The sequence below is a fragment of the Vibrio sp. D173a genome, assembly GCF_030248475.1.
In genome coordinates this window covers 1-97,373 of the sequence record NZ_JAHGAH010000016.1, presented here as the reverse complement: position 1 = coordinate 97,373, position 97,373 = coordinate 1, and the positions used below count along the sequence as shown (strand labels likewise).

Below are 97,373 nucleotides of genomic sequence, written 5' to 3'. Positions count from 1 at the left end.
ATCAACACGCCCTAGTAAAAAATCGGGGCTATCCCGATTTTTTTGTTTTAGAGAAATGCCTTCAGTGATGAACGTTTCCCACGGCTTACTTAACTAAGCAATGTCATCGAAACTGTGACAAATAGACACTCGGTTACGCCCTGCACTTTTTGATTCGTACAGGGCAATATCTGCGCACTTATAGCTACGAGTGCGATCGGAAGTTAAATCACTATAACCAACACTTACTGTCACTGAGCCGTCACCACTCAACTCGACAGCAACTCTCAAGCGATTTAATACCACTTCCGCTTCTTGTATCGTCGTGTGCGGCATGAGCACTGCAAACTCTTCACCACCAACACGAGCAACGAAGTCAGTATTCCTTACTCCGCTGAGTAATGTTTCCGCCACGCTGCAGATGACTCGGTCTCCTTCATCATGGCCCATCTCATCGTTGATACGTTTAAAATAGTCAATATCAAACAGCGCTAAACAAGTGGTTGGCGTATTCGGATAACGCTCTAGCATATTGGCATGCTGAGACAGTTGCTCTTCAAACTTACGCCGATTCCAAAGGTTGGTTAATCCGTCACGTTCACTTAAGTTACGCAACTTTTCTTCCAGCTCTTTACGCTCTGAGATGTCCACTAAAGAGGTTATGTAATAACTGACTTTACCCGACTTCGCCATAATGGCCTGAATACGCATAATGGCCGTAAACACATGATTAAGCTTAGTACGGCAACGCACTTCCCCTTCCCATACTTGCTCAACGCCCAGTTTGTTCCAAATCGCGAGAATGTTTTCTAGGTCTTCAGGAATAAAAATCAGATTATGGGCGTTCCAACCTCGTAATCGAGAAGATGAATAACCCATCATGTTTTCAAACTCCTGGTTCACCATCATAATGCGGTGTGAAGTATCTGAAATAACGACGGCAGTCATCCCATCTAGCGCAGCTCTCGCTAATATAGACTCGATACTATGACGACGGTAATGCAGTGCAAGAGAGGTAATCGGAAGTGCAAACACCAGCATTAAACTGAGCACAAAAAACGCTTCTTGGACTAAGTCATCAATATCACGATCCGCTCTCTCGAGCAGTTGTTCTTGCGAAAGATCGATAATTAAGTGGAGAGGCTCGCCTGGTACGAAGGCAATCGCATTGAATACAGTCAGGTTTTTACCGTTGTACTCATAGCCCATCTTCTCTGAGCCCATGTTTTGCCAAACATCGGGTTGCAATAAGCCAAAATTAAATCGAGAGCGATCTGGAATAATATCGCCATACAGTTTTCCAGAGTATGGGCTTGCAACGTAGTAACCCGCTTGATTGAGCAGCTCAATATTGAAGTCTCTGACCGGTGAGTAGTTCAAGCGAGACGAAAGGTATTGCACATCAATGTTCAACACTAGGTAACCTTCACGCACACCATCCATTGCGACCGGCATCATAATGCGAACCGATGGTCTGTAAGGATACACAAGCGTACCATTTTCTCGCTCTAGCTCGATCCCCCAAGAGCCAATCTGATCATTTTCCAGATTCTGCACATATTGGAAGTATTCTCGGTCTGATTTGTCTTGTAGCGTGCGGGCTGCAGCGGCCGTTCCAGTTTTGAAATCGTAATGAATCCGTACATTCTCTCGACCTTCGAGGTTAAGAAAACGGATTTGTCGGTACCATTTTTGGTTAACGGCAACCGAACTCCACACCTCTTCTAAGAGGGCGAGATTCTTTGGATTTGGATGACGCAAGTAGTCGTAAAGGCTTTGGCTGTGACCGAGAAGATCGCTGATGGAGGAGATCTGATCTTGAACGTTGTTATATTCGCGCTCAGAGTAAGCTAACTGGTGGAGGGCCTCTTTCGCGGTATTCTTGACGTTACTCGCTGGCAGAGTTTGATATTTCTGGTAGTAGTAGATTGAGATGAGCGCGCTAAAAAATAGCGTCGTCGCCATCAGGGCGCTGACTAACTTCCTGACTTTCACGCGTTCTACTACTCACATTGTTTACGAAAACGTCAATTATATCATTATTTGTTATTTTCTAAACAAAAAGCCATCGATGAACGATAGCTTTTCTGAAATGCACTTGGTTTCATTAAGGTTTAAGGCAACGCTCTCCACGAGCAATACCAACCACACCACTACGAGCTACTTCCACGACTTCAGTCACTTCAGAAATCGCTTGGATGAAAGCATCCAGCTTCTCACTCGTACCCGCTAACTGAACAGTATACTGAGAAGCGGTCACATCCACGATTTGGCCACGAAAAATATCAGCCGTGCGCTTAACTTCAGCGCGAGCAAAACCGCTTGCTTTGACCTTCACCATCATCAGCTCGCGCTCAATATGCTCGAACTCTGTCACTTCTTGAACTTTCAGCACATCAATCAATTTGTGCAACTGCTTTTGGATTTGCTCAAGCTGCATTTCATCGGATGTGGTCGTGATGTTCAAACGCGATAACGTTTCATCATCGGTTGGTGATACGTTCAAAGACTCGATGTTGTAACCACGCTGAGAAAACAGACCAACAACACGAGACAAAGCACCAGGTTGGTTTTCCATTAGCAAAGAAATAATGTGTCTCATATTAAGTACGCTCCGTTTTGCTTAGCCACATCTTGTCCATACCCTCGCCTTTGATCTGCATTGGGTAAACGTGTTCGGTTTCATCTACGTTGATGTCGACAAACACCAAACGATCTTTCATGTCTAACGCTTTTTGTAGACCTGCTTCAAGCTGATCTGGCGTTTCGATACGAATACCGACGTGACCATAAGCTTCTGCAATCGCTGCAAAATCAGGAACAGAACTCATGTATGAATTGGAGTGACGACCTTGGTAAATAATGTCTTGCCACTGTTTTACCATACCCAAAAATCGGTTGTTCAGGTTGATGATCTTCACTGGAATGTCGTATTGCATTGCTGTCGACAGTTCTTGGATGTTCATCTGAATACTGCCGTCACCAGTCACCACCACCACTTCTTCTTCTGGCATCGCGAACTTCACGCCCATAGCAGCAGGCAGACCGAAGCCCATGGTGCCAAGGCCACCTGAGTTAATCCAACGGCGTGGCTTATTAAATGGATAGTAAAGCGCTGCAAACATTTGGTGCTGACCAACATCAGACGCCACGTAAGCATCACCATTGGTTAGCTTGTGTAGGGTTTCAATCACCTGTTGAGGCTTGATACGCTCAGGAGAGGTTTCGTAGGCCAAACACTGACGATCACGCCATACTTGGATCTCTTCCCACCACTGGGTGATCGCATCTTGATCGTTGCTGCTGCCTTGCTCTTTCAATAGGCCCATCATAGTTGCCAAGACTTTATCCGCGGAGCCTACGATTGGCAGATCCACTTTCACATTTTTAGAAATGGAAGAAGGATCGATGTCAATGTGCATCACTTTGGCATTCGGACAGTACTTCTCTAGGTTGTTGGTGGTACGGTCGTCAAAACGGACCCCAATACCGAAGATAAGATCCGCTTCGTGCATCGCCATGTTGGCTTCATAGGTACCATGCATGCCTAACATGCCCAGCGAGTTTTTATGCGTACCAGGGAAAGCACCTAACCCCATAAGTGTACTTACTACAGGCAAGTTCAATTCATCTGATAGCGCCTGGATATGCTCATGGGCACCAGAAATAACGGCACCACCACCGATGTACAATACCGGCTTCTTCGCCTCAACAAGCGACTTCAATGCTTTTTTGATCTGACCTTTGTGACCTGATGTCGTCGGTTTGTATGAACGCATCGAAATGCTTTCTGGATACTCGTAAGGAAGCTTGATTTGCGGGTTTAAAATGTCTTTTGGCAAATCAATCACAACCGGACCAGGACGGCCAGTTGTCGAGATGTAAAACGCCTTTTTGATCGTCTCTGGAATGTCTTCTGCTTTTTTTACTAAGAAGCTGTGTTTCACTACTGGGCGTGATACACCCACGATGTCACACTCTTGAAAGGCATCATTACCAATCAGGTTGTTTGGCACGTTACCTGAAATGACAATCATTGGAATGGAGTCCATGTACGCCGTCGCAATACCTGTGATGGTATTGGTCGCGCCTGGACCCGAACATACCAGTACTACACCCGGCTTCCCAGTTGCTCGGGCATAACCATCCGCCATGTGAGTGGCAGCTTGTTCATGTCTTACTAGTACGTGTTTGATTTGATCGGTTTTGGCGTGCAGGGCATCGTAGATATCTAAAACGGAACCACCTGGGTAACCAAAGATTTGTTCTACGCTCTCTTCGATCAGAGATTGCACTACCATCTCTGCGCCTGACAACATTGCTGTCATAATTATTGCTCTCCTTACCAGTTTCCCTCACCGTAAGGCTAACGGTTTGGTCTGGTTTTACATAGTCTAGGTCTTATTCGTAGCCTAATAGAAATACTTCCACTTTTTCAGCTATGTCTTACGCCTGTCATAACAAAACGCAAGGTAACACAACAAATGTAACGTTTTATTATCAATGGGTCTAATGAGAGATAAATCAAATTTTAAACAAGATGCTATAAATTAGAACAAAGTCAGGGTTAGACGCTACCAACAGAGAGCATTTTAGAATCAACAAAATGTATACACTGAAAATAAAGTGAATAATTTCACTAAAAATAGCAACCCAGAGTATTTTTTTCTCTTTATAGAGAGGAAAGAAGTGTGAAAAGCAGTCATAAAAAATCCCCAGCAGCACAATATTAGGCAACTGGGGACATTTTCATCAATCTGAAATCTAAGTCAGCTTAAGTTACTTTTTATCTGACTTTTCGTTGTACATTTCTTCGATTACATCTTGGTATTTGTCGTTGATGACTTTACGACGAAGTTTTTGTGTTGGGGTCAACTCACCATCATCCATCGAGAACGCTTTCGGCAACAGTTTGAATTTCTTAACCTGTTCAAACTTAGCCAGTTCTTTCTGAAGGTCATTAACACGCTTCTCAAGCATCTCGACGATTTGGTGGTGTTTGATCAACTCAACACGATCGTGGTACTTGATGTTCAGCTCTTTCGCGTACTCTTCTAGCGAGTCATAACAAGGAACGATAAGCGCGGATACAAACTTACGTGTATCAGCAATAACCGCGATCTGCTCGATGAAGTGGTCTTTACCAATTGCACCTTCTACGACCTGAGGTGCAATGTACTTACCGTTTGAGGTCTTCATCAGTTCTTTAATACGGTCAGTAATAAACAGGTTGCCATTCTCATCAATGTAGCCTCCATCACCCGTCTTCAAGAAACCATGCTCGTCGAATGTCTTCTCGGTCTCTTCCGGCATTTTGTAGTAGCCACGCATCACCATTGGGCCACGAACTAAGATCTCGTTATTTTCGCCGATCTTAACTTGCGCACCCGGCATTGCCATACCGATAGAGCTTGGATCAAAACATTGGTCATCCCAACATGAAACCGTTGCTGTGGTTTCTGTCATGCCGTAGCCAAGCTTCACGTTGATGCCAATTGCGTGGAAGAAGCGACCAATTGTTTCATCCAACTTCGCACCACCACATGGCATGAAGTTAATGCGGCCACCAAGTAATGCACGTAGCTTGCTCAGAACCAGTTTATCCGCCAGAGCATACGACTTGCGCAGCATCAACGATGGCTTGCGACCTTCTTGATGACATGCCGCCATCTTCGCGCCCATGTTTACAGCCCAAGTGAACATGATCTTACGGTGAACAGGTGCTCGTGACACTTTCTCATGAATAGCAGAGAAGATTTTCTCATAGAAGCGAGGTACTGCACTCATTACTGTCGGACGTACTGCGCTCAGCGCATCACGCACTTGCATCGTGTCTTGCAGATAACAGTTAGTTCCGCCCTTGTAGAGCACGTAGAATGTCCACGCACGTTCAAATACGTGTGATAGTGGTAGAAAACATAGCGATACGTCGTCTTCCGTCAAGCTTAGGCATTGATCGTGACCTTCAAGCTGCGCAGAGATGTTAGCGTAATCCAACATCACGCCTTTTGGCTGACCTGTTGTGCCCGAAGTGTAAATCAGAGTCAGTAAATCATCTTCTTGTGCTTGCTCTAAGCGAACCTCAAGCTCTGCGCGCTGGCTATTGTCCCCCTTGGCAATAAAGTCTTGCCAAGACATCGCAAAGGCATGATCACCCAGATCAATGTCGTCTGACATTGCAACGATAAGCTCAAGCTGCTGACATTCGTCGTAGATGGTAACTGCTGCATCAAACTGTGGCTGCTCACCGACGAACAGTACTTTTACGTCTGCGTTATCGATGATGTAAGCAGACTGTGCTGCCGTGTTAGTTGGGTAAATCGGTACAGTCACGCCACGCAATTGCAACGCTGCAAAGTCAGCAATCGTCCACTGCGGCATATTGTTTGAGAAGATACCGATCTTATCTTGAACGCCCAATCCCTGAGCCAAAAACGCAAGTGACAAAGCATCTACTTGCTGACCAAATTGCTCCCAAGTAATACCTTGCCATGTGTCGCCGACTTTATGTTTAAGCGCAACACGAGTACTACCCTTCGCAATTTGTTCACGAATACGTTTTACGATATGAAAATCTAACTTGGCCATTCTTTACATTACCTTTTGGCTTACAGGCGTAAGCTATTTGAGCGCACAAGTGTAACCTCGACGCTTAAAAACGCAACTGACCATTATCAAACTTATTATTATTAAGAGACGACTATCACTAATGAGAGCATAGCTCATGTTTGAGTGATGAAGGTTTAATCAACTTAAGTCGCTGTTTCAGTTGTCATTTGGTGGATATAAAAAGACCCCGAAAGACGGCAATCTCTCGGGGCCAAGGAATTGTAAAAATTGATGATTACAAATCCAGTCTGACCAGTTAGTCAGGCTAAAGAATCGGCTTATTTAAGTGCTACCACTTCACCACAAGTGACCATTAGCTGATCACGTAGCCAGATGTGACCTTTGTCTTTCTCACTTGATTCGTGCCAGCTTAGGTAACCGCTGATTTCTTTGTTTTCAAATGGGAAATCTAGGATTTGCAGTTGGTCGCTGTTTACTGCGTTTTCAGCCATCCAACGTGGTGCGATAGTTACAAGCTCAGACTGGCTTACTACGTAAAGCAGGTTGCTTAGGCTTGAACCTTCGTACGCTGCTTGGCAATCAAGCTCGCGGTACGCTTGCTCAGAGAAGCTGCGTTGACCATGTACGCGTGAAAGTTTCGCGTGTTTTTCGTTGATCAGTTGCTCAGCTGATACACCACCTTGAATGCGAGGGTGCGTCTTAGAAGCAATCACAACTAACTCATCTTTGAAGATTTCAGTGCTTGAGAAACCTTGGTCATCGAAACGAGCGTAGTCGATCACGAAGTCAATTTCTTGGTAGCGCATACGCTCTGAAAGAAGACGATCAAATTCCGCATCTAGGTGAAGTTGTACGCTTGGCGCCTGCTCATTGATGTTCGCCATGATGCGAGGTGCAAAACGCATGTCACATGGGCTACAAATCGCGAGCTTAAATAGACGAGTTGAAGACTCAGGTTGGAATACTGAGCTCGGTAATTCGTTGCGGATAAGTTGCAGTGCTTGGCGGATTGGGCCAAACAGCTGACGAGCGCGTTGAGTTGGTTGAATACCACGACCCTGACGCATAAATAGCTCATCATTAAACATCACTTTTAGGCGAGCAACCGCGTTGCTTACCGCTGGTTGTGACATACCTAGATTGTGTGCTGCACGAGTAATGTTTTGCTCTTGCATCACAGCATCAAATACAGTCAATAGATTTAAATCTACACCACGCAATGTGCTTTCCATACGGTAGCTAGCAATTGCGCTCATCGCGTCTTTTTTATCTAACATGGAGTGCGCCTCTTATGTAATCGTCAACTTGGTTCAATGAATTCTTAACGAATAGAATCCCTTCGCGCACAGACGACCGTGGCTGGATTCGAATCATTTGTAAAGAATAGAAAACCGAATTTGTATTATATTTATCGTCCAGATATTTCCGGCTTGAACCGTACTATCAACTAATCGATTAAGGTTTATCAACTAGATTGATATTTAATCATTAAATTTTAGCCAATTAGGTATTTACCTGTTAATTATCATAACCTTAAGAAAACATAAAAAAGTATAAAACCACGAATTCAGAGATTTCTGAAAACTTATTTAGCACGTAAATGACAATCTACAGGTAGCACTTTATTCATTTACTGAGATTATCGTTCACATTTCAGTTCAAAAAGCGTCATCAATAGTTCGGTTCACAAAATGCACAAATCAGTTAAAGAGGCAGCGAAATCACCGTGAATAGAAATGATCATAGGGGCATAAAAATGCAGCCAATCAGGTCATGAATGACTGCGAGTGTTCAATACCAAAAGCGGCTAAAGACTGGATACATAGCTAGGAAAATCGACCTGCTCCCAGAGCTGCTCAGAGAGCTTTTCAGGTGTATCCCAAGCCCCTTGCAGTACCCAACTGGCAATCGCTTTTGCCACATCGGGATACTTCACACTTTCTGCTTGTTGTTCCTTTAGCCACTGACGCACTATCGAGATATCGAGATTGTCCATCGAAGTCGCCAGCCCAAGGTCTTCCAAAGTGGCGACATTACTCTGCTGTTCGAATTGCCCAGCTAACGGTTTGAGCAAAAGTTTCTTACCTAACGAAAGTGCCTCTGATGGCAGTTCAAAACCACCATTGGCAATCACACCACTGCAACGCTGCAGATGATGCTGGAAATTGGTATGACATAAAGGTCTCAACTCGATGTTTTCAATTCGCTCACACTCAATCACATTCGGGTGATAGCAAACAAAACTCTGCTGATTGAAATGAAACAGCAAGTCACTGATGTCTTCTATCGATTCAAACGGCAGATAAACCAACACAAAATCTTCATTGCCTGAGGAATGGTCAAGAGTATGTACAATCGGAGGAAGAATAGGTTGGTCAAAGTGATACCAATGTAGCCCTAGATGATGCTGAGAAGGGGCAAAATGTTCGATCACGGATTTATCAAACCAACTCGCCCCTTTCTGCGGTACAGGATAGCGAAAGGCGTTCTGGTGACTGATGCCGATACATGGCTTGTTTTGCTTGCGTGCAGCCCAAGCAGAGACTGGCTCAAAGTCGTTAATAACCAGATCATAAGAAGAGAGATCAAGATGCTGTACTTCTTTGAAAAACTGAATCAGATTGTTGTTTAGTGCCGTTTTGGTGTAGTTCACTGAGCCCTTTTCTGTGACAAAAGTGAAACCACGCCTTGTCTGATAATCACCAAATGCTTCCATCGAGAAGTATTTATCTGGTTCACGGCCTGAGAAGAGAAAGTCCACCTGCACCTCATGTGCTTTAAATGCCTCACTCATTGCTCGTGCCCGAGCAATATGGCCGTTTCCCGTACCTTGGACACCGTAAAGGATTTTCATCAATTAGCCTCCCACTATGGCTAGCGCAATAGAACCACAAAGGCCGCCTAACAGCGCGCCGATGATGATATCTGTGAAAAAATGCACTCCAAGCAGAATGCGCGAAATACCAATTAGCCCTGCCCAAACAAAAGCAAACGTGCCCAGTTCGGGATAAAAATGATTGATGAGCGTCGCCATCACGAAGCCCGCAGCCGTGTGGCCTGAGGGGAGACTGTAGCGATCTGAGGGGGTTATAAACGCAGGAAGCAATGCGCTAAGTTCTTCAGGACGACGGCGTTTAAAACTGTTTTTTAACGCCCAGTAGATTGGCAGCTCGATGGCAAACGCAATGAGTCCAGCGAGCAAGAACCATTGTCCTTGCTGCTTATCAAGAAACCACGCTAGCAGGCCCAGCACCAAGTAGAGATGCCCATCTCCACTGTGTGATACGCCTTTACTGATATTAGCGACTTGTTGATTGAAGCGGTGCTGCAAACACACACTGGAGAATGCCAAATCGAATTTAGCAATACTTGCTATTGGTTGGGTTATTGTCTCTAAAGCTCGCATGTAACTGTCCTTTACTTTGACAACGACTTTGTATGAAAAGTAGGCGTTGAAAGTGACAACTACATGACGGGAACTTGGACAATTAATGACAACGACCAAGCATAGGGAGAAGAGAAGAAAAAGGGGACAAAAATAGCTTTATTGAAAAGCTCGGCGATAACTGAATTATCGACCGAACTTTTCACCCTAGGGTGTTATCTATGATTTGTCGTTAGGACGGGTTGGCATTCGCCACTGGCACATCGATATACCAGACTTTGCGTTGCTTTCGACAAGCTCTCAGCGCGCCCTTCGTGATGTGACCATCTTTGGTCAACTCGTAGATCAGGTCACGGCAAGTGTAGCTACCGAACAACTCATTATCTTTGGATTTCTCTGCCGATGGAGCCTCACTACTTAGCAAAGGGTTCGGCTTGATGGAAAGAATATCGCGATTTACGACGTTGCTGCGCGCATAGTCTTTGTGTACATAACCGCGGATCATGCCTTTTTGTTCAACCAAGAGCCAAGGTTCACCTTCCACTTTCGCTAAGGCATTAAACACTTCCCCTTTGCTTAACTCCCCCAACTTCTCTCCTTGTAAGTTCGGTTCTGCGCGCAAGTTGAGTGTGGTTTTAGAACGATAGGACACATCCATAAATTCAAGTGTACTGGAGGTATCCACCCCCTCGACAACCGGGCGACTCACTTCAGCCTCTTTCCATTGATTTGGCTGAACGCGAATCTTCCACCAGGTGTAAGTGTCGGGATCTTTGCCTTTAAACTTATCACGGTTATCTGATTCCAATGCCACCAGCATCTGGTTCAAAAATGACTCTCGACCATCTTCACTCAAATACTGATCCATTTGATGATTGATCGCCATAACACTTTTTGCATGATCATCTTTCATCACAGAAGAAGTCGTTTGTGTCGGTGCTCCAAACTGTAACAACTGGCAACCAGACAAAGAGATCACCGCTAAAGCCAGAGCAGAACGTCCAAATTGTTTTGCCAAATTCATTAATCCCTAACCTGTTTGTGCTAAAACTCTACAAATGCAACCGCTCTACTATAAAACGCTCTGATAGAAACATACCAACCAATTGATCCCTTTGTGTGATAGCTCGCAAAGCATGCAGTATAAAACCGCCCTCTCCTGCGCTCTTCTCATCATTAAGACACCAGCCCCCACGGCTTTGGTATGTATTTAACAAGCAAATGAGCTAAAAAAAAGCGGCTACCAAAGTAACCGCTTTCCGACTCGTTAGTGATTGGTTGAAGTTCGGTTCCAAACCTCGGTTGACCAAGTATTGTTGCTTCGCTCTCTCTGCACAATACCCTTACTATCGTAGCTATCGACCTGTCGTTGCCACTCCGTCATATCATCTAGTTTTGTGCCTGATTCATCGAAGTATTCCGATGTACTGTAGCTAAACTGCTGGCATACCTCAGCTTGATACTGCTGTCCGTCCACATCGTAATTGATCGTTTTCTTACCTGCGTAGGTTTGGCTGTACATCACCTTACCAGAGCGCCAATCCACCAACTGATCGCCATCGACGTCACTGCCGTACTGGGTAGAGGGATCGTGGATAGAAAACTGACTGTAAGTCACATTAGGAATTCGATAGTAGGCTTTCTCACTCCAGCCTAGGGTTTCAGTTGTTCTAGAACCCCACTTGATATCAATATCGCTGTTTGGTTCATAGCCCTCAATACCCAGCCAATCCCCATTCTGCGCAATATGATAATGCTCAGTGAACCATGGTGAGCCATCTAGTAGCGTCGCAAACAATTGCTCTAAACGAACGCTCATGTCGTGCCACTGGTAATTTTCATTCGCTAACAGGTGCCACTCGTAGTTCGCTTCCTGTTCCACATACTCACTAAACTCATTGAAACGCGAACGAGTCATTCGGTAGGAGTTAACATCACCGGTTTGAGCAACATACTCTCCTCCTTCTAGCGATGCTAAACACTGCTCGAATGTCACAAACTCACCTTCAGGAACTCTGGAGTGCATTGGGTCTTTACCATAAGCTTGATTATCGATTGTGAAACCTTCTAGCTGCTTGACGTAGTTGCTCCAGCCCCAAACAGGTGCCACTTTTTCCTCGTCTGCATACTCCATATATGAACGTTCACTTTTCACTACCAGATTTTGGCTAGCGGTGTAGTTTGTCGTTGTCTCTGAAATATATACTGGTGCAGGCTCGTTGCTACTATCATTGTCTACAAAGGTATAGTTGCCCTCATGCCCTGAAACACACACTTCAACGAGAGTACCATCCACATTTAAAATGTCTTTTCCTTGGTAGAACAAAGTGGTGGCGTTTTGATTAAAGGTTGGAGACTCGGCATCGGTGTTCCATTTATGGATACGAGTGTAATCAACAACAAGTGGAGTATTGAGTGTCACTTCGTAGTCTTGCTGAATCGTAGGGACAAACCCCCACCAGCGATAGTAGGTATCATGAAAGCCGTAATACATACCACTTACCGCATCGGTATACTCTAACTCTGCAATCGGATCCCATTCACTGACAGCACCACCAAAATCAGGCGTCACTTGGGTAACATGGAAGGTTCGATCCGATAGCAATCCATTAGGTAACCCTGATTGCTGGCCAAGTAAGATTTCTGTTTGAGAAAACTGTTGAGTGTCGCCATTGTTCATTTCACGCGTAATGGAATAAAGCTTACTGTCTCTCGTTTCATCGACCGGAACTGTGGCAAACTGACCTTCCGGTAAAGAGGCAATACACTGCGCTAGAGTGTTGGGGACATTTAGAGCCTCGAGAGGCTGATTGTCTTCGTTATCTAAGTAACCGTCTCCATCATCATCATTGTCTGCATTGTTACCAATACCATCCCCATCGGTATCAAGCGTTTCCGTCGGGTCGTTTGGCAAGGCATCAGCATTATCGCCTACACCATCTTTATCACTGTCTTTAGATTCTGACGCATCATTTGGGAACGCATCGCTGTTGTCGCCGACGCCATCTTTATCGCTATCTTTAGATTCTGATGCATCAGTTGGGAAAGCATCACTATTGTTGCCGACACCGTCTTTATCGCTGTCTTTAGACTCTGTAGCATCACTTGGGAAGACATCACTGTTGTCGCCAACACCATCTTTGTCGCTGTCTTTGGATTCAGATGCATCATTTGGGAAAACATCGCTATTGTCGCCAACACCATCTTTATCACTGTCTTTTGACTCTGATGCATCACTTGGGAAAACATCGCTATTGTCACCAACACCGTCTTTATCGCTGTCTTTTGTTTCTGAGGGATCGTTAGGGAAAGCATCAGCATTATCACCAACGGTGTCTTTATCTGTGTCCTTGCTCTCACTTGGGTCGAGAGGGAAAAGATCTTGGTTATCCCCTACCTGATCACCATCACTGTCATACCATTCAGCATCATCATTAGGAAAGGCATCAAGCGCATCAATAATAAGATCGCCATCACTGTCATGAGTGGAAACCAACGTCAACTCATTCGTTTCAGGGATCTTTAATGACGATATGATCATCAGCAGCATTCTCAACCAAAAGGTTCACTTGCTCAGAATCTGCGATAATGTTTTGGGCTTGTTCAAGCTCTTGAACAGAATCAGGCATCGCGCCAGAAGCGACTAGAGAGACCGCACTTTTTTGTACTTTCTTTGCATCTTCAGTTTGAGTTTCAATATAGTCAGCAACTACCACACTTTCACTCACCCCAAGTGCTTTCGCTACTTCACCCACCGCTTGTTGGTAAGCATCCGTTTCGCCAGCCTTAGTGCGCACTTTGGCTTCAATCAACGTCGTTAAAGGCGTCACAACCTTACCTTGATAGGCGGTCATAAGTAGATCGTGAGCAAGGGGTTTTCCATGATCTAAATCGATCGCCACACCCGCTTCAGCATAGGTAATGAGCTGATAGTTATTAATGTCATCAATTTGAGTGAGATCCAGAGACACCGCGCCAGTTTCATCGGTGGTACCACTCACTTCCCCATCTTCCAAAATGTAGTTAACGCTATCTTTTCTCTCTAACCACACTTTCGCATTTTGAATATAACCATCAATCACCTTAACGGTTAACACATTGTCGGTAACTGGTGGCGGATTAGAATCGTCACCACCACAGGCAGATAGAACCAAAGTACTGCTGATCGCCAATGCAACTCGGGATTTATAGAACATAACTCACCATCCTTGATTAATTTGCCCTCCATTTTAAATCTCTCTTTACCAGCCGAAAGCCATTCACCCAACTAATAATAAGATCTCAATCGAAAACAATAGAGAAACATCGGGCAACTATAACTTGGCAAAACATATAGTTACATTTGGTATTAAAGAGCAATAACCGTCTATATTAAAAGCAATTGTAAGACTCACGCACCTCACCTTCTGAACGAAATAAAAACGATTCATGCTACGAATACTCACCAACATCTGAACTGCCCAAGAAAGTCATTAACAGAAATCCACTCATCCGATATGAATAAAAAATCGACTTTAGGGTTGACGTGTTCCATTGAGTGCGGTACTAATTCGTTAACTTAATTTTGTGGAATGCTTAACAACTATGTCAGCTCGTTTTTCTATCCTGCTTAGCCTCCTCCTTATCGTGACCAATTCGCGCGGGTAGGCTGTGGAAGAAAAATAACCACACCAATTTCTAAGAAACCCGCATGCAAATGCGGGTTTTTTTATATCTAAATACCGGAAGTAAACGATTAAATTGCACGAAAAGTGCAGAAATCATGAAGGAAGCAAACATGAACGATCAGGTCATTATATTCGACACCACATTGCGTGATGGCGAACAAGCGTTGTCAGCAAGCTTGACGGTTAAAGAAAAACTGCAGATTGCCTATGCGCTGGAAAGGCTAGGCGTTGATGTTATCGAGGCGGGTTTTCCTGTTTCTTCTCCGGGTGATTTCGAGTCCGTACAAACCATCGCAAAACACATTAAAAACAGCCGAGTTTGTGCCCTTTCGCGTGCCGTTGCGAAAGACATCGATGCTGCCGCTGAAGCGCTAAAAGTCGCGGACGCATTTCGAATCCACACTTTCATCTCGACCTCGACTGTTCATGTTCAAGACAAACTGCGCCGTAGCTACGACGATGTTGTAGAAATGGGCGTGAAAGCCGTAAAACACGCACGTAACTACACCGATGACGTTGAGTTTTCTTGTGAAGATGCTGGTCGCACCCCTATCGACAACCTATGTCGTATGGTTGAAGCGGCTATCGATGCTGGCGCAAGCACCATCAATATCCCAGATACCGTTGGCTACACAGTACCAAGTGAATTTGGCGGCATCATTGAGACCCTATTCAACCGCGTACCAAACATCGACAAGGCAATCATCTCTGTTCACTGTCACGATGACTTGGGTATGTCTGTTGCCAACTCTATCGCAGCCGTGCAAGCAGGTGCTCGTCAGGTAGAAGGGACTATCAACGGCATCGGTGAGCGTGCAGGTAACTGTTCTCTTGAAGAAATCGCGATGATCCTAAAAACTCGCCAAGAGTTCATGGGCGTGCGTACGGGTCTAAAACACGACGAAATCCACCGTACCAGCAAGTTGGTCAGCCAGCTATGTAACATGCCAATCCAGAGCAACAAAGCGATCGTTGGCGCTAACGCGTTCAGCCACTCTTCAGGTATTCACCAAGATGGCATGCTAAAGAACAAGAACACTTACGAGATCATGACGCCTGAGTCGATTGGCCTTAAGAACCAAGCATTGAACCTAACCAGTCGCAGTGGCCGTGCTGCGGTTAAGAGCCACATGGACGCGATGGGCTACAAGGAAGAAGAGTACAACCTAGATGCGCTGTACGAAGACTTCTTGAAGCTTGCTGACCGTAAAGGTCAGGTGTTCGACTACGATCTAGAAGCACTAATGCACTTCTCGAATTTGCGTGAAGAAGACGACTTCTACAAGTTGAACTATCTAAGCGTGCAATCTGGCAGCGTAATGGCAACCACCAGCGTCAAAATGCAATGTGGCGATGAAGAAATGTGTGAAGCTGCCGTCGGTAATGGCCCAGTTGATGCGCTATACCAATGTATCTACCGCGTGACCGGTTACGAGATCGTCCTAGACAAGTTCGACCTAACGGCAAAAGGCGAAGGTGAAGATGGCCTGGGCCAAGCAGATATCATCGCCAACTACAAAGGTCGTAAGTACCACGGTACCGGCGTTTCCACCGACATTGTAGAAGCTTCTGGTCAAGCGCTATTGCACGTCATCAACAGCATTCATCGCGCCGATAAGATTGAAGAGATGAAGCAAAAGAGAATTGCGACGGTTTAATCATTAATTCAAGGAGCTTGAGTCCCACAGCGCAGGCTCCAACCAAATTCGTTTTAGACAAACTCAAAAAATTTAGAAAATTTAAAGGATTAACATGACAGACAAATCATACAAAGTTGCCGTTTTACCAGGCGACGGCATCGGCCCAGAAGTAATGGCGCAAGCACATAAAGTGTTGGATGCAATCGAAAAGAAGCACGGCATTACGTTTGAGCGTGACGAGCACGATGTAGGTGGTATCGCGATCGATAATCACGGCTGTCCACTTCCAGAAAGCACCGTGAAAGCGTGTGAAGAGTCTGATGCAGTCCTATTTGGTTCAGTTGGCGGTCCTAAGTGGGAACACTTGCCACCAAATGACCAACCTGAACGCGGCGCCCTACTGCCACTACGCAAACACTTCCAACTGTTCTGTAATTTACGCCCAGCACAAATTCACTCAGGTCTTGAAGCCTTCTCGCCACTACGTGCAGACATCTCAGGTCGCGGCTTTGACATCGTTGTTGTTCGTGAACTGACGGGCGGCATCTACTTCGGCCAACCAAAAGGTCGTGAAGGCGAAGGTCCAACAGAGAAAGCGTTCGATACTGAGGTGTACCACCGCTACGAGGTTGAACGCATTGCAAAAATTGCCTTTGAGTCTGCTCGTCTACGTCGCAAAAAAGTGTGCTCTATCGACAAAGCGAACGTTCTACAAAGTTCTATCTTATGGCGTGAAGTGGTCGAAGAAATCGCAAAAGACTACCCAGATGTTGAGCTGTCACACATGTACATTGATAACGCAACCATGCAGCTTATCAAAGACCCAGCACAGTTCGACGTAATGCTATGCTCAAACATCTTCGGCGACATCATTTCTGATGAGTGCGCGATGATCACTGGCTCTATGGGTATGTTGCCATCAGCGAGCCTAAACGAAAGCAAATTCGGTCTGTACGAGCCAGCAGGCGGCAGTGCACCAGATATCGCAGGTAAGAACATCGCTAACCCAGTGGCGCAAATCCTATCAGCGGCACTGATGCTGCGTTACAGCCTAGGTGAAGAAACGGCGGCACAAGACATCGAAACGGCCGTTTCAAAAGCACTATCTGCAGGTGAGCTAACGGGTGACCTTGCCGGTGACAACCCAGCACTTACAACATCTGAGATGGGCGATAAGATCGCTGAGTACATCTTAAACTCTTAATACCGCACGATTTGATAATAATTATTTGCTCCTGATGAGCCGTTGTCGGGAGCTATACACGAGATAGCAAACAATGGGCAAAACACTATACGAAAAAGTCTACGACGCACACGTTGCCGTCGCAGCAGAAGGGGAAAACCCAATCTTATACATCGACCGTCACTTGGTACACGAAGTGACGTCTCCGCAAGCATTTGACGGCTTGCGTGAAAAAGGTCGTAAAGTGCGTCAGGTCAGCAAAACTTTTGCTACGATGGACCACAACGTTTCGACAACCACCAAAGACATCAACGCATCCGGTGAGATGGCACGTATCCAGATGGAAACGCTATCGAAAAACTGTGAAGAGTTTGGTGTTACGCTTTACGACATCAACCATAAGTACCAAGGTATTGTCCACGTTATGGGCCCAGAGCTTGGTATTACCCTACCGGGCATGACCATTGTTTGTGGTGACTCGCACACAGCTACACACGGTGCATTCGGCTCGCTGGCATTTGGTATTGGTACATCTGAAGTTGAGCACGTATTAGCAACTCAAACGCTAAAACAAGCGCGTGCTAAAACGATGAAGATCGAAGTGAAAGGCAAAGTGGCGCCGGGCATCACCGCTAAAGATATCGTGCTAGCGATCATCGGTGAAACCACAGCTGCTGGCGGTACAGGCTACGTGGTTGAATTCTGTGGTGAAGCGATCACCGACCTTTCAATGGAAGGCCGTATGACCGTATGTAACATGGCGATTGAGCTAGGTGCGAAAGCAGGGTTGATTGCGCCAGATGAAACCACATTCGAATACATTAAAGGCCGTAAATTCTCACCTCAAGGTTCGGACTTTGATGCAGCAGTAGAATACTGGAAGACGTTAAAAACTGACGATGAGGCTCAGTTTGATGCGGTTGTGACGCTAAACGCAGCAGATATTAAGCCACAAGTCACTTGGGGTACTAACCCAGGTCAGGTTATCGCGGTAGACCAACCGATCCCAGCACCAGAGAGCTTTGCCGATCCAGTAGAAAAAGCATCAGCAGAAAAAGCATTGGCTTATATGGGTCTAGAGGCGGGCAAATCATTATCTGATTACAACGTCGATAAAGTCTTCGTTGGTTCTTGTACTAACTCACGTATCGAAGACATGCGCGCAGCTGCTGAAATAGCGAAAGGTCGCAAAGTCGCATCTCACGTTCAAGCGCTAATCGTTCCTGGCTCTGAGCAAGTAAAAGCGCAAGCTGAAGCAGAAGGCTTGGACGTTATCTTTAAAGAAGCGGGCTTTGAGTGGCGCCTACCTGGTTGTTCAATGTGTCTAGCAATGAACAACGACCGTTTGGGTCCACATGAACGTTGTGCGTCTACTTCAAACCGTAACTTTGAAGGCCGCCAAGGTCGTGATGGCCGTACCCACCTAGTGAGCCCTGCGATGGCAGCGGCGGCAGCAATTGCTGGTCACTTTGTAGATATTCGTGAACTGGACTAAGGAGCAAACAAATGTCAGGCTTTAAACAACACACAGGCTTAGTTGTTCCTCTAGATGCAGCGAACGTAGATACTGATGCCATCATTCCAAAGCAGTTCCTGCAAAAGGTCTCTCGCCTAGGGTTTGGTAAGCACCTATTTCATGACTGGCGTTTCCTAGACGATGTTGGCGAACAACCGAACCCAGAGTTCGTGATGAACGCACCTCGCTACCAAGGTGCTTCTATCTTGCTAGCGCGTGAAAACTTCGGTTGTGGTTCTTCTCGTGAGCACGCACCGTGGGCACTGGCGGATTACGGCATCAAAGCGATGATCGCACCAAGCTTTGCCGATATTTTTTACGGTAACTCGATCAACAACCAAATGGTGCCAGTTCGTTTGACTGAGCAAGAAGTGGATGAAATCTTCCAGTTTGTTGAGGCTAACGAAGGCGCAGAAGTAGAAGTGGACCTAGAAGCGAATGTGGTTCGCGCCAACGGCAAAGAATATGGTTTTGAAATCGATTCGTTCCGTCGTCACTGCCTGCTAAACGGTTTGGACAATATCGGTCTTACCCTTCAACACGAAGACAAGATTGCCGAGTACGAGGCGAATATCCCGAGTTTCTTGAGCTAATTCAAATCGTAATTGAAACAAATACAAGGTTGGCATTGGCCAACCTTTTTTCTTTATATTCATTGTGCCAGGAAAGAAATCCCATCGTAGACAGGTCTACACTATCAACAAGGTTTAACCCAAAGGTCTCTCTATGAAGCGTCTGTTATTGCTATTGTGTGCTCTGGTTTCTTTCTCAACATTTGCCGCACCTAAATCCGACTTATGGCCGTATTGGAAACAATCAAATCAGGCTAATCAAAGTCAAATCTCTCATCAAGATTGGCAGCAATTGCTCGATGCTTATTTGGTTGAACAAGGCGAGAATACCTTGTTTCGTTATAGCCAAGTCACCTCTGCCGATAAAACTAAGCTGAAACAATACATCCAGCGTTTAGCAAAACTCGACCCTCTACAATACAACCAAGCAGAGCAATACGCCTATTGGGTGAACCTTTACAACGCCATCACGGTTGATCTGATTTTGGATAACTATCCTGTCGAATCGATAACCAAACTGGGCGGCTTATTTAGCTTTGGCCCTTGGGGAGATGATGTGGTCGAGATAAATGGGAAGAACTTGACTTTAAACGATATTGAGCATCGAATTTTGCGTCCAATCTGGAATGACCCAAGAACCCATTACGCGGTGAATTGTGCCAGCTTAGGTTGCCCAAATTTACAGACTCAAGCATTCACTGCCGACAACACTCAAGCCTTACTCGAAAGCGCTGCAAAAACATTTATCAACAGCAGTAAAGGCGTATCCATTCAAGGTAACACGGCACAGCTGTCTTCTATTTATGATTGGTTTGCAGAAGATTTTGGCGGTGAAAAGCAAGTATTCAACCATATTGCTCAATATACCCCTCAATACAAAAATTTCTCTGGCAACGTGAAATACGAATACGATTGGGACTTGAATCAAGCCAACTAAACTGGAGAGATTTGAGGTCAATTAGCGTTAGGATCATGATAGGCCAAAAGCTAAAGATACCGGCAACTCAAAGACTAAGACATGAAAAAAGGGCACTCTGTGCCCTTTTTTAAATCCAATACTTGATAGAAAACTTCCGGCTACTTAAAGCCTTTGACTTTCTTAATCAGATCGTAAGCGTTTTGAATCTCTTGCGACTTTTCTTTCGCAACGTTCATCATCTCTGGTGGCAAACCTTTAGCCATCAATTTATCTGGGTGATGTTCATTCATTAACTTACGGTAAGCACGTTTGACCGTTTTACCGTCCGCATCTGAAGAGACATCAAGGATTTTGTAGGCATCAGCCAGTTGATCCGCTTGTGAAGCTTGCTGCCAACCTGCACCTGAAGATTGATATTGCCCTTGTTGCTGGCCATGGAAGCCACCTTGGCTTTGGAAACGGAACGCCGCTTCTTGCATGTGCAGGCGACGCTCTAATTGCTCTGGAGAGAAACCCAAGCCACGGGCAATTTTATGCAGGACATTACGTTCACTCGGATGAATCGAGCCATCAGCAAAGGCTGCCGAGATTTGCAGTTCTAGGAAGAATTGCAGCAGGTCAAAGCGCCCTGCCGAAGAGATCTTCACACGAACCAACACATCCTCTAGTGGGAAATCGCTCTCTTTACCTTCACGAAAAGCATCTTGTGCAGCACGTCGTTGCTCTCCATGGAGGTTCATACGATCCATCATGGTCGAAGCCAATTGGATCTCTTCTTTGGTGACTTGACCTTTGGCTTTTGCCACGTGTCCCATTACTGCGAATGCAGCTTTAAAAAATTCTTCTTGGCGCTGAGCTTGGCTAGGCCCTTTACCGAAACCACCTGTAGAAAATCCAGCTTGGCTTAAACGGCGCGCTTTATCGAATTGGTGACCGATAAATAGGCCAAACAATAAACCGAATGGGCCACCGAGTAACAAGCCAAAAAAGGCACCCAAAATTTTGCCAAAAATATGCATTATGTGTTCTCTATCAATGAATTTTTATCGACGACGGCGGTCTTATAGTGCCGGACGCAACGATTTCCTTTATGATAATGGAATTAGTTTTTTTCAGATCAGGCTATTTAGCCTGGCTATCTTTGCAGCTATTTTATATCGGCATTATGCCACAGCGAATCCATGCTCTGGGATAATTGCAAACTATAGTTGATTCATTTGGCTATAACGCGAGGGTACAACAAGCCCTATAGCCATCGAGTAGCAGTGACACAGGAAAGTTCAATTCAATGCAACATTTCTCCCGCACATGTTTAGCGGCCTCTATCAGCACCGCCTTGTTTGTACCCACCACTCAAGCTGAAGCGAATATCAATGATAGTGTGCAGGAAATGCCCACCACAGATCAATGTTTGGTCGAAACAAGTGGTGAGGAGGACGCGCTTAACTCTGAAGTCGTCGTACAAGCAGACCGCTTACAAGCCATCAATGGCGACAAAGCTCAGTACTCTGGCAACGTTGAAGTAACGCAAGGCCCGAAGAAAATCACCGCGGATAGCGTAACACTTCACCAGCAAGACAACGTGGTTGTGGCCGAAGGTAACGTTACCTTCAACGATGGTAAAGTGAAAGCACGCTCTGACCGTGTGACCAACGACATCAACCAAGATACCTTCTCACTCGAAAACACCGATTATCAGTTCCTTTGCCAACAAGGTCGAGGTACAGCGGCATACATCGCACGTACTGGTCAGTCAGTGTATGAGCTAGAAGATGGTTCGATCACCTCTTGTCCTCAGGGTGATAACGCTTGGCGATTAGTTGCATCGGGCATCGATGTCGACCAAGACGAAGAGACAGCAACCCTGCACCACCCACGTTTCGAAATATTGGATGTGCCAGTTTTCTACGTACCGTATATGACCATGCCAATTGGCGACACACGTAAAACGGGTTTCCTATTCCCGTCTATGTCGTATGGCTCGAGTGATGGTATGGAGGTCGAGCTTCCATTTTACTGGAATATCGCGCCACAGTACGACATGACGATTACACCTATGTACATGCAAAAGCGTGGTAATAAGCTGGATACTGATTTCCGCTACCTAACCGATGGTTGGGGTGACGGTGAGATCAAAGGCGAATACATGGGCAGCGACAAAAAGTACGATGACGAGTCGCGCTGGGGTTACCAATTTAAGCACGACGGTATTATCAACAAGCAATGGGTGGTCAGCCTTGATTACTCCAAAGTGAGTGATATCGACTACTTCCGAGATCTAGATTCTGACATTGGTAACCGTGAAGATGGCCAACTGCTCCAAGAAGGTGAAGTGAAATATCGCTCAAACTTCTGGGATGCATCATTACGTGTCCGTGACTTCCAAATCCTACTAGAGGAAGACAACCAACCATACCGTCTTCTGCCTGAACTTGAGTTGAACTACTACACGCCACTGTGGGGTAACTACGTAAACTTCGATGTGAAGAGCCAACTTAGCCGCTTCGATACCGATGATACTGCGAAGCCAGATGCAACCCGTGTTCACGTCGAGCCAGGCATTACTATTCCTCTATCGAACTCTTGGGCAACTTGGACTACAGAAGCTCGCGTCTTGTCGACATACTACTCGCAAGACATAGAAGGACTGACTGATCCAGACCTACGTAATACACTGGATGAAAACGTGTCACGTGTCATTCCAGAATTCCGTACCCATGCGCGTATGTACCTCGAGCGTGATACAAGTTGGATTGAAGGCTATACCCAAACACTTGAGCCACAGTTGCAATACTTGTATGTGCCGGATGAAGACCAGAGCAACATCTACAACTACGACACCACCTTGCTGCAAACCGACTACTACGGTCTATTCCGCAGCCGTAAATACAGTGGTATCGACAAGATCGCTTCTGCAAACCAGTTAAGCTACGGTGCAAGTACTCGTTTCTTCGATGATGATTACAAAGAGCGATTGAACGTTTCGTTTGGTCAGATCTACTACTTCGACAAGAAGACCAAGCTCAGCAATAACCCAAGCATGCCTGATGAAACGTCAAACTACTCGTCATGGGCAATTGAAACCGATTTCAACTACAACGATTACCTGTTCTACCACGGTGGTCTCCAGTACGACATCGACTTGAGCTCAATGCAACTAGCAAACAGCACCTTGGAATACCAATTTAACGGCGGTTTTATTCAAGGTAACTACCGCTACGTAACGCGTGAGTACATCGAAGATACGATCATTGTCGAAAACCTAGATACGATCACTCGTAAAGGCATTTCACAAGCGGGTATCGTAGCGGCATACGAGTTCAACCCGAGCTGGTCTGCAAGCGGTCAGTACTACTACGACCTAAATGAAAATATTGATATGGAATGGCTAGCCAGCTTGCGCTACCAATCAGATTGTTGGTACTTCGGTCTAACCTACTCAAACCAACTATTGGGCTGGGATGAAAAAGCGATCGGTAGCGATGGTTCATCACCGAAATACGAAAATAACATCAGTGTTAACTTCGGTATTCAGGGTTTTGCAACCAACCAACGTGCAGATACCGCCGCGAAAGAACTTGATGGCTCAGACAATGCGATCAAATACGGCCGACCATTCTATTTGAACAATTAATCAAATTAAGCGTCTTACCTATAACAAGACGCTTAATCACTATTACTGACGGAATTTTTAATGAAAATTTGGAAATCACTCTTATTCACCGCCCTACTTTCTTGTGGTGTAACAGCAGCGCCAGTAGAGCTTGATAAGGTTGCAGTCATCGTAAACGATGGTGTGATTCTGCAAAGCGACATCGATACCGCGATGAAAACGCTTCAAGCAAACGCTCGCCAAAGTGGCAAGAGTCTACCTTCAGCAAGCGTGCTGAAAGACCAAGTGGTAGAAAAGCTTATTATCGACACGCTTCAAGGCCAAGAAGCTGAGCGTATCGGTGTACGTATCGATGACAACCGCCTCAATCAAGCGATTGCAGAGATTGCTCGCAACAACAACCAAAGCGTGGAACAGTTGGCAGCCTCTGTACAAGCAGAAGGTCTAAGCTACTCTGAATTCCGCGAACAGATTCGTAAAGAAATTGCCGCTTCTGAAGCGCGTAATGCACTGGTTCGTCGTCGTATCAACATTCTTCCTGCTGAGGTAGATAGCCTTGCAGACCAATTGGCGAAAGAAACTAACGCAACCGTTCAGTACAAGATTGGCCATATCCAACTTCGTTTCTCTGACGACAAAGACAAGTCAGAAGTCGAAGCAGAAGCCAATGCATTGGTTAAGAAACTCAAAGACGGTGCAGATTTCTCTGAAATGGCGTACACCTACTCAAAAGGCCCGAAAGCACTACAAGGTGGTGATTGGGGTTGGATGCGTAAAGAAGAAATGCCGACCATCTTTGCTGACCAAATCAAGATGCAAAACAAAGGCAGTATCATTGGCCCATTCCGCAGTGGCATCGGTTTCCACATCCTAAAAATTGAAGATGTGAAAGGTCTTGAAACCGTAGCGGTCACAGAGGTAAATGCTCGCCATATCCTTATCAAACCAACCGTTATCTTAAGTGACGATGGCGCGAAGAAAGAACTAAACGAGTTCATCCGCCGTATCAAAGCAGGTGAAGCGACCTTCGGCCAATTGGCAACGCAATACAGCCAAGACCCAGGTTCAGCCGCTCAAAATGGTGAACTGGGTTACCAAACACCTGACTTATACGTACCAGAATTTAAACACCAAGTAGAAACACTACCAGTAGGCTCAATCAGTGCACCGTTCAAAACCGTACACGGTTGGCACATTGTTGAAGTACTAGACCGCCGTCAAGTTGACCGCACAGACTCAGCAATGAAGAACAAAGCTTACCGCATTCTATTTAACCGTAAGTTTAATGAAGAAGCTGGCGCATGGATGCAAGAGCTACGCGCAAGCGCATTCGTTGAAATCGTGGATGACAATGATGGCAACTAATTCGATTCGTAGAATCGTCGTGACCTCAGGGGAACCTGCGGGCATCGGCCCTGATTTGGTGCTGGCCTTATCTAAGGAAGACTGGGCGCACCAAATCGTCGTATGTGCAGACAAAAATGTATTGGCAGAAAGAGCCAATCAACTTGGCATAAACGTTCAACTGTTTGATTACAATCCAGAAGAAGCACCCAAAGCGCAACAAGCTGGCACCCTAATCGTAGACCACATCGAAATCGCAGAGACTGCGGTGGCAGGTCAACTTAATGAAGCCAACGGCCACTACGTATTAAAAACGCTAGAAAGAGCCGCTTTGGGCTGTATGAATGATGAATTTGATGCTATTGTCACCGGCCCTGTACATAAGGGGGTGATAAATCGCTCAGGTGTAGCGTTCAGTGGACATACTGAATTCTTCGCCGAGAAGTCCAACACACCGTTGGTCGTGATGATGCTAGCCACTGAAGGCCTGCGAGTTGCTCTAGTAACAACGCATATCCCTTTGGCTTACGTATCTAAAGCCGTCACGGAAGAGCGATTAGAAAAAATCATCGATATTCTTCATAAAGATCTTGTAGAAAAATTTGCCATCTCGCAGCCAAACATCTATGTTTGCGGGCTAAATCCACATGCGGGAGAAGATGGCTGTTTGGGTCGCGAAGAGATCGAGACCATCACTCCGACATTGGAAAAGATTCGACAAGAAAAAGGAATCAATCTGTTCGGCCCATTGCCGGCAGACACCATTTTCAATGAAAAGTATTTAAACGATGCTGATGCTGTTTTAGGTATGTACCACGATCAAGTGTTGCCAGTATTAAAATACAAAGGCTTTGGTCGTTCAGTAAACATTACGCTTGGTCTACCATTTATAAGAACCTCGGTGGATCACGGTACTGCATTAGAGCTGGCAGGGACAGGTCAAGCGGATACAGGGAGCTTCCGAACAGCGCTCACGCATGCGATAGAATTGGTAGAGAAGAAACAATGAGAAATGATGTCCATTTAGGACACAAAGCGCGTAAACGTTTTGGTCAAAACTTCCTGAACGATCCATACATTATTGACGGTATCGTATCAGCAATTAACCCAAGACCAGGTCAGAACCTTGTTGAGATCGGCCCGGGCCTTGGTGCAATTACCGAACCTGTTGGCCGCGAAGTCGATAAGTTCACGGTTATCGAGTTAGACCGAGATCTAGCAGAGCGTCTACGCAACCACCCAGAATTGGCTGACAAGCTTACAATTCATGAAGGCGATGCAATGCGCTTTGACTTCACTCAGTTGGTGAAGCCAAACAACAAGCTACGTATCTTCGGTAACTTGCCATACAACATCTCTACACCATTGATGTTCCACTTATTTGAATTCCATAAAGACATTCAAGACATGCACTTTATGCTTCAAAAAGAAGTGGTAAATCGTTTGGCAGCAGGTCCTGGTAGCAAAGCTTACGGCCGTCTAACGGTTATGGCTCAATACTACTGTAAAGTTGTGCCTGTACTAGAAGTACCACCAACGGCGTTTGTTCCGCCACCAAAAGTAGACTCTGCTGTTGTTCGTCTTGTGCCTTACGAAGAGCTGCCACATCCTGCAAAAGATTTGCGTTTGCTGGAGCGAGTATGTCGTGAAGGCTTTAACCAACGCCGTAAAACAGTACGTAACTGTTACAAAGCACTGATCAGTGCAGAAGTGTTGGAAGAGCTTGGTGTAAACCCAAGCATGCGTCCAGAGAACCTGACGCTACAACAATTCGTCGCCATGGCGAACTGGCTCGCGGATAACCCGCAGCACTAAGAACTCAAACGATAAGCCAAACCCCTGCCGGTTTGGCTTATTATTATTGGGATATTACGTTTCTCGAGGAGTGCACATGGACGTCATTCAACCCTGCATCAAAATTCAAGTTCATACCAAATACATTGAAGAACAGTCCAACCCTGAACTGCAACGCTACGTTTTTGCTTACGTCATTACGATAAAAAACCTCAGCCAACAAACCGTGCAATTAATCAGCCGACGCTGGTTGATTACCGATTCCAATGGCAAGCAAATGACCGTAGAAGGCGAAGGTGTCGTCGGTCAGCAACCTTTTATTTCCGGTAGCGACGAATACACCTACAGTAGTGGCACCGCACTTGAGACGCCGGTTGGAGTAATGCAAGGACACTACATTCTGCTGGATGAAAAGGGCAATGAATTTATCACCGAGATCGACCCGTTCCGTTTGGCGATACCAAACGTGTTAAATTAATCAGGAGACTCAGTGGCTACCTATATTGTTGGTGATATCCAAGGCTGTTTTGATGAACTACAACAACTGCTAGAGCAAGTCAATTTTTCTGCGTCACATGACCAACTTTGGTTGGCTGGCGACCTTGTCGCTCGAGGGCCTAAGTCTTTAGAGACATTGCGCTTTGTTAAGTCTCTTGGTGACAGCGCAAAAGTCGTTTTGGGTAACCATGACTTGCACCTAATGGCCGTTTCTCAAGGGCTAAAAAAGGTCAAAGACAAGGATAAGACCGCGCCAATCTTCTCTGCTCCAGACAAAAAAGAACTGCTGACTTGGCTATCACAACAACCACTGTTGGCAGAACACGATGACTTTGTCATGTGTCATGCAGGCATCTCTCCACTATGGGATCTTGATACTGCTAGAAACTGTGCACGTGAAGTGGAAGCGATCATTCGAAGTAAACAATTGCCTTGGCTGCTAGAAAACATGTACAGCAACCAGCCTGATCTCTGGGATGAATCCCTTTCAGGACTCGACCGCTATCGCTACACCATCAATACATTTACTCGGATGCGTTTTTGCTTCCCTGATGGTCGCTTGGATATGGATTGCAAACTACCACCGCAAGAGGTCTCGGAAGATGAGCTCGTGCCGTGGTTCAAACTGCCGCAACGTGTTCCTTTAGAAAAAGCGGTGTTGTTTGGCCACTGGGCTGCACTGCAAGGTCATATAGATGAAAACATCATTGGTCTTGATACTGGCTGCGTTTGGGGAGGCTCGCTCACTATGATTCGTTGGGAAGACAAGCAAGTTTTCACTCAACAAGCACTCAGTTAACAGCCCCGATTGCCTGACTAGAAAACAAAAAGCACCGCATTTGCGGTGCTTTTCTCATTCTATTCGATTACTTTTCTAGAACGGTAAAACGCATGTTGTAAGCGTTTTTCTCATCCGCTTGATACGCTTCAGAGTATGTTTCCTTAAACTCATTCCCCCAATCAGGGAACTGAGTATCGCCCTCAATTTCGGCTTCAATATGCGTGACATACAGTTTGTTAGCCATCGGTAAACACGCAGCATAAATCGCTCCACCACCAATGATCATCACTTCTTCCAATTCACCAGCAATCTCAAGCGCTTGCTCGATCGACGTAACGGTCGTGACACCTTCAATGGAAAGTGAAGCATCACGGCTGATGACAATATTCAAACGGCCAGGTAAAGGACGTCCGATTGATTCATAAGTTTTACGTCCCATCACAACAGGCTTACCCATTGTACAGCGCTTAAACCATGCAAAATCTGCCGGAAGATGCCAAGGCATCTGGTTGTCTTTACCGATGATTCGGTTGTCTGCCATCGCGGCAATCATGCTGATGATCATACTGTGTCCTTAAACTATTGGTCGACGGCGATAGAATAGCAGCCCCGGAACCGCCAAGCCAACGGCTAAGCCTGCAATAATAAACATCGCTTTAAGAAAGTTTTCCATACACGTCGCAATAAGTTCAGGTGAGTAACCCAAATGGTTTATCTCCACCATGGCAATCATGGCCTTGTATGCGAATACTCCCGGTACCATAGGGATTAAAGCAGCCACAGTGAAGACTTTTGGGTGGGCAAGAAAACGATGAGACCAGTGAACACCGATTAAACCTACTAACGTCGCCGCAAAAAACGTTGCCCACTCAATTGGCAAGCCGAAGTGCATCATTAAATAGCGGCTGCCGTGACCAATCGCACCGCCTATCGCGCAGTACTTCAGCGCCTTCTGTGGCACATTAAACACCATTGCAAAACCAACGGCAGGAATAGCGGCAAAGAACATATCGTTTAAGAGCCCTAAGGCCAAATCAAACACACTCATTAGCTTATCCATCCCCAGATACCGGTGACTTCCATCGCCGCTACAATGCCAAGGCAAGTTGCGAGAGTAAGCAAACTCGCCATAGTGAATCGTGCAATGCCCATGTTGATATGGCCTTTCAGCATATCTGCGACCGAGTTAATCAATGGAAAACCAGGAACCAGCATTAATACTGAGGATGCCATCGCAACGGTTGGCAAGTTACCAATGTCAAAAATCACCGCTTGAGCAGAGATTAGTGTGGTCACAAACGCCGTGATAGCGAAGTTGAGAAGAGGATTAAAGTGGCGATGGCCAATTTCTTGTCGAACGATCATACCGCCAGCAGAAGCAAGAAACGTCATGACAAACACACCTAAGTCTCCACCAGCCAGATGACTGAAAGCCGCACAAGAAAGACCGATCATGAACACCACCAACCAACGGTTATAGCGCTCAGGGCTAATGGTGTTGAGTTTCTTCTGCGCCATTCTCACATCGAGCAAGCCGCGCTCCATCATGATACAAATGCGTTGGATCTGGGTGATCACTCGCATGTTGATCCCGCGATCGGCGCAACTTCTGGTTGTTGTAATGCAGTGATCGTCTTTGACTGTCGTGACCACCAAAGCATTCGTAGATAATGCCACTGCCACTTCGCTGACACCACAGGCAATACCGATGCGCTGCATGATGTCACTCACAAGCGTGCTCTCTGCCCCGTGGGCTAATAGCATTTGCCCAGCTTGGGCAACAAGCCGAGAAATGGCCCTTTGGTTGGATGCCGTCGTTGCACAAGACGGTATAACTTCCGATGTCATAAATACTTCCTAAGTCCGTTAAGCTCATTATTGTGCCGCAAATCACATCGTCTAAACATGATTTAGATACAAAAAAAGCCGCAATAAATATTGCGGCTTAATGAATTAGCTAGCGATTAGTCGCGGACGTAAACAACGTGACCGTCGTCTTCTTCATCGTCCCAATCATCCCAATCGTCGTCATCTTCTTCAGTGATAACGTCTTTGCCAGCGATCGCGTCTTTATGGTAGTCATCCCACATGAAGTTCACTTTATCTTCTTCAGCAACTTCTTCCTCTTCACGAGGTAGGTTTTCCATAAAGTCAGCTAACTTGTAGCAAAGCTCTTTTGTACCGTTACGGTTGATCGCCGAGATCTTAAAGTACTCGTCTTCCCAACCTAGCGCATCCAAGATCTCTTGGATCTTTTCATTCGCTTCTTCTTCTGGCATCAGATCCGTTTTGTTGAAGACTAGCCAACGAGGTTTGCCTGCTAGTTTTTCACTGTACTGCTCCAGTTCATCAATGATGGTTAGGGCATTTTGAATTGGATCTGACTGATCGATAGGCATGATATCAATCATGTGAAGCAATACGCGGCAACGCTCTAGGTGCTTAAGAAAGCGAATACCTAGACCAGCACCGTCAGCTGCGCCTTCGATGAGACCAGGAATGTCTGCAACCACAAAGCTCTTCTCAGGAACCACACTCACCACACCCAAGCTTGGGATTAACGTAGTAAATGGGTAATCTGCTACTTTTGGTTTTGCTGCTGATACTGCGCGGATAAAGGTTGATTTACCTGCGTTAGGTAGACCAAGCATACCAACATCAGCCAATAGCAATAGCTCTAGACGGATTTCACGGATTTCACCTTTAGTACCCAGCGTTCTCTGACGAGGAGCGCGGTTTACTGAAGATTTAAAACGCGTGTTACCAAGACCGTGCCAGCCGCCTTTAGCGACCATCACTTTCTTACCGTGTTCTGCTACTTCTGCAACGATTTCATTGGTATGGATATCAACTGCGCGAGTACCTACTGGCACGCGAAGTGTGATGTCTTTACCACGTTTACCAGTACAGTTACCGCCGCGACCGTTTTCACCGCGTTCTGCTTCGTAAAAGCGTTGGAAACGGTAATCGATCAGGGTATTTAGGTTTTCATCGGCTTGGATGTATACATCACCACCATCACCACCGTCGCCACCATCTGGGCCACCTTTAGTGATGAATTTTTCACGCCAGAAACTTACAACGCCGCTACCGCCGTCACCAGCCTGAACTTTTACTACCGCTTCATCTACGAACTTCATCTTTTACTCCGACTACTTCGTGCGTGGATTAAATCTGACTTGTCATCAAACAATTTTAGCAGATGACAGATCTAAGCTCCCAGATACCCACCGATCGGGGTCAGGACGAGAAACTTCGATATGTCGACTGCTACAAATAAAAAACCCCGCCGAATCGGCAGGGCTTTTGAATTCAGCTTTAAAGCTTTGGTAATTAACCTAAAAGGTAAAATTACTCAGCTTCGATGCTTACAAACTTACGGTTCTTAGGACCTTTAACCTCGAACTTCACTTTACCTTCAGTAAGAGCGAATAGAGTGTGGTCTTTACCGATACCTACGTTGTTACCAGCGTGGAACTTAGTACCACGTTGACGAACGATGATGTTACCTGCAAGAACAGATTCACCACCGAAACGCTTAACACCTAGACGTTTGCTTTCTGAATCGCGGCCGTTACGAGTAGAACCACCAGCTTTTTTGTGTGCCATTGTTAAACTCTCCTAATAGATTAAGCGTTGATACCAGTGATCTTCACTTCAGTGAACCACTGACGGTGACCCTGTTGCTTACGAGAGTGCTTACGACGACGGAACTTAACGATTTTAACTTTATCGCCACGACCGTGTTGTACAACTTCAGCAACAACTTTGCCGCCCTCTACAAGAGGAGCACCAACTTTGATGTCTTCGCCGTTAGCAACAAGAAGAACTTTATCAAATTCTACAGTTGCACCAGTTTCAACGTCTAATTTCTCTAAACGAAGAGTTTGACCTTCGCTTACACGGTGTTGTTTACCACCAGATTGGAAAACAGCGTACATATTTTACTCCGCTTTTTCCGCACAGCCTTTTCATGAGGGTGTGCGCTAAACTAATCATCAATAGGGCGCAGATTCTACAGAAGAGATGCCCCTATGACAAGCCATATTTTGAAAAAATTGGCGAAAAGCTAATCGCCAAAGAAAAGTGCGGCAATCATGCCCTTTAGTAATGTATTAATCAACGTTTTTTAGTGTATTATTCGACAATTATATAAATCGAATAAGCCTTGCAGGGTCTAACTTCAGCCGGATATACGATGGATTTTAAAACTATCCAAGCGCTTACTGCCGATGACATGGCAAAAGTGAATGAAACAATTCAAGCCCAACTAAATTCTGATGTCTCTTTAATCAACCAGCTCGGTTTCTATATCGTAAGTGGTGGAGGCAAACGCTTAAGACCACTTCTGGCGATATTGTCAGCACGTGCTCTTGGTTACCAAGGTAACGGCCATACTATGGCGGCGGCGTTTATCGAGTTCATCCATACAGCCACTCTGCTGCACGATGATGTAGTTGATGAGTCAGACATGCGTCGTGGTAAAGCGACGGCGAACGCTGCATTTGGTAATGCGGCGAGCGTATTAGTTGGGGACTTTATTTACACTCGCTCATTCCAAATGATGACTGAGCTAGGATCAATGAAGATCCTTAAACTAATGAGTGATGCAGTAAATGTGATCGCAGAAGGTGAAGTTCAGCAGTTAATGAACTGCAATGATCCTGACACCACTGAAGAAAGCTACATGCAGGTCATCTACTCGAAAACGGCTCGTCTGTTTGAGTCGGCAACGCAAATTGGTGCGATCTTAAATGACGCACCAGAAAACGTAGAAGTTGCGCTGCAAAACTACGGTAAATATCTGGGTACCGCATTCCAACTTATCGATGACGTTATGGACTATACGTCTGACGGTGAAGACATGGGTAAGAATGTTGGCGACGACCTAGCAGAAGGCAAACCAACGCTCCCTCTTTTGCATGCGATGCGTAATACAACACCAGAGAACACAGCGATGATTCGTGAAGCAATCGAGAAAGCCAACGGCATGGATCGATTAGAAGACATCTTAGCAGTCATGCAAGAAGCTGGTTCTCTTGAGTACACGACACAAAAAGCACTAGAAGAAGCTGATAAAGCGATTGCTGAGCTGTCTGTACTGCCTGAATCCGATTATAAGCAAGCATTGGTTACTCTCGCTCACATGGCCGTGAAGCGAACTAGCTAAGGCTGAATAGAAAGACCCTAAAGTAAAAAGGAAGAGCTGAGCTCTTCCTTTTTGTTATCTGTGGTTTGTTGGATGGGTGTTAGACCTAGTAGTACTGATCACAATTACCATGTAGTTGAGGGTTGTCTTCGATCTCGTCAAAGCTTACCGCCAATTGCTCTTCCGAGCCCTGCTTAGCCAACAATACCGTTTCTGCTTCTTGGTCAACCACTAAGATAGTTCCTACCCCTTGCTGACACTCTACAACCATACCTTTACGGATTCGACTCGCTTCCATCATCTTCTCCTTCACAAAGTGGCCTGATACTGACTCTGTTACGCACATTGGGATGAAAGGATCAAAAAAGCCGATCGTACGATCGGCTTTCTTCTTTTATATGGCTTCTACAGAGGAAGAAGCTTACTTGGCAAACTCAACACCAATGTTAATGTCGCCATTTAGCGTTTCTAACATACCGTCAAGCGCAGACTTTTCGTAGTCGCTCAATGCGCCGTAGCTTAGTACTTCTTCTACGCCGTCTTTACCTAGCTTCACAGGTTGTGCGAAGTATGATGCATGCTCGCTGTCGCCTTCAACGTAAGCACACTCAACCACGCCTTCTTCACCTTGAAGAGCGCGAACTAGCGCTAGACCAAAGCGACACGCCGCCTGACCCATAGATAGAGTTGCGCTACCGCCACCCGCTTTCGCTTCTACAACTTCTGTACCTGCGTTCTGGATACGCTTCGTTAGCGCTTCCACTTCTTCAGCAGTAAACTCAACGCCTTCAACTTGAGAAAGCAGAGGAAGAATGGTTACCCCAGAGTGGCCACCGATCACAGGAACGCGAACGTCACCTGGATCTTTGTCTTTCAGCTCTGCGACGAATGTTTCTGAACGGATAACGTCTAGTGTTGTTACACCGAACAGTTTGCGTTTATCGTAAACGCCCGCTTTTTTCAGAACTTCAGCAGCGATTGGCACTGTCGTGTTAACTGGGTTAGTGATGATACCTACACATGCTGTAGGACACACAACGGCGATCTTTTCTGCTAGCGATTTAACGATACCAGCATTTACATTGAACAGATCCGCACGATCCATACCAGGCTTACGAGCTACACCAGCAGAGATCAGTACTACGTCTGCACCTTCAAGTGCAGGCGTTGGATCTTCACCAGCGTAACCTTTGATAGAAACCGGAGTTGGGATATGGCTAAGATCAGCAGCCACACCAGGAGTTACTGGAGCAATATCGTATAGGGCTAAATCAGAACCTGCAGGAAGGCGGTTCTTAAGTAGAAGGGCCAGGGCTTGACCGATGCCACCTGCGGCACCAATAACGGCTACTTTCATGTAGTTCTCCTTGAGAGTATTTCTCTTATAAACGTATTCGTCGGGTATTTTGTAACCAGCTGAAACAAAGCTATCGGAATCACAACTTGATTACAATCAATTAACGTCAGCTTTGCGACCTCGCGCAACTCAGTGTTACCGTGCTACAAACAGAGCGCTGATTATTCGGTTATTCTGTTGAAATGACAAGAAATTCAGTGCAATAAATAGGTCAGTATTTTTACACATAAAGAACCCTGTCCTGTATAGGGTTTACAGTGATGGAATTAACATATTACCGTGACTTTTTGGCACTGCATGAATATATATGCGAGAATATGCAAAATTTCTGACCCTTGAATAAGAGAATCATAACGACTATGCGCAATTCAGAAAAACAAGATAACTTAGTTCGCGCTTTTAAAGCCTTATTAAAAGAAGAGAGCTTCGGTTCACAGGGCGAGATCGTAGATGCACTAAAACAACAAGGTTTTGAAAGCATCAACCAATCTAAAGTCTCCCGTATGCTGACAAAGTTTGGTGCGGTTCGTACACGTAATGCAAAAATGGAGATGGTTTACTGTCTACCAGCAGAATTAGGTGTACCTACAGTGAGTAGCTCTCTACGTGAGTTGGTCTTAGATATCGACCATAATGCAGCATTAGTAGTCATCCACACTGGCCCTGGTGCAGCTCAATTGATTGCCCGCCTACTGGATTCTTTGGGTAAATCTGAGGGTATTCTTGGCGTAGTAGCAGGCGATGACACCATCTTCATTACCCCAACAATGCCAGTTTCTACAGAACAATTGTTCAAGTCAGTGTGTGAACTTTTCGAATACACAGGCTAAGTAACTGTTTGTGGGCTATGAAATTCGTTGAGTTTTGTAGCCCATGAAAAATGTAAATTTTTTGATTTCTCAGGCTATTTTTTTACCCGCCACTTTTGTGATTAACATCACGCTATTGATTTTTTAATACTCCTATCAAAACCAATCATAAGTATTTGTTCTGGAAAGAATTACACATCAAATTCATCTCCGACACTTTTCGCAGGATTTAGACTTATTCGCTATAAGTTTTAACAATCGGATAATTTTCTGCCAATTTTTTGTTATGATTCGCTCGCTTTTTCAAACGATTGGATTGGAAAAGATGCCGTTTCCGAATAGGAAACTCCTGAAATAATTTAAGGTTATTTCCGGGTTAATAATGAATATAAGGAAGGAAATTCATGGCATTTAACAAACTTCTAAAAGTAGGCGCTATCGCTGCAGCAGTTATGGGCGCAGGCGCAGTTAACGCTCAAGAGTTTATTACTATCGGTACTGGCTCTGTTACAGGTGTTTACTACCCTACTGGTGGTGCTATTTGTAAATTGGTAAACAAAGGTCGTAAAGATCACAACATTCGTTGTTCAGTAGAATCGACTGGCGGCTCAATTTACAACGTCAACACTATCCGTGCTGGCGAGCTAGACTTTGGTATCGTGCAATCGGATTGGCAATACCATGGCTATAACGGTACGAGCAAGTTTGCTGAACAAGGCCCGTACAAAAAGCTACGTGCAATGTTCTCTCTTCATACAGAACCTTTTAACATTATCGCACGTGCAGATTCTGGTATCGAAAACGTTCAAGACCTTAAAGGTAAACGTGTCAACATCGGTAACCCAGGCTCTGGTGACCGCGCGACAATGGGTGTAGTGATGGATGCAATGGGCTGGACAAACGACAGCTTCAAACTGGCATCTGAGCTAAAAGGCTCTGAGCGTTCACAAGCACTATGTGACAACAAGATCGATGCATTCATCTACATGGTTGGTCACCCGAACGGTTCAATCAAAGAAGCAACAACCTCTTGTGATGCAAAACTTGTCCCAGCGACAGGCGCAGAAATCGAAAAGATCGTTGCTAACAACCCTTACTACGCATTCAGCACAGTACCTGCTGGCATGTACCGTGGTACAGATAAAGACGTAAACAGCTTCGGTGTTGCGGCGACAATGGTAACGACCTCTGATGTTTCAGATGACGTCGCTTACAATGTTGCAAAAGCAGTATTCGAAAACTTCGACACATTCAAACGTCTACACCCTGCATTTGCAAACCTGAAGAAAGAAGACATGGTGAAAGCTGGCCTTTCTATCCCTCTTCACCCAGGTGCGGAAAAATACTACAAAGAAGTAGGTCTGCTTAAGTAAGCAACTACTGACTTCAAGCTCGGGCAGAAAAGGATGGTTTTCTGCTTGATTAAGTATGCTGGTAACGATCGTTTGCCAGCATGCTTTGTTCAACTTGCATAATGCAATCTGCCGATTTCTTTCAGAAGTCGCGCTCACACCTAAAAAAAGAAACCGCACATTTCCTTTGCCCACAAATCAATGGGTTACAGATTTGTAGCGATTCACTCGAAAGCAAACTTCGCTCTATTCACTACACTGTTATAGCGAAGCGGGGTTCTCGATACACAATACAGACAGGACCATCAATAATAAGGAAAAAGTACATGGCGACGAACAACACTCCGTCACAAGATGTGCAAGAAATGGTGGCTCAGGCAGACACAGGTGCGCGTAGCCCAATGGGCTTGCAAGGTAGAATCTTATGGTTCGTACCACTGTGCTGGTCGCTATTTCAATTATGGTATGCCTCTCCGCTACCATTTATTTTTAATTTTGGCGTACTCAACGATACTGAAGCGCGAGCAATTCATTTAACTTTTGCCACTTTCCTCGCTTTCACTGCTTATCCAGCAATGAAGAACTCTCCGCGTGACCATATCCCATTAATCGACTGGGCATTGGCATTAGCGGGGAGCTTTGCTGCAGCTTATATTTATATTTTCTATACCGAACTGGCCGGGCGCTCTGGTGCACCGACAACCGTTGACATCGTAGTCTCAGTAACGGGTATGGCTCTATTGCTTGAAGCAACGCGTCGTGCACTGGGTCCACCGTTGATGGTCGTTGCCGCAGTATTTCTGACCTACACCTTTGCCGGTCCATATATGCCAGATGTTATTGCTCATAAAGGTGCAAGCTTAAACAAAGCAATGTCACACTTATGGCTAACCACAGAGGGTGTATTTGGTGTTGCACTTGGCGTATCGACTTCGTTTGTATTCTTGTTCGTACTTTTCGGTGCAATGCTAGAACGCGCGGGCGCAGGTGCTTACTTCATTAAAGTAGCCTTCTCACTGCTTGGTCACATGAAGGGCGGTCCTGCAAAAGCGGCTGTCGTTGCATCCGGCCTATCTGGTCTGGTTTCGGGCTCATCCATCGCAAACGTAGTAACCACAGGTACATTTACGATTCCGCTGATGAAGCGAGTAGGCTTCCCGGGAACAAAGGCAGGTGCGGTTGAAGTTGCTGCGTCGACGAATGGCCAGCTAACGCCGCCTATCATGGGCGCTGCGGCCTTCCTAATGGTTGAATATGTTGGTATCTCTTACGTTGAGGTAATCAAAGCAGCCCTACTTCCTGCACTTATTTCCTACATCGCTCTGATTTACATCGTTCACCTTGAAGCATGTAAAGCAGGCATGACCGGCCTTCCTCGTCGCCACAACCCAACCATGCTACAAAGCCTATTGTCATTTACTGGCACTATCCTTGGCTTGTGCGTCATCAGCGCCTTGGTTTACTACGGTGTGGGTTGGACTAAAGACGTATTTGGCGATGCTGCAACAACCATCGTAACCATCGCCCTACTAATTGCTTACGTCGGTCTGGTGAAGATTTCAGCGAATCACGTGAAAGACGGCGCAATTGAAATTGATGCAGAACTCACAGAGGTTCCAGATCCAGGCCCAACGATTAAATCTGGTCTGCACTATCTGCTACCAATCGTTGTGCTGGTTTGGTGTTTGACTGTAGAACGCTTCTCACCGGGTCTGTCAGCATTCTGGGCAACCGTGTTCATGATCTTTATCTTGCTAACGCAGCGCCCACTGATTGCTTTGCTATCAAAACAAGGTGACTTGGTTGAGCAGACCAAAGACGGTTTTGTTGATCTCGCAGAGAGTTTGGTATCTGGTGCGCGCAACATGATCGGTATCGGCGTGGCAACCGCTGCAGCAGGTACGGTAGTTGGTGTGGTCACCTTGACTGGTATCGGCTTGGTTATGACAGACTTCGTCGAGTTCATCTCTGGCGGTAGCATCATCCTTATGTTGCTGTTTACGGCAGTAATCAGCTTGATCCTGGGTATGGGTCTGCCAACGACGGCAAACTATATCGTGGTATCAACGCTAATGGCACCGGTTATCGTAACTCTGGGTGCGGCTCATGGCCTGATCATCCCACTGATTGCGGTGCACTTATTTGTGTTCTATTTCGGTATCCTTGCAGATGATACGCCTCCTGTAGGTTTAGCTGCCTTTGCCGCTGCCGCAATTGCTAAGTCAGATCCAATTCGTACGGGTATTCAAGGCTTTACCTACGATATTCGAACCGCAATTCTGCCATTCATGTTCGTCTTCAACACTCAACTCTTATTGATGGGCATTGATTCATGGTGGCATCTAGCGTTAACCGTGATCTCTTCCATTATTGCGATGTTGATCTTCTCCGCGGCAACACAAGGTTGGTGGTTCACTCGTAACAAGTGGTGGGAAACGATCCTACTATTAGTATTAACCTTCTCGTTCTTCCGCCCTGGTTTTTGGTGGGACATGCTCTACCCAGCGAAAGTTCTTTCCCCTGGTGTTGAGATAGCTCAAATCACAGAAGGGTTAAATGTAGGAGAATCCATAGAGTTACGTGTCGCTGGAGAAAACCTTGAAGGTGACTACGTTGAAAAAACGGTACGTCTTCCGTTCGAAGATAAAGCGGTAACCGCTGAAGAACGACTTTCTTCAATGGGCCTAATGCTGACCGAGAACGACGGTAAAATGATCGTAGACATGGTTGAATTTGGCAGCCCGGCAGAATCTTCAGGAATCGACTTCGATTGGGAGATCAAATGGGTAGTTCAAGATGCTGAACGACCAATGAAAGAATGGGTATTTGTGCCTTGTTTGATGATTTTGCTGGTACTTGCCCTGAACCAAAAACGTCGTGCTCGTAAGGAACAGCTGAGCGCATAACCGATTTGGCCCCGAGGATAAGGGGCCTTAATGAGAGACATTGAATGTACAAACAAATTCTTGTTCCGGTTGATCTAAATGACCAAGGCTTTTCTGACCGTGCCGTTGAATTAGCAGTATGGCAGGCAAAGCAAGCCAATGCTGAAGTTCACTTGCTTACTGTCTTACCTGGTATTCATATGTCGATGGTCGCGACTTACTTCCCGAAAGACGCGGCGGCAAAAATGAAGCAAGATGTGAAGCAACAGCTCAAAGCCTTTGCAGACCAACATATCGATGATGAAGTCATTTACAAAGTCCACGTGGCAGAAGGCAAAGCGTATGCAACCATCCTTGATTACGCTGAACGCTTAGGTGCTGACCTTATCATTATGCCAAGCCACAAACGCTCAAAGATCAACAAAGTGATGCTGGGCTCTGTAGCAAGCAAAGTCGTTGAGAACTCACCAATCAACGTTATGGTAGTGAAGCCTCAAGGCTAATACGCTCATTCAAACTCCCAAAACCAAAAAAGGTTGATGCTTGCATCAACCTTTTATTTTTCTATCTCAGGGTAATCACCCTGCCGCTTTAACAAAAACCTTCAATGCAGTACTGCTATGTTGAGCGTTAAGCTCACCAATCTCTCCTGCAGCTTCAACCTGACCACCAGCCACAAAAGCAAAATGACTAGCAATCGCTCTGGCGTCACTCAAATGGTGCGTCACCATCAATACTGTAATGCCGCGCTCAGCAGCCAACTGTTTAACCAGTGTCAGCATCTCTTCTCTCAATACTGGGTCTAACGCAGAAAAAGGTTCATCGAGTAACCACATTGGGTGCGGCTGAACAAAACAACGCGCAAGTGCCACACGCTGACGCTGACCACCAGAAAGATGTTCAGGTAAACGGTCCAGATACTCAGCAACCCCGACTTGCTTCGCCGCTTGCTCAACAAGCAGTTTTTGGTCTGCAGTGAGCTTTAAACCCGGATGTAAACCCAAACCAATATTGTCCCTTACTGACAGGTGAGCAAACAGATTATGCTCTTGGAACAGCATTGAAAACGGACGCTGATACGGCTCTTTACGCACGATAGACTCACCATCAACCAGAATATCGCCATGGTCTGGATTAATAAAACCAGCAACTAACGCCAATAAGGTTGATTTGCCCGCCCCACTCGGCCCCATCAGTGAAACGATTTGTCCACGCTGAATAGCTAACTCAAAACGAAACAGTTCACGTTGATAGGTGTACTGCACATCATCCAACACTAACATTACGCTCTCTCCTTCGTTTTCAACACTTTCTCAATCACCGCAAAACAGCCGACGCTGAGTAACAGCAAAGTAACCGATACCACGGCAGCGGCATCCATTTGATAACTGCCCAGCAGTTGGAATAGATACAGCGGCAAGGTTCTAAATTCTTGCCCGCCAAACAAGGCAATCGCACTTAAGTCGCCAATTGCAAACATAAAACTGATAGCAAAAGCATGGGCAAACGGCTTGCGCAGCGCTTGCCATTCCACGACTTTAAATCGTTGCCAACCACGCATGCCTAAGCTGGCACACACGTACTGATACTGCTGCTCAATGTGCAACATAGGTTGAGATAAAGTCTTAATGACATATGGCAATGCCATCAAGCCATTAACTAAGATGACCACAAAAAACGCCAAGCTGAATACATCGGTAAACGATCGCAGTAATAGGAACAATCCGGTGCTAATCACCAATCCCGGCGTTACTAAGATAATGGTTCCAATCAGCTCAATTTGATCGGCGCGAGTATTTTTATACTGCAATCGCCAACGTCGACTGGTCAGCAGAATCGACACACCAGCAGCAACGGCAAGAGAGCTCGCCTGTACCGCAACTTTGAGTGAATTGAACAGTGCAGACCAAAAGCGCTCATCGGTCAGTACCGACCAAACTTGCTGGTTGATACCACTGAACACCACCATCATAAGTGGCGGTATTACTAGTAAAAAGGCACCCATGATCCAAAAGCTATCCCAAGCTTTTGACCACCCATGATCCTTCGTTAAATATTGCTGTACCGATGTACTGCTAGCGCTTACTGAGACTGGCTTCGTCAACTTCTGCACGCCAATCGCTAACAAGCCACATAGTAGCATTTGCCACAGTGCCAAAAGTGCCCCAGCCTGCAGATCAAAATCGAACTTAATCGCCTGATAAATGGCGAGTTCAATGGTGGTCGATTTCGGTCCGCCGCCTAACGCCATCACGGTGGCAAAACTGGTAAAGCAAAGCATAAATACTAAGCCACTTACGTGTGGTAATTGCTGCCTTAGGCGTGGCCATTCCACCCAGCGGAATTTGTCCCAATGACTCATTCCAAGGTGTGCACACAGTTTATGTTGCTCTGCGGGGATCGACTCTAATGCCTGCAAAAGTAGCCGCGCTGCATAAGGCATATTAAAGAACACATGCGCAAGTAAAATGCCGTTCAGACCATAGATGGAAAACGGCAGCTCAGCGTCGATACTTTTCAGCCATTGAGCTAATAAGCCGCTATTACCATAAATCGCCAATAAGCCAAATACACCGACTAACACAGGCAGAACTAAGGTAGACGCAAACAACTTTAATAGTAGAGACTTACCATAGAACTCACGTCGAGAAAGCGCATGAGCAACCGGAATAGCCAAACCGACACTCAAAAGCGTAGAGAGAAAAGCTTGGTAAAAGCTGAACTTGGTAACGTGCTGATAGTATGGGTCTCCCCACACCATAGACACATCAAGTGAAGGCGCTTGAACAATCAAAGCACCTAGGGCAGAAACAACAAAGGTCGCGATAATCATCGCGACCCCTAACCCTATTTTCGGAACAGAATTCAAAAGTAGAACCTATGTTAGAACGTCAATGCGCTTTGCCACTCGCGAATCCAAGTCTTGCGCAATTTCGCTACTTCATCTGCACTAAAGCTAAGTGGCTTGCTTGGTACGCTTAAGGTTTCAAAGCCTTTTGGTAATTCAACGTCAGTCACTGGGTACATCCAGTTACCTGTTGGCATCGCAGATTGGAACTCATCACTCAAGATGAAATCCATGAATTCATCCGCAAGTTCCGCATTCTTTGAACCTTTGACCTTAGCCGCCACTTCCACTTGCATGTAGTGGCCTTCGGTAAAGTCTGCGCTGGCGTATTTCGCATCACCTTCTGCAATCAAATGGTACGCTGGAGAAGTCGTGTAAGACAGCACGAGGTCGGACTCTCCGTTCAAGAACATCGAGTAAGCTTCTGACCAGCCTTTGGTAACCGTAACTGTTTTCGTTGCCAGTTGCTTCCATGCTTGAGTCGCATCATCGCCGTAGATGGACTTCATCCACAACATCAAACCTTGACCCGGAGTCGAAGTACGAGGGTCTTGGTAAATCACTTTCAGATCATCACGCTCTTCCACCAGCTCTTTCATGCTTTTTGGAGGGTTCGCCAACTTCTCCTTGTTGTATACAAACGCGAAGTAGCCGTAATCGTACGGTACGAAGGTCTTATCATCCCAACCGTTAGGCAAGGTCGTCTTCGATGTATCAACGTTGTGCTCAGCCAGAAGCCCAGTCTTTTTCGCTTCCGCCATCAGGTTATTATCCAAACCTAACACGATATCCGCTTTGCTGTTGCTTCCTTCCAAGCGAAGGCGGTTAAGGATTGAAACACCGTCGTCCAGCGCGACGAAGTTAACATCGCACCCGCATTTGGCTTCGAACGCTTTTTCGACCTTAGGACCTGGTCCCCAATCGGCAGCGAAAGAGTCATACGTATAGACAGTTAGGGTGTTTTCAGCGGCAAACGCCGAAGTAGAAGTGATGGCTGCAAGGGCAATCAGACTAAGAGTGGTTTTCACTGCTCGCTCTCCATTTGCATTATTGACATGAATTGAGCGGCACAGGGTTGAGGCGGTATTTAGGACTTCCAATATCCAGACTCAATTCCTACGCCAGCATTATCTGGTTCAGGTAATACGGGTCCCTGTTTGCTCAACAACGTTAAGCGATTAGGTCTCAGCGCCCAATGGTATTGATAAGCTCAATGCCAAGTGGGTTTGCTCCCCGATGAGTTGGATGGATTGTAAAGGTCTTTGATTGATTACACAATCAACGTTGGTCATAACCCCAACGTGGCACTAAACCTTGCTCAATGCCAAGGTGATCCAGAATTCTCGCCACCATAAAATCCACTAAGTCTTCGATAGTTTTAGGTTGATGATAGAAGCCCGGCGCTGCAGGCATAATGGTGACACCCATTTGCGAAAGCTTGTGCATGTTTTCAAGGTGCAACGTCGAGAATGGCGTTTCACGCACTACAAGCAGCAACTGTCCGCGCTCTTTCATTACCACATCAGCAGCGCGCTCAATCAAGTTATCCGACATGCCGTGTGCAATGGCCGCAACACTACCTGCAGAACATGGACACACCACCATTTGCTTAGGCGCCGCAGAGCCAGAAGCCACCGGCGAAAACCAGTCGTCTTTGCCACAAACGGTGATGTTATCTGGATTGCAATTAAGGTGCTCAACCAGCGCTTTTTGCGCCGCTTCAGGGCCACTTGGGAGTTTCAGGTCATGTTCGGTCGCCATTACCACGCGCGCAGCCGAAGAGATCAACACGTAGACGTGGTAATCCGCTGCCACTAAACATTCAAGAAGACGAAGTCCATACGGGGCACCAGAGGCGCCCGTTAATGCGAGTGTGATGGCTTTTTTAGGGGTTACTTTTTGCTGCATAGATGTCATTAAGCTTTTTGTTTCAGTTGTTCCAGAAGCTTGCCGTGGATACCACCAAAGCCACCGTTACTCATCACGAGGATTTGGTCACCTGGCTGCGCTTGCTCTACGATTTTTGCGACGAAGCTGTCCATCTCTGCATCAACAAACGCAGGCTGTTTACACTGGTCTGCAATATCCTGTACCGACCAATCAATGTTATCCGGTTGGAAGAGGAACACTTCATCGGCAATGTGTAGAGAAGCCGCTAAAGTATTCTTATGCACACCACGTTTCATGGTCGCAGAACGAGGCTCTAAAACGGCAAGGATACGTTTTTCACCAACCTTGTTACGTAACCCACCCAATGTCAGTTCAATCGCCGTTGGATGATGAGCAAAATCATCATAAACCGTCACGCCTTGCTCTTCGCCTTTTAGCTCCAAGCGACGTTTGGTATTAATAAAGCGACCAAGAGCCTGACAAGCTAACTCAGGAGCCACACCAACATGACGCGCAGCAGCAATAGCCATCAAAGCGTTATCTACGTTGTGGTCACCAACAAGGTCCCAATCTACAACGCCCACTTTCTCACCTTGCAGTGACACTTCAAATTTAGAACCATCGACAACCAGCTTGTGTGCTTGCCAATCACCATCGACACCAGAGAACTGCTTTTCAGTCCAGCAACCGCGCTCGATCACGTCTTGTAGCGACTGATCTTGCTTTGGTGCAAGGATCAAACCGTTGCCCGGAACAGTGCGCACCAAGTGGTGGAATTGACGCTTGATCGCTTCTAGATCGTCGAAGATATCTGCATGATCGAACTCAAGGTTATTCATGATCAGTGTGCGTGGATGGTAGTGAACAAACTTAGATCGTTTATCGAAAAAAGCACTGTCGTATTCGTCTGCTTCAACGACGAAAAACATACTTTCACCCAAGCGTGCTGACACACCGAAGTTACCCAACACACCACCAACTAGAAAGCCCGGTTGGTAACCGCAATCTTCTAAGATCCAAGCTAGCATGCTTGAAGTGGTGGTTTTACCATGGGTACCTGATACCGCCAGAACCCAGCGATCGTGCAATAAGAACTCTTGTAACCATTGTGGGCCCGAGGTGTAACGCATATTGGTATTCAGCACATGCTCAACACATGGGTTACCACGGCTCATCGCGTTACCAATCACCACAAGATCTGGTTGTGGGTCAAGCTGAGAAGGGTCAAAGCCTTCAATAATTTCAATACCTTGAGACTCCAACAGGGTGCTCATTGGTGGATAAACGTTGGCATCCGAACCCGTCACTTTATGGCCTAGCTGACGCGCTAAAATTGCCGCACCGCCCATAAACGTGCCGCAGATACCCAAGATATGAATGTGCATAAACTTAACCTTGTAATGCGTTCTTTAATCCTTTCATTATCGTGATAACCACCAGAAAAGCGAGTGCCTTTCACCCTGTTCGTGCAGTCTCTTTCACAAATCTGACAAGGCTTAGGCCTGACTGACCAAGCATTAACCAAGCGGTTCACGTCTTATGCAATAAGACAAATAAATTGAGATCTCAGTCGGTTACTTCATTACCATTAATAAGATCTGCGACTTAAACTTACATCTAGCGCAATCGTTTAACATCCATAAAGAGATGCCCCCGTTGCGCAACACCCCCAACGAAATGAAAAATGTAAGGATAAACCATGTCAGGACTGCGCACCCTAGGCGAGTTCATTGTTGAGAAACAAGCGGATTTCCCCCACGCTAGCGGTGATCTTTCATCTCTATTAGCTTCTATTCGTTTAGCTGCAAAAATCGTAAACCGCGAAATCAATGCGGCAGGTCTTGGTGATATCACTGGCGCTGTAGGTACAGAGAACGTACAAGGCGAAGATCAGCAAAAGCTTGATGTATACGCGAACGACAAGTTCAAAGCAGCGCTCGAAGCACGCGACCAAGTGTGTGGTGTAGCCAGTGAAGAAGAAGATGAAGCGGTTGCGTTCAATAAAGAACTTAACCAAAACGCAAAGTACGTTGTACTAATGGACCCACTCGATGGCTCATCAAACATCGATGTGAACGTGTCTGTTGGTACGATTTTCTCTATTTATCGTCGAGTTTCTCCTATTGGTACCCCACCAACAGAAGAAGACTTCCTGCAGCCTGGCCACAAACAAGTGGCGGCGGGCTACGTGATTTACGGCTCATCGACCATGTTGGTTTACACCACGGGTAATGGCGTAAACGGCTTCACTTACGACCCATCGATTGGCAGCTTCTGTCTATCTCATGAAAACATGATGATCCCAGAAGACGGCAAGATCTACTCGATCAACGAAGGTAACTACATCCGCTTCCCGCAGGGCGTGAAGAAGTACATCAAGTACTGTCAGGAGAATGTGCCTGAAGATGGTCGCCCATACACTTCTCGCTACATCGGCTCATTGGTTGCAGACTTCCATCGTAACCTGCTGAAAGGCGGCATCTACTTGTACCCAAGCACGCAAAGCCACCCTCAAGGCAAGCTGCGCTTGTTGTACGAGTGCAACCCGATGGCATTCTTAATTGAGCAAGCTGGCGGTTTGGCGTCTGACGGTGTAAACCGCATTATGGATTTGAAACCTACCGAACTGCACCAGCGAGTGCCTTTCTTTGTGGGTTCAAAGAACATGGTCAACAAAGTCGAAGAGTTTCTTGAACTGAATCGCGAAGAAGACTAATTTCAGACCTTTGTCCAACGCGGCGGGTGTTTACCTGCCGCGTTTTTGTCGTTAAAGTGAACTGCGTAAATGTTAGCCAGATTGAGCCTTTCCACGCTTAATCCTCAATGAAAAGGAATATTCAAATGAGCTTAAATAACGTACCAGCAGGTAAATCACTGCCTGAAGATATCTACGTCGTCATCGAAATCCCTGCCAACGCGGACCCAATCAAATACGAAGTAGATAAAAACACTGGTGCTGTGTTTGTTGACCGTTTCATGTCTGCACCTATGTTCTACCCATGTAACTATGGCTATGTGAACGATACTCTTTCTCTAGACGGTGACCCAGTGGACGTATTGGTTCCAACCCCTTACCCATTGATGCCAGGCTCTGTGATTCGCTGTCGTCCAGTCGGCGTACTGAAAATGACGGACGAATCGGGTGAAGATGCAAAAGTGTTTGCTGTACCGCACTCAAAAATCTCAAAAGAGTACGAAGGCATTCAAGATGTCGGTGACATCCCTGAATTGTTGAAAGCACAGATCACACAATTCTTCGAACGCTACAAAGAACTTGAAGTGGGCAAATGGGTCAAGGTCGATGGCTGGGATGACGTTGCTGCAGCAAAAGCGGAAATCCTAGAGTCTTACGAGCGTGCTCAAAACAAATAATCGTAAGTAACAAATAACAAAAGAGCTACCAATTGGCAGCTCTTTTTCGTTTTCATAGCTTGGTTTAATAGCCACCCGCCGTCGACAATCTGCCTGATTCATAATCGTTGTGGAAAAATGGGTCTAAATCATCGCAGATGCCATAGTAAGGAGCGCCTCGTACGCCGAGAATATAAGCGCTTTGCTGACAATACTCTTCCTTACCCTCCTGGTAGCCAGTTTGGTAGGCCATGATGAGTTCCGGAGTGGCACGGTTAGTGTCATCTAACTTGGCAATACGGTCTTCGGACAACTCAAGCGAGCCGTTTAGTGCTGTTTGTTTGCCGAAAGCTTGCCAGTCTGTCGCGTTAACAGAGCTGGGTAGTGTGGTTTGCGCACAAGCGTTGAGAAATAGAAGCATAGCGCCGATGATGATGGTTCTCATAAGTTATCCTTAGGCTTGAAACAACAGACCGTCGGACCCCCCCTTGAATACCCGTTATCGAGTACCAATTCGACAGTCATAGACTTTCACTACACATGCTTACGCGTACTCGCGAAGTATAGTTCACACCCTTTGGCACCAATCCCCAGAAGCAATCTCTTCTGTGAGTTGCTCAGTATCTTGGTATAAGTAGATCCAAGCTTGGCCAAATGGCGTCGCAATGGTTTCTCTTCGATACTCAACCGGCACATCTTCAAGCTTATCTAACTCGCTGAGTGTATCGTTATCAATTAAATACACTTCGCCTTGTATCGCTTTTTGCCCAGTCGACAACGCGGGATAACGACCTAGATCGTACAAAGCAAATTGGGCATCAGTCTCATGATGCCCGAGAAATTCTGCGGTTTTCAAAAAGTGATGATTGCACTCTCCTTTGCGTAAGGTGCCATACACAAATACCAAATGCTGCATAACCACTCCTTAGTTATGTTTTAAAAGCTAAGCTTAGTTGAATTCAAACTGGTAGAGCAGATCAACCGCACTATCGACGCCCGATACCGCCTCTAGGTACAAATCTTTCATCAAACGGTAACGAACAGTGAACTCACCCAGCGAGGTAAAGATACCTACGCCGTACTTCACTTGCAGACCTGGCAAGATATAACCACTTACTGTCACCTGAGAGTTATCTCCCGAACCAGCCGTATCCAATTGCAAGTCTTGTACACCAAAAGCTTCACCGATTTCACCAACTACCTTGCCGCTCTTCGCCAAGCTTAGGCCGATCAACGTTGTAGTCATGGCGTTACCGCCCGACTCCGCATCGATATCTTGACCGCGCAATAGGTAAGACAGTGCGTTCGCTTGTGGCATCGCCGGATCCGAGAAAATTTCTACGGTCGGGTCACTTGCTGGGCCAGTTACTCGAACACCGGCTGTCACATCGTCTTGCGTGTTGTCTGGGTTACGAATCGCTTTGATTGATACGTAAGGCTGATCCGCAGGGCCATTCATCATGATCTTACCTTCTTCGATCACCAAGTCTTGGCCGAATGAGCGGTAAGAACCGTCGACGATATTCACTTCACCAACAATGAATGGACCTTTGTCTTTTTGTGTCACATTCAAGTTACCTTGCAAGTCACCTTTTAGACCGAATGCAGACAATTGGAAGTCATCGCCAATCTTGATGTTGATGTCAGTTTCTACGTTAAACGGCAGTGCTTGTTCGCCATCGACAGGCTGCATATCTTTATTCAAGATAACCGTATCGCTCGATACGCCAACCGCACTTGGTGGCAACTCATCCACTAAGATACGACCCCACGGAAGATTGATGTTGCCTTCAACCTTGGCCAGTTGAGGCGTCACGTCAATCGTCATGTCTGGCTCGACTTTGATTCGCACCATTGGCGGCATATCGACTTTCAGCTCTTTTGCAAAAACACGAGCTTTGGTGTGCCAGTTTTCCAGATCGCGCCAATCCGCATCACCGTTAATTTCCAGCTTACCATCGGGTGTAATAATGCCTGCATCTAAATCTGCTTGATGCCCTCTGAAGTTAATCGCGACTTTGCCCGAGTTGATATCAATTGGCGTCACATCACCTTGCAACTTCATCTGGTCAATCAAGAACTGACCATTCACTTTCGGATGCATCACATCACCCGACAGAGCCAGATCCGTATTCATGTTCGCTTTGAATAGGCTGTACTCACCGATAAGTGGCGCTAAGAAGTCTAAATGGAACGTCGACAGCGACACTTTACCGTCAATAGTTGGGCTCTCTGACGAGACATCATTTAACGACACCTTACCGGATAAATCGCCGTTGTCTGTAACATCAAATAACCACTCAGCATTCAGTTTATCTTGGGCTAACTTAGCTTTTAGGCTGACACTGTCCCAGCCGACCTTAATTGGCTGTTCTAGCGCTTGCTCAACCTGACCTTTCGGCATCTCCACATTTACCGTCACTTCCGGTTTCATGTCTGGTGCCCATTTTGCGTCAGCATTCGCGTTCACCGAGCCTTGAAGCTTGGTCTCTGCTGGCAAGAACTGTTTAATTTGGTCAAAGTCAAAGTTAGTGATGGCTAACTTCGCTTCACCGCTCTTACCAACACTGATGTCTTCCGTTAGACACACTTTTGAGTTTGCTTGCAACCAACAATGTGCCTGTACATTCGCAATCTGCTTATCGATGTTAACCTTAACTGCCGTTGATTTTTGTAGCGCCCAAGGGCCTTGGGGGGTACTTAGCGTTAAGCGACGCAATGCACCATCCCAGATCATTTCTGGCTTTTGCTTGAAGCTACCTTCGATCTCTAAACTACTTGAAACAACATCTGAAACCACATCCAACGTGAGTTGATGCAGCGTCTCATCGCCTGTCACTTCAAGGTCCGCACTATCGATTTTGATGTCATCGTAAGTGATATTTTTCGCAATTAGGCTGACATCAGCTTTCGGCGCAGGCAGTGGAGTCACATCGCCTTTCAGCGTAATGGTTTCTACCTTCGCTTGTTGTTGCCAATTCACTTGGTTAAGCGCGAGATCTAAGTTGATGTCTGGCTGTTTCAGGCTACCACGAAGTGCGATATTACCATTCATCTTACCGCCAAGGTCCGGTACGCTTTTCGCGAAATCGGGGAAGTTAACTTCAACATCCATCAAGATCTGTTTGTCGATCTTACCTTTTGCTCTCAATGAGTTGGGGCCATGGGACAAAGCTAAACCTTGTGTATTGAGCTGAATATCCTCGCCTTTACCCGTCTTGTCAGATGCCTTTAGCTGACCTTCAATATTCAGCGGGTAGCCACGCAGAATACCGTCGATGTCCAGTTTAGGCAGACTCACTTGCCAGCCACCTTGATCGGTTAGTGAGCCTGAAGTCGATAGACTACCGCTGATATCACCTTCAGCTTCTGGCCATTGTAAACCTGGCTGAATGTTCTTCAGGTTTAGATCGGCTTGCCAGTTGATTGGCGCAGCCCAGTTGGCCATCACCTTACCCGCTAACTCACCGCCTAGCGTTTTGACAACTATGCTGTCTAAATCAATCTGTTCTAGGGTACCTTTACCGTTTAACGCCACATCCACAGCAGGAATATCTTTACCCGACGCCTTGGTTTCTAACGCAACGGTGTAGCCCTCTAGTGAGCCTGTAGCGACTAGGCTAGGAACAGAAACTTGGTAATCACTCTTACCACTCAATGGCCATTGCGCAGCAACATCTTTCAGCTTGATATCAAATGGCAACTCAGGTTTAAGCGGTTGAATTTGACCTTCAATCGTCGCTTTCACCAAATCAGACAGGGTCGCCTGCAATGATAAATCGCCAACCGAGCCAGACGCAGAAAGCGATAGTTTCTGCCCCTTTGCGTCCGCTTGTTTAACCAGAGCATCAATCTGCGCTTGAATTGGGTAATCGGCCGATAATGTCACTTGCGTACTTAGCTGGCCTTCGACTTCTGGCATATCAAGCTCTAGCGTTTTGACATCGACGTTATCACCACCAGCCGTTGCCTCTAGCCCTAAGTGGTGAACAATCACAGGTGTGTTACCCGCTAATTTAAAGTCATGAATATCGAGACGTTTTGCTTCAACGGTCAGTGGAATCCATACCTCAGGCAGCACAATCCCTTCTGGCTTCGTTTCAGCTGTAGGTTTAGCTTCCTCTGCAGCTGGAGTTTTCGCCTCTTTAGGCTGGCTTTCTGTTGCCTTTGGTGTCGCTTTAGCTTGCTCGCTCTTGGCCTTTGGTTCCGAATCTGCTGCTTGTGATGGCTTCTCTTCTGTGGCTTCGTCATTTGGTGCAAGTGCCACATTGATAGCTTTCAATGCCGTTGGAGCAATCACCAAGCGGTCACCTTGCATCGACAATGCGGTAGAGAAGTCTTGCCAATCAACCTTGTTACCTAAGATATTCAGGTTAATGTCGTTAAAGCTGACTTTATTGACGAAGATTGGCACTGGTGTGCTGATGGAGCGCAGCGGTGGTGTTTCTTCTTCCGGCTCATCACTTGCCGGTGGCAACTCTGGCATTTGGAAGTTAACACCCTGCAGCGCGAGCTCATCCACACACACTTTAGGGTCAAAGAAACAACGGAAGTTCATCGCTAACGTTAAGCTTTCCACCTTAGCATCAACATGGAGAGACTCATCCACAAAGCTGACGTTATGCAGCGCAAAACGTGGGAATAGTGAGCCTTGAATTTGCTCGACTTTAAGTTGCGGTAACGCTTTTTCTGCCCCCCAAAGTGCCAACTTTAGACCTGGGTGGGTAAATAGAATGGTGCCGACTAAAATCGCCAGCAACACAATAAGAGTCAGTAGACCGATTGAGAACCATTTCGTCCACTTCAGTGTTGTTTTCATCATAGCTCTGGCCCCAAAGAGAAGTGGATACGGAATTCTGGATCTGGCTCGGCGTCTAGGCCCCAAGCAAAGTCAAAGCTCACCGGACCGACCGGTGATGCCCAGCGGATACCGACACCCGCACCCGATTTCCATTCAGGGGTTTTATTAAATGCGTCACCAATGTCGTAGAATACCGCCCCCCACCAGTTGCCATGCACACGATACTGGTACTCTAACGTACTGGTTACCATGTATTTCGCACCGGTCAATGCGCCACTCGAGTCTGTTGGCGAGATCGATTCGTAGCCGTAACCACGAATGTTGTTGTCACCACCAGCGAAGAAACGCAGCGATGGCGAGAGTTTTTCAAATTCATCAGTGACGTTGGCGCCGCCTTCAAGGCGGAATAAACCACGGTGGTTTTGTCCGATACCACGAATCCAAGATGTGCGACCTAACAAACGAAGTACGCGAGTTTCAGACAACAACGCCGGGTCACCGTATTCAACCGTCACACTCTGTTTATCGCCCCACATTGGCATGTTACCGCCACGAGTCCGTGTACGGGAGAACGAAGCACCAGGTAAGACAAACTGCACACCATCTTCTTGCAAGCCTTGCGAAAAGTTTTCGTACAAGTGGCGTACATACAGTGTTTTATGCCAGCCGCCATCAGTAAGCCAGTGGCGCTCTACCGCAAGACTCGATTCCAAGCTTTCCGTATCTCGGTTATCGAGATGCTTCAAACCGAACTGAAGTTGGTAGTATTCGTGCAATACGTCATCAAGTGGGATCTTGTAGCCAGCCGTGATGGTCTGCTCTGGTTTAGACAGAGAAAGCGCGGTATCAAAGCTGTGGCCTCGCGCACTCACCCATGGTTTTTTCCATTTCAGCGTACCGCGCACACCAGTATCGGTAGAGTAACCAATACCCGTTTCAATTTGGTTTTTCGCAGCAGGAGCAAGTGAGACTTTGATTGGCAGGTCTCGACCATCATCTAACTTGGTGAGATCAGGCTCAACAAACACCGATGAGAACCAATCCGTATTCGAAAGGTTCTGGTTATATTCACCCACTTCAGAGACCAAGTAAGGCTCACCGGTTTTAAATGGGCGCAAAGAATCAACGCGATCTTCCCAGATCTGACTACCTAAAATTTCAACCGTACCAAAGTGATAACGGATACCACTGTCATAGTGCAGACGAACGTTAGCTTCATTAAGTTCGGGCACCACCTCTAAACGGCTCAATTTAAAGTCACCGTTAAAGTAGCCACGTTGCAACGCTAAGTTACGAATACCTGATTTTAGAGCGTCGTATTCCCCTTGGTTTAAGACTCGACCTTCTTTCAAGCGTGATTTTTTGATCAGGTTCGTGAATTCTTCATCTTCCCCCGCCTCACCTGAAATCACCACGTCAATTTCTTTGATTCTGACAGGTTCGCCCGGTTTGACGTTGACGATCAATTCATCATTATCTTTCGTAATAGTGTATGAAATTTTCGCATGATAATAGCCAAGCGCATTGAGCGCTTCAGTGATACTTTGTTCCAATCGCGCCTGAAAGCGCAACGACGTCGAGTAATCGTCTTCTGGAATTGAAGACAAGTAAGCGTTCACATTATCTTCTAGCGCGCCATCAATGCCCTTTATCTTTAAGGAAACATCGGCGTAAGCGCTATGAGAAAAGGCAAGTAGACTGACAATGATCGGGGTAGCTTTTCTTATCATGCTTTTTAGCTGGATGAGGTTAAATAAACGTAAACAATAATAACGCCAATTGAAGGCTAAGTCTGTAATATTAATAGGTTTACCACGGTCTATGTCATCACAACATCATATTCAGACTGAATATAATCATTCGCAAAATTAAGACTCGTATTGAAGGACAAATACCATGCTCAACAAACAGACAATGATCAGTATAGAAGATGCGCTGCCAGGTAGAGAGGCATCAATGCAAATCGATGACACGCATTTTGTAAATCAATCGAGTTTAACGGCACAGCCGCAAGCTCACCAACAACAGATTTTATTGGGAATGGGTTGCTTCTGGGGAGCAGAACGATTGTTCTGGCAAATTGAGGGCGTGGTATCCACATCCGTCGGTTACGCAGGGGGTTACACACCAAACCCAACTTACGAAGAAGTGTGCACAGGCAAGACAGGACATACCGAAGTGGTCCGAGTGGTCTTTGATGATCGCGTGATTTCTCTTGAGCATTTGCTTGCCGCATTTTGGGAAAAGCACGATCCAACTCAAGGGATGCGCCAAGGCAACGACTTAGGAACGCAATACCGCTCTGCGGTTTACACCTATTCACAAGAACAGCAAGACGCAGCCGAACGTTCAAAGGTCCAGTATCAGCAAGCTCTGCAAGAAGATCAACGCTCAGCCATCACGACAGAAATTGAACCTGCTGGTCCGTATTACTTCGCTGAAACTTACCATCAGCAATACCTAGCGAAAAACCCGAACGGCTACTGTGGTTTAGGTGGCACTGGGGTTTGTTTCCCACCAAGCCTTCAAGGTTAAGCCTAAACTAAAAAGAGCGACGAAAGTCGCTCTTTTACAATTCTTGTCATTACACTGGGAGAGATAAAATTGCTTGATTTACTTCTCTAAATACAGAGAGTTGTTGGGGGTTTTTGATATCAGGCAACAGCACCTTTCCGTTATCAAAACGGAACTGACCAACACCTGCAATTGAAAACTGACCTTTGAATAAAGTCTTAACGAAACGCGCCACCTGACGTGGACGGTAAACAGCAAACTCACGTAGCATAACCACCTCAATATCCTTTTGAGAAAACACCGATTGCTCTTTCCATGGCAACCTTTATGCGCAATTTGCGACAGGGTTCATTCTATCAAATTCCTTTCTCAAAGCAACAAAATTAAAACATCATATGTTAAATAATTGTTATAAACGGTTCTACATTTTTATTCACTGTAAGTATATACTTGGAAAGTCTCACACCCCCATATGGAACATAACAATATGAAAACTAAGACTCTCCTCCCTTTTTTCCTTGCTCTTGCTCCGGGTCTAGCACTGGCTCACAACTTATCAGTTGGTGAAAGCGTGCCAGCGGCGAAAGTAGACGCCTACGGTGAAATCGTATTGCAAGGTGAAGGCGTGGCTTATCAACCTTGGGCTACGCAACAAATGCTCGGTAAAGTCCGTGTCATTCATGCAATCGCAGGGCGCAGCAGCTCAAAAGCAATGAACGCACCACTAATGACAGCGCTAACTGAAGCGAAATTCCCAGAAGACGCTTACCAAACCACAACCATCATTAACCAAGATGATGCAGTTTGGGGAACTGGTTCATTTGTCAAATCATCGGCGCAAGACAGCAAACAAGAATTTCCTTGGTCATCAATGGTCCTAGATGAAAATGGTGTAGTGGCAAATAGCTGGGCTCTACAAGAAGAAAGCTCAGCCATCATTGTGCAAGACAAGCAAGGTAAAATTCTCTTCATCAAAGAAGGGGCTCTCAGCACGGATGAAATCGACCAAGTTCTTGGTCTAATCAAGCAAAATATCTAGTCTTAATTGCTCCTTGCCGTCTTTAGGTGAGGAGCAAACTCCCGAAAACTTGCTTCTAAGTTATTATTTCATAACAGATAATCCATCTCCATTTCATAAAAGAATGAACTTTTCTGCCAAATGGGTGTTATATTATAACACTAGGTATCGTTTCGGGCTTTAAGATGTACTATCGCTGGCAAGCAATCTCACATCATTGGCGTCGCACTGTGGTCTTACTCAGTGTTGCGTTACTGATCGCTTGGAATTTTGCCACTATCGCTCATCAACTTGACCTAGTCCCGGAGCACCACAGCCACCATCATTGCCAAATGTTTGCTGGCTCGCATCATGGCCTGGTAAAGGCTCAACCAGAACTTCTCGTACCAACTTATCAACGCTCGACATACTCAGACGTGATCAAAAAACGTTTAAATGTCAGTGATGTGCGCTATACAGCACGCGCGCCGCCTATTTTTGCTTAAACTTAAGAAGCCTCCATACTAGAAATTAAACGAGTTGCTAAATACATGATTTAAATTAGCAATCTCAATAAAACATTTAAGCAAATTAGGAAAAGAAAATGCCTTCTAAACACGCTCTAGCTCTTGTTATCGGCCTATCTCTAGCAGCAACCGCAAACGCAGAAGAATATCGTCAACACGAAGCACACGTGCACGGCCACGTAGAATTCAATATTGCTCAAGATGGTAAAGACCTACTGATCGAAATCACTTCTCCAGGCGCGGACGTTGTTGGCTTTGAGCACGCACCTGAAAACGCCGAACAAGAGAAGGCACTTGGCGATGCTGTTACTGCTCTAAAAAACACCGACCAGTTGTTTGCTATCAACAAACAAGCGAAATGTGTGATTGAAGATGTTCACGTATCCCACACCCTAGGCCAAGATTCTCATGAAGGTCATGAACACCACGACCATGAGGGCCACGATCACGATAAACATGACCACGAAGGTCACGATCATGACAAACATGACCATGACAAGCACAAAGACCATGATCACGACGAACATGACCATGACAAGCACAAAGACCATGATCACGACGAACATGCACATGATGATGACCACCACGATCACGAAGGTCATGAACATCACGACGAGCATGAGGGTCACGATCATGAACACGGCGGCCACGGTGAATTCACAGCAGAATACCGCTACCACTGTGACTCTGTTGCCGATCTAAACAGCATCAATACCACTTGGTTCAAGCAATTCCCTGCAACAGAATCAATCAGTGCAAACCTATTCACTGACACTACTCAGTCTGCGACTAGCCTAAGCAAAGACAACGCAAAGATCGCAATTAAATAAATCACTTGGCGTGTAAGTACTTACTTACACGCCATTGCTTTGGTAATTTATTATGACTGAAACCACGTTAAACGTTGTTGAGCTCTCTAATGCCCAGTTTGTCTGGCCCGGCTCCGAAAACGCGACCATTAACATCCCCCAGTTACACATTGCTCAAGGCGAGCATGTCTTTATCAAAGGCCCAAGCGGCTGCGGTAAATCGACTCTGCTTGCCCTGTTAACAGGCATCAATACGCTCACATCCGGTTCATTGTCTGTATTAGACACCGATATCGCGAGTTTGAGAGCGAGTCAAAGAGACAAGTTTCGCGCCGATCACATTGGCTATATCTTCCAACAATTCAATTTGTTGCCTTATCTCAATGTGATAGAGAACGTTCTTATTCCATGCCAATTCAGTAAAATTCGCCGCGACCGCGTTACTCCAAATGCTTCAACGACATCACTGGAAGAACAAGCGACGACGCTACTGGAACGTTTGCGTTTACCTAAAGCCCTGCATGACAAACCGGTATCAGAGCTCAGTATTGGTCAGCAACAACGTGTCGCAGCAGCGCGTGCTTTGATCGGTCAGCCTGAACTGGTGATTGCCGATGAGCCCACATCGGCACTCGATCATGACAACCGCAAAGCATTCATTGAACTCTTGATGGAGCAAGCCAACCTTGCCAACGCGACGTTGGTCTTCGTCAGTCATGACCCGACGCTAGAATCCTTATTTGACCGAACACTTAATCTGCCTGAAATCAATCAAGCGCATAACCCAGGAGCCGCATCATGAGTGCTGTTGTAAAGCTCGCTTGGAAAAGCCTGATGAACCGTAAAGCGACCGCTATTCTCACCATCATGACGGTTGCCATTTCTGTTGTTCTATTATTAGGCGTAGAGCGCATTCGAACCCAAGCCAAAGATAGCTTCGCTAATACTATTTCTGGAACTGACCTAATTGTCGGAGGTCGCTCAGGACAAGTGAACCTGCTGCTGTACTCAGTATTCAGAATCGGCAATGCCACCAACAATATTGACTGGAAGAGCTACCAAGAGTTTGCGAACCACCGAGCCGTCGATTGGGCTATCCCAATCTCGTTGGGTGATTCACACAAAGGCTTTCGAGTGATGGGCACCAACCACAGCTATTTCGAACATTATAAGTACGGAAGTAAGCAACCACTCACATTCTCAGAAGGCCGAGAATTCAATGGCTTATTTGAAACCGTACTTGGCTCTGATGTTGCAAAACAACTCGGCTATAAAATTGGTAGCGAGATAATCATTGCCCATGGCATCAGTGATGTTGGCTTTAGTCGTCACGATAACTTGCCATTTAAAGTTGTCGGTATTCTGGCTCCGACAGGCACGCCAGTGGATAAAACCGTCCACGTTTCCCTAGAAGCGATTGAAGCAATTCACGTCGGTTGGGAAAGTGGCGCTCGCTTGGGCCCGACACCAAGTGCCGCAGACCTCAAAGCCAGAGATTTTCAACCAAAGCAGATCACTGCGATGCTGGTCGGGTTGAAGTCACGCATCCAGACTTTTGCTCTGCAAAGACAAATCAACACTTATCCGAAAGAGCCTCTTAGTGCCATCATGCCGGGCGTCGCTCTGCATGAATTATGGGGAATGATGTCGGTTGCGCAACAAGCACTGATGGCAGTCTCAGGCTTTGTAGTCGTGGCAGGTTTATTGGGTATGTTGAGTAGCTTGCTGACCAGCTTACAAGAACGCCGCCGTGAAATGGCCATCCTGCGCGCAATGGGAGCAAGACCTAAACACGTCTTCTCGCTACTGATCAGTGAAGCGAGTTTACTCACGTTTGCTGGCATCATTACCGGCGTTGCGGGCTTGTATTCCATTCTTGCCCTCTTGCAACCAATAATCCAACAAAGTTATGGTATACACCTAACCTTAACGGCACTGTCGCCGTATGAATGGATGTTGCTTGGCTTTGTACAGTGTGCAGGTATTGTGATTGGCTTCATCCCAGCATTCCGTGCTTACCGACAATCGCTCAGCGATGGAATGACAATTAGGATTTAGTAAAAATGTGGAAAAAAATACTCGCTAGCTGTTTGCTACTGATTTCCTTCACTGCACCAGTAATGGCCAGTGACGAACCGCTGAAACTCGATTGGATTGATCTTGTGCCAGAGAATGAGCGCAAGATGTTCGACAGTGTCGGCATGCCAGCTACAGACCACAACGGTGGGGCGGCACTTCAATCTAAGATTGGTAATGTTCGTCCTGAGCTTAACGGCAGCAAAGTGAAAATCCCAGGCTTCGTGATCCCATTAGAAGGTGATGCGAATACGGTGACGGAATTCTTACTGGTGCCATACTTTGGCGCTTGTATCCACGTTCCACCACCACCACCAAACCAGATCATTTATGTCAAATTCCCGAAAGGTGCACCAGTACAGGAGCTATGGGATGTCATTTATGTGGTGGGGACTCTGAAAACTGAAACGATCGAACATGAGTTGGCAGAAACGGCCTACGTGATTGAAGGCTCATCAATTGAAGCCTACGATGATATGTAGCTTGTTTGATAGCTAATAACTTGGTTGCTAATCAATAACTCAGTTGATTAGTAGAATAGATACACTAGGCGTCGCTTCGGCGCCTTTTTTATGCCTGCCAGATATATATTTAGTTACACGATATAGCGAGACAAATACGCGAGTATACCGACATACAAAACCAAAAGTAGCGCTATCGACAGGTGTTTTCTCAGTTTGCTTACGTCTGAATATCTCATCAGCCCTCCAAAATAATGATAACAATTTTAACAACTCATTATCATTTTGAATAGCCCTATTCTGTCAAAATCCGGACATGCCTCTCTGGTCGAGAAAACAGGAAAGGTGTAAATTTAAGCAAGCGCTAATCGCCAGTCTTGGTAGGAAATGAAATGGCAGAACCAACAAAGCAACCTGTTGTTATCGAACACGAACCCACACAACAAAAACATACTCACCACGAAAAGAAGTCTGGCTACATTAAAGACAGTGCGAGCCGTGTTCAAAGCATTGCTCAAATCTACGGATTAGATGCTTTGTTGCAAAACGATCCTCCAGCTAAAACTGCACTTGAACGCGCTCAGTTACGTGAACAACGCCGCCAAGAACAAAGACAAAAGAACTTAGAGCAAATCCTCAAACTGGCGCACAGCTCATGTCGAGATGAGACCGCTGGTGAGCCAGACCAAGACTGGTTGTATCGTTTTTTCGATATGGCGCAAGACATCCACAACAGCTCAATGCAAAAGCTCTGGGCGCAAGTCATGAAGCGCGAAGTGACCAACCCCGGTTCAACTTCGATGAAAGCACTTAAACTGCTGAAAGACATGTCGCCGAGAGAAGCCCAAACTCTGCAACGTGCCGCGACGCTAGCGTGCAGTTTTGGTGGAGATAGCAGTCGCAAACTGCTGATTGGCTACAAAGCGCATGGCGGGATGTTCAGCTTTGGCAAACGCGACACCACCAGCAACCTTAATATGGGCAGCTTCCAACTGCCTTATTCGAGCTTGTTAGTATTGATTGAATTGGGACTGCTGCACAGCACTGAATTAGAGTCAGGAGAGATTGGCATTGAAACGCCTTTGATGCTCAGCTACCAAGGTAAGAATTTGTCATTACAGGTGAATACAAAAGGTGTGCGTCTGCTTTACTACCGCTTTACTCCGACAGGTAATGAGTTGTGTAAACTGCTTGGAAATAAACCTAACAACCAGTATTACGATCAGATTTTAGTACTTTTAAATCAAATATTTAGCGTTCATAGCGAAGCAAAAACCACAGTAAACCACACCGTTTAGTACATAAAAAAGAGCTTTTGGTCACCTATGATCCAAAAGCTCTTTTAACTGCTCAGTGACTTTTTGGCCACCTATGATCCAAATGCTTTTTTATCGGATCACGCCGCGTTGTCTAAGGTCGATTAAACATAACTCCACCAGCTCTTCGACACTCTTTTCGCCCGCTGGCAAATCAATTTCTGGGCTTGCTGGAGCTTGATATTCAGAGTCAATACCGGTGAAATTCGGGATTTCTCCTGCGCGTGCTTTTTTGTACAAGCCTTTCGGATCGCGACCTTCACACACTTCTAAAGAGGCATTAACGAACACTTCAATAAACTCGCCCTCTGGCAACAGATCACGCACCAATTGACGCTCTGCGCGGTGAGGAGAAATAAATGCCGACAGAACAATCAAACCCGCGTCTGCCATCAGTTTCGCCAGTTCACCAATACGACGAATGTTCTCGCGACGGTCTTGTTCAGAAAAGCCTAAGTCGCTACACAAGCCATGACGAACATTGTCGCCATCAAGTAAATAAGTGTGATAACCCAATTCGGCTAAGCGATTTTCCAATGCACCTGCCACCGTTGATTTGCCCGCGCCAGATAGCCCAGTAAACCAAAGTACCGCAGGCTTCTGCTTTTTTAATCCAGCACGAAACTGTTTATCAACCGAGTGCTGATGCCAAACGATGTTTTCATCTTTTACCGGAGTTTCGGCAGTCATAACGTATCCTTGTAAATTTACAGATTAAAACGGAAAGAAGACCGGGATCAGCGTCAGTACTAGCACTGAATACACGATGGAAATCGGCACGCCGATTCGCACATAATCGGTCAATTTGTAATTCCCTACGCTGTATACCAACAAATTGGTTTGGTATCCGTAAGGAGAAATAAAACTGGCACTGGCGCCAAACAGCACCGCCATGATGAAAGGCATTGGGTCAACGCCATAACCTACCGCCATGCTATAACCAATAGGGAAAGAAAGCGCCGCCGCCGCATTGTTGGTCACGAGCTCAGTTAGCACTAAAGTCATAATGTAAGTGGCGACTAGCGCGCCAAACACACCCCAGCCATTAAAGGCTTCAATAAACATATCGCCCATTCGCACCGATAAACCGGATGTAATCATTAGCTGGGCGATAGACAACGCCGAGCCCACAATCACAACAATATCGATTGGGAAGCGGCGACGAAGTTCGGAAAGTTGAATCACGCCAAAAGCAAGTAGCGCAATCAGATAAGCTGCCAGACCTTTGATAATCGGTACGATCTCTAGCAACGCACAGCCAATCACTGCTGCAAAACCAAATAACACCAAAGCCGATTTGTTGGCGTCTAAACGCGCGCTGGAATCCAGATCGTTCACCAATACAAACTCTTTACGGTGAGCTCGACGTTCCGTCTCAAAGCGCTTACCGGGCACCAAAACTAACGTATCGCCCGCAGCTAAAGTGATGTTACCTAAGCCACCTTCAAGACGTTCATGGCCACGACGAATCGCCACAACCACCGCATCAAAACGGTCACGGAAGCGGCTCTCTTTCAGTGTTTTATGACAGAAAGTCGCCGATGAACTGACTACCACTTCAATAAAGTTCTGTCCGTTAAGGTGCTGATGGCCAAACAGCGTTAAACCTGGAATTTCTTGCAATGTTGCGACACTCTCTACATCGCCACAGAACAGCAATCGATCTTTGGCATTCAGAACAAAATCAGGTCCAACAGACGGAACCGTCACACCATCGCGAATTACTTCAGCAAGGAACAACTTTCTCAGGGCACGCAGGTTATTTTCGGTAATGGTGCGCCCAACCAGCGGCGACCCCGGTTCAACTCGAGATTCTAAGAAGTAAGGTAAATCTTCTTGGCTTTGGTCATCGTAATTGGGCAACAGATAGCTCAGCGGGATTAGAATAAGCACACCGCCCACCAACACCGCTAAGCCAATCATGGTTGGAGTAAAGAAGCTCAAGCTTGGCAGGCCGGCATCTTCAACAAAACTGTTGATGATTAAATTGGTCGAGGTACCAATCAACGTCAACGTACCACCAAAAATCGCTGCATAAGAAAGCGGAATCAAAAGCTTAGAAGGCGCATGTTGTTGGTTGCGTTTAATCGCGCCAATTAACGACACCACAACCGCGGTGTTATTTGTGAAAGAAGAAAGTAAAGCGGTAGAAAAGCCCAACTTGGCAATCACACTGCCGAGATGGCCTTCAGAAATACTGCGACTGACCCAGCTGATCAATAAGGTTTTTTCTATTGCGCTCGATGCGAGGATCAGCAGCACTAGGGTCAGAAGTGAAGAATTAGTAAAGTTTGCCGCAATGGTATTGAGCTCAATCATCCCCGCCATAAAGGCGATGAAAGCGGCTCCAGCAAATACGTAACTTGGTTTAATTTTGGTTACGAGTAAACAAGTGATAATGCCAAGCAAAATCGCTAATACAAATCCTTGTTCCCACATAGCCAATCCTTACCAATAAACCCGATACGGGCACAACAACGACTCGTGCAAACTTAGCTGCACGGAGTGACAAACGAGTAACCAGACAAAAAAGCAAAGCAAGCGAAAAAGAACGCCAGAATGCTCGGTTTCTTGGGCTTCCGGAGCATTCTGGATTCGGGGGAAATCAGCCTGACGGGTTTCGCAATCCAGTCAGGCTAGGTGAACCAATTACTTCTTCAATAACTGGCTCAGATCTTTAGCTTCCCAATGCGGGAAGTGCTTACGAACCAAAGCATTGAGTTCAAGTTCGAACGCTGAAACATCCGCAAGACCACGCTCAACAGCCGCCAAACTTTCTTTCACCATGCCGGCACCTACTGTTACATTGGTTAGACGATCGATGATGATGAAGCCGCCGGTATCGGCACAATCTTGGTAGTTATCCAATGCGACAGATTCGTTCAGCGACCACTCACACAAACCAATGCCGTTGAGTGGCAATTCAGCTGCACCGTGAGTCGAAAGATTGTTGATGTCGTACTGATGACGAATCGCTTCAACGTGACCAACCGTCTTCTTACCAGCAATCTTAATGTCGTAATCACGACCTGGTTGCAGCGGTTGCTCTGTCATCCACACTACGTCAGCCAACAAGTGGTTGGTTGATTCCACTTGCGCATTTTCCAGCACCAGCAAATCACCACGACTGATGTCGATTTCGTCATTCAGCGTCAAGGTCACAGCCAGACCGGCTTGTGCTTCCTGTACATCACCATCAAAAGTCACAATACGTGCAACGGTTGAGGTTTTGCCTGACGGCAGCGCCTTAATCGCATCACCTACTTTCACCGAACCCGATGAAATCGTGCCAGCGAACCCACGGAAGTCGAGGTTAGGACGGTTTACATACTGAACAGGGAAACGGAAATCACCTTCGCCTTTCTCATGGTCAACATCCACAGTCTCAAGTAGCTCAAGCAAAGATGGACCTTCGAACCAGCTTAGGTTCTGTCCTTTCTCTACTACGTTGTCGCCTTCTAGCGCTGACAACGGAATGATTTGGATATCCGTCTCACCCGCTAGGTTTTCTGAGAACTGCAGGTACTCATCGCGGATCTCTTCAAAACGTTCTTGTGAGTAATCCACCAAGTCCATTTTGTTGATAGCAACGACGAAGTGTTTCAAACCCAGTAGGTTAGAAATAAATGAGTGACGACGCGTTTGGTCCAACACACCTTTACGTGCATCAACCAGAATCACAGCCAAATCACAGGTCGATGCACCTGTTGCCATGTTACGCGTGTACTGCTCATGTCCTGGCGTGTCAGCAATGATGAACTTACGTTTCTGCGTCGAGAAATAACGGTAAGCCACATCAATGGTGATGCCCTGCTCGCGTTCTGCTTGTAGACCATCTACCAGCAATGCCAAATCTGGCTTTTCACCCGTTGTGCCTACGCGTTGGCTATCCGAGTGAACTGCTGCTAGCTGATCTTCATAAATTTGTTTTGAGTCGTGGAGTAAGCGACCGATTAGGGTACTTTTACCGTCATCTACCGAACCACAAGTCAGGAATCTAAGTAACGACTTGTACTGGTGTTGTTTTAAATAGCCTTCAATACCAAGCTCGGCTAATTGAGCTTCAACTGCACTGTTCATTATCTTTCCTTAGATCCTTTAGAAGTAACCTTGACGTTTCTTAAGCTCCATCGATCCTGACTGATCGTGGTCGATCGCACGACCTTGGCGTTCACTTGAGGTTGCCACCAACATTTCTTCGATGATGCCTGTTAGCGTGTTTGCTTCAGACTCAATCGCACCAGTCAGCGGGTAACAACCCAAAGTACGGAAACGAACACTCTTCTCTTCAATCACTTCACCTGGCTCTAGCTTCATGCGGTCATCGTCTACCATAATCAGCATGCCATCACGCTCAACAACCGGTCGCTTGTCTGCAAGGTACAGAGGCACGATCTCGATGTTTTCTAGGTAGATGTATTGCCAGATATCCAGCTCAGTCCAGTTTGAAAGTGGGAACACACGAATGCTCTCCCCTTTGTTTACTTGACCGTTGTATGTTTTCCAAAGCTCTGGACGTTGGTTTTTCGGATCCCAGGTATGGTTCTTATCGCGGAATGAGTAAACGCGCTCTTTTGCACGTGACTTCTCTTCATCACGACGTGCACCACCGAATGCTGCATCAAAACCGTACTTGTTCAGAGCCTGCTTCAAACCTTGAGTCTTCATGATGTCGGTATGCTTTGAAGAGCCGTGCACAAATGGGCTACAACCCATTGCTAGACCCTCTGGGTTCTTATGAACCAAAAGCTCAAAGCCGTATTTCTCAGCGGTACGATCACGAAACTCGATCATCTCGCGGAATTTCCAATCCGTGTCTACGTGCAGCAGTGGGAATGGAATTTTGCCTGGGTAGAAGGCTTTGCGCGCAAGATGCAACATGACTGATGAATCTTTACCAATCGAATACATCATGACTGGGTTATCGAACTCAGCAGCAACTTCGCGGATGATATGAATACTCTCCGCTTCGAGTTGTTTAAGGTGAGTTAAACGTTGTTGGTCCATGTTTTGTCTTTCCTTTTTAAGCTTGAAGGCTCATTAGTCCCTAATCTTTGGTCTGAAATTATATGGAGCTGGCAATAGCACTTTTGTTGAATTCAGTACTAGACAAAAACCAGTCCAACTTTTGAGACAGACGCACAACTTCGCCGACAACAATCAAAGACGGAGCTTGAGCTTCTTTAGATAATTCAGATAGTTGAGAAAGTTCTCCGGTGAAAACTTTTTGCTGGATTTGCGTACCGCGCTCGATGATGGCGATAGGGGTTGAGGCTGCCCTACCATGTTTGATGAGCTGATTCTGAATATAGTGTGATTTCATCAGCCCCATGTAGATCACTAAAGTCTGATTCCCACGCGCTAATGTCGACCAATCCATGTCGTCACTTTCTTCTTTCAGATGACCCGTAACAAACAGCGCTGACTGCGCGTAATCACGATGCGTCAGCGGAATACCAGCATAAGCGGTCGCACCTGCAGCAGCTGTAATGCCCGGAACCACTTGGAAACGCACACCAGCATCAGCCAAAACTTCCAGTTCTTCACCACCGCGGCCAAACACAAATGGATCGCCACCTTTAATGCGCACCACTTTGTAGCCTTGCTTAGCAAAGTCCACCAGCAGCTGGTTGGTCTTTTCTTGCGGCACACTGTGGTGCCCAGCACGTTTACCCACGCACACCAAAATGGTTTCGCTTGGAATTAACGCCATGATCTCGTCAGACACTAGGTAGTCGTAAAGCACGACCTCAGCTTGTTGTAGGCAGTTGAGTGCTTTCAGCGTTAATAGCTCAGGGTCACCCGGACCGGCACCAACAAGGGCAACTTCACCCGGTTGAAGAGATTGCTTGCTGAAACGCGGAAGATCGGCAGCTCGGTTATCCGAAACCAGCCGAGGCTTGTTGATTGGAAAATTCGTTACTGAATCGTTAACTGCCATGTGCTTGCTCATCATCCATTGATATCGTTATGGATGGCATTATGGCGGTGGGTTTATATTACCGGAAATTCTAAAATTTCATTTTTTATTCAAAAAACTGCTAAGAAGCTTTTGTTAGGTCTCATTCAAAATGGTGAAAAAGGCATCAGTCTGACACTTTCCTCCGCATTTAATTGCCTAATGCTCACAGTTTTCTGCATCTTAGCCTGAGCTTGCACTAATATTTGTTACATTACGCTGTACGACCCCTCTATCCCATTTAATTGGAGCACCTCATGAAAATGGCAGTTAATCCCGTATCCGTCGCAGTTTTAAGCGGTATGTTGACGCTTGCAGGTCCAGCAATGGCGGACACTATTAAGCTACGTATTATCGAAACCACCGACATTCACACTAATGTGATGGATTACGACTACTACAAAGATCAGCCTTCTCAACAAATCGGCCTTAGCCGTGCAGCTACACTGGTTAAGCAAGCTCGTGAAGAAGCAGTGAACAGTGTTTTGGTCGACAATGGCGACTTGATTCAAGGCAGTCCGATGGGCGATTACATGGCAGCGAAAGGGATTAACGCTGGCGAAATCCACCCGGTGTACAAAGCGATGAACCAGTTGGATTACGATGTAGGTAATATTGGTAACCACGAATTCAACTACGGCCTTGAGTTCCTGAAAAACTCTATCGACGGTGCGAACTTCCCTTATGTTAGTGCTAACGTTTTCGACAAGAAGACAGGCGAGCACTACTTCAAACCTTATCTAATTAAAACGCACACGTTCAAAGACACTGATGGTCAAAGCCACGAAATCAAAGTAGGTTACATCGGCTTCGTCCCGCCACAAATCATGGTATGGGATAAGAAGAATCTAGAAGGTAAAGTCTTCGCTGAAGACATCACTGAGACAGCGAAAAAGCTGGTTCCTCAGATGAAGAAAGAAGGCGCAGACGTGATTGTGGCGATTCCACACTCAGGCATTTCGACTGACCCATACAAGCTAGGCGCTGAAAACTCGGTTTACTACCTCACAGAAGTTGAAGGTATTGATGCGATTGCATTTGGTCACTCTCACGCGGTATTCCCGGGTAAAGACTTTGCCAAGCTGCAAGGTGTAGACAACGCAAAAGGCACAATTAATGGCGTAACCGCAGTCATGCCAGGTCGCTGGGGTAGCCACGTTGGCGTAATGGACTTGATGCTGAAAGAAAAAGACGGCAAGTGGCAAGTGGTTGAAGGTCAATCTGAAGCGCGCCCTATCTTCGATAAAGCCAACAAGAAATCTTTGGCCGAAGCTGATAAAGGCATCGTGGATGCACTTGTTGATGACCATAAAGGCACACGTGAATTCGTCAACCAGCCAATCGGTAAAGCAAATGATGTGATGTACAGCTTCCTAGCGCTTGTACAAGATGATCCAACGATTCAAATCGTAAACCTAGCGCAGAAAGATTACGTGGAACGCTTTATCCAAGGCGACCCAGATCTTGCAGACATTCCAGTAGTAAGCGCAGCGGCACCATTTAAAGTGGGCGGACGTAAAGACGATCCAAATGGCTTCACGGAAGTAGAGTCCGGCCAGCTGACTTTCCGTAATGCCGCGGATCTTTACTTATACCCGAATACGCTGGTAGCAATGAAGGTTAAAGGCAAAGAAGTTCACGAATGGCTAGAGTGTAGTGCAGGTCAGTTCAATCATATTGATGTTAACAGCACCCAACCTCAGTCTTTGATCAACTGGGATAACTTCCGTACTTACAATTTCGACGTGATGGATGGTGTGAACTACCAAATCGATGTTACTCAACCGCCGAAGTACGATGCGGATTGTAAAGTGATCAACCCAGATTCACAGCGTATCGTGAACCTGACTTACAACGGTAAACCGGTTGATCCGAAACAAGACTTCATCATCGCAACCAACAACTACCGTGCTTACAGTGCAACCTTCCCGGGTACTGGTCCGGACTTCATCGCGTTTGATTCTCCAGATGAGAACCGCTCTGTAGTGGCCGCTTACATCTCTCGCATCAGTAAAGAGCAAGGTGAAGTAACACCAAGCGCGGATAACAACTGGTCATTCGCACCAATCAAATCGGATAACAAACTTGATGTTCGTTTTGAAACCTCACCAAGTGATAAAGCTGCGCAGTTCATCAAAGAGAAAGGGCAATACCCGATGAAACGTGTCGCCACTGACGAAGTTGGTTTCGCGATTTACCAAATCGACCTGAATAAATAAGGCAAGTTTAGCAATAATTTCAAGCGGCTCTCATGAGCCGCTTTTTTGTTGTTAGTAAAAACCGTTAGAATGACGAAAACCGTTTCTGAGTTATCACATGCACAGCGATCTTTTTTCAGACTTAATCAACCATGGCTTCCTTGAAGATGAAGCGAATCAGCTTATTGAACATGGACAACAGCTTGAACTGCCAACGCGCCATATTCTCAATCACCAAGGTGAGTTCAGCTCTCATATCTACTTTGTATTAGAGGGCTTGTGCCACGCCAGCTATCTGACTGACAAAGGGAAGGAATTCAGTAAAGAGTTCTACTGGGAAAAAGATTGGGTGATTGGCTTTGAAGGGCTTATCAAGAATCAGCCATCGCCGTACTTATTAGAAACGCTGACACCTTGTCATCTGTTTTGCTTGCCGATTGAAGTGCTACACCAATGGCGTGAAGAAAAGCATCCTATCTACTTAAAGCTGCTCGAAGCACAGCTGATGCATAAAGAAAACAAAGAACGCTTTATGTTGCTCTACTCACCGGAAGAGCGCTACCAACTGTTTTGTCAGCATTATCCAGACTTAGAGCAGCGTATTACCGATAGCCAGATTGCCGCTTACTTGGGGATTACAGCGATCAGTCTTAGCCGAATTAAATCGCGCTTAAAGAAAGGCTATGAATAAGATCAGGTAGGCAGGAAAAAACAAAGGCGCTCATATCGAGCGCCTTTGCACTAAATGAGGTTCTGCTTACTTCAGAATACGAGCACGGAATTGACGACCTTTCATCTTACCGTTGCTGATGGTTTGCAGTGCTTTCTTCGCCACAGATTTCTCTACCGCAACATAAGAACGCATCGCCATTAGCTGGATCTTACCCACTTGTGCACCCGTGATACCATTTTTACCGGTCAAACAGCCAAGGATGTCACCCGCACGTACTTTCTGTTTCTTACCGCCATCGATATTAATCGTCACCATCTTCGCTTGGTATGGTTGCTGAGTTGATTTCGCTGGCAGTGTTGCTGGTACCACATCCATCTCTAGGTACTCTTCAATACGAGCCACACGTAGACCATCTTTCTCACCAAAGAAACTGAACGCCAGACCTTTGCTGCCCGCACGACCAGTACGGCCGATACGGTGAACGTGTACTTCAGGGTCACGAGACAGTTCGAAGTTAAATACTGCATCAAGGTTGTCGACATCCAAACCACGCGCCGCCACGTCTGTTGCAACAAGGATAGAGACACTCTTGTTAGCAAACTGGACTAGAGCTTGGTCGCGCTCACGCTGTTCTAGATCGCCATGAAGATCCACCACACTGAAGCCTTTGTGATGCAGTTCATCTGCTACATTCTGTACTTCTTTCTTGGTATTACAGAACACCACCGCTGACTCTGGCTGGTGCGTCAGTAGTAGGTTCGCCAAAGCTTCATCGCGTGCTTCTGAGCCTTCAACGTTGTAAAAGTACTGCGCGATGCTCGACGTATCGTGTGTCGATTCTACTTTGATCATCTCTGGCGATTGCATAATACGTTGAGCAATCTGTTCGATCTTCTCAGGGAAAGTCGCACTGAATAGCAGTGTTTGACGTTGTTTAGGCGCAGCATCAATGATCGCATCAAGGGCGTCTTGGAAGCCCATCTCCAGCATGCGGTCTGCTTCATCTAGAACCAGCGTGTTTAGCTCTTCTAGGTTAATGCGACCTTTCTCTAGGTGATCAAGGATACGACCTGGCGTACCCACCAGAATATGAGCACCATGCTCTAGTGAACCGATTTGCGGTCCCATTGGCATGCCGCCACATAGTGTCAGTACTTTAATGTTGTGAATACCACGACCTAACGTACGGATCTCTTTCGCCACCTGATCAGCCAGTTCACGCGTTGGGCACAACACCAAAGATTGTACACGGAAGCGCTTCACGTTTAGGTTGGACAATACGCCCAGACCAAATGCCGCCGTTTTACCTGAGCCTGTTTTGCCCTGACCAATCACATCACGCTGATTCAAAATCGCAGGTAAGCTCAACGCTTGAATTGGCGTCATATGGGTGTAGTTCAATGATTCAAGCGTCTCTAGTAGCGCTGGATTAAGCCCTACTTGGTCAAAAGTTTGTTTGCTCACAGGGAAATATCCTCAGGTGGGATGAAAAAGAGGGCACATTATCGCCAGATTTGTCACGAAGACCAGTGAAAATTAACCATTGTTAATGAGTAATAGCAGAAAACGACGTAAAGTCAGCTGCATTCGCTCATTAATGGATATTGAAAATGATCAACTGGACTGCCCTACCTTTCTCTCAACTGACAACAACACAACTCTACGAGATGCTGCGCCTGCGCGTTGATGTCTTTGTGGTGGAGCAAACCTGTCCTTATCCAGAACTGGACGGCAAAGATACACTGGAAGGCGTTTTTCACCTATTGGGCTACAAAGACGATGAACTGGTTGCCTGCGCTCGTCTATTGCCTGCTGGCACCACTTACGACAATGTCAGTATTGGTCGTGTAGTAACCAAGCAAAGCGCTCGTGGTGGTGGTCTTGGACATGAACTGCTTGAGCAAGCCCTGCAACATTGCCAACAGCTTTGGGCAGGTAAAACGATAGATATCGGTGCGCAAGAACACCTGATGGCTTTCTATGCGAGTCATGGCTTTGAAGTCATTTCCGAAAGCTACCTTGAAGATGGTATCCCCCATGTCGATATGCGCCGAGTGAGCTAAATGTCACCTCACCACCTGGCGTTACTATTACTGGTTATCGGCAACTTGGCGGCGTCACTCTCCGATGTCGCCGTCAAACTGATTGAAGGCGGCATTAGCCCGTTCCAATATATGTTTGTGCGTCAGTTGGCTTCCCTGCTGCTCATCCTACCTTTCTATCTCAGACAACAACCGGATAAACGTAGCCTAAAGCAAGCACCTATTACCTTGTTGCGAGCGCATCTAATATTAATTGGCAGCGGATGTATGATGGTTGCGGTGACTCACCTCCCTCTGGCAACTGCCAACGCGGTTTTTTACGCAGCGCCGATTTTAATGTTGCCGCTGTCGATATTGTTCCTCAAAGAGCATCCTCCACTAAGTAAAATCTTGCTCACTTGCTTCGGGTTCCTTGGTGTCCTAGTGGTACTCAGACCGGATCATTTTCATTGGGCTGCATTGTTTGCACTCGGCACGGCGACCACACTGGCAATGTTTAATATATTGGTAAGAAAGCTACCCAGTGAACAGTCTGTCGTCACCACACTTTGGTGGACCACTCTATTCTCGTTACCCATCTCTGCAGTACTAGCTGGGTTTTACTGGCAACCTATGACGGGACAGGAGTTGGTATTAGTCATCGTGAGTGCGGTTTGTATCTTAAGTTATAACGGTTTGGCTGTACTAGCGTATCAGAAAGCGCCAGCCGGAGAGATAGCACTCGCCGAATACTCTGGCTTAGTGTTTGTTACGCTCTTTGGGATATGGTGGTTTGACGAGATCCCGGACTGGCTGACAGCGGTAGGGATCCTAATGATTGTGTTGCCGCTCTTGCCATGGAATAAAAGAAGACGACTCACCAATCGAGAGGCATAAGATTGGGATACCACCACAAGCAAACGGAACGACATAAAAAAGGCGCGAATCATCGCGCCTTTAGAATGTTTGTTACTGAACGTTATTTATTACGCCCGAATGTGCCATCAGATAAACGGAAGAACATCACCGACTCGCCACTTTTCTCAAGCTGAAGCATATCTAATTTGCCATCGTCAGCGAGCTTAAAGCGAACCAATTGCCCCTGCTTGATTCGGCTTAGTGGCTTGTCGCTGCCTTCAATTTTAACTAAGGCATTCAAGTCCGCCATCGGCAGTTGGTTACTACGGAATACTTGAGCCAACGTATCACCGTTCTTTACCGTGTACTCTTTCCATTGCTCAGATTTTGGCTCTGAGTTTTGCGCTGAACGCTGCTCACTTAAACTTTGCGCATTCAACTGAATGGCAACACGTTGATTCTCGACTTGAGTGTCATCAATAAGTGTTTCAGTATCTTTTGGCACTGGGATGATCAGAAGCACCAACACCACAGGCACCAATACCATTAGTGCACGCTGATGTAGTTTTGGAAGGCGTTGCCAAAACTGAATGACTGGCTGTAATCTCTCCTGCCACTTCTCTTTGTTAAACGGCTGCTTCCAATCGATAGCAGCGAGCTTTTGTTTCATCAATTCGACATGGTCGACTTGCTGCTTTTTCTTTCTGCGACGATTCATTCTGATGAGTCCCTTAATACTTCTAATCTCAGTATAAAAATACCAGCGCGGAGAGTATATGTTTTTCGCCAAAGTAAAATGTAATTTGGCGTAAATTAGCAGAAATTTCACTTGGAGTAAGAGATAAGTCACACCCTCTGCTCCAGAATGCGACATTCGAGCGCAATCATTTAAACCGAGGCTCGAACCTGATATCCTGTGCCTTTATCACTCCTAATAAGAGCGACATTCATGTCTGAAATTAAATTTGAAACTGCAGAACAGAAAGCTAGCTACGGTATTGGTCTGCAAATGGGTCAGCAACTAGCTGGTTCTGGTCTAGAAGGTCTTAGCGTTGACGCTATCGCTGCTGGTATTGCAACTGCACTAACTGGTGACATGCCATCTATCGAAATCGACGAGATCAACAACGCACTGCAAGAGCTACACACTCGTGCAGAAGCAGTTCGTCAAGAAGCAGCTAAAGCAGCAGCAGCTGACGGCGAAGCGTTCCTAAAAGACAACGCTCTACGTCCAGAAGTAAACGTTCTTGAGTCTGGTCTTCAGTACGAAATCATCACTGAAGGTACTGGTGAAATCCCAACAGCAGCATCTCAAGTACGTGTTCACTACCACGGTGAGCTAACTGACGGCACTGTATTCGACAGCTCTGTATCTCGCGGTCAACCAGCTGAGTTCCCAGTGACTGGCGTAATCAAAGGTTGGGTTGAAGCACTTCAACTAATGCCTGTTGGTTCTAAGTGGAAACTATACATCCCACAAGATCTAGCATACGGTGAGCGTGGCGCAGGTGCTGCTATCCCTCCGTTTGCTGCTCTAGTATTCGAAGTAGAACTACTAGACATCCTGTAATTGAGACTCTTCTCAATACAAATTCGAAGCGGCGCTCACTAGCGCCGCTTTTTTTTGTCTAAAATAAACAGACTTAAGCTCAACAACCTTAATGTCTATGTTATCTTAAGTAGTGAATAAACAATAACAATCGCAAGCCACACGGAGGTATTATGCGTAAAACACTCCTCACCTTAACGCTGCTTTCAATGAGCATTGGTACAGCCCACGCTTTTCTTGATGCTGTCACCGATAAAGAAAGCCAGGAAGGTTTAATGGACATGGTCAGCCAAGGCATGAATGCGGAATCATCACCGCTCACCGACTTACTCACTAGCCAGCTTCCGGTTTCGACCGAACAAGCAGTCGGCGGTACGGGTGCCCTTTTAGCGTTGGCACAAAGCCAACTGTCAGATCAAAACAGCAGTGAACTAAAATCTCTGATCCCAGGAATGTCGAGTTTGGATGGTGCGCAAAGCTTATTAGGTAATATTGAAAGTTTAAGTGCAGTACAAAGCACGTTCGATAAGCTGGGCTTAGACCCGTCGATGATCAGTCAGTTTGCACCAGTGATACTTGGCTATCTAGGTGGCCAAGGCGCAAGTGAAGGTTTGTTGAATTCGCTAAGCGGGTTATGGGGTTCAGACAACTAAGAAGTTTCGCCTAAACATAAATTAAGATGAAAGATTCGATTATCGAAGATTAGCGTTGAGAGGGGAAACGGAAAACTCAATTTGTTTCGCTTTCAAATACGACAGATACAAAAAAGCCGAGCTAATGCTCGGCTTTTTTTGTTCTTACGAACTGAGATTACTCAGCAGCTTCTTCAGCAGCTGGGCGATCTACAAGCTCAATGTAAGCCATTGGAGCTTTATCACCAGCACGGAAGCCAGCTTTTAGGATACGAGTGTAACCGCCCTGACGAGCAGCAAAACGTGGACCTAGTTCGTTAAACAGTTTTGCAACTACTTCGTTGTCACGAGTACGTGCAAATGCTAGACGACGGTTAGCAACACTGTCAGTCTTAGCTAGTGTAATCAAAGGCTCAACTACGCGACGTAGCTCTTTTGCTTTTGGCAAAGTAGTCTTGATAACTTCATGACGTACTAGAGAGCTAGCCATGTTGCTGAACATCGCTTTACGATGTGAGCTGTTGCGGTTGAGTTGACGACCACTCTTACGATGGCGCATGACCTAATCCTTCTAACTAGTATCGATTAATCTTCAGCGATTGATGCAGGTGGCCAGTTTTCTAGGCGCATGCCCAGAGACAGACCACGTGACGCAAGTACGTCTTTAATCTCAGTAAGAGATTTTTTACCAAGGTTAGGCGTTTTAAGTAGCTCAACCTCAGTACGTTGTACTAGATCACCGATGTAGTGAATCGCTTCTGCTTTCAGACAGTTAGCAGAGCGAACTGTTAGTTCAAGATCGTCTACAGGACGCAGTAGGATCGGATCGAATTCTGGCTTCTCTTCCTTCTCCTCAGGTACACGTACATCACGAAGATCTACGAACGCATCCAATTGTTCAGCTAGGATAGTAGCTGCACGACGGATTGCTTCCTCAGGTTCTAGAGTACCGTTCGTTTCCATATCGATAACAAGCTTGTCTAGATCAGTACGCTGCTCTACACGAGCTGCTTCTACAGCGTAGGCAATTTTGTCTACAGGGCTGTAAGTAGCATCTACTAGTAGGCGACCGATTGGACGCTCATCTTCTTCGTTATGGATACGCGCAGAAGCTGGAACATAACCACGACCACGTTCTACTTTGATACGCATTGCGATCTCAGCGTTGTCATCCGTTAGGTGACAAATAACGTGTTCAGGGTTAGCGATCTCTACATCACCGTCATGGGTGATGTCACCTGCAACCACAGGGCCCGAGCCTGATTTGTTCAAAGTAATGAACACTTCATCTTTGCCTTCGGCAACGCGTACAGCCAAACCTTTAAGGTTTAGAAGAATTTCAAGAATATCTTCTTGAACGCCTTCTTTAGTGCTGTACTCATGAAGTACGCCTTCGATTTCTACTTCTGTTACAGCACAACCTGGCATAGAAGATAGAAGTATACGGCGAAGTGCATTACCCAGAGTATGACCAAAGCCACGCTCTAATGGCTCAAGAGTTACTTTTGCGTGAGTCGAGCTGATTTGTTCGATGTCAACTAGACGTGGCTTAAGAAATTCTGTTACAGAACCCTGCATTGTGTCCTCTCTTTAGTTTAAACCTTACTTAGAGTAAAGCTCGACGATCAATTGTTCGTTGATGTCAGCTGATAGATCAGAACGCTCAGGCATACGCTTGAATGTACCTTCCATCTTGCCACCATCTACTTCAATCCAAGTTGGTTTTTCACGTTGTTCAGCAACTTCTAGAGCTGCTTTGATACGAGCTTGCTGTTTAGCTTTCTCGCGGATAGAAACAACGTCATTAGCCGCTACTTTGAAAGAAGGAACGTTTACAACTTTACCGTTAACTAGGATAGCTTTGTGGCTAACTAGCTGACGTGCTTCTGCGCGAGTTGCGCCAAAGCCCATGCGGTAAACTACGTTATCAAGACGACCTTCAAGAAGCTGAAGCAGGTTCTCACCTGTATTGCCTTTAAGACGTGCAGCTTCTTTGTAGTAGTTACGGAATTGTTTTTCTAGAACGCCGTACATACGACGAACTTTTTGCTTCTCACGAAGCTGAACGCCATACTCAGATAGACGACCGCGACGAGCGCCGTGTACACCTGGTGCGTTATCAATTTTACACTTGGTATCGATCGCGCGAACACCAGACTTAAGGAATAAGTCAGTGCCTTCACGACGGCTAAGCTTCAGCTTAGGACCCAAATATCTTGCCATGATCTTTCTCCAGTAATCTAAAAAACGTTATACGCGACGTTTCTTAGGTGGACGACAACCGTTATGAGGGATTGGTGTAGCATCAACGATGTTTGTGATGCGGAAACCAGCAGCGTTCAGAGCGCGAACAGTAGATTCACGACCTGGACCTGGACCCTTAACCATAACTTCCAAGTTCTTTAGACCGTATTCTTTAGCCATTTCAGCACAACGCTCAGCAGCAACCTGTGCAGCGAACGGAGTAGACTTACGAGAACCACGGAAACCAGAACCACCTGCAGTAGCCCAAGCTAGAGCATTACCTTGACGGTCAGTAATGGTTACGATTGTGTTATTGAAAGAAGCATGGATGTGCGCAACGCCATCTGCAACTTGCTTGCGTACGCGCTTACGAGCGCGAGTTGGTTGTTTAGCCATTGTACTCTACCTTCCCGATTATTTCTTGATCGGCTTACGCGGACCCTTACGGGTGCGAGCATTGGTTTTAGTACGCTGTCCACGTAGTGGTAGACTGCGACGATGACGAAGACCACGGTAACAGCCAAGGTCCATAAGACGCTTGATGTTCATAGATACTTCACGACGTAGATCACCTTCTACAGTGTACTTAGCTACACCATCACGCAGTTGATCGATCTGCTCTTCAGTTAGTTCACTGATCTTAACATCTTCAGCAATACCCACTTCAGCTAGGATAGCTTGAGAGCGAGTTTTACCGATGCCGTAGATCGCCGTTAGAGCGATTACAGCGTGTTTTTGATCAGGAATGTTAATGCCTGCTATACGGGCCATTATTCACTCCTAAGTGTTTCTATAAAAGAATTAGCCGCAGCAAAGCCCGTTATGGATACGCTGCGGGATACTACTTCTTTTGCACGCAAAAGGTAGGCCGAGGAATATACTCGACCTAACCTTCGTTTTCAAGTAAAAATTTCTGCTAATTAGCCTTGGCGCTGTTTGTGCTTTGGCTCACTGCAAATCACGCGAACAACACCGTTGCGCTTGATTACTTTACAGTTACGGCAGATTTTTTTAACGGAAGCACGAACTTTCATTGCTAAACTCCGTAATTGAAACTGAGTCTACCGTCGAATTAACGACCGTAGCCTTTCAGATTCGCTTTCTTCAACACAGAATCATACTGTTGAGACATCAGATGAGTCTGTACCTGTGCCATAAAGTCCATGATAACAACTACTACGATTAGTAGAGATGTACCGCCGAAGTAGAAACGTACGTTCCACGCGACCATCATGAACTCGGGAATCAGACAGATAAAGGTAATGTACAGTGCACCCGCTAGGGTTAAACGTGTCATCACTTTATCAATGTACTTAGCTGTCTGCTCACCTGGGCGGATACCGGGTACGAATGCACCGGACTTCTTCAAGTTATCTGCTGTTTCGCGCGGGTTGAAAACCAACGCCGTGTAGAAGAAACAGAAGAAAATAATCGCTGCTGCATAAAGCATTACATACAGCGGTTGACCTGGGCTAAGAGCCAAAGACACGTCAGTTAACCAACCGAACGCGCTGCTCTCACCGTTCTGACCAAACCACTGAGCCAGTGTTCCTGGGAACAGGATAATACTTGATGCAAAAATCGCTGGAATAACACCTGCCATATTAATTTTAAGTGGCAAATGCGAGCTTTGCGCAGCAAATACTTTACGACCTTGTTGACGCTTAGCGTAGTTAACGACGATTCGGCGTTGACCACGTTCCATGAAAACAACGAAGTAAATTACTGCAAAAGCTAATACCGCGATTAGCAGCAGAAGAAGTACATGCAATTCACCTTGACGCGCTTGCTCGATTGTTTGACCGATTGCAGAAGGCAATCCAGCAACAATACCTGCAAAAATCAGAATGGAAATACCATTACCGATTCCTCGCTCTGTAATTTGTTCACCTAACCACATTAGGAACATGGTACCGGTTACTAAACTTACGGTAGCAATTAGCGTAAACATGGTTTGGTTCATAACAACCAGATTGTCGACCATGTTTGGTAAGCCAGTTGCAATACCAATAGCTTGGAATGTTGCAAGTACAAGCGTGCCGTAGCGTGTGTATTGGCTGATCTTGCGACGGCCTGCTTCACCCTCTTTTTTGAGTTCCGCTAACGCTGGATGAACTACAGTTAGCAGTTGGACAACAATAGATGCCGAAATATACGGCATGATGCCCAACGCTAGTATAGATGCACGCTCAAGAGCACCACCGGAGAACATGTTAAACATTTCAACGATGGTACCTTTTTGCTGTTCGAACAAATCGGCAAGTACAGCAGCGTCAATACCAGGAATCGGCACAAAAGAGCCGGCTCGGAATACTAAAAGTGCACCAATTACGAATAACAAGCGCGACTTTAGTTCACTTAAGCCGCTCTGAGCACTACGAAAATCTTGTCCTGGTTTCTTAGCCATCTGTACCTCGTTCCTCGAGATTATTCCTCGATTTTACCGCCTGCAGCTTCGATTGCAGCTTTAGCGCCTTTAGTCACACGTAGACCTTTAACAGTCACTGCTTTGTTGATTTCACCAGAAAGAACAACTTTAACGAATTCGATGTTCTTAGTGATGATGTTAGCAGCTTTAAGGCTGTTTAGATCTACCACGTCACCAGAAACTTTCGCTAGTTCACCTAGACGAACTTCAGCAGACACTAGGCTCTTACGAGAAGTGAAACCGAATTTTGGTAGACGTTGTTTCAGAGGCATCTGACCGCCTTCGAAACCTGGACGAACTTTACCGCCAGAACGTGATTTTTGACCTTTGTGACCACGGCCACCAGTTTTACCTAGGCCAGAACCGATACCGCGACCTACACGCTTAGGAGCATGCTTAGAGCCAGCAGCCGGTGCAAGAGTATTCAAACGCATTCTGATTACTCCTCAACTTTAACCATGTAGTAAACCTTGTTGATCATACCGCGTACGCACGGAGTATCTTCAAGTTCTACTGTGTGGTTGATTTTACGAAGACCTAGACCACGCAAAGTAGCTTTGTGCTTTGGTAGGCGGCCAATTGAGCTTTTAGTTTGAGTTACTTTAATAGTTGCCATGGTGTTCTTACTCCGAAATAGCTTCAACAGTTAGACCACGTTTAGCAGCAACCATTTCTGGCGACTTCATGCTACCTAGTGCATCGATCGTTGCACGAACGATGTTGATAGGGTTCGTAGAACCGTATGCTTTAGATAGTACGTTGTGTACGCCAGCAACTTCTAGTACTGCACGCATCGCACCACCTGCGATAACACCAGTACCTTCTGCAGCAGGCTGCATGTAAACTTTAGAGCCCGAATGGCGACCTTTCACTGGGTGGTGAAGAGTGCCTTCGTTTAGCGCGATAGTAGTCATGTTACGACGCGCTTTTTCCATTGCTTTTTGAATCGCTGCAGGTACTTCACGAGCTTTGCCGTAACCGAAACCTACACGACCGTTACCGTCACCAACTACTGTTAGTGCAGTGAAGCTCATGATTCGACCGCCTTTAACCGTTTTAGAAACGCGGTTAACTGCGATTAGCTTTTCTTGCAAATCATTCGCTTGAACTTGTTGTTCTTTAGCCATCTTCCAACCCTACCTTAGAATTTCAGACCAGCTTCGCGAGCAGATTCTGCTAGCGCCGCTACTCGACCGTGGTATTGGAAACCAGAACGATCAAATGCAACTGCAGTTACGCCTTTTTCAAGAGCGCGCTCTGCAACAGCTTTACCTACTGCTTTAGCTGCATCAACGTTACCAGTGTATTTCACTTGCTCACGGATCGCTTTTTCTACAGTAGAAGCTGCTGCGATAACCTCAGAGCCATTAGCCGCGATAACCTGTGCGTACACGTGACGAGGAGTACGGTGTACAACTAGGCGAGTCGCACCCAGTTCTGCAATCTTACGACGTGCGCGTGTAGCACGACGGATGCGAGATGCTTTCTTATCCATAGTGTTACCTTACTTCTTCTTAGCTTCTTTAGTACGCACATTTTCATCTGCGTAACGAACACCTTTACCTTTGTAAGGCTCAGGTTGACGGTAAGAACGAATGTCAGCCGCAACTTGACCAACTAGTTGCTTATCACAACCAGTAATGATGATTTCAGTTTGGCTTGGACATTCAGCTTTAATACCCGCTGGCAACTCGTGCTCAACTGGGTGAGAGAAGCCTAGTGTTAGACCTACAGCGTTGCCTTTAATAGCAGCACGGTAACCAACACCTTTAAGAGTTAGCTTCTTAGTAAAGCCTTCAGTAACACCAACAACCATGTTGTTAACTAGAGCGCGAGCTGTACCAGCTTGTGCCCATGCGTTAGCAGCACCTTCTTTCGGACCGAAAGTTAGGTTGTTTTCTTCCTGAGCGATAACTACAGCGTCGTTTAGAACGCGAGTCAGTTCGCCTTTAGCACCTTTTACAGTGATTTCTTGGCCGTTTAGTTTCACCTCTACGCCAGCTGGAATAGCGACAGGTGCTTTTGCAACACGAGACATAGTCTACTCCTATTAAGCTACGTAACAGATGATTTCACCGCCAAGACCTGCTTTACGTGCAGCGCGGTCTGACATCAGACCCTTGGAAGTAGAAACGATAGCAATACCAAGACCACCCATTACAGAAGGAAGTTGATCTTTCTTCTTGTAAACACGTAGGCCTGGACGAGAAACACGTTTAAGTTGCTCGATTACTGGTTTAGCTTGGAAGTACTTAAGTGTAACTTCTAGCTCAGGTTTTGCTTCGCCTTCAACAGCGAAGTCAACGATGTAACCTTCAGCTTTTAGTAGTGCAGCAATTGCAACTTTAAGCTTTGAAGAAGGCATTTTAACAGCAACTTTGTTTGCTGCCTGACCGTTACGAACGCGGGTCAGCATATCCGAAATCGGATCTTGCATGCTCATATGATTTACTCCAAATGATTAAGTGGCAATTACCAGCTAGCCTTACGAAGACCCGGAATCTCGCCTTTCATGCAAGCTTCACGAACCTTAATACGGCTTAGACCGAACTTACGTAGGTAACCGTGTGGACGACCAGTTTGGTTACAACGGTTGCGCTGACGTGATGCACTTGAATCACGTGGAAGAGATTGCAGTGTAAGAACCGCATTCCAACGATCTTCTTCAGATGCGTTTACATCGCTGATGATAGCTTTTAGCGCAGCACGCTTTTCAGCGAACTTAGCTACTAGCTTCGCACGTTTTGCTTCACGTGCTTTCATTGAATTTTTAGCCATAACAGTAACCCTTCACCTTACTTACGGAATGGGAAGTTAAAGGCAGCCAGCAGAGCACGGCCTTCCTCATCAGTACAAGCAGACGTCGTAATAGTGATGTCTAGACCGCGTACTCGATCAACTTTATCAAAGTCGATTTCCGGGAAGATGATTTGCTCGCGAACGCCCATGCTGTAGTTACCGCGACCGTCAAAAGACTTAGCGCTAACACCACGGAAGTCACGTACACGTGGAAGTGCGATAGAGATTAAACGCTCTAAAAATTCCCACATACGTTCGCCACGCAAGGTTACTTTACAACCGATAGGGTAGCCTTCACGGATTTTGAAACCTGCAACAGATTTACGAGCTTTAGTGATAAGTGGCTTTTGACCAGAGATCGTTGCCATATCAGCAGCTGCGTTTTCTAGCAGTTTCTTATCGTTGATTGCTTCACCAACACCCATGTTTAGGGTGATTTTCTCGATTCTAGGGACTTGCATGACGCTTGTGTAGCTAAACTGTTTGGTCAGTTCAGCGACTACAGACGACTTGTAGTAATCATGCAGTTTCGCCATAGTAGAACTCCAAATTACTTCTATTAGTTAGAAACGATTTCGTTGTTAGACTTAAAGAAACGAACTTTCTTACCATCTTCAAAACGGAAACCGATACGGTCAGCTTTACCAGTAGCTGCGTTAAAGATCGCCACGTTAGAAACATCGATAGCTGCTTCTTGCTCTACAATACCGCCTTGGATACCTAGTGCAGGAACAGGTTTCTGGTGTTTCTTAACAAGGTTGATACCTTCAACGATAACTTTACCAGTTGCTAGGACCTTAGTTACTTTACCTTTCTTGCCTTTGTCTTTACCAGCAAGAACGATTACTTCGTCGTTACGACGGATTTTAGCTGCCATTTCTACGTGCTCCTTACAGAACTTCTGGAGCCAGTGAAACGATCTTCATGAACTTATCGCCACGAAGTTCGCGTGTCACAGGACCAAAGATACGTGTACCGATTGGTTGCTCAGTGTTGTCGTTCAACAATACACAAGCATTTCGGTCGAAGCGAATGACAGAACCGTCAGGACGACGTACGCCTTTACGGGTGCGCACTACCACCGCCTTCAGAACGTCACCTTTCTTAACTTTACCGCGAGGAATTGCTTCCTTAACAGTAACTTTGATAACGTCACCGATATGTGCATAACGGCGGTGAGAGCCACCCAGAACCTTAATACACATTACGCTGCGTGCGCCTGAGTTATCAGCTGCGTCCAGCATACTTTGCATTTGGATCATGTTAGTGCTCCGCTAAATAATAAAAAAACTAGACCCTCTCGGGTCGGGCTGCCTCTTTAAAAGGGACGCGAATTGTACCACCCTTTTTTTCAATTGGGTAGTCAAAAAATAAACGGCTCCAAAAATTATTTTTGGAGCCGTTTTTAATCATAGAATAAAGAAGATTAGATCTTCGCTTTTTCTAGGACTTTAACCAATGTCCAAGACTTAGTCTTAGACAGAGGACGACACTCTGCGATTTCAACTGTGTCGCCTAGGCCACACTCGTTGTTCTCGTCATGTGCGTGTACTTTAGTCGTGCGCTTTACGAATTTACCGTAAATTGGGTGTTTAACCATGCGCTCGATAGCAACTACGATAGACTTGTCCATCTTGTCGCTAACAACACGACCTTGTTGAGTACGTTTTACTTCGCTCATTATGCGCCTGCCTTCTCAGTCAAAACAGTTTTCACACGTGCGATATCACGGCGTACAGCTTTCAGAGTATGAGTTTGCTGTAGCTGACCAGTTGCAGCTTGCATGCGCAAGTTGAACTGTTCACGTAGCAAATTCAATAGCTCAGCGTTAAGCTCTTCAACGCTTTTCTCGCGTAGATCTTGTGCTTTCATCACATCACCTGCTTAGTTACAAATGTAGTTTTGAATGGCAGTTTACGAGCCGCTAGGCGGAACGCTTCACGAGCCAATTCTTCAGGTACACCACCCATTTCGTACATAACCTTACCAGGTTGGATTTGGGCTACCCAGTACTCAACGTTACCTTTACCCTTACCTTGACGAACTTCAAGTGGTTTTTCTGTGATTGGTTTGTCTGGGAACACACGGATCCAGATTTTACCTTGACGCTTAACGTGACGTGTCATTGCACGACGTGCCGCTTCGATTTGACGAGCAGTTAGACGACCACGGCCAACAGCTTTAAGACCGAATTCGCCGAAGCTTACATCAGTACCTTTAGCTAGACCACGGTTACGACCTGTCTGAACCTTACGGAACTTAGTACGTTTAGGTTGTAGCATCTGTCGACTCCTTACTTACGGCCTTTACGCTGCTTCTTAGGCTTGTCGCCTTTAGGCTCTACAGCGTTAGCTGCTGGCATACCACCTAGGATCTCACCTTTGAAGATCCAAGTTTTAATGCCGATCACACCGTATTGAGTGTGAGCCGAAGAAGTTGCGTAATCAATGTCAGCACGTAGAGTGTGTAGAGGTACACGACCTTCACGGTACCACTCAGAACGTGCAATTTCAGCGCCGCCTAGACGACCACTTACTTCTACTTTGATGCCTTTAGCACCTAGACGCATTGCGTTTTGTACCGCGCGCTTCATAGCACGACGGAACATAACACGACGCTCTAGTTGAGACGCGATGCTGTCACCAACAAGTTGTGCATCAAGTTCAGGCTTACGTACTTCAGCGATGTTAATTTGCGCTGGTACACCTGCAATTTTTGCTACAGCTGCGCGTAGTTTCTCAACGTCTTCACCTTTCTTACCGATTACAACGCCTGGACGAGCAGTGTGAATAGTCACACGGATGCTCTTAGCAGGACGCTCGATAACGATGCGTGAAAGAGACGCTTTTTGTAGTTCCTTAGTTAGGAACTGACGTACCTTGAAGTCGCCGTCTAGGTTGTCAGCGAAATCTTTGGTGTTAGCAAACCATGTAGCATTCCAAGGCTTAACGATGCCAAGACGAATACCATTAGGATGTACTTTTTGACCCATTGCTTACTCTCCTAGTCTCTAGCGATCTGCTACAACAACAGTGATGTGGCTTGAACGCTTCAAGATACGATCCGCACGACCTTTAGCACGAGGCATAATACGCTTCATGGTTGGGCCTTCATCTACAAAGATTTTTGCGACATTCAGATCGTCAATATCTGCACCTTCGTTGTGCTCCGCGTTAGCGATAGCAGACTCTAGAACTTTCTTAACTAAAACAGCAGCTTTTTTGTTGCTGAAAGTTAGGATTTCTAGAGCTTGGTCAACAGATTTACCACGAATTAGATCCGCAACTAAGCGAGCTTTCTGAGGCGAAATGCGAGCAAAGTTATGTTTAGCAATAGCTTCCATTATTTACTCCTTAACGCTTCTTAGCTTTCTTATCCGCAGCGTGACCGCGGTAAGTACGTGTTGGTGCGAATTCACCTAGTTTGTGACCGATCATTTCTTCGGTTACGAAAACAGGTACGTGCTGACGACCATTATGGACAGCGATGGTCAAACCGATCATCGATGGGATGATCATTGAACGACGGGACCAAGTCTTAAGTGGCTTTTTGTCTCCGCTTTCCACCGCTTTCTCTACCTTCTTCAGCAAGTGTAGGTCAATAAATGGACCTTTCTTGAGAGAACGTGGCATGGCGATTCCTCTTTATATAGATTACTTGTTACGACGACGTACGATGTACTTGTCAGTGCGTTTGTTCTTACGAGTCTTGAAGCCTTTAGTTGGCATACCCCAAGGAGATACTGGGTGACGACCGCCAGATGTACGACCTTCACCACCACCGTGTGGGTGATCAACCGGGTTCATTACTACACCACGTACGGTTGGACGTACGCCGCGCCAGCGTGAAGCACCAGCTTTACCAAGTTCACGTAGCATGTGCTCAGAGTTACCAACTTCACCGATTGTTGCACGGCCTTCAGAAAGAACTTTGCGCATTTCGCCAGAGCGTAGACGGATAGTTACGTACGCACCGTCGCGAGCAACGATTTGAGCGTAAGCACCAGCCGAACGAGCTAGCTGACCACCTTTACCAGGTTTTAATTCAACGTTGTGTACAGTTGAACCTACTGGGATGTTACGCATTGGAAGAGTGTTACCAGCTTTAATCGGTGCATCAACACCAGATTGGATAACATCACCCGCGTTAACACCTTTAGGTGCTAGGATGTAGCGACGCTCACCGTCTTTGTAAAGAACTAGAGCAATGTTTGCGCTACGGTTTGGATCGTATTCTAGACGCTCAACTGTCGCTGGGATACCGTCTTTAGTACGTTTGAAGTCAACTACACGGTAGTGGTGCTTGTGACCACCGCCGATGTGACGTACTGTGATACGACCGTTGTTGTTACGACCACCGTTCTTAGAGTTTTTCTCTAGAAGAGGTGCGTATGGCTTGCCCTTGTGTAGGTCAGCGTTAACAACTTTAACAACGTGACGACGACCAGGGGAAGTCGGCTTACATTTAACAATAGCCATTTTTAACTACTCCTGTTATTCCGCGCCGCCAACAAAGTCAAGATCTTGACCTTCTTTCAAAGTAACGTACGCTTTCTTAACGTCGCTGCGGCGACCTTGGCGTAGACCTTGACGTTTGGTCTTACCCTTAGTGATAAGAGTATTTACAGACTTAACTTCAACTTCAAAAAGCTTTTCTACAGCTGCTTTGATCTCTTTCTTAGTTGCATCTTTAGCTACTTTGAAAACGATAGTGTTCGCTTTCTCAGCTGCCATAGTTGCTTTTTCAGAGATGTGCGGTGCACGTAGAACTTTTAGGATACGCTCTTCAGTGATCATGCTAGCATCTCCTCAACTTGCTTAACTGCTTCAGCAGTCATTACAACTTTGTCGAACGCGATTAGTGAAACTGGGTCGATACCAGCAACGTCACGTGCGTCAACTTTGTATAGGTTACGAGCAGCTAGGAATAGATTCTCATCTACTTCGCTAGTCACGATTAGAGCGTCAGTTAGCTCAAGCTCTTTAAGCTTAGCAACTAGCTCTTTAGTCTTTGGCGCTTCAACTGAGAAGTTATCAACAACGATTAGACGCTCTTGACGAACTAGCTCAGAAAGAATGCTCTTCATAGCACCGCGGTACATTTTCTTGTTAACTTTTTGGCTGTGATCTTGTGGTTTCGCAGCAAAAGTAACACCACCTGTACGCCAGATTGGGCTACGGATTGTACCAGCACGCGCACGGCCAGTACCTTTTTGACGCCATGGCTTAGCGCCACCGCCAGAAACTTCTGAACGTGTTTTTTGAGCACGAGTACCTTGACGAGCACCTGCTGCAAATGCAACAACTACTTGGTGTACAAGAGCTTCGTTAAACTCACGTCCGAAAGTAGTTTCGGAAACAGTTAGTGCATCAGCACCTTTAACCATTAGTTCCATTACTTACTCCTGAGACGTTATGCTTTAACAGCTGGTTTAACGATCACGTTGCCACCTGTTGAGCCTGGTACTGCACCTTTAATAAGAAGCAGATTGCGCTCAGCGTCAACACGTACGATCTCTAGGTTTTGAGTCGTTACACGCTCAGCACCCATGTGACCTGCCATTTTCTTGCCTTTAAATACGCGACCTGGAGTTTGACATTGGCCAATTGAACCCGGTGCACGGTGAGACAATGAGTTACCGTGAGTCATATCTTGAGTACGGAAGTTCCAACGCTTAACAGCGCCTTGGAAACCTTTACCCTTAGATGTACCAGTAACGTCTACTTTCTTAGTTTCGTTGAATAGTTCAACTGTTAGCTCAGCGCCAACTGCGAACTCTTCACCGTTTTCCAAACGGAATTCCCAAAGACCACGACCAGCTTCAACGCCAGCTTTAGCAAAGTGACCTGCTTCAGCTTTGTTTACACGGTTAGCTTTCTTTGAACCAGCAGTTACCTGGATTGCAGCGTAGCCATCTGTCTCAAGAGTTTTAACTTGAGAAACACGGTTTGCTTCAACTTCAACAACTGTTACTGGGATAGAAACGCCGTCTTCAGTAAATACGCGGGTCATGCCCACTTTACGACCGATTAGACCAATCATTCTTCTAATCTCCCTTAACCTAGGCTAATTTGAACGTCAACGCCCGCAGCAAGGTCTAGACGCATTAGAGCATCAACAGTTTTGTCTGTTGGCTCAACGATGTCGATTAGACGCTTGTGAGTACGAATTTCGTACTGGTCACGTGCTTTCTTGTTAACGTGTGGAGAGATAAGAACTGTGAAACGCTCTTTACGAGTTGGCAGTGGGATTGGACCACGAACCTGTGCGCCAGTGCGCTTAGCTGTTTCAACGATTTCCGCTGTAGAAGCGTCGATTAGTTTGTAATCGAATGCTTTTAGGCGGATACGGATACGTTGGTTCTGCATGAGACAGAGCTCCAATATTAAAAATTACACAAACAATATCGCCACTCAAACTCGTCAAGACGAGAGAATGCCGATTGATTTATGTGAAACCGTAGCATCCAAGATTAGGACGCATTGTCAGTTAATTTTCGATTAACTATCCCTATATGCCAGAGTCACGTCTGGGGATAGTTTTTCCGAAGAAAAGATAGCTAATTGTATTAACCGCGAACATAAGCTGAGTCTACATTACCTTGCAAATCCGAAGACTTGCTCGCTCCTCATTGCTCATTGGTTCACAACTGGCTTAACCAGTGCGACGCATTATACAGATCACACTTTAGGATGCAAGAGCTGAGTGAAAAATAATCGAACAAAATTCAACCACTCGGCTTATCCCGGTTTTGACGCCAAATCGCCTATTTTACGATGGGCGAATAAACAAAAAGGACGCCGAAGCGTCCTTTTTTAAACAGGAATAATAGCGCTGGCTATTACTTCTTGCTTGATAGAGCACCGAAACGCTTGTTGAAGCGATCAACACGGCCGCCTGTATCAACGATACGTTGCTTACCAGTGTAGAATGGGTGACATTTGTCACATACGTCTAGGTGGATAGACTCTTTGTCTAGAGTTGACTTGAACTCGAAAGAGTTGCCGCAAGAACAAGTAGCAGATACTGCTTTGTATTCTGGGTGGATACCAGCTTTCATGGGATAACCTCAATTGTAGGCCGTGTCGCTATACGAATCTAAGCCGCACACCACACGTAATGATAAAAAAAAGTGCGATACCGCATCGACCAAATGCCGAAGCCATATCTAAGGCGCAGTATAGTAATGAATCACTAGACTAGGATCAACACATTTGGCAACTTTTTCGCCACTTTTTTCACCAGTACTTTCGTACTGAAGAGAATCAAGTTACCCAAAATGCAGATCGCTCGAATTTCTTAACGCGTTTTAATAGACTATAGCCCTCTTCCCTCTTTTATATAGTAAAGATTCTATGCGTCCATCCATCGCCCGAGTAGCACTGCCAGTCCCGCTCGACAAACAGTTTGACTATGTCATACCTAGTCACCTTTTCCCTGTGATTGGCGGACGCGTTTCTGTGCCTTTTGGTCGGCAGACTTTGGTTGGCATCGTGACCGCCATGGTAAATCATTCAGACTTTCCTAAAGAGCAACTGAAAGCGATTAAAGCGGTATTAGATGCCCAACCAGTTTGGCCAGAAAAACTCTATTCTTTACTGACTTGGTGCAGCCAGTTTTACCAATATCCACTTGGTGACACACTTCATAATGCAATGCCTGCTGCCCTGCGTAAGGGAAAACCTGCCGATTTCGCGACATTACAAGAGTGGCAAATCACTGCGTCGGGTAAAGATAAGCTGATGCAAGGCTTAGGGCGTGCAGTCAAGCAACAGCGTGCTTTGCAGATGCTGGTCAATGGTTCAGTGCCACACCAAGAGTTCATCGACCAAGAAATTGGCTCTACCGTACTTAAGTCTTTGGAAGAGAAAGGCTGGGTCGAACGCATAGAGAAAAAGCCGACGATCACTAAGTGGGGCCAACAAGTTGAATTCAATGTTGAAAAACCAAAGCTCAACCACGAACAAGCTCTGGCGATTGCTAGCGTAAACAGCCAAACCGGCTTTGCCTGCTATTTATTAGAGGGCGTTACAGGTTCCGGCAAAACCGAAGTTTACCTTAACCTCATTAAGCCAGTACTTGAACAAGGTAAGCAAGCTTTGGTGCTCGTCCCTGAAATAGGCCTGACGCCCCAAACCATTAACCGCTTCAAGCGTCGCTTTAATGTGCCTGTGGATGTCATTCACTCTGGGTTAAATGATACCGAGCGACTCAACGCTTGGCTTTCTGCGCGAGACAAAGCCGCTGGCATCATTATTGGTACGCGCTCTGCCCTACTAACGCCTTTTGCTGATCTTGGCATTATCATTGTCGATGAAGAACACGACTCGTCTTATAAACAACAAGATAGCCTGCGCTACCATGCTCGTGATGTTGCGGTGATGCGTGCACATAAAGAGCAAGTACCTATTGTCCTCGGCTCTGCCACGCCAGCTTTAGAAACACTACACAACGCATTGACAGGCAAGTACCACCATTTAACGCTGACGCAACGCGCCGGTTCTGCAGTTCCGACCACCAACAAGGTACTTGATGTTAAAGGCCTCTATCTAGACAGTGGCTTATCCGCGCCATTGATTGCTGAAATGCGCAAACATCTAAAAGCGGGCAACCAAGTGATGCTGTTCTTAAACCGTCGCGGCTTCTCACCGGCGTTAATGTGCCATGAATGTGGCTGGATTGCAGAATGTAAACGCTGTGATGCTTACTACACCTTCCACCAATACAGCAATGAGATTCGCTGTCACCACTGTGGCTCACAGCAGCCTGTGATTAATCAGTGCCAAGGTTGTGGTTCGACTCAGTTGGTCACGGTGGGTGTGGGTACCGAACAGCTTGAGTTGCAACTGGCTGAGCTCTTCCCAGAATACAAAGCCATTCGCATTGATAGAGACAGCACGCGCCGTAAAGGCAGTTTAGAAGATGCGCTCGAATCGATTCGTAAAGGCGAATACCAAATTCTGATTGGCACGCAGATGTTAGCAAAAGGCCACCACTTCCCAAATGTTACGCTTGTTGCACTACTCGATGTTGATGGCTCCCTCTACAGTAGTGACTTCCGCGCCTCCGAGAGACTGGCTCAACTGTTTATTCAGGTCGCAGGCCGCGCAGGCCGCGCAAGCAAACCCGGTGAAGTGATATTGCAAACTCACCACCCAGAACACAGTTTACTGCAGGCTCTACTACAGAAAGACTATCGCCACTTTGCTATGACCGCACTGGAGGAGCGTAAACTCGCGCAACTGCCACCGTATAGCTTCTTGACCTTATTTAAAGCAGAAGCCAACCAAAGCGAAGTGGTCGAAGACTTTTTACGTCAGGTGCGTTTTACCCTTGAATCGCATCCATTGTTCGATGATAGCTGTATGGTGTTGGGGCCGACACCATCACCACTGGCTAAGCGCGCTGGTAAGTATCGATGGCAGTTATTATTGCAGACTCAGCATCGCTTATTGATGCAAAAGTTATTAACCAGTGCGAAACCTGCTATTGAGTTCTTGCCAAATGCCAAGAAAGTTCGCTGGAATTTAGACATAGAACCACAGGATCTCAGCTAGCAAACGTTTAACCATGTAATGAATTGCCTTTTAATGTGATGAGATTCACATTAGGATTGCAATTTTTGTTAAACAGACCGTAACTTTCCCTTTAGAAATGAATAGACTATTCAAATTAGTAAAGTCTAAAGTGGATCAGTCACATAGGCTTCAATTAGAACAATGACAAACGTCACCTTGGCGAATATTTTAAGAGGGTAAAAACTATGGCGACAATGAAGGATGTTGCCCAGCTTGCAGGGGTATCTACTGCGACGGTATCAAGAGCATTAATGAATCCAGAAAAAGTCTCTTCTTCAACAAGAAAGAGAGTGGAAGATGCCGTACTAGAAGCTGGTTATTCACCAAATTCATTAGCTCGTAACTTACGCAGAAATGAATCAAAAACCATTGTCACCATCGTACCGGACATTTGCGACCCGTACTTCTCAGAGATCATTCGTGGTATTGAAGATGCAGCAATGGAACACGGCTATCTTGTTCTATTGGGCGACAGCGGTCAGCAGAAAAAGCGTGAAAGCTCGTTTGTTAACTTAGTCTTTACTAAACAAGCAGATGGTATGCTTTTACTTGGTACAGATCTGCCGTTTGATGTCAGCAAGCCTGAACAGAAAAACCTGCCACCTATGGTGATGGCGTGTGAATTTGCTCCAGAGTTGGAACTGCCAACCGTTCATATCGATAACCTAACCTCAGCCTTTGAAGCAGTGAACTACCTTACTCAGTTAGGTCATAAGCGTATTGCTCAGATCTCTGGCCCAGACTCTGCTGCTCTGTGTCAGTTCCGCCACCAAGGTTACCAACAAGCACTGCGTCGAGCGGGTATTAATAAAGAGGAGCAATACACCGTTATTGCCGACTTCTCTTTTGACGGCGGAGTACAAGCCGTGCGTAAACTGCTTGAGCTTCCAGAGCCACCGACCGCTCTATTCTGTCACTGTGACACCATGGCAATTGGTGCTATTCAAGAAGCGAAGCGCCTAGGTCTGCGTATTCCTCAAGACCTGTCCGTAGTCGGCTTTGATGACATTCAGTTCGCTCAATATTGCGATCCACCGCTAACCACCATCTCTCAACCTCGTTATGAGATCGGTCGCCAAGCGATGTTGATGATGCTTGAGTTGCTTAAAGGTCACGACGTGCATTCTGGTTCTCGCCTACTCGAGACCAAACTTGTTGTGCGTGGCAGTGCAGCGCCACCGCCACTTCGATAAGAAAACTCTTCCGCAGCAACAACCGTTTCATTCTAAGCGACGCATTTAGCGTCGCTTTTTAATGTCTACTTTCCTGCACGTAGCTAACAAGATTATCTAATTAGGGTGTTTTCTCGTCGCATTCTGGATTAACATATTTGCCAGAATCCTTGATGACCAGAAGTAACCGTGGCAAATAGAGATTATGTAAGACGCGGACGCGGCGCTCCGAAGAAGTCGACAAAAAAACAACCTTCAAGAAAAAAACCTTGGCGTAGTGGTCTACTAGCAATATTGCTCGTGGGCGGTTTCGGCTATGGTCTGTATTTATTGAGCTCAGATCCAGAACCTGAGCAAACCGTTGTGGCAGAAAAGCCTATAACGAATACCACCAGCAAACCAAAGCCGAAGAAAGACATTCCACCTCCACCAGAAGAAAAGTGGGAATACGTGGAATCTCTACCACAGCGTGAAGTAGAAGTCGTCGCTAAAGAAATTCAGGTATCCAAAGTACCTTATGTGATGCAGTGTGGTGCTTACAAAAACCAAAGTCAGGCAGAAGAGCGTAAGCTTGCCATTGCCTTCCAAGGTATGAGCAGCCGTGTGATTAAAAAAGAAGGCAGCTCTTGGTATCGCGTAGTACTTGGTCCATACAAGTTCAAGCGTGAGGCAGAGAAAGATCGCCACAAATTGCAACGCGCCAAGATTGAGCCATGTGCAATTTGGAAAGAGAATCTTTAAACACAGGCCCTAGGAGCTAAGATCCTAGGGCCTTTCTTTTCGCCCCCTTGAATCCCCCACTCACTTACCCCATATACTTAATTAAATCCAAAGAGAAATAATTAAGAGGTCGACTGTGACTACCATTGTATCTGTACGTCGAAACAATAAAGTCGTCATCGCGGGTGATGGCCAAGTGTCGCTAGGTAATACCGTAATGAAAGGTAACGCACGTAAAGTTCGCCGCCTATACAACAACCAAGTACTTGCCGGTTTTGCTGGCGGTACCGCGGATGCCTTCACCCTATTCGAGCGCTTCGAAAGCAAACTTCAAATGCACCAAGGCCACCTAACTAAGGCGGCTGTAGAGCTAGCAAAAGACTGGCGTAGCGACCGTGCACTTCGCAAACTAGAAGCCCTACTGGCCGTAGCGGATGAAACTGCTTCCCTAATCATCACTGGTAACGGTGATGTAGTTCAGCCAGAAAACGATCTGATCGCTATTGGCTCGGGCGGCGCATACGCACAAGCAGCCGCAACTGCACTATTAGAAAACACAGACCTAGACGCGCGCGAAATTGCGGAAAAAGCATTGAACATTGCTGGCGACATCTGTGTATTCACCAACCATCACCACACTGTAGAAGAACTAGAATCTACAGTAGAGCTTCCTAAGCCAACGGCTTAAGAGCAATCGTAACGAAGTAAGGAAAGAATATGTCTGAAATGACTCCTCGCGAAATCGTTCATGAACTGAACCGCCACATTATTGGTCAAGACAAAGCAAAACGTTCGGTTGCGATTGCACTGCGTAACCGCTGGCGCCGCATGCAGCTTGAAGAAAGCTTGCGTGTTGAAGTAACGCCAAAGAATATTCTAATGATTGGTCCTACCGGTGTAGGTAAAACTGAGATCGCACGTCGTCTTGCTAAACTAGCAAACGCACCATTCATTAAAGTAGAAGCAACCAAATTCACGGAAGTGGGTTATGTCGGTAAAGAAGTGGAAACCATTATCCGCGATCTCACCGACGTTGCTGTGAAGATGACTCACCAGCAAGCGATGGAAAAAGTAAAATTCCGCGCAGAAGAGCAAGCAGAAGAACGTGTGCTAGACGCGCTGCTGCCACCAGCTCGTGATTCTTGGGGTCAATCTGAGCAAAAAGAAGACACATCGAATACGCGTCAAATCTTCCGTAAGAAACTACGTGAAGGCCAGCTAGACGACAAAGAAATCGAGATCGATGTAGCTGCACCGCAAATGGGTGTGGAGATCATGGCGCCTCCTGGTATGGAAGAAATGACTAACCAGCTACAGGGCATGTTCCAAAACCTAGCGGGTGATACCAAAAAGAAACGCAAGCTGAAAATCAAAGACGCAATGAAAGCATTAGCGGAAGAAGAAGCAGCGAAACTGGTGAACCAAGAAGAGCTGAAAGAATCTGCAATCTTCAACGTAGAGAACAACGGCATAGTATTCATCGATGAAATCGACAAGATTTGTAAGCGCGGTGAAAGCTCTGGCCCTGACGTTTCTCGTGAAGGGGTTCAGCGTGACCTACTACCACTAATCGAAGGTAGCACGGTATCAACGAAGCACGGCATGGTAAAAACAGATCACATCTTGTTTGTGGCGTCTGGTGCATTCCAAGTAGCAAAGCCTTCTGACCTGATCCCAGAACTACAAGGTCGTCTACCAATCCGCGTAGAACTTGAAGCGCTGACCAGCAACGATTTCAAACGTATCCTAACAGAGCCTAAAGCGTCTCTAACTGAGCAATACATTGCGCTGATGAAAACAGAAAGCGTAGATGTAGAGTTCACTGAAGACGGTATCACTCAAATCGCAGAAGCGGCATGGACGGTGAACGAAACCACTGAGAACATTGGTGCGCGTCGTCTACACACTGTGATGGAGCGTCTGATGGATGAGATTTCTTACGACGCGACTGAAAAAGCCGGTGAGAAGTTCGTCATCGACGCGGCATACGTGAAAGACCGCCTAGGCGATACGATTGAAGATGAAGATCTAAGCCGCTTTATTCTTTAATAACGCTCTATAGAGTCCAAAGCCCAGAACGATGCTTCTGGGCTTTTTCATTCCGCATGACCGTTACTTTCACGAGCTATAGACCAAAAGAGTTCGCCATCCTAGCGAGCCCAAGCGAGACTAAGGATCTAATAACAACTCACTCCAGCTCTTCATCCTTCACTTCAACCCACAGCACACACGGACAGTAGATTCTGAATCACCTCGTCCCTCGTTGTTCAGAATGACAATTACTTTAGCAAGCTCTAAACAAAAAGAATTCTTCATTCTAGCGAGCTCCAGCGAGACTAAGGATCTAGTAACAACGCACTCCAACTCTTCGTCTTTCACTTCAATCCAGAGCACAAACGGACAGTAGATTCTGAATCACCTCGTTCCTCGTTGTTCAGAATGACAATTACTTTAGCAAGCTCTAAACAAAAAGAGTTCGTCATCCTAGCGAGATCCAGCGAGACTAAGGATCTAGTAACAACGCACTCCAACTCTTCGTCTTTCACTTCAACCCACAGCACACACGGACAGTAGATTCTGAATCACCTCGTCCCTCGTTGTTCAGAATGACAATTACTTTAGCAAGCTCTAAACAAAAAGAGTTCGTCATCCTAGCGAGCTCCAGCGAGACTAAGGATCTAGTAACAACGCACTCCAACTCTTCGTCTTTCACTTCAACCCAGAGTACAAACGGACAGTAGATTCTGAATCACCTCGTCCCTCGTTGTTCAGAATGACAATTACTTTAGCAAGCTCTAAACAAAAAGAATTCTTCATTCTAGTGAGCTCCAGCGAGACTAAGGATCTAGTAACAACGCACTCCAACTCTTCGTCTTTCACTTCAACCCAGAGCACAAACGGACAGTAGATTCTGAATCACCTCAATGGTATGGACTCCC

Annotated in this window: 101 protein-coding genes, 1 pseudogene and 1 riboswitch; of the genes and pseudogenes, 37 read left to right on the top strand and 65 right to left on the bottom strand. The window is 46.1% G+C overall.

The genetic code is table 11. From position 1 onward, the window contains the following. Positions 1-93: 93 nt before the first annotated feature. From KIV40_RS02935 to KIV40_RS02890, 10 genes are all read right to left on the bottom strand, one after another. Positions 94-1,974 carry a diguanylate cyclase gene (locus tag KIV40_RS02935; protein WP_285347922.1) on the bottom strand — a complete coding sequence of 627 codons (1,881 nt, stop codon included), beginning with the start codon at positions 1,972-1,974 and terminating at the stop codon, positions 94-96. Positions 1,975-2,086: 112 nt separating this feature from the next. Then, positions 2,087-2,581, bottom strand: coding sequence for an acetolactate synthase small subunit (gene ilvN / locus KIV40_RS02930; RefSeq protein WP_005430438.1), 495 nt, complete (start codon positions 2,579-2,581; stop codon positions 2,087-2,089). A 1-nt stretch (position 2,582) separates the two neighbouring features. After that, the gene (locus KIV40_RS02925) at positions 2,583-4,307 is read right to left on the bottom strand and encodes an acetolactate synthase 3 large subunit (RefSeq protein WP_012126933.1); all 1,725 of its coding nucleotides are present in this window, start codon (positions 4,305-4,307) and stop codon (positions 2,583-2,585) included. Between the two features lie 451 nt (positions 4,308-4,758). Next, positions 4,759-6,567, bottom strand: coding sequence for a long-chain fatty acid--CoA ligase (locus KIV40_RS02920; RefSeq protein ID WP_285347921.1), 1,809 nt, complete (start codon positions 6,565-6,567; stop codon positions 4,759-4,761). Positions 6,568-6,866: 299 nt separating this feature from the next. Next, positions 6,867-7,826 (bottom strand): LysR family transcriptional regulator CalR, encoded by a 960-nt coding sequence (calR, locus tag KIV40_RS02915; RefSeq protein ID WP_285347920.1) that lies wholly within the window; start codon positions 7,824-7,826, stop codon positions 6,867-6,869. A gap of 530 nt (positions 7,827-8,356) precedes the next feature. Next, on the bottom strand, positions 8,357-9,403 hold the full coding sequence (locus KIV40_RS02910; RefSeq protein ID WP_285347919.1) for an MJ1255/VC2487 family glycosyltransferase: 1,047 nt from the start codon (positions 9,401-9,403) through the stop codon (positions 8,357-8,359). Between the two features lie 3 nt (positions 9,404-9,406). After that, complete coding sequence (locus KIV40_RS02905; RefSeq protein WP_038890865.1) at positions 9,407-9,955, bottom strand: phosphatase PAP2 family protein; 549 nt, start codon at positions 9,953-9,955, stop codon at positions 9,407-9,409. 211 nt (positions 9,956-10,166) lie between these two features. Further along, positions 10,167-10,958 (bottom strand): SH3 domain-containing protein, encoded by a 792-nt coding sequence (locus KIV40_RS02900; RefSeq protein ID WP_012126929.1) that lies wholly within the window; start codon positions 10,956-10,958, stop codon positions 10,167-10,169. A 243-nt stretch (positions 10,959-11,201) separates the two neighbouring features. Beyond that, positions 11,202-13,475 carry a thrombospondin type 3 repeat-containing protein gene (locus KIV40_RS02895; RefSeq protein ID WP_285347918.1) on the bottom strand — a complete coding sequence of 758 codons (2,274 nt, stop codon included), beginning with the start codon at positions 13,473-13,475 and terminating at the stop codon, positions 11,202-11,204. Beyond that, positions 13,447-14,130, bottom strand: coding sequence for a hypothetical protein (locus tag KIV40_RS02890; protein WP_285347917.1), 684 nt, complete (start codon positions 14,128-14,130; stop codon positions 13,447-13,449). Before KIV40_RS02890 ends, KIV40_RS02895 begins: the two co-directional genes overlap by 29 nt. A gap of 581 nt (positions 14,131-14,711) precedes the next feature. Here KIV40_RS02890 and leuA point away from each other — a divergent pair. From leuA to KIV40_RS02865, 5 genes are all read left to right on the top strand, one after another. Next, positions 14,712-16,259: a 2-isopropylmalate synthase gene (gene leuA, locus KIV40_RS02885; RefSeq protein WP_047480480.1), complete on the top strand. Its 1,548-nt coding sequence runs from the start codon at positions 14,712-14,714 to the stop codon at positions 16,257-16,259. A gap of 94 nt (positions 16,260-16,353) precedes the next feature. Continuing rightward, the gene (gene leuB, locus KIV40_RS02880) at positions 16,354-17,445 is read left to right on the top strand and encodes a 3-isopropylmalate dehydrogenase (protein WP_012126925.1); all 1,092 of its coding nucleotides are present in this window, start codon (positions 16,354-16,356) and stop codon (positions 17,443-17,445) included. A 73-nt stretch (positions 17,446-17,518) separates the two neighbouring features. Next, positions 17,519-18,919 (top strand): 3-isopropylmalate dehydratase large subunit, encoded by a 1,401-nt coding sequence (gene leuC, locus KIV40_RS02875; protein WP_012126924.1) that lies wholly within the window; start codon positions 17,519-17,521, stop codon positions 18,917-18,919. A gap of 11 nt (positions 18,920-18,930) precedes the next feature. Continuing rightward, positions 18,931-19,533 carry a 3-isopropylmalate dehydratase small subunit gene (leuD, locus tag KIV40_RS02870; protein WP_012126923.1) on the top strand — a complete coding sequence of 201 codons (603 nt, stop codon included), beginning with the start codon at positions 18,931-18,933 and terminating at the stop codon, positions 19,531-19,533. Between the two features lie 133 nt (positions 19,534-19,666). After that, positions 19,667-20,449 carry a DUF547 domain-containing protein gene (locus tag KIV40_RS02865; protein ID WP_012126922.1) on the top strand — a complete coding sequence of 261 codons (783 nt, stop codon included), beginning with the start codon at positions 19,667-19,669 and terminating at the stop codon, positions 20,447-20,449. A 140-nt stretch (positions 20,450-20,589) separates the two neighbouring features. Here the strand turns inward: KIV40_RS02865 and djlA are convergent, their stop codons facing one another. Next, positions 20,590-21,450 (bottom strand): co-chaperone DjlA, encoded by an 861-nt coding sequence (gene djlA, locus KIV40_RS02860; protein WP_012126921.1) that lies wholly within the window; start codon positions 21,448-21,450, stop codon positions 20,590-20,592. A 269-nt stretch (positions 21,451-21,719) separates the two neighbouring features. Here djlA and lptD point away from each other — a divergent pair, with 269 nt between their 5' ends. The 6 genes from lptD (at position 21,720) to apaH (ending at position 28,479) form a co-directional block, all read left to right on the top strand. After that, on the top strand, positions 21,720-24,065 hold the full coding sequence (lptD, locus tag KIV40_RS02855) for an LPS assembly protein LptD (RefSeq protein ID WP_012126920.1): 2,346 nt from the start codon (positions 21,720-21,722) through the stop codon (positions 24,063-24,065). Between the two features lie 60 nt (positions 24,066-24,125). After that, positions 24,126-25,409, top strand: coding sequence for a peptidylprolyl isomerase SurA (gene surA / locus KIV40_RS02850; protein ID WP_012126919.1), 1,284 nt, complete (start codon positions 24,126-24,128; stop codon positions 25,407-25,409). Further along, on the top strand, positions 25,399-26,397 hold the full coding sequence (gene pdxA, locus KIV40_RS02845; protein ID WP_285347923.1) for a 4-hydroxythreonine-4-phosphate dehydrogenase PdxA: 999 nt from the start codon (positions 25,399-25,401) through the stop codon (positions 26,395-26,397). Before surA ends, pdxA begins: the two co-directional genes overlap by 11 nt. Then, entirely contained in the window at positions 26,394-27,203 is an 810-nt protein-coding gene (gene rsmA / locus KIV40_RS02840) for a 16S rRNA (adenine(1518)-N(6)/adenine(1519)-N(6))-dimethyltransferase RsmA (protein WP_005528601.1), read from the top strand. The genes pdxA and rsmA overlap by 4 nt, the downstream gene beginning before the upstream one ends. 76 nt (positions 27,204-27,279) lie before the next feature. Next, positions 27,280-27,660, top strand: a complete 381-nt coding sequence (apaG, locus tag KIV40_RS02835; RefSeq protein WP_005430416.1) for a Co2+/Mg2+ efflux protein ApaG — start codon at positions 27,280-27,282, stop codon at positions 27,658-27,660. Positions 27,661-27,672: 12 nt separating this feature from the next. Continuing rightward, on the top strand, positions 27,673-28,479 hold the full coding sequence (gene apaH, locus KIV40_RS02830) for a bis(5'-nucleosyl)-tetraphosphatase (symmetrical) ApaH (protein ID WP_012126917.1): 807 nt from the start codon (positions 27,673-27,675) through the stop codon (positions 28,477-28,479). Between the two features lie 67 nt (positions 28,480-28,546). Here apaH and folA read toward each other — a convergent pair whose 3' ends face one another. The 6 genes from folA to rplU form a co-directional block, all read right to left on the bottom strand. After that, positions 28,547-29,026 (bottom strand): type 3 dihydrofolate reductase, encoded by a 480-nt coding sequence (folA, locus tag KIV40_RS02825; RefSeq protein ID WP_285347916.1) that lies wholly within the window; start codon positions 29,024-29,026, stop codon positions 28,547-28,549. Positions 29,027-29,035: 9 nt separating this feature from the next. Beyond that, entirely contained in the window at positions 29,036-29,509 is a 474-nt protein-coding gene (locus tag KIV40_RS02820; RefSeq protein WP_005430446.1) for a threonine/serine exporter family protein, read from the bottom strand. Then, on the bottom strand, positions 29,509-30,309 hold the full coding sequence (locus tag KIV40_RS02815) for a threonine/serine exporter family protein (RefSeq protein ID WP_285347915.1): 801 nt from the start codon (positions 30,307-30,309) through the stop codon (positions 29,509-29,511). The genes KIV40_RS02820 and KIV40_RS02815 overlap by 1 nt, the downstream gene beginning before the upstream one ends. Positions 30,310-30,425: 116 nt before the next feature. Further along, complete coding sequence (cgtA, locus tag KIV40_RS02810) at positions 30,426-31,601, bottom strand: Obg family GTPase CgtA (RefSeq protein ID WP_005430443.1); 1,176 nt, start codon at positions 31,599-31,601, stop codon at positions 30,426-30,428. 211 nt (positions 31,602-31,812) lie between these two features. Next, complete coding sequence (gene rpmA / locus KIV40_RS02805) at positions 31,813-32,070, bottom strand: 50S ribosomal protein L27 (protein ID WP_005383095.1); 258 nt, start codon at positions 32,068-32,070, stop codon at positions 31,813-31,815. A 20-nt stretch (positions 32,071-32,090) separates the two neighbouring features. Next, complete coding sequence (gene rplU, locus KIV40_RS02800) at positions 32,091-32,402, bottom strand: 50S ribosomal protein L21 (protein ID WP_000271393.1); 312 nt, start codon at positions 32,400-32,402, stop codon at positions 32,091-32,093. Positions 32,403-32,659: 257 nt separating this feature from the next. Here rplU and ispB point away from each other — a divergent pair, with 257 nt between their 5' ends. Beyond that, on the top strand, positions 32,660-33,631 hold the full coding sequence (gene ispB, locus KIV40_RS02795; protein ID WP_012126911.1) for an octaprenyl diphosphate synthase: 972 nt from the start codon (positions 32,660-32,662) through the stop codon (positions 33,629-33,631). Positions 33,632-33,716: 85 nt separating this feature from the next. On the opposite strand, the gene KIV40_RS02790 is transcribed toward ispB, so the two are convergent. Both KIV40_RS02790 and mdh read right to left on the bottom strand, forming a co-directional pair. Further along, positions 33,717-33,908, bottom strand: a complete 192-nt coding sequence (locus KIV40_RS02790; RefSeq protein WP_005430528.1) for a hypothetical protein — start codon at positions 33,906-33,908, stop codon at positions 33,717-33,719. Between the two features lie 123 nt (positions 33,909-34,031). Further along, positions 34,032-34,967 carry a malate dehydrogenase gene (mdh, locus tag KIV40_RS02785; RefSeq protein WP_012126909.1) on the bottom strand — a complete coding sequence of 312 codons (936 nt, stop codon included), beginning with the start codon at positions 34,965-34,967 and terminating at the stop codon, positions 34,032-34,034. A 359-nt stretch (positions 34,968-35,326) separates the two neighbouring features. Between mdh and argR the strand changes: the two genes are divergently transcribed. The 4 genes from argR to KIV40_RS02765 all read left to right on the top strand — a co-directional run bounded on the left by argR (position 35,327) and on the right by KIV40_RS02765 (position 40,516). After that, a complete protein-coding gene (gene argR / locus KIV40_RS02780) occupies positions 35,327-35,797 on the top strand; it encodes a transcriptional regulator ArgR (RefSeq protein ID WP_005430583.1) in 471 nt (156 codons plus the stop codon). 383 nt (positions 35,798-36,180) lie between these two features. Further along, positions 36,181-37,149, top strand: coding sequence for a TAXI family TRAP transporter solute-binding subunit (locus tag KIV40_RS02775; RefSeq protein WP_005430525.1), 969 nt, complete (start codon positions 36,181-36,183; stop codon positions 37,147-37,149). Positions 37,150-37,454: 305 nt separating this feature from the next. Continuing rightward, a complete protein-coding gene (locus KIV40_RS02770) occupies positions 37,455-40,034 on the top strand; it encodes a TRAP transporter permease (protein WP_041853249.1) in 2,580 nt (859 codons plus the stop codon). 44 nt (positions 40,035-40,078) lie between these two features. After that, positions 40,079-40,516, top strand: coding sequence for a universal stress protein (locus KIV40_RS02765; RefSeq protein ID WP_005430588.1), 438 nt, complete (start codon positions 40,079-40,081; stop codon positions 40,514-40,516). 75 nt (positions 40,517-40,591) lie between these two features. On the opposite strand, the gene thiQ is transcribed toward KIV40_RS02765, so the two are convergent. The 5 genes from thiQ to mpl form a co-directional block, all read right to left on the bottom strand. Next, positions 40,592-41,296 (bottom strand): thiamine ABC transporter ATP-binding protein, encoded by a 705-nt coding sequence (gene thiQ / locus KIV40_RS02760; protein ID WP_012126906.1) that lies wholly within the window; start codon positions 41,294-41,296, stop codon positions 40,592-40,594. Further along, a complete protein-coding gene (gene thiP / locus KIV40_RS02755) occupies positions 41,296-42,882 on the bottom strand; it encodes a thiamine/thiamine pyrophosphate ABC transporter permease ThiP (protein ID WP_285347914.1) in 1,587 nt (528 codons plus the stop codon). The genes thiQ and thiP overlap by 1 nt, the downstream gene beginning before the upstream one ends. A 14-nt stretch (positions 42,883-42,896) precedes the next feature. Continuing rightward, the gene (thiB, locus tag KIV40_RS02750; protein ID WP_285347913.1) at positions 42,897-43,889 is read right to left on the bottom strand and encodes a thiamine ABC transporter substrate binding subunit; all 993 of its coding nucleotides are present in this window, start codon (positions 43,887-43,889) and stop codon (positions 42,897-42,899) included. A 68-nt stretch (positions 43,890-43,957) separates the two neighbouring features. Further along, positions 43,958-44,107: riboswitch (TPP riboswitch) on the bottom strand. Between the two features lie 32 nt (positions 44,108-44,139). Further along, positions 44,140-44,778, bottom strand: a complete 639-nt coding sequence (locus KIV40_RS02745; protein WP_012126903.1) for a flavin prenyltransferase UbiX — start codon at positions 44,776-44,778, stop codon at positions 44,140-44,142. Further along, complete coding sequence (mpl, locus tag KIV40_RS02740; RefSeq protein WP_285347912.1) at positions 44,778-46,136, bottom strand: UDP-N-acetylmuramate:L-alanyl-gamma-D-glutamyl-meso-diaminopimelate ligase; 1,359 nt, start codon at positions 46,134-46,136, stop codon at positions 44,778-44,780. Before mpl ends, KIV40_RS02745 begins: the two co-directional genes overlap by 1 nt. Before the next feature lie 314 nt (positions 46,137-46,450). On the opposite strand from mpl, the gene fbp reads away from it, so the two are divergent. Then, positions 46,451-47,467: a class 1 fructose-bisphosphatase gene (gene fbp, locus KIV40_RS02735; protein ID WP_005430527.1), complete on the top strand. Its 1,017-nt coding sequence runs from the start codon at positions 46,451-46,453 to the stop codon at positions 47,465-47,467. A gap of 125 nt (positions 47,468-47,592) precedes the next feature. Further along, a complete protein-coding gene (gene ppa, locus KIV40_RS02730) occupies positions 47,593-48,123 on the top strand; it encodes an inorganic diphosphatase (RefSeq protein WP_285347911.1) in 531 nt (176 codons plus the stop codon). A 64-nt stretch (positions 48,124-48,187) separates the two neighbouring features. On the opposite strand, the gene KIV40_RS02725 is transcribed toward ppa, so the two are convergent. The 4 genes from KIV40_RS02725 to KIV40_RS02710 all read right to left on the bottom strand — a co-directional run bounded on the left by KIV40_RS02725 (position 48,188) and on the right by KIV40_RS02710 (position 54,633). Next, positions 48,188-48,547, bottom strand: coding sequence for a DUF2799 domain-containing protein (locus KIV40_RS02725; protein ID WP_285347910.1), 360 nt, complete (start codon positions 48,545-48,547; stop codon positions 48,188-48,190). Positions 48,548-48,670: 123 nt separating this feature from the next. Beyond that, on the bottom strand, positions 48,671-49,018 hold the full coding sequence (locus tag KIV40_RS02720; RefSeq protein ID WP_285347909.1) for a gamma-glutamylcyclotransferase: 348 nt from the start codon (positions 49,016-49,018) through the stop codon (positions 48,671-48,673). A 33-nt stretch (positions 49,019-49,051) separates the two neighbouring features. Continuing rightward, complete coding sequence (locus KIV40_RS02715) at positions 49,052-52,924, bottom strand: translocation/assembly module TamB domain-containing protein (RefSeq protein ID WP_285347908.1); 3,873 nt, start codon at positions 52,922-52,924, stop codon at positions 49,052-49,054. Continuing rightward, complete coding sequence (locus tag KIV40_RS02710; protein WP_285347907.1) at positions 52,921-54,633, bottom strand: autotransporter assembly complex family protein; 1,713 nt, start codon at positions 54,631-54,633, stop codon at positions 52,921-52,923. Before KIV40_RS02710 ends, KIV40_RS02715 begins: the two co-directional genes overlap by 4 nt. Positions 54,634-54,799: 166 nt before the next feature. On the opposite strand from KIV40_RS02710, the gene msrA reads away from it, so the two are divergent. Then, on the top strand, positions 54,800-55,438 hold the full coding sequence (gene msrA, locus KIV40_RS02705; protein ID WP_285347906.1) for a peptide-methionine (S)-S-oxide reductase MsrA: 639 nt from the start codon (positions 54,800-54,802) through the stop codon (positions 55,436-55,438). Positions 55,439-55,487: 49 nt separating this feature from the next. Here the strand turns inward: msrA and KIV40_RS02700 are convergent, their stop codons facing one another. Beyond that, on the bottom strand, positions 55,488-55,688 hold the full coding sequence (locus KIV40_RS02700; RefSeq protein WP_005528565.1) for a DUF1107 domain-containing protein: 201 nt from the start codon (positions 55,686-55,688) through the stop codon (positions 55,488-55,490). Between the two features lie 216 nt (positions 55,689-55,904). On the opposite strand from KIV40_RS02700, the gene KIV40_RS02695 reads away from it, so the two are divergent. From KIV40_RS02695 to KIV40_RS02665, 7 genes are all read left to right on the top strand, one after another. Beyond that, positions 55,905-56,456 carry a YtfJ family protein gene (locus tag KIV40_RS02695; protein ID WP_285347905.1) on the top strand — a complete coding sequence of 184 codons (552 nt, stop codon included), beginning with the start codon at positions 55,905-55,907 and terminating at the stop codon, positions 56,454-56,456. 164 nt (positions 56,457-56,620) lie between these two features. Then, positions 56,621-56,920: a DUF2607 family protein gene (locus tag KIV40_RS02690; protein ID WP_285347904.1), complete on the top strand. Its 300-nt coding sequence runs from the start codon at positions 56,621-56,623 to the stop codon at positions 56,918-56,920. A 98-nt stretch (positions 56,921-57,018) separates the two neighbouring features. Next, entirely contained in the window at positions 57,019-57,771 is a 753-nt protein-coding gene (locus KIV40_RS02685; RefSeq protein ID WP_285347903.1) for a DUF2796 domain-containing protein, read from the top strand. A 52-nt stretch (positions 57,772-57,823) separates the two neighbouring features. After that, positions 57,824-58,552 carry an ABC transporter ATP-binding protein gene (locus KIV40_RS02680; protein ID WP_105064731.1) on the top strand — a complete coding sequence of 243 codons (729 nt, stop codon included), beginning with the start codon at positions 57,824-57,826 and terminating at the stop codon, positions 58,550-58,552. Beyond that, positions 58,549-59,808 carry an ABC transporter permease gene (locus KIV40_RS02675; protein ID WP_285347902.1) on the top strand — a complete coding sequence of 420 codons (1,260 nt, stop codon included), beginning with the start codon at positions 58,549-58,551 and terminating at the stop codon, positions 59,806-59,808. The genes KIV40_RS02680 and KIV40_RS02675 overlap by 4 nt, the downstream gene beginning before the upstream one ends. A 5-nt stretch (positions 59,809-59,813) precedes the next feature. Continuing rightward, positions 59,814-60,308 carry a DUF3299 domain-containing protein gene (locus KIV40_RS02670; RefSeq protein ID WP_005430529.1) on the top strand — a complete coding sequence of 165 codons (495 nt, stop codon included), beginning with the start codon at positions 59,814-59,816 and terminating at the stop codon, positions 60,306-60,308. 371 nt (positions 60,309-60,679) lie between these two features. Next, the gene (locus tag KIV40_RS02665; RefSeq protein WP_285347901.1) at positions 60,680-61,585 is read left to right on the top strand and encodes a TIGR03899 family protein; all 906 of its coding nucleotides are present in this window, start codon (positions 60,680-60,682) and stop codon (positions 61,583-61,585) included. 90 nt (positions 61,586-61,675) lie between these two features. Here the strand turns inward: KIV40_RS02665 and cysC are convergent, their stop codons facing one another. The 5 genes from cysC to cobA all read right to left on the bottom strand — a co-directional run bounded on the left by cysC (position 61,676) and on the right by cobA (position 67,544). Continuing rightward, positions 61,676-62,293 carry an adenylyl-sulfate kinase gene (cysC, locus tag KIV40_RS02660; RefSeq protein ID WP_005430514.1) on the bottom strand — a complete coding sequence of 206 codons (618 nt, stop codon included), beginning with the start codon at positions 62,291-62,293 and terminating at the stop codon, positions 61,676-61,678. 24 nt (positions 62,294-62,317) lie between these two features. Next, positions 62,318-64,042: an SLC13 family permease gene (locus KIV40_RS02655; RefSeq protein ID WP_285347900.1), complete on the bottom strand. Its 1,725-nt coding sequence runs from the start codon at positions 64,040-64,042 to the stop codon at positions 62,318-62,320. A gap of 210 nt (positions 64,043-64,252) precedes the next feature. Then, positions 64,253-65,683, bottom strand: a complete 1,431-nt coding sequence (gene cysN / locus KIV40_RS02650) for a sulfate adenylyltransferase subunit CysN (protein WP_005528550.1) — start codon at positions 65,681-65,683, stop codon at positions 64,253-64,255. A gap of 18 nt (positions 65,684-65,701) precedes the next feature. Further along, positions 65,702-66,610, bottom strand: a complete 909-nt coding sequence (gene cysD, locus KIV40_RS02645; protein ID WP_005430587.1) for a sulfate adenylyltransferase subunit CysD — start codon at positions 66,608-66,610, stop codon at positions 65,702-65,704. A gap of 58 nt (positions 66,611-66,668) precedes the next feature. Continuing rightward, a complete protein-coding gene (cobA, locus tag KIV40_RS02640) occupies positions 66,669-67,544 on the bottom strand; it encodes a uroporphyrinogen-III C-methyltransferase (RefSeq protein ID WP_051119262.1) in 876 nt (291 codons plus the stop codon). A gap of 275 nt (positions 67,545-67,819) precedes the next feature. On the opposite strand from cobA, the gene cpdB reads away from it, so the two are divergent. Together cpdB and KIV40_RS02630 are read left to right on the top strand one after the other, a co-directional pair. Beyond that, positions 67,820-69,781: a 2',3'-cyclic-nucleotide 2'-phosphodiesterase gene (gene cpdB, locus KIV40_RS02635; protein ID WP_285347899.1), complete on the top strand. Its 1,962-nt coding sequence runs from the start codon at positions 67,820-67,822 to the stop codon at positions 69,779-69,781. A 97-nt stretch (positions 69,782-69,878) separates the two neighbouring features. Then, positions 69,879-70,451 carry a Crp/Fnr family transcriptional regulator gene (locus KIV40_RS02630; protein ID WP_228174649.1) on the top strand — a complete coding sequence of 191 codons (573 nt, stop codon included), beginning with the start codon at positions 69,879-69,881 and terminating at the stop codon, positions 70,449-70,451. A gap of 66 nt (positions 70,452-70,517) precedes the next feature. On the opposite strand, the gene dbpA is transcribed toward KIV40_RS02630, so the two are convergent. Then, entirely contained in the window at positions 70,518-71,897 is a 1,380-nt protein-coding gene (gene dbpA / locus KIV40_RS02625) for an ATP-dependent RNA helicase DbpA (RefSeq protein ID WP_038890894.1), read from the bottom strand. Positions 71,898-72,043: 146 nt separating this feature from the next. On the opposite strand from dbpA, the gene KIV40_RS02620 reads away from it, so the two are divergent. Then, positions 72,044-72,496, top strand: coding sequence for a GNAT family N-acetyltransferase (locus KIV40_RS02620; protein ID WP_285347898.1), 453 nt, complete (start codon positions 72,044-72,046; stop codon positions 72,494-72,496). Next, positions 72,497-73,351: a DMT family transporter gene (locus KIV40_RS02615; RefSeq protein WP_012126883.1), complete on the top strand. Its 855-nt coding sequence runs from the start codon at positions 72,497-72,499 to the stop codon at positions 73,349-73,351. Between the two features lie 82 nt (positions 73,352-73,433). On the opposite strand, the gene KIV40_RS02610 is transcribed toward KIV40_RS02615, so the two are convergent. Beyond that, complete coding sequence (locus KIV40_RS02610; protein WP_041853250.1) at positions 73,434-74,030, bottom strand: LysM-like peptidoglycan-binding domain-containing protein; 597 nt, start codon at positions 74,028-74,030, stop codon at positions 73,434-73,436. A 231-nt stretch (positions 74,031-74,261) separates the two neighbouring features. On the opposite strand from KIV40_RS02610, the gene KIV40_RS02605 reads away from it, so the two are divergent. Then, the gene (locus KIV40_RS02605) at positions 74,262-74,882 is read left to right on the top strand and encodes an FKBP-type peptidyl-prolyl cis-trans isomerase (protein ID WP_005437303.1); all 621 of its coding nucleotides are present in this window, start codon (positions 74,262-74,264) and stop codon (positions 74,880-74,882) included. A gap of 152 nt (positions 74,883-75,034) precedes the next feature. Then, positions 75,035-75,514 carry a DUF2780 domain-containing protein gene (locus KIV40_RS02600; RefSeq protein WP_285347897.1) on the top strand — a complete coding sequence of 160 codons (480 nt, stop codon included), beginning with the start codon at positions 75,035-75,037 and terminating at the stop codon, positions 75,512-75,514. 157 nt (positions 75,515-75,671) lie between these two features. Here the strand turns inward: KIV40_RS02600 and rplQ are convergent, their stop codons facing one another. The 29 genes from rplQ to rpmE all read right to left on the bottom strand — a co-directional run bounded on the left by rplQ (position 75,672) and on the right by rpmE (position 90,024). Beyond that, positions 75,672-76,052 (bottom strand): 50S ribosomal protein L17, encoded by a 381-nt coding sequence (gene rplQ / locus KIV40_RS02595; protein WP_005383141.1) that lies wholly within the window; start codon positions 76,050-76,052, stop codon positions 75,672-75,674. A 26-nt stretch (positions 76,053-76,078) separates the two neighbouring features. Beyond that, positions 76,079-77,071, bottom strand: a complete 993-nt coding sequence (locus KIV40_RS02590; protein WP_005383143.1) for a DNA-directed RNA polymerase subunit alpha — start codon at positions 77,069-77,071, stop codon at positions 76,079-76,081. A gap of 24 nt (positions 77,072-77,095) precedes the next feature. After that, a complete protein-coding gene (gene rpsD, locus KIV40_RS02585) occupies positions 77,096-77,716 on the bottom strand; it encodes a 30S ribosomal protein S4 (RefSeq protein WP_005383146.1) in 621 nt (206 codons plus the stop codon). A 27-nt stretch (positions 77,717-77,743) separates the two neighbouring features. Then, positions 77,744-78,133 (bottom strand): 30S ribosomal protein S11, encoded by a 390-nt coding sequence (gene rpsK / locus KIV40_RS02580; RefSeq protein WP_001118870.1) that lies wholly within the window; start codon positions 78,131-78,133, stop codon positions 77,744-77,746. Positions 78,134-78,151: 18 nt separating this feature from the next. Beyond that, positions 78,152-78,508, bottom strand: a complete 357-nt coding sequence (rpsM, locus tag KIV40_RS02575; RefSeq protein ID WP_005450559.1) for a 30S ribosomal protein S13 — start codon at positions 78,506-78,508, stop codon at positions 78,152-78,154. Positions 78,509-78,657: 149 nt separating this feature from the next. Next, positions 78,658-78,771 (bottom strand): 50S ribosomal protein L36, encoded by a 114-nt coding sequence (rpmJ, locus tag KIV40_RS02570; protein ID WP_000868186.1) that lies wholly within the window; start codon positions 78,769-78,771, stop codon positions 78,658-78,660. Positions 78,772-78,809: 38 nt separating this feature from the next. Next, positions 78,810-80,144, bottom strand: a complete 1,335-nt coding sequence (gene secY, locus KIV40_RS02565; RefSeq protein WP_005435093.1) for a preprotein translocase subunit SecY — start codon at positions 80,142-80,144, stop codon at positions 78,810-78,812. Between the two features lie 20 nt (positions 80,145-80,164). Further along, positions 80,165-80,599, bottom strand: a complete 435-nt coding sequence (rplO, locus tag KIV40_RS02560) for a 50S ribosomal protein L15 (RefSeq protein WP_005528539.1) — start codon at positions 80,597-80,599, stop codon at positions 80,165-80,167. 5 nt (positions 80,600-80,604) lie between these two features. Continuing rightward, positions 80,605-80,781 (bottom strand): 50S ribosomal protein L30, encoded by a 177-nt coding sequence (gene rpmD / locus KIV40_RS02555; protein WP_000201159.1) that lies wholly within the window; start codon positions 80,779-80,781, stop codon positions 80,605-80,607. A 7-nt stretch (positions 80,782-80,788) separates the two neighbouring features. Further along, the gene (gene rpsE, locus KIV40_RS02550) at positions 80,789-81,292 is read right to left on the bottom strand and encodes a 30S ribosomal protein S5 (protein ID WP_005435090.1); all 504 of its coding nucleotides are present in this window, start codon (positions 81,290-81,292) and stop codon (positions 80,789-80,791) included. Positions 81,293-81,306: 14 nt separating this feature from the next. After that, complete coding sequence (gene rplR / locus KIV40_RS02545; protein ID WP_005435088.1) at positions 81,307-81,660, bottom strand: 50S ribosomal protein L18; 354 nt, start codon at positions 81,658-81,660, stop codon at positions 81,307-81,309. A gap of 9 nt (positions 81,661-81,669) precedes the next feature. Beyond that, positions 81,670-82,203, bottom strand: a complete 534-nt coding sequence (gene rplF / locus KIV40_RS02540) for a 50S ribosomal protein L6 (protein WP_012126876.1) — start codon at positions 82,201-82,203, stop codon at positions 81,670-81,672. Positions 82,204-82,215: 12 nt separating this feature from the next. After that, complete coding sequence (gene rpsH / locus KIV40_RS02535; RefSeq protein WP_005450567.1) at positions 82,216-82,608, bottom strand: 30S ribosomal protein S8; 393 nt, start codon at positions 82,606-82,608, stop codon at positions 82,216-82,218. Between the two features lie 29 nt (positions 82,609-82,637). Next, positions 82,638-82,943: a 30S ribosomal protein S14 gene (gene rpsN / locus KIV40_RS02530; protein WP_004410442.1), complete on the bottom strand. Its 306-nt coding sequence runs from the start codon at positions 82,941-82,943 to the stop codon at positions 82,638-82,640. A gap of 17 nt (positions 82,944-82,960) precedes the next feature. Next, positions 82,961-83,500, bottom strand: coding sequence for a 50S ribosomal protein L5 (gene rplE, locus KIV40_RS02525; protein WP_285347896.1), 540 nt, complete (start codon positions 83,498-83,500; stop codon positions 82,961-82,963). Between the two features lie 23 nt (positions 83,501-83,523). Then, positions 83,524-83,841, bottom strand: coding sequence for a 50S ribosomal protein L24 (rplX, locus tag KIV40_RS02520; RefSeq protein ID WP_005435084.1), 318 nt, complete (start codon positions 83,839-83,841; stop codon positions 83,524-83,526). A gap of 13 nt (positions 83,842-83,854) precedes the next feature. Further along, positions 83,855-84,226, bottom strand: a complete 372-nt coding sequence (gene rplN, locus KIV40_RS02515; protein WP_004410450.1) for a 50S ribosomal protein L14 — start codon at positions 84,224-84,226, stop codon at positions 83,855-83,857. A gap of 164 nt (positions 84,227-84,390) precedes the next feature. Beyond that, positions 84,391-84,645, bottom strand: a complete 255-nt coding sequence (rpsQ, locus tag KIV40_RS02510) for a 30S ribosomal protein S17 (RefSeq protein WP_005435082.1) — start codon at positions 84,643-84,645, stop codon at positions 84,391-84,393. Further along, positions 84,645-84,836, bottom strand: a complete 192-nt coding sequence (rpmC, locus tag KIV40_RS02505) for a 50S ribosomal protein L29 (RefSeq protein WP_004410456.1) — start codon at positions 84,834-84,836, stop codon at positions 84,645-84,647. The genes rpsQ and rpmC overlap by 1 nt, the downstream gene beginning before the upstream one ends. Then, positions 84,836-85,246, bottom strand: a complete 411-nt coding sequence (gene rplP, locus KIV40_RS02500; protein WP_005379577.1) for a 50S ribosomal protein L16 — start codon at positions 85,244-85,246, stop codon at positions 84,836-84,838. Before rplP ends, rpmC begins: the two co-directional genes overlap by 1 nt. Positions 85,247-85,257: 11 nt before the next feature. After that, positions 85,258-85,956, bottom strand: coding sequence for a 30S ribosomal protein S3 (gene rpsC / locus KIV40_RS02495; protein ID WP_005435080.1), 699 nt, complete (start codon positions 85,954-85,956; stop codon positions 85,258-85,260). A gap of 18 nt (positions 85,957-85,974) precedes the next feature. Continuing rightward, positions 85,975-86,307: a 50S ribosomal protein L22 gene (gene rplV / locus KIV40_RS02490; protein ID WP_005528535.1), complete on the bottom strand. Its 333-nt coding sequence runs from the start codon at positions 86,305-86,307 to the stop codon at positions 85,975-85,977. 10 nt (positions 86,308-86,317) lie between these two features. After that, entirely contained in the window at positions 86,318-86,596 is a 279-nt protein-coding gene (gene rpsS, locus KIV40_RS02485; RefSeq protein WP_005431614.1) for a 30S ribosomal protein S19, read from the bottom strand. 21 nt (positions 86,597-86,617) lie between these two features. Continuing rightward, entirely contained in the window at positions 86,618-87,442 is an 825-nt protein-coding gene (gene rplB, locus KIV40_RS02480; RefSeq protein WP_005528534.1) for a 50S ribosomal protein L2, read from the bottom strand. 15 nt (positions 87,443-87,457) lie between these two features. After that, positions 87,458-87,760, bottom strand: coding sequence for a 50S ribosomal protein L23 (gene rplW / locus KIV40_RS02475; RefSeq protein ID WP_004398471.1), 303 nt, complete (start codon positions 87,758-87,760; stop codon positions 87,458-87,460). Continuing rightward, entirely contained in the window at positions 87,757-88,359 is a 603-nt protein-coding gene (gene rplD, locus KIV40_RS02470; RefSeq protein ID WP_005435074.1) for a 50S ribosomal protein L4, read from the bottom strand. The genes rplW and rplD overlap by 4 nt, the downstream gene beginning before the upstream one ends. Before the next feature lie 17 nt (positions 88,360-88,376). After that, positions 88,377-89,006, bottom strand: a complete 630-nt coding sequence (rplC, locus tag KIV40_RS02465) for a 50S ribosomal protein L3 (RefSeq protein ID WP_005435072.1) — start codon at positions 89,004-89,006, stop codon at positions 88,377-88,379. A gap of 14 nt (positions 89,007-89,020) precedes the next feature. Then, positions 89,021-89,332 (bottom strand): 30S ribosomal protein S10, encoded by a 312-nt coding sequence (gene rpsJ, locus KIV40_RS02460; RefSeq protein WP_004410492.1) that lies wholly within the window; start codon positions 89,330-89,332, stop codon positions 89,021-89,023. Positions 89,333-89,805: 473 nt separating this feature from the next. Continuing rightward, positions 89,806-90,024, bottom strand: coding sequence for a 50S ribosomal protein L31 (gene rpmE, locus KIV40_RS02455; RefSeq protein ID WP_005429947.1), 219 nt, complete (start codon positions 90,022-90,024; stop codon positions 89,806-89,808). A 295-nt stretch (positions 90,025-90,319) separates the two neighbouring features. Here rpmE and priA point away from each other — a divergent pair, with 295 nt between their 5' ends. The 5 genes and pseudogenes from priA to hslU all read left to right on the top strand — a co-directional run bounded on the left by priA (position 90,320) and on the right by hslU (position 96,483). Beyond that, positions 90,320-92,521 carry a primosomal protein N' gene (gene priA / locus KIV40_RS02450; RefSeq protein WP_285347893.1) on the top strand — a complete coding sequence of 734 codons (2,202 nt, stop codon included), beginning with the start codon at positions 90,320-90,322 and terminating at the stop codon, positions 92,519-92,521. Positions 92,522-92,724: 203 nt separating this feature from the next. Then, a pseudogene (gene cytR, locus KIV40_RS02445) lies at positions 92,725-93,735 on the top strand (DNA-binding transcriptional regulator CytR); the annotation flags it as partial. Positions 93,736-93,903: 168 nt separating this feature from the next. After that, complete coding sequence (locus KIV40_RS02440; RefSeq protein WP_051117615.1) at positions 93,904-94,455, top strand: SPOR domain-containing protein; 552 nt, start codon at positions 93,904-93,906, stop codon at positions 94,453-94,455. Positions 94,456-94,570: 115 nt separating this feature from the next. Further along, positions 94,571-95,122 carry an ATP-dependent protease subunit HslV gene (gene hslV, locus KIV40_RS02435; protein ID WP_005435051.1) on the top strand — a complete coding sequence of 184 codons (552 nt, stop codon included), beginning with the start codon at positions 94,571-94,573 and terminating at the stop codon, positions 95,120-95,122. A 29-nt stretch (positions 95,123-95,151) separates the two neighbouring features. After that, on the top strand, positions 95,152-96,483 hold the full coding sequence (hslU, locus tag KIV40_RS02430) for an HslU--HslV peptidase ATPase subunit (protein WP_255985614.1): 1,332 nt from the start codon (positions 95,152-95,154) through the stop codon (positions 96,481-96,483). Positions 96,484-97,373 lie beyond the last annotated feature (890 nt).

Coding starts and splice junctions, on each gene's coding strand:
- KIV40_RS02910 (WP_285347919.1), bottom strand. CDS start 9,403: ATGAAAATCCTTTACGGTGTCCAAGGTACGGGAAACGGCCATATTGCT.
- folA (WP_285347916.1), bottom strand. CDS start 29,026: ATGATCATCAGCATGATTGCCGCGATGGCAGACAACCGAATCATCGGT.
- thiQ (WP_012126906.1), bottom strand. CDS start 41,296: ATGTTAGTGTTGGATGATGTGCAGTACACCTATCAACGTGAACTGTTT.
- rpsN (WP_004410442.1), bottom strand. CDS start 82,943: ATGGCTAAAAATTCAATGAAAGCACGTGAAGCAAAACGTGCGAAGCTA.
- rpmC (WP_004410456.1), bottom strand. CDS start 84,836: ATGAAAGCACAAGATCTACGCGAGAAAAGCGTTGAAGAGCTTAACGCT.
- KIV40_RS02745 (WP_012126903.1), bottom strand. CDS start 44,778: ATGACATCTATGCAGCAAAAAGTAACCCCTAAAAAAGCCATCACACTC.
- KIV40_RS02775 (WP_005430525.1), top strand. CDS start 36,181: ATGGCATTTAACAAACTTCTAAAAGTAGGCGCTATCGCTGCAGCAGTT.
- KIV40_RS02590 (WP_005383143.1), bottom strand. CDS start 77,071: ATGCAGGGTTCTGTAACAGAATTTCTTAAGCCACGTCTAGTTGACATC.
- rplX (WP_005435084.1), bottom strand. CDS start 83,841: ATGGCAGCTAAAATCCGTCGTAACGACGAAGTAATCGTTCTTGCTGGT.
- rplP (WP_005379577.1), bottom strand. CDS start 85,246: ATGCTACAACCTAAACGTACTAAGTTCCGTAAGGTTCAGACAGGTCGT.
- KIV40_RS02900 (WP_012126929.1), bottom strand. CDS start 10,958: ATGAATTTGGCAAAACAATTTGGACGTTCTGCTCTGGCTTTAGCGGTG.
- cysN (WP_005528550.1), bottom strand. CDS start 65,683: ATGAACAGTGCAGTTGAAGCTCAATTAGCCGAGCTTGGTATTGAAGGC.
- rpmD (WP_000201159.1), bottom strand. CDS start 80,781: ATGGCAACTATTAAAGTAACTCAAACTAAAAGCTCAATTGGCCGCCTA.
- KIV40_RS02655 (WP_285347900.1), bottom strand. CDS start 64,042: ATGTGGGAACAAGGATTTGTATTAGCGATTTTGCTTGGCATTATCACT.
- rpsD (WP_005383146.1), bottom strand. CDS start 77,716: ATGGCAAGATATTTGGGTCCTAAGCTGAAGCTTAGCCGTCGTGAAGGC.
- leuC (WP_012126924.1), top strand. CDS start 17,519: ATGGGCAAAACACTATACGAAAAAGTCTACGACGCACACGTTGCCGTC.
- surA (WP_012126919.1), top strand. CDS start 24,126: ATGAAAATTTGGAAATCACTCTTATTCACCGCCCTACTTTCTTGTGGT.
- KIV40_RS02715 (WP_285347908.1), bottom strand. CDS start 52,924: ATGATGAAAACAACACTGAAGTGGACGAAATGGTTCTCAATCGGTCTA.
- rpmA (WP_005383095.1), bottom strand. CDS start 32,070: ATGGCACACAAAAAAGCTGGTGGTTCTACTCGTAACGGCCGCGATTCA.
- msrA (WP_285347906.1), top strand. CDS start 54,800: ATGCTCAACAAACAGACAATGATCAGTATAGAAGATGCGCTGCCAGGT.
- KIV40_RS02695 (WP_285347905.1), top strand. CDS start 55,905: ATGAAAACTAAGACTCTCCTCCCTTTTTTCCTTGCTCTTGCTCCGGGT.
- KIV40_RS02765 (WP_005430588.1), top strand. CDS start 40,079: ATGTACAAACAAATTCTTGTTCCGGTTGATCTAAATGACCAAGGCTTT.
- leuB (WP_012126925.1), top strand. CDS start 16,354: ATGACAGACAAATCATACAAAGTTGCCGTTTTACCAGGCGACGGCATC.
- cpdB (WP_285347899.1), top strand. CDS start 67,820: ATGAAAATGGCAGTTAATCCCGTATCCGTCGCAGTTTTAAGCGGTATG.
- rplE (WP_285347896.1), bottom strand. CDS start 83,500: ATGGCGAAACTGCATGATTACTACAAGTCGTCTGTAGTCGCTGAACTG.
- KIV40_RS02680 (WP_105064731.1), top strand. CDS start 57,824: ATGACTGAAACCACGTTAAACGTTGTTGAGCTCTCTAATGCCCAGTTT.
- KIV40_RS02720 (WP_285347909.1), bottom strand. CDS start 49,018: ATGCAGCATTTGGTATTTGTGTATGGCACCTTACGCAAAGGAGAGTGC.
- calR (WP_285347920.1), bottom strand. CDS start 7,826: ATGTTAGATAAAAAAGACGCGATGAGCGCAATTGCTAGCTACCGTATG.
- rplO (WP_005528539.1), bottom strand. CDS start 80,599: ATGCGTTTGAATACTCTTGCACCGGCTGCTGGCTCTAAGCATGCTCCT.
- rsmA (WP_005528601.1), top strand. CDS start 26,394: ATGAGAAATGATGTCCATTTAGGACACAAAGCGCGTAAACGTTTTGGT.
- cgtA (WP_005430443.1), bottom strand. CDS start 31,601: ATGAAGTTCGTAGATGAAGCGGTAGTAAAAGTTCAGGCTGGTGACGGC.
- rpsJ (WP_004410492.1), bottom strand. CDS start 89,332: ATGCAGAACCAACGTATCCGTATCCGCCTAAAAGCATTCGATTACAAA.
- KIV40_RS02925 (WP_012126933.1), bottom strand. CDS start 4,307: ATGACAGCAATGTTGTCAGGCGCAGAGATGGTAGTGCAATCTCTGATC.
- KIV40_RS02630 (WP_228174649.1), top strand. CDS start 69,879: ATGCACAGCGATCTTTTTTCAGACTTAATCAACCATGGCTTCCTTGAA.
- KIV40_RS02675 (WP_285347902.1), top strand. CDS start 58,549: ATGAGTGCTGTTGTAAAGCTCGCTTGGAAAAGCCTGATGAACCGTAAA.
- cysD (WP_005430587.1), bottom strand. CDS start 66,610: ATGGACCAACAACGTTTAACTCACCTTAAACAACTCGAAGCGGAGAGT.
- mpl (WP_285347912.1), bottom strand. CDS start 46,136: ATGCACATTCATATCTTGGGTATCTGCGGCACGTTTATGGGCGGTGCG.
- rplC (WP_005435072.1), bottom strand. CDS start 89,006: ATGATTGGTCTAATCGGTCGTAAAGTGGGCATGACCCGCGTATTTACT.
- rpsM (WP_005450559.1), bottom strand. CDS start 78,508: ATGGCCCGTATAGCAGGCATTAACATTCCTGATCAAAAACACGCTGTA.
- cobA (WP_051119262.1), bottom strand. CDS start 67,544: ATGGCAGTTAACGATTCAGTAACGAATTTTCCAATCAACAAGCCTCGG.
- argR (WP_005430583.1), top strand. CDS start 35,327: ATGCGCAATTCAGAAAAACAAGATAACTTAGTTCGCGCTTTTAAAGCC.
- fbp (WP_005430527.1), top strand. CDS start 46,451: ATGTCAGGACTGCGCACCCTAGGCGAGTTCATTGTTGAGAAACAAGCG.
- KIV40_RS02865 (WP_012126922.1), top strand. CDS start 19,667: ATGAAGCGTCTGTTATTGCTATTGTGTGCTCTGGTTTCTTTCTCAACA.
- rplW (WP_004398471.1), bottom strand. CDS start 87,760: ATGATCACTGAAGAGCGTATCCTAAAAGTTCTACGTGCACCGCACATC.
- rplN (WP_004410450.1), bottom strand. CDS start 84,226: ATGATCCAAATGCAAAGTATGCTGGACGCAGCTGATAACTCAGGCGCA.
- KIV40_RS02620 (WP_285347898.1), top strand. CDS start 72,044: ATGATCAACTGGACTGCCCTACCTTTCTCTCAACTGACAACAACACAA.
- apaG (WP_005430416.1), top strand. CDS start 27,280: ATGGACGTCATTCAACCCTGCATCAAAATTCAAGTTCATACCAAATAC.
- rplB (WP_005528534.1), bottom strand. CDS start 87,442: ATGGCTATTGTTAAATGTAAGCCGACTTCCCCTGGTCGTCGTCACGTT.
- rplU (WP_000271393.1), bottom strand. CDS start 32,402: ATGTACGCTGTTTTCCAATCTGGTGGTAAACAACACCGTGTAAGCGAA.
- priA (WP_285347893.1), top strand. CDS start 90,320: ATGCGTCCATCCATCGCCCGAGTAGCACTGCCAGTCCCGCTCGACAAA.
- KIV40_RS02710 (WP_285347907.1), bottom strand. CDS start 54,633: ATGATAAGAAAAGCTACCCCGATCATTGTCAGTCTACTTGCCTTTTCT.
- rpmE (WP_005429947.1), bottom strand. CDS start 90,024: ATGAAAGCTGGTATCCACCCAGAATACAAAGCAGTATCTGCTACTTGT.
- KIV40_RS02690 (WP_285347904.1), top strand. CDS start 56,621: ATGTACTATCGCTGGCAAGCAATCTCACATCATTGGCGTCGCACTGTG.
- rplR (WP_005435088.1), bottom strand. CDS start 81,660: ATGGATAAGAAAGCATCTCGCATCCGTCGTGCTACACGCGCACGTCGT.
- KIV40_RS02905 (WP_038890865.1), bottom strand. CDS start 9,955: ATGCGAGCTTTAGAGACAATAACCCAACCAATAGCAAGTATTGCTAAA.
- KIV40_RS02890 (WP_285347917.1), bottom strand. CDS start 14,130: ATGTTCTATAAATCCCGAGTTGCATTGGCGATCAGCAGTACTTTGGTT.
- KIV40_RS02725 (WP_285347910.1), bottom strand. CDS start 48,547: ATGAGAACCATCATCATCGGCGCTATGCTTCTATTTCTCAACGCTTGT.
- rpsK (WP_001118870.1), bottom strand. CDS start 78,133: ATGGCTAAACAACCAACTCGCGCTCGTAAGCGCGTACGCAAGCAAGTT.
- ppa (WP_285347911.1), top strand. CDS start 47,593: ATGAGCTTAAATAACGTACCAGCAGGTAAATCACTGCCTGAAGATATC.
- rpmJ (WP_000868186.1), bottom strand. CDS start 78,771: ATGAAAGTTCGTGCTTCCGTTAAAAAAATCTGCCGTAACTGTAAAGTA.
- KIV40_RS02895 (WP_285347918.1), bottom strand. CDS start 13,475: ATGATCATATCGTCATTAAAGATCCCTGAAACGAATGAGTTGACGTTG.
- KIV40_RS02700 (WP_005528565.1), bottom strand. CDS start 55,688: ATGCTACGTGAGTTTGCTGTTTACCGTCCACGTCAGGTGGCGCGTTTC.
- hslU (WP_255985614.1), top strand. CDS start 95,152: ATGTCTGAAATGACTCCTCGCGAAATCGTTCATGAACTGAACCGCCAC.
- KIV40_RS02820 (WP_005430446.1), bottom strand. CDS start 29,509: ATGAGTGTGTTTGATTTGGCCTTAGGGCTCTTAAACGATATGTTCTTT.
- KIV40_RS02605 (WP_005437303.1), top strand. CDS start 74,262: ATGTCTGAAATTAAATTTGAAACTGCAGAACAGAAAGCTAGCTACGGT.
- secY (WP_005435093.1), bottom strand. CDS start 80,144: ATGGCTAAGAAACCAGGACAAGATTTTCGTAGTGCTCAGAGCGGCTTA.
- KIV40_RS02790 (WP_005430528.1), bottom strand. CDS start 33,908: ATGGAAGCGAGTCGAATCCGTAAAGGTATGGTTGTAGAGTGTCAGCAA.
- KIV40_RS02610 (WP_041853250.1), bottom strand. CDS start 74,030: ATGAATCGTCGCAGAAAGAAAAAGCAGCAAGTCGACCATGTCGAATTG.
- ispB (WP_012126911.1), top strand. CDS start 32,660: ATGGATTTTAAAACTATCCAAGCGCTTACTGCCGATGACATGGCAAAA.
- KIV40_RS02685 (WP_285347903.1), top strand. CDS start 57,019: ATGCCTTCTAAACACGCTCTAGCTCTTGTTATCGGCCTATCTCTAGCA.
- KIV40_RS02665 (WP_285347901.1), top strand. CDS start 60,680: ATGGCAGAACCAACAAAGCAACCTGTTGTTATCGAACACGAACCCACA.
- cysC (WP_005430514.1), bottom strand. CDS start 62,293: ATGACTGCCGAAACTCCGGTAAAAGATGAAAACATCGTTTGGCATCAG.
- rpsE (WP_005435090.1), bottom strand. CDS start 81,292: ATGGCTAAAGAACAACAAGTTCAAGCGAATGATTTGCAAGAAAAGCTA.
- ilvN (WP_005430438.1), bottom strand. CDS start 2,581: ATGAGACACATTATTTCTTTGCTAATGGAAAACCAACCTGGTGCTTTG.
- djlA (WP_012126921.1), bottom strand. CDS start 21,450: ATGCATATTTTTGGCAAAATTTTGGGTGCCTTTTTTGGCTTGTTACTC.
- rplQ (WP_005383141.1), bottom strand. CDS start 76,052: ATGCGCCATCGTAAGAGTGGTCGTCAACTCAACCGCAACAGCTCACAT.
- KIV40_RS02815 (WP_285347915.1), bottom strand. CDS start 30,309: ATGACATCGGAAGTTATACCGTCTTGTGCAACGACGGCATCCAACCAA.
- pdxA (WP_285347923.1), top strand. CDS start 25,399: ATGGCAACTAATTCGATTCGTAGAATCGTCGTGACCTCAGGGGAACCT.
- leuD (WP_012126923.1), top strand. CDS start 18,931: ATGTCAGGCTTTAAACAACACACAGGCTTAGTTGTTCCTCTAGATGCA.
- rplV (WP_005528535.1), bottom strand. CDS start 86,307: ATGGAAGCTATTGCTAAACATAACTTTGCTCGCATTTCGCCTCAGAAA.
- KIV40_RS02770 (WP_041853249.1), top strand. CDS start 37,455: ATGGCGACGAACAACACTCCGTCACAAGATGTGCAAGAAATGGTGGCT.
- rpsS (WP_005431614.1), bottom strand. CDS start 86,596: ATGCCACGTTCTCTCAAGAAAGGTCCATTTATTGACCTACACTTGCTG.
- KIV40_RS02920 (WP_285347921.1), bottom strand. CDS start 6,567: ATGGCCAAGTTAGATTTTCATATCGTAAAACGTATTCGTGAACAAATT.
- KIV40_RS02600 (WP_285347897.1), top strand. CDS start 75,035: ATGCGTAAAACACTCCTCACCTTAACGCTGCTTTCAATGAGCATTGGT.
- KIV40_RS02615 (WP_012126883.1), top strand. CDS start 72,497: ATGTCACCTCACCACCTGGCGTTACTATTACTGGTTATCGGCAACTTG.
- lptD (WP_012126920.1), top strand. CDS start 21,720: ATGCAACATTTCTCCCGCACATGTTTAGCGGCCTCTATCAGCACCGCC.
- rpsQ (WP_005435082.1), bottom strand. CDS start 84,645: ATGAGCGAAGTAAAACGTACTCAACAAGGTCGTGTTGTTAGCGACAAG.
- rplF (WP_012126876.1), bottom strand. CDS start 82,203: ATGTCTCGTGTTGCAAAAGCACCTGTCGCTATTCCAGCTGGCGTAGAG.
- leuA (WP_047480480.1), top strand. CDS start 14,712: ATGAACGATCAGGTCATTATATTCGACACCACATTGCGTGATGGCGAA.
- KIV40_RS02670 (WP_005430529.1), top strand. CDS start 59,814: ATGTGGAAAAAAATACTCGCTAGCTGTTTGCTACTGATTTCCTTCACT.
- rpsC (WP_005435080.1), bottom strand. CDS start 85,956: ATGGGTCAAAAAGTACATCCTAATGGTATTCGTCTTGGCATCGTTAAG.
- mdh (WP_012126909.1), bottom strand. CDS start 34,967: ATGAAAGTAGCCGTTATTGGTGCCGCAGGTGGCATCGGTCAAGCCCTG.
- rpsH (WP_005450567.1), bottom strand. CDS start 82,608: ATGAGCATGCAAGATCCGATTTCGGATATGCTGACCCGCGTTCGTAAC.
- rplD (WP_005435074.1), bottom strand. CDS start 88,359: ATGGAACTAATGGTTAAAGGTGCTGATGCACTAACTGTTTCCGAAACT.